Source organism: Streptomyces sp. NPDC029674 (genome assembly GCF_044903205.1).
In the GTDB taxonomy this organism is placed as follows: domain Bacteria; phylum Actinomycetota; class Actinomycetes; order Streptomycetales; family Streptomycetaceae; genus Streptomyces.
Genome location: NZ_JBJDPY010000022.1, coordinates 1 through 114,488, shown reverse-complemented (window position 1 = coordinate 114,488; position 114,488 = coordinate 1). Strand labels below are relative to the sequence as shown.

Annotated in this window: 80 protein-coding genes, 1 rRNA gene, 1 other RNA gene and 2 pseudogenes; 50 read left to right on the top strand and 34 right to left on the bottom strand. The window is 71.9% G+C overall.

Annotated elements, in window-relative coordinates:
• Nucleotides 1-93, top strand: a 5S ribosomal RNA gene (rrf, locus tag ACI2L3_RS35565); the annotation flags it as partial.
• A gap of 94 nt (nucleotides 94-187) precedes the next feature.
• On the opposite strand, the gene ACI2L3_RS35560 is transcribed toward rrf, so the two are convergent.
• The 5 genes from ACI2L3_RS35560 to ACI2L3_RS35540 are packed head-to-tail and all read right to left on the bottom strand — an operon-like array spanning nucleotide 188 to nucleotide 5,837.
• Nucleotides 188-1,498 (bottom strand): DUF58 domain-containing protein, encoded by a 1,311-nt coding sequence (locus tag ACI2L3_RS35560; protein ID WP_404756557.1) that lies wholly within the window; start codon nucleotides 1,496-1,498, stop codon nucleotides 188-190.
• Nucleotides 1,498-2,502 carry an AAA family ATPase gene (locus tag ACI2L3_RS35555; protein ID WP_404756561.1) on the bottom strand — a complete coding sequence of 335 codons (1,005 nt, stop codon included), beginning with the start codon at nucleotides 2,500-2,502 and terminating at the stop codon, nucleotides 1,498-1,500. Before ACI2L3_RS35555 ends, ACI2L3_RS35560 begins: the two co-directional genes overlap by 1 nt.
• A complete protein-coding gene (locus tag ACI2L3_RS35550) occupies nucleotides 2,502-3,767 on the bottom strand; it encodes a DUF4350 domain-containing protein (RefSeq protein WP_404756556.1) in 1,266 nt (421 codons plus the stop codon). The genes ACI2L3_RS35555 and ACI2L3_RS35550 overlap by 1 nt, the downstream gene beginning before the upstream one ends.
• Complete coding sequence (locus ACI2L3_RS35545) at nucleotides 3,764-4,504, bottom strand: DUF4129 domain-containing protein (RefSeq protein WP_404756555.1); 741 nt, start codon at nucleotides 4,502-4,504, stop codon at nucleotides 3,764-3,766. Before ACI2L3_RS35545 ends, ACI2L3_RS35550 begins: the two co-directional genes overlap by 4 nt.
• 4 nt (nucleotides 4,505-4,508) lie before the next feature.
• A complete protein-coding gene (locus ACI2L3_RS35540) occupies nucleotides 4,509-5,837 on the bottom strand; it encodes a hypothetical protein (RefSeq protein WP_404756554.1) in 1,329 nt (442 codons plus the stop codon).
• A 140-nt stretch (nucleotides 5,838-5,977) separates the two neighbouring features.
• Here ACI2L3_RS35540 and mtnA point away from each other — a divergent pair, with 140 nt between their 5' ends.
• From mtnA to ACI2L3_RS35505, 7 genes are all read left to right on the top strand, one after another.
• Nucleotides 5,978-7,135, top strand: a complete 1,158-nt coding sequence (mtnA, locus tag ACI2L3_RS35535) for an S-methyl-5-thioribose-1-phosphate isomerase (RefSeq protein ID WP_404756553.1) — start codon at nucleotides 5,978-5,980, stop codon at nucleotides 7,133-7,135.
• A gap of 4 nt (nucleotides 7,136-7,139) precedes the next feature.
• Nucleotides 7,140-7,829: a two-component system response regulator MtrA gene (mtrA, locus tag ACI2L3_RS35530; protein WP_189176211.1), complete on the top strand. Its 690-nt coding sequence runs from the start codon at nucleotides 7,140-7,142 to the stop codon at nucleotides 7,827-7,829.
• A 1-nt stretch (nucleotide 7,830) separates the two neighbouring features.
• Nucleotides 7,831-9,915: an MtrAB system histidine kinase MtrB gene (gene mtrB, locus ACI2L3_RS35525; RefSeq protein WP_404756552.1), complete on the top strand. Its 2,085-nt coding sequence runs from the start codon at nucleotides 7,831-7,833 to the stop codon at nucleotides 9,913-9,915.
• Nucleotides 9,905-11,767, top strand: a complete 1,863-nt coding sequence (locus tag ACI2L3_RS35520; RefSeq protein ID WP_404756551.1) for an LpqB family beta-propeller domain-containing protein — start codon at nucleotides 9,905-9,907, stop codon at nucleotides 11,765-11,767. Before mtrB ends, ACI2L3_RS35520 begins: the two co-directional genes overlap by 11 nt.
• A gap of 183 nt (nucleotides 11,768-11,950) precedes the next feature.
• On the top strand, nucleotides 11,951-12,796 hold the full coding sequence (locus ACI2L3_RS35515) for a ComF family protein (RefSeq protein ID WP_404756550.1): 846 nt from the start codon (nucleotides 11,951-11,953) through the stop codon (nucleotides 12,794-12,796).
• 337 nt (nucleotides 12,797-13,133) lie between these two features.
• Entirely contained in the window at nucleotides 13,134-13,826 is a 693-nt protein-coding gene (hpf, locus tag ACI2L3_RS35510; RefSeq protein WP_404756549.1) for a ribosome hibernation-promoting factor, HPF/YfiA family, read from the top strand.
• A 194-nt stretch (nucleotides 13,827-14,020) separates the two neighbouring features.
• Entirely contained in the window at nucleotides 14,021-14,764 is a 744-nt protein-coding gene (locus ACI2L3_RS35505) for a response regulator (RefSeq protein ID WP_398795889.1), read from the top strand.
• Here ACI2L3_RS35505 and ACI2L3_RS35500 read toward each other — a convergent pair.
• Both ACI2L3_RS35500 and ACI2L3_RS35495 read right to left on the bottom strand, forming a co-directional pair.
• Complete coding sequence (locus ACI2L3_RS35500; protein WP_404756548.1) at nucleotides 14,757-15,920, bottom strand: winged helix-turn-helix domain-containing protein; 1,164 nt, start codon at nucleotides 15,918-15,920, stop codon at nucleotides 14,757-14,759. The two genes, ACI2L3_RS35505 and ACI2L3_RS35500, sit on opposite strands and share 8 nt — an antisense overlap.
• A 36-nt stretch (nucleotides 15,921-15,956) precedes the next feature.
• Nucleotides 15,957-16,529, bottom strand: coding sequence for a GNAT family N-acetyltransferase (locus tag ACI2L3_RS35495; protein ID WP_404756547.1), 573 nt, complete (start codon nucleotides 16,527-16,529; stop codon nucleotides 15,957-15,959).
• A 212-nt stretch (nucleotides 16,530-16,741) separates the two neighbouring features.
• Between ACI2L3_RS35495 and secA the strand changes: the two genes are divergently transcribed.
• Nucleotides 16,742-19,579, top strand: a complete 2,838-nt coding sequence (secA, locus tag ACI2L3_RS35490; protein ID WP_404756546.1) for a preprotein translocase subunit SecA — start codon at nucleotides 16,742-16,744, stop codon at nucleotides 19,577-19,579.
• An 89-nt stretch (nucleotides 19,580-19,668) separates the two neighbouring features.
• On the opposite strand, the gene ACI2L3_RS35485 is transcribed toward secA, so the two are convergent.
• Nucleotides 19,669-20,091, bottom strand: a complete 423-nt coding sequence (locus ACI2L3_RS35485; protein ID WP_404756545.1) for an Rv3235 family protein — start codon at nucleotides 20,089-20,091, stop codon at nucleotides 19,669-19,671.
• A 353-nt stretch (nucleotides 20,092-20,444) separates the two neighbouring features.
• Here ACI2L3_RS35485 and ACI2L3_RS35480 point away from each other — a divergent pair, with 353 nt between their 5' ends.
• The 3 genes from ACI2L3_RS35480 (at nucleotide 20,445) to ACI2L3_RS35470 (ending at nucleotide 24,090) form a co-directional block, all read left to right on the top strand.
• The gene (locus ACI2L3_RS35480; protein WP_404756544.1) at nucleotides 20,445-20,951 is read left to right on the top strand and encodes a DUF6912 family protein; all 507 of its coding nucleotides are present in this window, start codon (nucleotides 20,445-20,447) and stop codon (nucleotides 20,949-20,951) included.
• Nucleotides 20,952-21,021: 70 nt separating this feature from the next.
• A complete protein-coding gene (locus tag ACI2L3_RS35475; protein ID WP_404756543.1) occupies nucleotides 21,022-21,693 on the top strand; it encodes an HAD family hydrolase in 672 nt (223 codons plus the stop codon).
• A gap of 99 nt (nucleotides 21,694-21,792) precedes the next feature.
• A complete protein-coding gene (locus ACI2L3_RS35470; RefSeq protein ID WP_404756542.1) occupies nucleotides 21,793-24,090 on the top strand; it encodes an ATP-binding protein in 2,298 nt (765 codons plus the stop codon).
• A 317-nt stretch (nucleotides 24,091-24,407) separates the two neighbouring features.
• Here ACI2L3_RS35470 and ACI2L3_RS35465 read toward each other — a convergent pair whose 3' ends face one another.
• The gene (locus tag ACI2L3_RS35465; protein WP_404756541.1) at nucleotides 24,408-24,974 is read right to left on the bottom strand and encodes a DJ-1/PfpI family protein; all 567 of its coding nucleotides are present in this window, start codon (nucleotides 24,972-24,974) and stop codon (nucleotides 24,408-24,410) included.
• A 476-nt stretch (nucleotides 24,975-25,450) separates the two neighbouring features.
• On the opposite strand from ACI2L3_RS35465, the gene ACI2L3_RS35460 reads away from it, so the two are divergent.
• From ACI2L3_RS35460 to ACI2L3_RS35445, 4 genes are all read left to right on the top strand, one after another.
• Nucleotides 25,451-30,397 carry an NAD-glutamate dehydrogenase gene (locus ACI2L3_RS35460; RefSeq protein WP_404756540.1) on the top strand — a complete coding sequence of 1,649 codons (4,947 nt, stop codon included), beginning with the start codon at nucleotides 25,451-25,453 and terminating at the stop codon, nucleotides 30,395-30,397.
• 274 nt (nucleotides 30,398-30,671) lie between these two features.
• On the top strand, nucleotides 30,672-31,517 hold the full coding sequence (locus ACI2L3_RS35455) for a polyprenol monophosphomannose synthase (RefSeq protein WP_404756539.1): 846 nt from the start codon (nucleotides 30,672-30,674) through the stop codon (nucleotides 31,515-31,517).
• Nucleotides 31,514-32,026, top strand: coding sequence for a GtrA family protein (locus ACI2L3_RS35450; protein ID WP_404756538.1), 513 nt, complete (start codon nucleotides 31,514-31,516; stop codon nucleotides 32,024-32,026). The genes ACI2L3_RS35455 and ACI2L3_RS35450 overlap by 4 nt, the downstream gene beginning before the upstream one ends.
• Nucleotides 32,010-33,506: a hypothetical protein gene (locus tag ACI2L3_RS35445; RefSeq protein WP_404756537.1), complete on the top strand. Its 1,497-nt coding sequence runs from the start codon at nucleotides 32,010-32,012 to the stop codon at nucleotides 33,504-33,506. Before ACI2L3_RS35450 ends, ACI2L3_RS35445 begins: the two co-directional genes overlap by 17 nt.
• 44 nt (nucleotides 33,507-33,550) lie before the next feature.
• Here the strand turns inward: ACI2L3_RS35445 and ACI2L3_RS35440 are convergent, their stop codons facing one another.
• Nucleotides 33,551-33,934: a peptidase inhibitor family I36 protein gene (locus ACI2L3_RS35440; RefSeq protein ID WP_404756536.1), complete on the bottom strand. Its 384-nt coding sequence runs from the start codon at nucleotides 33,932-33,934 to the stop codon at nucleotides 33,551-33,553.
• A gap of 160 nt (nucleotides 33,935-34,094) precedes the next feature.
• Between ACI2L3_RS35440 and ACI2L3_RS35435 the strand changes: the two genes are divergently transcribed.
• Together ACI2L3_RS35435 and ACI2L3_RS35430 are read left to right on the top strand one after the other, a co-directional pair.
• Nucleotides 34,095-36,296: a glycoside hydrolase domain-containing protein gene (locus ACI2L3_RS35435; RefSeq protein ID WP_404756535.1), complete on the top strand. Its 2,202-nt coding sequence runs from the start codon at nucleotides 34,095-34,097 to the stop codon at nucleotides 36,294-36,296.
• Between the two features lie 176 nt (nucleotides 36,297-36,472).
• The gene (locus tag ACI2L3_RS35430; protein WP_404756534.1) at nucleotides 36,473-36,955 is read left to right on the top strand and encodes a hypothetical protein; all 483 of its coding nucleotides are present in this window, start codon (nucleotides 36,473-36,475) and stop codon (nucleotides 36,953-36,955) included.
• A 19-nt stretch (nucleotides 36,956-36,974) separates the two neighbouring features.
• On the opposite strand, the gene ACI2L3_RS35425 is transcribed toward ACI2L3_RS35430, so the two are convergent.
• Both ACI2L3_RS35425 and ACI2L3_RS35420 read right to left on the bottom strand, forming a co-directional pair.
• Complete coding sequence (locus ACI2L3_RS35425; RefSeq protein ID WP_404756533.1) at nucleotides 36,975-37,757, bottom strand: GntR family transcriptional regulator; 783 nt, start codon at nucleotides 37,755-37,757, stop codon at nucleotides 36,975-36,977.
• Nucleotides 37,754-38,266, bottom strand: coding sequence for a GntR family transcriptional regulator (locus ACI2L3_RS35420; protein WP_404756560.1), 513 nt, complete (start codon nucleotides 38,264-38,266; stop codon nucleotides 37,754-37,756). The genes ACI2L3_RS35425 and ACI2L3_RS35420 overlap by 4 nt, the downstream gene beginning before the upstream one ends.
• Nucleotides 38,267-38,458: 192 nt before the next feature.
• Here ACI2L3_RS35420 and ACI2L3_RS35415 point away from each other — a divergent pair, with 192 nt between their 5' ends.
• A complete protein-coding gene (locus tag ACI2L3_RS35415) occupies nucleotides 38,459-38,875 on the top strand; it encodes an ATP-binding protein (RefSeq protein ID WP_404756532.1) in 417 nt (138 codons plus the stop codon).
• A 430-nt stretch (nucleotides 38,876-39,305) separates the two neighbouring features.
• On the opposite strand, the gene ACI2L3_RS35410 is transcribed toward ACI2L3_RS35415, so the two are convergent.
• The 5 genes from ACI2L3_RS35410 to ACI2L3_RS35390 form a co-directional block, all read right to left on the bottom strand.
• Nucleotides 39,306-40,985 (bottom strand): glycosyltransferase family 2 protein, encoded by a 1,680-nt coding sequence (locus tag ACI2L3_RS35410; RefSeq protein WP_404756531.1) that lies wholly within the window; start codon nucleotides 40,983-40,985, stop codon nucleotides 39,306-39,308.
• Nucleotides 40,982-43,231, bottom strand: coding sequence for a CDP-glycerol glycerophosphotransferase family protein (locus ACI2L3_RS35405; protein ID WP_404756530.1), 2,250 nt, complete (start codon nucleotides 43,229-43,231; stop codon nucleotides 40,982-40,984). Before ACI2L3_RS35405 ends, ACI2L3_RS35410 begins: the two co-directional genes overlap by 4 nt.
• Before the next feature lie 14 nt (nucleotides 43,232-43,245).
• A complete protein-coding gene (locus ACI2L3_RS35400) occupies nucleotides 43,246-46,830 on the bottom strand; it encodes a CDP-glycerol glycerophosphotransferase family protein (RefSeq protein WP_404756529.1) in 3,585 nt (1,194 codons plus the stop codon).
• 87 nt (nucleotides 46,831-46,917) lie between these two features.
• On the bottom strand, nucleotides 46,918-47,712 hold the full coding sequence (locus ACI2L3_RS35395) for an ABC transporter ATP-binding protein (RefSeq protein WP_404756528.1): 795 nt from the start codon (nucleotides 47,710-47,712) through the stop codon (nucleotides 46,918-46,920).
• Nucleotides 47,705-48,622 (bottom strand): ABC transporter permease, encoded by a 918-nt coding sequence (locus tag ACI2L3_RS35390; protein ID WP_404756527.1) that lies wholly within the window; start codon nucleotides 48,620-48,622, stop codon nucleotides 47,705-47,707. Before ACI2L3_RS35390 ends, ACI2L3_RS35395 begins: the two co-directional genes overlap by 8 nt.
• A 137-nt stretch (nucleotides 48,623-48,759) precedes the next feature.
• On the opposite strand from ACI2L3_RS35390, the gene ACI2L3_RS35385 reads away from it, so the two are divergent.
• A complete protein-coding gene (locus tag ACI2L3_RS35385; RefSeq protein ID WP_404756526.1) occupies nucleotides 48,760-49,380 on the top strand; it encodes a TetR/AcrR family transcriptional regulator in 621 nt (206 codons plus the stop codon).
• A gap of 398 nt (nucleotides 49,381-49,778) precedes the next feature.
• On the opposite strand, the gene galE is transcribed toward ACI2L3_RS35385, so the two are convergent.
• The 4 genes from galE to ACI2L3_RS35365 form a co-directional block, all read right to left on the bottom strand.
• The gene (galE, locus tag ACI2L3_RS35380; protein ID WP_404756525.1) at nucleotides 49,779-50,765 is read right to left on the bottom strand and encodes a UDP-glucose 4-epimerase GalE; all 987 of its coding nucleotides are present in this window, start codon (nucleotides 50,763-50,765) and stop codon (nucleotides 49,779-49,781) included.
• Between the two features lie 96 nt (nucleotides 50,766-50,861).
• Complete coding sequence (locus ACI2L3_RS35375; RefSeq protein WP_404756559.1) at nucleotides 50,862-52,520, bottom strand: glycosyltransferase family 2 protein; 1,659 nt, start codon at nucleotides 52,518-52,520, stop codon at nucleotides 50,862-50,864.
• A gap of 51 nt (nucleotides 52,521-52,571) precedes the next feature.
• A complete protein-coding gene (locus tag ACI2L3_RS35370; protein ID WP_404756524.1) occupies nucleotides 52,572-54,152 on the bottom strand; it encodes a hypothetical protein in 1,581 nt (526 codons plus the stop codon).
• The gene (locus ACI2L3_RS35365; protein ID WP_404756523.1) at nucleotides 54,149-57,625 is read right to left on the bottom strand and encodes a CDP-glycerol glycerophosphotransferase family protein; all 3,477 of its coding nucleotides are present in this window, start codon (nucleotides 57,623-57,625) and stop codon (nucleotides 54,149-54,151) included. Before ACI2L3_RS35365 ends, ACI2L3_RS35370 begins: the two co-directional genes overlap by 4 nt.
• A 149-nt stretch (nucleotides 57,626-57,774) precedes the next feature.
• Here ACI2L3_RS35365 and ACI2L3_RS35360 point away from each other — a divergent pair, with 149 nt between their 5' ends.
• Nucleotides 57,775-59,877, top strand: a complete 2,103-nt coding sequence (locus ACI2L3_RS35360) for a CDP-glycerol glycerophosphotransferase family protein (RefSeq protein ID WP_404756522.1) — start codon at nucleotides 57,775-57,777, stop codon at nucleotides 59,875-59,877.
• A gap of 11 nt (nucleotides 59,878-59,888) precedes the next feature.
• On the opposite strand, the gene ACI2L3_RS35355 is transcribed toward ACI2L3_RS35360, so the two are convergent.
• The 6 genes from ACI2L3_RS35355 to ACI2L3_RS35330 all read right to left on the bottom strand — a co-directional run bounded on the left by ACI2L3_RS35355 (nucleotide 59,889) and on the right by ACI2L3_RS35330 (nucleotide 71,149).
• Nucleotides 59,889-62,705: a stealth conserved region 3 domain-containing protein gene (locus tag ACI2L3_RS35355; RefSeq protein ID WP_404756521.1), complete on the bottom strand. Its 2,817-nt coding sequence runs from the start codon at nucleotides 62,703-62,705 to the stop codon at nucleotides 59,889-59,891.
• Nucleotides 62,702-63,907: a hypothetical protein gene (locus ACI2L3_RS35350; protein ID WP_404756520.1), complete on the bottom strand. Its 1,206-nt coding sequence runs from the start codon at nucleotides 63,905-63,907 to the stop codon at nucleotides 62,702-62,704. The genes ACI2L3_RS35355 and ACI2L3_RS35350 overlap by 4 nt, the downstream gene beginning before the upstream one ends.
• Before the next feature lie 92 nt (nucleotides 63,908-63,999).
• Nucleotides 64,000-64,881, bottom strand: coding sequence for a carbohydrate ABC transporter permease (locus tag ACI2L3_RS35345; protein ID WP_404756519.1), 882 nt, complete (start codon nucleotides 64,879-64,881; stop codon nucleotides 64,000-64,002).
• Nucleotides 64,878-66,158 (bottom strand): carbohydrate ABC transporter permease, encoded by a 1,281-nt coding sequence (locus tag ACI2L3_RS35340; protein WP_404756558.1) that lies wholly within the window; start codon nucleotides 66,156-66,158, stop codon nucleotides 64,878-64,880. The genes ACI2L3_RS35345 and ACI2L3_RS35340 overlap by 4 nt, the downstream gene beginning before the upstream one ends.
• 70 nt (nucleotides 66,159-66,228) lie before the next feature.
• Complete coding sequence (locus ACI2L3_RS35335; RefSeq protein WP_404756518.1) at nucleotides 66,229-67,620, bottom strand: ABC transporter substrate-binding protein; 1,392 nt, start codon at nucleotides 67,618-67,620, stop codon at nucleotides 66,229-66,231.
• A gap of 157 nt (nucleotides 67,621-67,777) precedes the next feature.
• Nucleotides 67,778-71,149, bottom strand: a complete 3,372-nt coding sequence (locus ACI2L3_RS35330; RefSeq protein ID WP_404756517.1) for an FHA domain-containing protein — start codon at nucleotides 71,147-71,149, stop codon at nucleotides 67,778-67,780.
• 448 nt (nucleotides 71,150-71,597) lie between these two features.
• On the opposite strand from ACI2L3_RS35330, the gene ACI2L3_RS35325 reads away from it, so the two are divergent.
• From ACI2L3_RS35325 to ACI2L3_RS35310, 4 genes are all read left to right on the top strand, one after another.
• Nucleotides 71,598-73,304 (top strand): serine/threonine-protein kinase, encoded by a 1,707-nt coding sequence (locus ACI2L3_RS35325; RefSeq protein WP_404756516.1) that lies wholly within the window; start codon nucleotides 71,598-71,600, stop codon nucleotides 73,302-73,304.
• 120 nt (nucleotides 73,305-73,424) lie between these two features.
• The gene (locus ACI2L3_RS35320) at nucleotides 73,425-74,684 is read left to right on the top strand and encodes a serine/threonine-protein kinase (RefSeq protein ID WP_404756515.1); all 1,260 of its coding nucleotides are present in this window, start codon (nucleotides 73,425-73,427) and stop codon (nucleotides 74,682-74,684) included.
• 975 nt (nucleotides 74,685-75,659) lie between these two features.
• A complete protein-coding gene (gene prfB, locus ACI2L3_RS35315) occupies nucleotides 75,660-76,766 on the top strand; it encodes a peptide chain release factor 2 (protein ID WP_362987084.1) in 1,107 nt (368 codons plus the stop codon).
• A gap of 300 nt (nucleotides 76,767-77,066) precedes the next feature.
• Complete coding sequence (locus ACI2L3_RS35310; protein WP_404756514.1) at nucleotides 77,067-77,747, top strand: LPXTG cell wall anchor domain-containing protein; 681 nt, start codon at nucleotides 77,067-77,069, stop codon at nucleotides 77,745-77,747.
• Nucleotides 77,748-77,934: 187 nt separating this feature from the next.
• Here the strand turns inward: ACI2L3_RS35310 and ACI2L3_RS35305 are convergent, their stop codons facing one another.
• Nucleotides 77,935-78,126 (bottom strand): hypothetical protein, encoded by a 192-nt coding sequence (locus tag ACI2L3_RS35305; RefSeq protein ID WP_362987089.1) that lies wholly within the window; start codon nucleotides 78,124-78,126, stop codon nucleotides 77,935-77,937.
• Between the two features lie 230 nt (nucleotides 78,127-78,356).
• Between ACI2L3_RS35305 and ftsE the strand changes: the two genes are divergently transcribed.
• From ftsE to dacB, 6 genes are all read left to right on the top strand, one after another.
• The gene (ftsE, locus tag ACI2L3_RS35300) at nucleotides 78,357-79,046 is read left to right on the top strand and encodes a cell division ATP-binding protein FtsE (protein ID WP_055569411.1); all 690 of its coding nucleotides are present in this window, start codon (nucleotides 78,357-78,359) and stop codon (nucleotides 79,044-79,046) included.
• A gap of 53 nt (nucleotides 79,047-79,099) precedes the next feature.
• Nucleotides 79,100-80,017, top strand: a complete 918-nt coding sequence (gene ftsX / locus ACI2L3_RS35295; protein ID WP_404756513.1) for a permease-like cell division protein FtsX — start codon at nucleotides 79,100-79,102, stop codon at nucleotides 80,015-80,017.
• 78 nt (nucleotides 80,018-80,095) lie between these two features.
• Nucleotides 80,096-81,292, top strand: a complete 1,197-nt coding sequence (locus ACI2L3_RS35290; RefSeq protein WP_404756512.1) for a S41 family peptidase — start codon at nucleotides 80,096-80,098, stop codon at nucleotides 81,290-81,292.
• Between the two features lie 18 nt (nucleotides 81,293-81,310).
• Nucleotides 81,311-81,832, top strand: a complete 522-nt coding sequence (gene smpB, locus ACI2L3_RS35285; RefSeq protein WP_404756511.1) for an SsrA-binding protein SmpB — start codon at nucleotides 81,311-81,313, stop codon at nucleotides 81,830-81,832.
• 144 nt (nucleotides 81,833-81,976) lie between these two features.
• Nucleotides 81,977-82,346, top strand: a transfer-messenger RNA (tmRNA) gene (gene ssrA, locus ACI2L3_RS35280).
• A gap of 81 nt (nucleotides 82,347-82,427) precedes the next feature.
• The gene (gene dacB, locus ACI2L3_RS35275) at nucleotides 82,428-84,023 is read left to right on the top strand and encodes a D-alanyl-D-alanine carboxypeptidase/D-alanyl-D-alanine-endopeptidase (RefSeq protein WP_404756510.1); all 1,596 of its coding nucleotides are present in this window, start codon (nucleotides 82,428-82,430) and stop codon (nucleotides 84,021-84,023) included.
• Here the strand turns inward: dacB and ACI2L3_RS35270 are convergent.
• Nucleotides 83,944-85,197 (bottom strand): annotated as a pseudogene (locus ACI2L3_RS35270) (MFS transporter). The gene dacB and the pseudogene ACI2L3_RS35270 overlap by 80 nt on opposite strands.
• An 83-nt stretch (nucleotides 85,198-85,280) precedes the next feature.
• Between ACI2L3_RS35270 and ACI2L3_RS35265 the strand changes: the two are divergent.
• Entirely contained in the window at nucleotides 85,281-86,297 is a 1,017-nt protein-coding gene (locus ACI2L3_RS35265) for a LysR family transcriptional regulator (RefSeq protein WP_404756509.1), read from the top strand.
• Nucleotides 86,298-86,669: 372 nt separating this feature from the next.
• Complete coding sequence (locus ACI2L3_RS35260; RefSeq protein WP_404756508.1) at nucleotides 86,670-87,272, top strand: hypothetical protein; 603 nt, start codon at nucleotides 86,670-86,672, stop codon at nucleotides 87,270-87,272.
• A 21-nt stretch (nucleotides 87,273-87,293) separates the two neighbouring features.
• On the opposite strand, the gene ACI2L3_RS35255 is transcribed toward ACI2L3_RS35260, so the two are convergent.
• Together ACI2L3_RS35255 and ACI2L3_RS35250 are read right to left on the bottom strand one after the other, a co-directional pair.
• The gene (locus tag ACI2L3_RS35255) at nucleotides 87,294-87,941 is read right to left on the bottom strand and encodes an NAD(P)-dependent oxidoreductase (RefSeq protein WP_404756507.1); all 648 of its coding nucleotides are present in this window, start codon (nucleotides 87,939-87,941) and stop codon (nucleotides 87,294-87,296) included.
• A gap of 76 nt (nucleotides 87,942-88,017) precedes the next feature.
• Nucleotides 88,018-88,977 carry an EamA family transporter gene (locus ACI2L3_RS35250; protein ID WP_404756506.1) on the bottom strand — a complete coding sequence of 320 codons (960 nt, stop codon included), beginning with the start codon at nucleotides 88,975-88,977 and terminating at the stop codon, nucleotides 88,018-88,020.
• 159 nt (nucleotides 88,978-89,136) lie between these two features.
• Here ACI2L3_RS35250 and ACI2L3_RS35245 point away from each other — a divergent pair, with 159 nt between their 5' ends.
• From ACI2L3_RS35245 to ACI2L3_RS35205, 9 genes are all read left to right on the top strand, one after another.
• The gene (locus ACI2L3_RS35245; RefSeq protein ID WP_404756505.1) at nucleotides 89,137-89,712 is read left to right on the top strand and encodes a MarR family winged helix-turn-helix transcriptional regulator; all 576 of its coding nucleotides are present in this window, start codon (nucleotides 89,137-89,139) and stop codon (nucleotides 89,710-89,712) included.
• Between the two features lie 185 nt (nucleotides 89,713-89,897).
• Nucleotides 89,898-91,238 carry an MFS transporter gene (locus tag ACI2L3_RS35240; protein ID WP_404756504.1) on the top strand — a complete coding sequence of 447 codons (1,341 nt, stop codon included), beginning with the start codon at nucleotides 89,898-89,900 and terminating at the stop codon, nucleotides 91,236-91,238.
• A gap of 158 nt (nucleotides 91,239-91,396) precedes the next feature.
• A complete protein-coding gene (locus ACI2L3_RS35235) occupies nucleotides 91,397-92,581 on the top strand; it encodes a uroporphyrinogen-III synthase (RefSeq protein WP_404756503.1) in 1,185 nt (394 codons plus the stop codon).
• 145 nt (nucleotides 92,582-92,726) lie between these two features.
• A complete protein-coding gene (locus ACI2L3_RS35230; RefSeq protein WP_404756502.1) occupies nucleotides 92,727-93,332 on the top strand; it encodes a CGNR zinc finger domain-containing protein in 606 nt (201 codons plus the stop codon).
• Nucleotides 93,333-93,442: 110 nt separating this feature from the next.
• Nucleotides 93,443-94,018, top strand: a complete 576-nt coding sequence (locus tag ACI2L3_RS35225; protein WP_365366543.1) for a sigma-70 family RNA polymerase sigma factor — start codon at nucleotides 93,443-93,445, stop codon at nucleotides 94,016-94,018.
• Nucleotides 94,015-94,815, top strand: coding sequence for a zf-HC2 domain-containing protein (locus tag ACI2L3_RS35220; RefSeq protein ID WP_404756501.1), 801 nt, complete (start codon nucleotides 94,015-94,017; stop codon nucleotides 94,813-94,815). Before ACI2L3_RS35225 ends, ACI2L3_RS35220 begins: the two co-directional genes overlap by 4 nt.
• 115 nt (nucleotides 94,816-94,930) lie before the next feature.
• Nucleotides 94,931-97,264, top strand: a complete 2,334-nt coding sequence (locus ACI2L3_RS35215; RefSeq protein ID WP_404756500.1) for a HelD family protein — start codon at nucleotides 94,931-94,933, stop codon at nucleotides 97,262-97,264.
• 398 nt (nucleotides 97,265-97,662) lie between these two features.
• Nucleotides 97,663-99,093, top strand: a complete 1,431-nt coding sequence (locus ACI2L3_RS35210; protein WP_404756499.1) for an NAD-dependent malic enzyme — start codon at nucleotides 97,663-97,665, stop codon at nucleotides 99,091-99,093.
• Between the two features lie 302 nt (nucleotides 99,094-99,395).
• Nucleotides 99,396-99,677, top strand: a complete 282-nt coding sequence (locus ACI2L3_RS35205) for an HU family DNA-binding protein (RefSeq protein ID WP_016645140.1) — start codon at nucleotides 99,396-99,398, stop codon at nucleotides 99,675-99,677.
• Between the two features lie 94 nt (nucleotides 99,678-99,771).
• On the opposite strand, the gene murA is transcribed toward ACI2L3_RS35205, so the two are convergent.
• Complete coding sequence (gene murA, locus ACI2L3_RS35200; RefSeq protein WP_404756498.1) at nucleotides 99,772-101,112, bottom strand: UDP-N-acetylglucosamine 1-carboxyvinyltransferase; 1,341 nt, start codon at nucleotides 101,110-101,112, stop codon at nucleotides 99,772-99,774.
• A 253-nt stretch (nucleotides 101,113-101,365) separates the two neighbouring features.
• Here murA and ACI2L3_RS35195 point away from each other — a divergent pair, with 253 nt between their 5' ends.
• On the top strand, nucleotides 101,366-101,959 hold the full coding sequence (locus ACI2L3_RS35195; RefSeq protein WP_404756497.1) for a YqgE/AlgH family protein: 594 nt from the start codon (nucleotides 101,366-101,368) through the stop codon (nucleotides 101,957-101,959).
• Here the strand turns inward: ACI2L3_RS35195 and ACI2L3_RS35190 are convergent.
• Entirely contained in the window at nucleotides 101,932-102,846 is a 915-nt protein-coding gene (locus tag ACI2L3_RS35190) for a LysR family transcriptional regulator (protein WP_404756496.1), read from the bottom strand. The genes ACI2L3_RS35195 and ACI2L3_RS35190 overlap by 28 nt on opposite strands.
• 115 nt (nucleotides 102,847-102,961) lie before the next feature.
• Here ACI2L3_RS35190 and ACI2L3_RS35185 point away from each other — a divergent pair, with 115 nt between their 5' ends.
• From ACI2L3_RS35185 to ACI2L3_RS35155, 7 genes are all read left to right on the top strand, one after another.
• Nucleotides 102,962-104,140 carry an MFS transporter gene (locus ACI2L3_RS35185; RefSeq protein ID WP_404756495.1) on the top strand — a complete coding sequence of 393 codons (1,179 nt, stop codon included), beginning with the start codon at nucleotides 102,962-102,964 and terminating at the stop codon, nucleotides 104,138-104,140.
• 287 nt (nucleotides 104,141-104,427) lie between these two features.
• Nucleotides 104,428-104,733 (top strand): DUF3039 domain-containing protein, encoded by a 306-nt coding sequence (locus tag ACI2L3_RS35180; protein ID WP_055550135.1) that lies wholly within the window; start codon nucleotides 104,428-104,430, stop codon nucleotides 104,731-104,733.
• Between the two features lie 112 nt (nucleotides 104,734-104,845).
• Complete coding sequence (locus ACI2L3_RS35175) at nucleotides 104,846-106,495, top strand: beta-N-acetylhexosaminidase (RefSeq protein WP_404756494.1); 1,650 nt, start codon at nucleotides 104,846-104,848, stop codon at nucleotides 106,493-106,495.
• A 309-nt stretch (nucleotides 106,496-106,804) separates the two neighbouring features.
• The gene (locus tag ACI2L3_RS35170; RefSeq protein ID WP_404756493.1) at nucleotides 106,805-107,710 is read left to right on the top strand and encodes an FAD binding domain-containing protein; all 906 of its coding nucleotides are present in this window, start codon (nucleotides 106,805-106,807) and stop codon (nucleotides 107,708-107,710) included.
• Entirely contained in the window at nucleotides 107,707-109,836 is a 2,130-nt protein-coding gene (locus ACI2L3_RS35165) for a 2Fe-2S iron-sulfur cluster-binding protein (RefSeq protein ID WP_404756492.1), read from the top strand. Before ACI2L3_RS35170 ends, ACI2L3_RS35165 begins: the two co-directional genes overlap by 4 nt.
• Nucleotides 109,833-112,136: a xanthine dehydrogenase family protein molybdopterin-binding subunit gene (locus ACI2L3_RS35160; protein ID WP_404756491.1), complete on the top strand. Its 2,304-nt coding sequence runs from the start codon at nucleotides 109,833-109,835 to the stop codon at nucleotides 112,134-112,136. Before ACI2L3_RS35165 ends, ACI2L3_RS35160 begins: the two co-directional genes overlap by 4 nt.
• Nucleotides 112,133-112,672: an AAA family ATPase gene (locus ACI2L3_RS35155; RefSeq protein ID WP_404756490.1), complete on the top strand. Its 540-nt coding sequence runs from the start codon at nucleotides 112,133-112,135 to the stop codon at nucleotides 112,670-112,672. The genes ACI2L3_RS35160 and ACI2L3_RS35155 overlap by 4 nt, the downstream gene beginning before the upstream one ends.
• Nucleotides 112,673-112,706: 34 nt before the next feature.
• On the opposite strand, the pseudogene ACI2L3_RS35150 reads toward ACI2L3_RS35155, so the two are convergent.
• A pseudogene (locus ACI2L3_RS35150) lies at nucleotides 112,707-114,488 on the bottom strand (peptidase S8); the annotation flags it as partial.

The following is a 114,488-nucleotide window of genomic DNA, read 5'->3' as shown; positions in this document are numbered from 1 at the left end:
ACGCCCGGTTACATTCCGAACCCGGAAGCTAAGCCTCATAGCGCCGATGGTACTGCAGGGGGGACCCTGTGGGAGAGTAGGACGCCGCCGAACTTTACTTGATAAAGCCTCGGCCCCAGACAATGTCTGGGGCCGAGGCTTTTTTGCGTTTCTGGACTTATATTCCTTTCCCTCGGCCTTTCGTTGCTTACAGGCGGCCGGCTGCTTTGAGGGAGAGGTAGGCGTCGGCCAATGCAGACGCGAGATTCTTGGGGGTGGCGTCCACGACCGTGACGCCGCGGCGGCGGAGTTGTTCCGCTGTGCGATGGCGTTCCGACTGGGCCTGGGCCGCGGCTGCGGCGTCGTACACCGCCTCTGTTGTTCCGCGAGAGGTGGCCATTTTCTGGATGTGAGGGTCGGCCACCGATGCCACCAGGACCTTGTGGCGCTTGGTGAGGCGGGAAAGTACCGGGAGCAGGCCCTCTTCGATCGGGGTGGCGTCGAGGCCGGTGAGCAGCACGATCAGGGAGCTGCGCGGTGCGGTGCGGAGGGCCGTCGAGGTCAGGCCCCGGGAGTCCGTTTCGACCAGTTCGGGCTCGAGTGTGGCCAGGGCGTTGACCAGGGAAGGCAGGACGTCCCTTGCTGAGCGTCCCTGGACCAGGGCGCGTACCCGGCGGTCGTAGGCGAGGAGGTCCACGCGGTCGCCGGCGCGGGAGGCGAGGGCGGCGAGGAGGAGGGCGGCGTCCATGGAGGCGTCGAGGCGTGGGGCGTCGCCGACCCGGCCGGCCGAGGTGCGGCCGGTGTCGAGGACCAGCAGGATGTGGCGGTCGCGTTCCGGGCGCCAGGTGCGGACGGCGACGCTTGACTGGCGGGCGGTGGCGCGCCAGTCGATGGAGCGGGTGTCATCCCCCGGAACGTAATCGCGGAGGCTGTCGAATTCGGTGCCCTGGCCGCGGGTGAGCACGCTGGTGCGGCCGTCGAGTTCGCGTAGGCGGGCCAGCTTGGAGGGGAGGTGCTTCCGGCTGGTGAAAGGGGGCAGGACGCGCACGGTCCAGGGGACTTTGTGGCTGCCTTGGCGGGTGAAGAGGCCGAGGGGGCCGTACGAGCGGATGGTCACGCGGTCGGCTTGGTGGTCGCCTCGGCGGGCGGGGCGCAGGTGTGTCGTGAGGCGGCGGCGTTCGCCGGCCGGGACGGTGAGGGGGTGCCGGGACGCGGTGACGTCCGTGCCGGGCTGTCGGCTGCTCGGGGGCCAGGCGTCGCGGACCTCGGCGCGCAGGGGGCGGCCGGAGGGGTTCGTGACGGTCAGCTCGATGTCGGCGGATTCGCCCAGGCGTACGGAGGTGTCGCCGGAGCGGGTCAGGCCGAGCCGGCGTACGGGGGCGGCCAGGGCGAAGTCGCAGGCGCAGGCCAGGGCCAGTGGGGTGTTGACGGCGAGGATGCCGGTCCAGCTGGGGTCCCAGAGTCCTACGGGGAGGGTTCCCAGGGCTGCCAGGAGGGCGGTGCGTCCGGTGAGGGCCATCAGCGGGGGACCGGGACGTGGGCGAGGATCGCGTTGATGACGGAGTCGGCGGTGACGCCCTCCATCTCGGCTTCCGGGCGGAGTTGGATCCGGTGGCGGAGGGTGGGCAGGGCGAGGGCCTTCACGTCGTCGGGGATGACGTAGTCGCGGCCGGTGAGCCAGGCCCAGGCGCGGGCCGTGGAGAGCAGCGCCGTCGCGCCCCGGGGAGAGACGCCGAGGGTGAGGGACGGGGATTCGCGGGTGGCGCGGCAGATGTCGACGACGTACGCGGTGATCTCGGGGGAGATGGACGTCTTGGCGACGGCTGCCCGGGCGGCTTCCAGGTCGGCGGCGCCTGCCACGGGGCGTACGCCGGCGGCGTGCAGGTCGCGGGGATTGAAGCCTTCCGCGTGCCGGGTGAGGACGGCGATCTCGTCCTGGCGGGAGGGGAGAGGGATCGTCAGTTTGAGGAGGAAGCGGTCCAGTTGGGCTTCGGGGAGGGGGTACGTGCCTTCGTACTCGACCGGGTTCTGGGTGGCCGCGACGAGGAAGGGCTCGGGGAGGGCGCGGGGGGTGCCGTCGACCGTGACCTGACGTTCTTCCATCGCTTCGAGGAGCGAGGACTGGGTCTTGGGCGGGGTGCGGTTGATTTCGTCGGCCAGGAGGAGGTTGGTGAAGACGGGGCCCGGCTGGAAGGAGAACTCGGTGGTGCGGGCGTCGTAGACGAGGGAGCCGGTGATGTCGCTCGGCATCAGGTCGGGGGTGAACTGGACGCGTTTGGTGTCCAGTTCGAGGCTGGATGCGAGGGCGCGGACGAGCAGTGTCTTGGCTACCCCGGGGACTCCTTCGAGCAGGACGTGGCCGCGGCAGAGGAGGGCGACGACGAGGCCGGTGACGGCGGAGTCCTGGCCGACCACGGCCTTGGAGATCTCGGTGCGCAGGGCTTCGAGGGAAGCGCGTGCGTCGCCGGGGTCTCCGGCGGGCCCGGTGTCCGCTGAGGGCCCGTTGTCAGTGGTCGGGTCCATCATGAGTGGCGTACCTCACTTTCGAGGGCGTCGAGTTGGTCGGCGAGGGCGATGAGTGCTGCGTCGTTGCCGGGGGGTGGGCCGAAGAGGAGGGAGTGCGGGTCTTGGCCGGGGGTGCGCAGGCGGGTGGCGAGTGCGGGGATCAGGGTCTCGGGTGCGTGCGCCTGGGCGGGGGATACGCCGACGAGGGGGGCGACGCGGTCGCGGGCGGCGGTGCGTAGGGCCGCGGCCGCGCGGTCGCGGGCGTTGGCCTTGCGGTAGAGGCGTGCGCGGCCTTCGACGGCTTCGGAGGCGCGGATGGCGACGGGGAGGCGTTCGGCGACGAGGGGGCCGAAGCGGCGGGCACGCCACAGGGCGGCGAGTGCGGCGGCGATGAAGAGCTGCAGGGTGCCCCAGAGCCAGCCGGAGGGGATCAGGTCGAAGAAGCCGCGGCGTTCGGAGTCGGTGGCCGCCGCGTCGTCGGAGAGGGAGGGGAGGTACCAGACCAAGTGGGGGCGTGAACCGAGGAGTTGCAGGGCGAGCGACGCGTTGCCGTGCTCGTCGAGACGGTCGTTGTAGAGGATGTCGGGGGCGCCGAGGACGACGGTGTCGCCCTTTCCGCGGGGGGCGGGGAGATGCAGAAGGCTGGGCAGGCCGTCGCTGAGGTAGCAGGCCTCGGCGTCGGGAGCGAGGGTGTCGTAGCGGATGCCGCCCATGTCGGCGGTGCCGGCGCGGCGGGCCTCGGGGAGCGGGCAGCCGGCGGGGAGCGTGGAGTCGGTGCTGGTCGTGGCGTCCGCGGTGACCCCGGGGGCGAGGGTGCCGATCGACGGGGTGCCGGGGGCGACGAGCACGGTGCGGCCGCCGGAGTCCTCGGTGGAGGCGTGCAGGCCGGAGCGCTGGCGGTCGGTGAGTACGTCGGGGTTGGCCACGAGGAGGGTCGTGTCCGGGCCGGCCGCCGACCGGGCCTCTTCGGTGCTGGTGACCACGCGGGTGGACACGCCTCGGTCGGCGAGGAGTTCGGCGACGGCCCGGCTGCCGTGGGAGTCGGCGGAGCGCGGGTCGAGACGGCCGTGCTGGGCGCCGGAGCGGACCGCGGCGATGACGACGGCCGCCGCCAGGAGGACGACCAGGGCGAGGACGATGCCTCGGGAGCGGGTCCAGAGCCGGCGGGGCGTGAGGGAGAGCGAGGTCGGGGCCGCGCTAGACGGCGGGTCGGGCTGCGGCTGTTCCGTGGCGGTGGGCGGGGCGGGCCGGGGCGGCTCGGCGGCGGGGGTGGGGCCGGTCATTCGGCGGCCCCCTGGGAGTTGCTGCTCGGTGTGGTGTGGGCGGTGCTGGTCAGGGCCGGTCTGGTGTTCTCCAGGTCCCGGTCGAGCTCGGCCAGGCGGAGGTACGCGGCTTCGTCGGCGGTGCGGCCGCCGTATGTGACGTCGTCGAAGTCGCGGGCGGCGGAGCGGAGTCGGCCGGTGTGGGCGGGGAGGGTGCGGCCCGCCTCCGCTGCGGCTTCGTCGGCGGTGCGGCCGGGGCGGGGGTCGAGGAGCGCGCGTTCCTCCAGGGCGCGGACGACGGCGCGCATGCGTTCCTGTACGGCCTGGTTCCAGTGGGCCTGGGCGGCGTGTGCCTCGGAGGCCGCGCGGTGTTCGGCGGCGCTGCGGGGGCGGTCGTCGAAGAGAGCCGGGGCGGAGGTGGGAGCGCGGTGCGGGGTGCCCAGGCGCCACCACAGGGCGCCGATCACGAGTACGACCGCGAGCACGATGACCAGGAGCCCGAGTCCGCCGCCCGGGGTGACTCCCGAGGCGGCGGAGAACAGGTCGTCGACCCAGCCCCAGAAGCGGTTCAGGGCGCGCTGGAAGAGGCTGGGGTCGTTCTCGTGGTACATCGGCTTGGACAGTTCGCGTTCGGCCGCCTCCCGCGCGGGATCGCGCGGGATCGTCACCGGTGGCTCGTCGCCGGTGCGCGGCAGGAGCGGTGCCCCTCCGAGCGCTCTGAGTACTGCCTCGCTGAGTACTGCCCCCGCCGCGGTCACCGCATCAGCTCCCCGCTGTGCCGGACGGGGTGGGGCCGTGGCCGGGGAGGCCGGCGGCGCGGGCGAGTTCGAGGTCGAGGGCCTCGCGGCGGATCCGCTGGTCGATGTAGAGGAGGACGGTGACCCCGGCCGTGATCGGGAACGTCAGCATGGAGCCGATGACCGAGCCGACGCCGCTGACGATCAGGAACGTCCAGCCCAGTTCGCCGGTGCTGTCGAGGAAGCCGGTGACGCCTTCGCCGCTGACCGCGCCGGCGATGAACGTGAACGGGATGACGATGATCGACGCCACGACGTTCGCGATGATCGCGGCGAGCAGCTGGATGCCGAAGACCCGCCACCAGGAGCCGCGGACCAGCTTGGTGGAGCGGATCAGGGACTTCTTGATGCCCTGCTTCTCCAGCATGAGCGCGGGGGAGGCGAGGGAGAGGCGGACGACGACCCAGATGGCGACGACGCCCGCGCCGAGGCCGCCGAGTACGGCCAGGCCGGCTCCGGCGTCGGACCCGCCGGCCAGCGCGATCAGCAGGCCGGGCAGGATGCCGGCGAAGACGATCGCGGCGCCGATGAGCGGGATGAGCAGGGTCAGGCCGACCAGCTTGGCCAGCTGGGGGCGGGCGTCCCGCCAGGCCTCCGTGGCGGTGACCGACTTACCGAGCACCGCGCGGCTGGTGACCATGGTGAGCAGGGCGGTCGCGACGATCGTGCCGAGCAGGGTGATCGCGAGGACCACTCCGGAGCTGAGCATTGTGTCGCCCATGGCGCGGGTCAGTTCGCCGACGGTCGCGCTCGGGTCGTCGAGGGCCTCGGTGTCGACGGACTCGTTCAGGACGAGTCCCTGGAGGAGGACGACGACGATCTCCGTGAGCACGGCCACGGTCAGGGAGATGCCGAGGACCGTGCGCCAGTGGGCCCGCATGGTCGACACGGCGCCGTCGAGGATCTCGCCGACGCCGAGCGGGCGGAGCGGGATGACGCCGGGCTTGGCGGCGGGCGGCGGGCCCTGCCAGGCTCCCCAGCCCCGGTAGCCGCCGGGGCCGCCCGGAGCGCCCGGCCCGCCGGGGCCGGCGGGACCGGCGGGACCGCCGGGGGGCTGGTTGCCCCAGCCCCAGCCGCCGCCCTGGCCGGGCGGCGCGGGCGGTGGCGGCGGTGTCCCGCCCGGGGCGGGGGTGCTGGGCGGGGACCACTGGGCGGGCGGCGGCTGCTCCTTGGACCACTTGGACGGGGCGCTGCGGCCGCTGTCGTCGGCGGGCTCGGCGGCGTCCGGCTTGCCGGAGTCCTGTCCGTCGGAGGGGGCAGATCCGGGCGAGGCCCAGCCCGGAGTGTCGTTCATCGTCGCTCCTTCAAGGTGCCCGTCCGCGGGTGCGGCGGCAGGTTGCCAGCCATCGTGCCACGGTGCGGGCACGGGGTGACCGGGCGCCGTAGCGGCTGTACACCTTCAATTGTCCGTCGGGTACGGGGCAGACTGGGCGGATGGCTGATCAGTACGCGCAATCCAGCGAGGACATACGGCCGACCGAGATCTCGCGGGTTCCCGCGATCCGTTGGGACGACCCACCCGAAGGCCCCGTGCTGGTCGTCCTCGACCAGACCAGGCTGCCGGGCGAGGAGAGCGAGCTGGTGTGCACGGACGCACCGGCTCTGGTGGAGGCGATCCGGACGCTCGCGGTACGCGGGGCGCCCCTGCTGGGCATCGCGGGGGCGTACGGCGTCGCGCTCGCCGCGGCACGGGGCTTCGACGTGGACGAGGCGGCGGGGTCGCTGGCGGGGGCGCGGCCCACCGCGGTGAACCTCGCGTACGGAGTGCGCCGGGCCCATGCCGCGTACCGTGCCGCGGTCGCGGGCGGGGCCGATGCCCGGCAGGCCGCGGATGCCGCGCTCGGGGCGGCGCGGGCGTTGCACGCCGAGGACGCCGAGGCCAGCACCAGGATGGCGGCGCACGGTCTGGCGCTGCTCGACGAGATGCTGCCCGGTGGCGGGCACCGCATCCTGACGCACTGCAACACGGGGGCGCTGGTCTCCGGAGGGGAGGGCACGGCGTTCGCGGTGGCGCTCAAGGCGCACCGGGAAGGCAGTCTGCGCAGGCTGTGGGTGGACGAGACGCGGCCGCTGCTGCAGGGGGCCAGGCTCACCGCGTATGAGGCGGCGCGGAACGGAATGGCGTACACCTTGCTCACGGACAGTGCGGCGGGTTCGCTGTTCGCGGCGGGGGAGGTGGATGCCGTGCTGGTCGGTGCGGACCGCATCGCGGCCGACGGTTCGGTGGCGAACAAGGTGGGGAGCTATCCGCTGGCCGTGCTGGCTCGATATCACCATGTGCCGTTCATCGTGGTGGCGCCGGTGACGACGGTCGACCCGGAGACCCCGGACGGGGCGTCCATCGAGGTGGAGCAGCGGGCCGGGCATGAGGTGACGGAGGTCACGGCGCCGCATGTGCCGGTGGCCGGGATGGAAGCGGGAGGCGGGATTCCGGTGGCACCCCTGGGGACCCAGGCGTACAACCCCGCGTTCGACGTGACGCCGCCGGAGTTGGTGACGGCGATCGTCACGGAAGAGGGCGTTCTGTCACCTGTGACAGCAGAGGGCCTTGCCGAGCTGTGTGCCAGGTCACGCCAGGTAACGATTAGCTAATGGGATGATGTCAGGCATGAAGGGACGAGTCCTTGTCGTCGACGACGACACCGCACTGGCCGAGATGCTCGGGATTGTGCTGCGTGGTGAAGGTTTTGAGCCGTCGTTCGTAGCTGATGGCGACAAGGCGCTGGCCGCTTTCAGGGAGGCGAAGCCTGATCTTGTACTGCTCGATTTGATGTTGCCGGGGCGTGATGGCATCGAGGTGTGCCGCCTGATCAGGGCGGAGTCCGGGGTGCCGATCGTCATGCTCACGGCCAAGAGCGACACGGTGGATGTGGTGGTGGGCCTGGAGTCCGGGGCCGATGACTACATCGTCAAGCCGTTCAAGCCGAAGGAGCTCGTGGCCCGGATCCGGGCGCGGCTGCGGAGGTCGGAGGAGCCGGCGCCGGAGCAGCTGGCCATCGGTGACCTGGTCATCGATGTGGCCGGGCACTCCGTGAAGCGGGACGGGCAGTCGATCGCGCTGACCCCGCTGGAGTTCGACCTGCTGGTCGCGCTGGCGCGCAAGCCGTGGCAGGTGTTCACACGTGAGGTGCTCCTCGAGCAGGTCTGGGGCTACCGGCACGCGGCGGACACCCGTCTGGTGAACGTGCACGTCCAGCGGCTGCGGTCCAAGGTCGAGCGGGATCCCGAGCGGCCGGAGATCGTGGTGACCGTCCGTGGTGTCGGTTACAAGGCCGGACCGAGCTGACGTGTCCCGGGACAGTTCCACCTCGGCGCCCGGCGGTCCGGGGGCTCGCCCGGGGCGGACTGGACCGGCGCGTCGCGCGTCCCGGTTCGGGCGGCTCGTCGACGGCGGGATGCTGTTGCAGGGCGGGGTGCAGGGCAGCCCTGTGCTCCGCCTTTTCGTCCGCTGGGTGCGCCGCCCGCTGCTGCCCGCCGTGCGGCTGTGGCGGCGCAACATCCAGCTGAAGGTCGTCGTCACGACCCTGCTGATGTCGCTCGGCGTGGTCCTCATGCTCGGCTTCGCCGTCATGAGCTCGGTGAACAACGGCCTGCTCAAGGCCAAGGTGAAGGCGTCGCAGAGCCAGGCCGACGGTGGCTTCAGGGCCGCGCAGGACAGCGTCAACGCGGCGCGGCAGAGCACCGGACAGGGTCAGGGGCAGGACGGCAGCACCGTGGACGGGCGTAACGCCGCCGTGTGGATGTCCGACCTCGTCGAGCAGCTCTCCAGCGGCGGGCAGAACGCCTTCGCCGTGGTGACGCTGAGCCCCACCTCCGCGGGCGACTCCGGAAGTGTGCGCGGGTCGAGGGCCTCGGGCGGCGTCGAGCCGATACTGAGCGTGCCCGAGGAGCTCCGCCGTCAGGTCGACGACGGCACCGGTGTCTACCAGGCCAATACGCGGGTCGTGTACGACGACGGCCGTGAGCCGCAGTCCGCGTTGGTGATCGGCAAGCGGCTGAACGACCTCAACGGCGATCCGTACCAGCTGTACTACCTCTTCCCGCTGACGCAGGAGGAGGAGTCGCTGAACCTGGTCAGGACGACCCTCGCGACCGCCGGGCTCTTCGTCGTGGTGCTGCTCGGCGCCATCGCCTGGCTGGTGGTGCGTCAGGTCGTCACGCCGGTCCGGATGGCCGCGGGCATCGCCGAGCGGCTGTCCGCCGGGCGCCTTCAGGAACGTATGAAGGTCACCGGAGAGGACGACATCGCACGGCTCGGCGAGGCCTTCAACAAGATGGCGCAGAACCTCCAGCTGAAGATCCAGCAGCTGGAGGAGCTGTCGCGGATGCAGCGGCGGTTCGTGTCCGACGTCTCGCACGAGCTGCGTACGCCGTTGACGACGGTGCGGATGGCCGCCGATGTGATTCACGAGGCGCGGGTGGACTTCGATCCGGTGACCGCGCGGTCTGCGGAGCTGCTCGCCGACCAGCTGGACCGTTTCGAGTCGCTGCTCGCCGATCTGCTGGAGATCAGCAGGTTCGACGCGGGGGCGGCCGCGCTGGAGGCCGAGGCGATAGACCTCCGTGAGGTCGTACGCCGGGTCGTCGGCGGCGCGGAGCCGCTCGCCGAGCGCAAGGGCACGCACATACGGGTCATCGGCGACCAGCAGCCGGTGGTCGCCGAGGCAGACGCCCGACGGGTGGAGCGGGTGCTGCGCAATCTCGTCGTCAACGCCGTGGAGCACGGTGAGGGCAAGGACGTCGTGGTGCGGCTCGCCGCCGCCGGCGGCGCGGTCGCCGTCGCGGTGCGGGACTACGGAGTGGGCCTCAAGCCGGGCGAGGCGACCCGGGTGTTCAGCCGCTTCTGGCGGGCGGACCCGGCACGCGCGCGGACGACCGGTGGTACGGGCCTCGGCCTCTCCATCGCCCTGGAGGACGCGCGGCTGCACGGCGGCTGGCTGCAGGCGTGGGGCGAACCGGGCGGGGGTTCGCAGTTCCGGCTCACGCTGCCGAGGACGGCGGACGAGCCGCTGCGGGGTTCGCCGATACCGCTGGAGCCCGACGATTCGCGGCGCCACCGCGGTCTGAACGACGCCGGGCTGCCCCTCGCGGGTGGGAACAAGCTGGCCACGGTCCCCGCGCAGGCGTCCGCCGCGACGTCCGAGAGGGTCCCGCCGCCCGTGCCCGCGAAGGGGCCCATACCCCCGCGGCTGCTGCACACCGGGCCCGTGGACCCGACAGCGCTGCCGGGCAACGGATCGCGGGTCGTGCCGCGCCGACAGCCCGACGACGAGACGCCGAGCGAGTCCGGTGGTGCGAGTGGCCCGGGTGGCGTCAGTGGTGACGGTGCCGGGGAGTCGGAGAGGGAAGAGGAGAACACGCGTGGGCGCTGAACCCGCCGGGCGCGGCCGCCGTGCGGGCCGCAGGCGTCCGCTGCGCACCGGACTGCTGCTGGGCAGTTGCGGCGCGCTCCTCGCCGGGTGCGCCTCGATGCCGGACAGCGGGAACCTGAAGTCCGTCGACACCTCGCAGCGTCCGGACTCGCAGTCCCAGGTCCGTGTCTACGCGATGCCGCCGCGCGAGGGCGCCCGGGCCATCGAGATCGTGCAGGGCTTCCTGGAGGCGCTGACCAGCGACGACCCGCAGTTCGCGATGGCGCGCAAGTATCTGACCAAGAAGGCGTCGCGGGAGTGGAACCCGGAGCAGTCCACGACGGTGCTCGCCGACGGTCCGAACACGGACGCGGGCAACGCGGCGAACGAGGGTGAGGGCAGCCGCCGCTACACCCTGACCGGTCATCAGGTCGCGCGGGTGGACGACCAGCACGCGTACCGCCCCGAGGACGGCGCGTACAGCCAGTCCGTGCACCTCAGCCAGGACGGCGGCCCGGGCGGTAACGAGTGGCGCATCGACCAGCCGCCGCCGGGCGTGGTGCTCGGGGAGTCGGACTTCCAGCGGATCTACCGGCCCGTCAACAAGTACTACTTCGCCGGTCCCGCGGGAGCGGGCGTGAGCGGCCGGACGGGACTCGTCGCGGACCCCGTCTACATCCGGCAGCGGATAGACCCGCTGACGCAGACGGTGAAGACGCTGCTGAAGGGGCCGACCAACTGGCTCCGGCAGGTGGTGCTCTCGAGCTTCCCGAGCGGTACGGAGCTCAAGGACCCCGACAAATCGCTGACGCTCGACGACCAGAACCGGCTGACCGTACAGCTGAACAGCAAGTCGGACGGCGCCGGGCAGACGAGGTGCAAGGAGATGGCGGCGCAAATGCTGTTCACCTTGCAGGACTTGACGCCTTCGGGGGTCGAGCAGGTGACGTTGCAGCGTTCCAACGGCTCGATGCTCTGTGTGCTGAGCCAGGAGCGTGCCGAGACCGTCGCGGCCCACCGCAGCGCCGACCGCCCCGACTACCAGTACTTCGTCGACGAGAAGCGCCGGCTGGTCCGGATGTCCGCCAACTCCGGGAGCGCGGCGGACCCGGAGCCGGTGACGGGCCTCCTCGGCACCGGTGAGCAGCCGTTGCGCTCGGCGGCGGTCTCGCGCGACGAGCAGCGCGCGGCCGGGGTTTCCCTCGACGGCAAGTCGCTGTACACGGGGTCGCTGCTGTCGGACGACGCGATCGGCAAGGCGCAGCTGCGCAGCAAGGCCAAGGCGGAGGAGGACCGCCTCTCCACGCCGAGTTGGGACGGCAGGGGCAACCTGTGGGTGGCCGACCGCGACCCGAAGCGGCCGCGGCTGCTCTGGCTCGACCAGGGGGCGGGCGAGCCGGTCGAGGTCGAGGTGCCCGCGCTGGACGGACGCGTCCAGGAGGTGCGGGTGTCGGCCGACGGCGTGCGCATCGCCTTCCTCGTGGAGAAGGACGGCAAGACGTCCCTGTGGATCGGCCGCGCCGAGCGGAGTGAGGGGGACGGGGAGCGGCCTGAGATCTCGGTCCTCGACCCCACGCCCGCGGCGCCGCGGATGGAAGAGGTCACGGCCATGTCCTGGGCGGGCGGCAGCCGCCTCGTGGTGGTCGGCAGGGAGACCGGCGGGGTGCAGCAGATCCGGTACGTCCAGTGCGACGGCTCGGTGCTTCCGGGCACCGCGCTGCCCGGCCTGACCGGCGTCAAGGAGATCGCCGCCTCGGAGGACGAGCGGCAGCCGCTGGTGGCGCACTCGGACGACGGGATCGTGCGGCTGCCGACGGGCTCGCAGTGGCAGACGGTGGTGAAGGAAGGCAGGGCGCCGGTCTATCCGGGGTGAGTCGGCGCCGGCCCGCCGGGTCGGGTTGAGCCGGCGCGGGCCGCTCGCTGTCACTGGCGCGGGCCTGCCGGGGTGAGCCGGCGCGGGCCGTGTGCTGTCACTGGTGGGCAGTTGCCCACAGGGGATTGACCAGGTTATCCACAGGGGTGGCCGGGCGGTCCCCGCCTTGGCACAGTGGGGGGCATGCGGGGGTGGTGGCGGGACCTCACCGATCTGGTGCTGCCGGCCGAGTGCGAGGGCTGCGGGGAGCCACGGACGGTGCTCTGCGACGAGTGCCGCGGGGCCCTGTGCGGGTCGGTGCCGTGCCGGGTGCGGCCTGATCCGGAGCCGGGCGGGCTGCCTGCCGTGTACGCCGCGGCGCCGTACGAGGACGCCGTGCGGGCCATGCTGCTCGCCCACAAGGAGCGCGGCGCACTGGGGCTCGCGGCGCCGCTGGGATCGGCGCTCGCCGGAGCCGTGTGTGCCGTTCTGCGGGCCGAAACCCGGGTGTCCGGTGATATGGGGGCGCGAACGTGGGTAGGCGGCACACAGGATGGACCACAGGGGCGGGTGATGCCGTTGTCGCTCGTGCCTGTGCCGTCGGCGTGGGCGGCGGTGCGGGCCCGCGGGCACGACCCGGTGCGGCGGATCGCTCTGGCCGCGGCGGGTGAGCTGCGGCGGGCGGGAATCCCGGCGCGGGTGCTCGCGGTGCTGCGGCAGCGCCGTGCGGTGGCCGACCAGTCGGGGCTCGACTCCCGGCACCGGCAGGCCAATCTGTCGGGCGCCCTGGAGGTGACCGCCGGGGGCGGCCGGCTGCTGGCGCAAGGCGGCCGGGTCGTGGTCGTGGACGACCTGATGACGACCGGCGCCTCATTGGCGGAGGCCGCCCGGGCATTACGTGCCGTGCGCACGGAAGGGAACGCGGGAGCGAAGGCCCTACGAGAGCCGGGAACGGGGGTTGTACGAAGGCCGGAATTGGGCTGCGAGAACACGGTCCGCGCGGCCGTTGTCGCCGCGTCGCCACATTCTTTCGAAATAAACCGGAACTGACCGAGAATCTGCATCGTTGCAGGTGATGAGAGGGTCGTTACACCTGAATGGAGGTACGTCGCAGTAGAGGGTGACGACATCCGTCCGGGCGAGATATGTTCGGTTGTGAGGAATGGCGGACGCCGTCCCTCGCATATCGGAATGAATGCCGGTCTGTGTGGTCCGCGCGCTGGTCTGCGGGTTTCGCAATCACCCTGGCCGGTGGGGTGGAGATCTTGCCCACGGGGGAGGAGGAGGTGGAAGTCACCGAGTCCGAGGCTCCGGGAGTCACCGGGGTCTGGTGCAAAAGGGAGATGCTCCGCCACTGAAGCGGAGCGATCCGGGAACGGAGTTCTGCGTGGACATCGTCGTCAAGGGCCGCAAGACCGAGGTGCCCGAGCGGTTCCGCAAGCACGTGGCCGAGAAGCTGAAGCTGGACAAGATCCAGAAGCTCGACGGCAAGGTGATCAGCCTCGACGTCGAGGTGTCCAAGGAAACCAACCCGCGTCAGGCCGACCGTTCCGACCGTGTGGAGATCACCGTCCGCGGACGCGGACCCGTGATCCGCGCCGAGGCCTCGGCAGCCGACCCCTACGCGGCGCTCGACCTGGCCACCGCCAAGCTCGACGCGCGCCTGCGCAAGCAGCACGAGAAGCGCCACAACCGCCGCGGCACCGGCAGGCTCTCCGCCGCCGAGGTCGCCGAGCGGGTCCCGGACGCGGCGCACTTCAACGGGGACGGCTCCATCGCACGCGACGAAGAGCCGGACGGCGTGCCGGTCAAGAAGATCGGCTCCCTGGAGATCCAGGGCGAAGGCCCCCTCGTGGTCCGCGAGAAGACGCACGTCGCGGCACCCATGTCGCTCGACCAGGCGCTCTACGAGATGGAACTGGTCGGCCACGACTTCTATCTGTTCGTCGACTCCGAGACCAAGGAACCCAGCGTCGTCTACCGACGGCACGCCTACGACTACGGCGTCATCCGGCTCAACACCGACCCCATGGTCGCCAAGGCCGAGACGGGCGGCGGAGGCGGAGCCCTCGGCGGCTGACCACCGCCCCCCGACAGCCGAGGTGGTGCCCCTGGAGCGCCTGTGCGCCCCCAGGGGCACCACCGTGCGCCCAGTGCGCGCGCCGCACCGGCGCCGGGCATGAAATCATGGGCGAGCCGGTCAACCGGTGTGCTGCCGCCTGGCGTTGGCGCAGCAGAAGCACAACAGGCCGCGGCCTTCATGGGGGAGGAACGATGGCGGACAGCTTCGGACCGATGCGTCACCAGGGTGCCGGCGACGGCATCGGCATCGGCACGGACGCGGGCGCCCCACGCAAGGAGCCCATCAGGGTCCTTGTGGTGGATGACCACGCCCTCTTCCGCCGCGGCCTAGAGATCGTCCTCGCCGCCGAGGAGGACATCCAGGTCGTCGGCGAGGCGGGCGACGGCGCGGAGGCGGTGGACAAGGCCGCCGATCTGCTGCCCGACATCGTGCTCATGGACGTCCGCATGCCGAAGCGCGGCGGCATCGAGGCGTGCACCTCCATCAAGGAGGTGGCGCCCAGCGCCAAAATCATCATGCTGACGATCAGCGACGAGGAAGCCGACCTCTACGACGCCATCAAGGCGGGCGCCACCGGCTATCTCCTCAAGGAGATCTCCACGGACGAGGTGGCGACGGCGATCCGCGCGGTCGCCGACGGACAGTCGCAGATCAGCCCCTCGATGGCGTCCAAGCTGCTCACCGAGTTCAAGTCGATGATCCAGCGCACCGACGAGCGGCGGCTCGTCCCCGCGCCCCGGCTGACCGACCGGGAGCTCGAAGTGCTCAAGCTGGTCGCCACCGGGATGAACAACCGTGACATCGCCAAGGAGTTGTTCATCTCCGAGAACACCGTGAAGAACCACGTGCGCAACATCCTGGAGAAGCTGCAGCTGCACTCCAGGATGGAGGCCGTCGTCTACGCGATGCGGGAGAAGATCCTCGAGATCAGGTGAGCGCCGCCACCAGCTCGGCGGTCAGTTCCGGGCGGTTCACCCGCTCCACCCGCACCGCGTCGCAGCCCACCCAGGACGCAGCCTCCAGCAGCGCCTGAGCCATCGGGGCCACCGCCTTCGGGGTGTCGAGCGTGACCTGCTTGGCGACCAGGGTGCTGCCCTCGCGCGCGGGGTCGACCCGGCCGAGGAGCCTGCCGCCCGCGAGCAGCGGCATCGCGAAATAGCCGTGGATCCGCTTCGGCTTCGGCACGTACGCCTCCAGGCGGTGGGTGAAGCCGAAGATCCGCTCGGTGCGCGCCCGCTCCCAGACGAGGGAGTCGAAGGGGGACAGGAGCGTCGTCCGGTGCCGGCCGCGCGGCGTCGTCTCCAGGGCCTTCGGGTCCGCCCAGGCGGGCTTGGACCAGCCCTGGACCGTCACCGGCACCAGACCCGAATCCGCGACCACCGCGTCGAACTGCTCGCCCTTGAGCCGGTGGTAGTCGGCGATGTCCGCACGCGTGCCGACGCCCAGCGCCTCACCGGCAAGGCGGACCAGCCGGCGCAGACACGCCGCGTCGGACAGGTCGTCGTGGAGCAGCGCGTCCGGGACGGCGCGCTCCGCCAGGTCGTACACCCGCTTCCAGGAGCGGCGCTCCGTGCACACCACCTCGCCGTGCATCAGCGCCCGCTCGACGGCGATCTTCGACTCGGACCAGTCCCACCACTCGCCCTTGTTCTTCGCGCCGCCCAACTCCGTCGCGGTGAGCGGGCCTTCGGCGCGGAGCTGCTTGATGACCTGGTCGTACGCACCGGCGGGCAGGTCGTGGTGCCACTGGGGGCGGGTGCGGTAGGCGCGGCGGCGGAAGGCGAAGTGCGGCCACTCCTCGATGGGGAGGATGCACGCGGCGTGCGACCAGTATTCGAAGGCGTGCGTATCCGTCCAGTACGCCGCTTCGACGGTGTCGCGGCCGACGGCGCCGAGCCGTGCGTACGGAATCAGTTCGTGCGAGCGGGCCAGGACCGAGATCGTGTCGAGCTGGACCGCGCCGAGGTGGCGCAGCACGCCCCGCACCCCGGATCTGCGGTCGGGGGCTCCCAGGAAGCCCTGGGCGCGCAGGGCGATGCGGCGGGCCTCGTCGGCGGAGAGTTCGATGGCGGGGCTCGGCAGGCTCGTCATGGTTCGAAGATAGGGGGCGCCACTGACAGTGGACCCTCACGCCCTCGCGGGCAGGTACGGGTGCGGTGACGGCATGCCGAGGTCCGAGGGGAGCAGCGCGCCGACCCAGCAGTCACGGAGCGTCTCCTTGTTGAGCAGCCCCGCGCGGTGCACGCCCTCCACGGTGAAGCCGGCCTTCTCCACGACGGCCCGCGAGCCGGTGTTGCCGACCTCCGCGCGCCACTCCAGGCGGGTGCAGCGCAGGTCCGTGAAGGCCCAGCGGGCGAGACCGAGCACGGCCTCCCGCATGTAGCCGCGGCCCCGGTGCTCCTTGGCCGTCCAGTAGCCGACCTCCCAGGTGCCCGAGCGCGGGTGGTGCAGGCTGGCGGCGGCGAGCAGGGGGCCGCCCGCCAGAGGACGTACGGCGAAGGTGTACTCGGAGTCGTTGCGCCAGCCCTCGGGAACCATGGTGCGCACGAAACTCTCGGCGTCCACGCGCGCGTACGGCGACGGGATGGTGGTCCAGCGCTGGATGTCCGGGTCCTGACAGGCCGCGTAGGTCTCGTCGACGTCCTCGGGGATGAAGACGCGCAGGTACAGACGTTCGGTGGTGAGGGTGACGGGCTCCATCAAACGATTCTGCTGGGACGGACCGCGGGGATCCAGCGATTTGCCGCCTTTCGCGATCACCGTTCCGGTGACCGGCCCGGCACCTTCGGCGCCCCTCGTCCGTTGACGTCATGGCACACCTCCCGGCGCGGCCCGGTCCTCGCATACGATGGCCGTTGCCCGACGAGTAAAACCGACCATGCCAGGCCCGACCGGCAAGGAGACCAACCCCCGTGTCCGTCCTCTCGAAGATCATGCGTGCAGGCGAAGGCAAGATCCTGCGCAAGCTGCACCGCATCGCGGACCAGGTCAACTCCATCGAAGAGGACTTCGTCAGCCTCTCCGACGCCGAGCTGCGCGCGCTTACCGAGGAGTACAAGGAGCGATACGCCGACGGCGAGACGCTCGACGACCTCCTGCCCGAGGCCTTCGCGACGGTCCGCGAGGCCGCCAAGCGCGTCCTGGGCCAGCGCCACTACGACGTCCAGATGATGGGCGGCGCCGCGCTGCACATGGGCTATGTCGCGGAGATGAAGACCGGTGAGGGCAAGACCCTCGTCGGCACCCTGCCCGCTTATCTGAACGCCCTCTCCGGCAAGGGCGTCCACCTGATCACGGTCAACGACTACCTGGCCGAGCGCGACTCCGAGATGATGGGTCGTGTCCACAAGTTCCTGGGCCTGAGCGTCGGCTGCATCCTGGCCAACATGACGCCGGCCCAGCGCCGCGAGCAGTACAACTGCGACATCACGTACGGCACGAACAACGAATTCGGCTTCGACTACCTGCGCGACAACATGGCGTGGTCGAAGGACGAGTTGGTGCAGCGCGGCCACAACTTCGCGATCGTCGACGAGGTCGACTCGATCCTCGTCGACGAGGCCCGTACGCCGCTGATCATCTCCGGCCCCGCCGACCAGGCCACCAAGTGGTACGGCGACTTCGCCAAGCTGGTCACCCGCCTCACCAAGGGCGAGCCCGGGAACCCCCTCAAGGGCATCGAGGAGACCGGGGACTACGAGGTCGACGAGAAGAAGCGCACCGTCGCCATCCACGAGTCCGGCGTGAGCAAGGTCGAGGACTGGCTGGGCATCGACAACCTCTACGAGTCGGTGAACACCCCCCTGGTCGGCTACCTCAACAACGCCATCAAGGCCAAGGAACTCTTCAAGAAGGACAAGGACTACGTCGTCATCGACGGCGAAGTCATGATCGTCGACGAGCACACCGGCCGTATCCTCGCCGGCCGCCGCTACAACGAGGGCATGCACCAGGCGATCGAGGCGAAGGAAGGGGTGGACATCAAGGACGAGAACCAGACCCTCGCCACCATCACCCTCCAGAACTTCTTCCGCCTCTACAAGCGCGAGGGCTACGACAGCGGCCTCTCCGGCATGACCGGTACGGCCATGACCGAGGCCGCCGAGTTCCACCAGATCTACAAGCTGGGCGTCGTGCCGATCCCGACGAACCGGCCGATGGTCCGCGCCGACCAGTCCGACCTGATCTACCGCACCGAGGTCGCGAAGTTCGCCGCCGTCGTCGACGACATCGCGGAGAAGCACGAGAAGGGGCAGCCGATCCTGGTCGGCACCACCTCCGTGGAGAAGTCGGAGTACCTCTCGCAGCAGCTGTCGAAGCGCGGCGTCCAGCACGAGGTGCTCAACGCCAAGCAGCACGACCGTGAGGCGACGATCGTCGCTCAGGCCGGCCGCAAGGGCGCCGTCACCGTTGCCACGAACATGGCCGGCCGAGGCACCGACATCAAGCTCGGCGGCAACCCCGACGACCTCGCCGAGGCGGAGCTGCGCCAGCGCGGCCTCGACCCCGTCGAGCACCCCGAGGAGTGGGCCGCGGCGCTGCCCGCCGCCATGGAGAAGGCCGAGCGGGCCGTCAAGGCCGAGTTCGAAGAGGTCAAGGAGCTCGGCGGGCTCTACGTCCTCGGTACCGAGCGGCACGAGTCGCGCCGTATCGACAACCAGCTGCGCGGTCGCTCCGGCCGTCAGGGCGACCCGGGCGAGTCCCGGTTCTACCTGTCGCTCGGCGACGACCTGATGCGTCTCTTCAAGGCCCAGATGGTCGAGCGCGTGATGTCCATGGCGAACGTGCCGGACGACGTGCCGATCGAGAACAAGATGGTGACCCGCGCGATCGCCTCCGCGCAGTCGCAGGTCGAGCAGCAGAACTTCGAGACGCGTAAGAACGTCCTCAAGTACGACGAGGTCCTCAACCGGCAGCGCGAGGTCATCTACGGAGAGCGCCGCCGCGTCCTGGAGGGCGAGGATCTGCAGGACCAGATCACGCACTTCATGGACGACACGATCGACGCGTACATCGCCGCGGAGACCGCCGAGGGCTTCGCCGAGGAGTGGGACCTGGACCGGCTGTGGGGCGCCTTCAAGCAGCTCTACCCCGTCAAGGTCACCGTCGAGGAGCTCGAGGAGGACGCGGGCGACCGCGCGGGCCTCACCGCCGAGTTCATCTCCGAGGCCATCAAGGAAGACATCCACGAGCAGTACGCGGCCCGTGAGGCGCAGCTCGGCTCCGACATCATGCGTGAGCTGGAGCGCCGCGTCGTCCTCTCGGTCCTCGACCGCAAGTGGCGCGAGCACCTCTACGAGATGGACTACCTCCAGGAGGGCATCGGCCTCCGTGCCATGGCGCAGAAGGACCCGCTGGTCGAGTACCAGCGCGAGGGCTTCGACATGTTCAACGCCATGATGGACGGCATCAAGGAAGAGTCCGTCGGCTACCTGTTCAACCTGGAGGTCCAGGTCGAGCAGCAGGTCGAGGAGGTCCCCGTCGAGGACGCGGCGCCTTCCCTGACGAAGGACGGCGCGCAGGACGCGGTGCCCGCGGGGGCCCCGGCCACCCGGCCGGAGATCCACGCCAAGGGTCTGGAGGCACCGCAGCGGCCCGACCGCCTGCACTTCCAGGCGCCGAACGCCGAGGGCGGCGTCGACGAGGGCGACTTCACCACGGACGGCTCCGAGGTCCGGTCCGAGGCGGACGGGATGACCCGGGCGGAGCGGCGCAAGGCCCAGAAGGGCGGGCGTCGCCGCAAGAAGTAGCGGTGTCGCTGTCCTGTGACGTGAGCAGAGGGGTCGGATGGCCCTGAGCGGAGGGGCCGGGCTTTTGCCCGGCCCCTCCGGTTTTGGTCTCAGTGTTCTGTTTCCACCGCCGTGCAGCGCCACCTGCGGTCCGCTCCCAGCGTCAGGCGGAACGCCAGCGCCCGCAGCCGTGGGCCCGTCGCGATGCGGGCGAACACCTCGTACGTCTCGGGCTGCGGCTGGTAGTGGCCGATCCGGCGGATCGTGGGGCGGTGGCCGTCCGTGCGGAGCGGCCCGCGCTCGGCCAGCCGGGCCAGGTCGTCGAAGGCCGTGTTGGCGATGTGCCGGGCCACCCAGTGGACCGGGCGCTGGCCGCTGAGGACCAGGAGCAGGCGTTCCGCGAAGAGCTCGGTGGGGTGCGGGGGCGGCTGGGCGGGGATCGTGCCGGGGCGGCGTTCGCGGGCCGAGGGGCGGCGGGAGTCCCTCCGGGTCGGCGGGCGGGTGGCTGCCGGGCGGGGGCGGGGCCTGGTCATCACCTTGTGCATGGGGGTGCCTCTCGTTTCGCCGCGGAGTCCGGCCGGCCACTTGGTACCGGGGAGTAACTTTTCGTTGGGGGATCTTGTACGGGGGCCGAGGCGGTCGGGGCAAGGGGGCGGGGCTGTGCGGGGGCCGGCCCTGGGATTCACCTATCCGGGGGGAGCGCGGGCTCGGGGGCCGTGGGGCGGCGGGGCTGCGGTGGGTGAGGTTCCGTAGGCATGTTGACCGCATCGGGGGTCGTCGGGAGAGCTCGATGGGGGACTCCCGGGGGAGTCCCGGACGTATCCTGAAGGTCTTCCACGACCACGAAGTCCGCGTGCCGCGGACATGGATGAAAGCGGTCAGCCCTATGCGTGTCTACGTTCCTGTGACCTTGCCCCGGCTCGCCGAGGCGTACAAGGCGGGGGAGCTGGGGCCCGGACCGCTCGTCGCCTACGCCGTCACGCCCGCCCTGCGGGAGTGGTACGTCTCGGACGACATCGAGGAGCTCGAGTACGCGGCGCTGAACCGGGCGGCGGCGGCGTCGCTGCGGATGATCGCGGTGGAGGCCGGCGCCGCGCGGCGCCGGGTCGTTCTCGCCGCGGATGTGCCGGACGGAGCGGCCGTCGCCGACCCGGACCGCGCGCTCGACCAGGCGGCGCTCGGCGAGGTGCGGATCGGCGGGGCGCTGCCGCTGGGGAAGGTGGCGGCCGTGCACGTGGACGCGGACGACGCGGAGGCGGACGTGCGGGCCGCGGTCGAGGCGTTGGGCGCGGCGGACCAGGGGGACGACGACGCGCGGTTCGTGGTGGACGGGGCCGAGGACCATGAGCTGCTCTGGTTCGCGACGCAGGAGATTCCCGGGTTGATCGCCTAGGACCTGTCCTGCGGGGCTGCCGCCCGGACGCTCGCGGTCGGACGCCCGTGCGGAAGGGTAGGTTTTCCGCATGGGGAAGCTGCTGCGCGGGGCGCATATCGTGTGGGACTGGAACGGGACGCTGCTGCATGACATCCATGCGGTGATCGAGGCCACGAACGCCTCCTTCGCGGAGCTCGGGCTCGAGTCGATCACGTTGGAGCGGTATCGCGATCTGTACTGCGTGCCGATTCCCCGGTTCTACGAGCGGCTGATGGGGCGGATGCCCACCGAGGCCGAGTGGCGGGTCATGGACACCGTCTTCCACAAGCACTACTGGGCGCGGGCCGAGGCCTGCGGCCTTGCCGAGGGCGCCTCCGAGCTGCTGGCCGCGCGGCGGGCCGACGGACGTACGCAGTCCCTGCTGTCGCTCGCCCCGCACGAGCGGCTGCTCCCGATCGTGCGCCGGCACGGGATCCACGAGTACTTCGTACGGATCGACGGGCGTACCGACGAATCGCACGCCGGCAAGGCCGAGCGGATGGTGCGGCACCTCGACGCTCTCGAAGAGCGTCTCGACGTCACGCGTGTGGTGGTCATCGGGGACGCCGTCGATGACGCCGTCGCCGCCGCGCACGTGGGGGCGCGGGCCGTCCTCTACACCGGTGGCTCGCACAGCCGGGCCAGCCTGGAGCTCGCCGGAGTGCCCGTCGTCGACAGTCTCGCGGAGGCTGTCGAGGAGGCCGAACGGCTCGTCGCCTGAGGGCGGTTGCGGAGATTCCGTTCACGCTCCGCGTCGGACTGCGTACGCTGAGGTGGGATCCTCGGCCTGGCGGGACGACGTGACGGGGGCGGTAACGCGATGGGTTTCGGCTTCGGGCAGCGGCGGGGCGGGCAACTGCCCGCCGAGTTGACCTCGTTCGTCGGGCGGGTGGACGAACTGGCGCGCGTGCAGGCGGCTTTCGCGTACGCGCGCCTCGTCACGCTGGTCGGGCCGGGCGGTGTCGGAAAGAGCCGTACCGCGCTGCGGGCCGCCGCCGGGCTGGGGGAGCGGTTTCCGGATGGGGTGTGGCTGGCCGAGCTGTCGGCCCTGAAGGATCCGGAGCTGATCCCCGCCACGCTCGCCGCGGTCCTCGAACTGCCGGAGCAGCCGGGGATGGCGCCGCTCGACGCGGTCGTCGCGCATCTGCAGGGGCGGCGGCTGCTCATCGTGCTCGACACCTGTGAGCACCTCGTCGACGCCTGCGCGATGCTCTCCGACATCCTGCTGCGCGAGGCCGCCGACGTCTGTGTGCTCGCGACCAGCAGACAGCCGCTGGACGTGCCGGGGGAGCACTGCTGTCCCGTCCCGCCGCTCGCGCCGGACGACGCGGTGGAGCTGTTCGCGCAGCGGGCCGCCGCCGTCGTGCCCGGGTTCCGGGCGGACGACGTGCACCGGGAGCGGCTGCTGGCCCTGGTGCACCGGCTCGACTGCATTCCGCTCGCTCTCGAGCTCGCGGCGGTGCGGTTGCGGGCCGTCTCCATCGAGGAGCTCGTGGCGCGGCTCGACGACCGGTTCCAGGTGCTGACCGGGGGACGGCGCACCGCTCTCTCGCGGCATCAGACGTTGCGTACCGCCATCGACTGGTCGCATGAACTCTGCACGCCCGCCGAGCAGTTGCTGTGGGCCAGGCTGTCGGTCTTCGCCGGGTCCTTCGAGCTGGTGGCGGCCGAGCAGGTGTGTGGCGACGAGTCGCTGCCCGTGGGCGAGGTCCTCGCCCAGCTGATCGGGCTCGTCGACAAGTCCGTGGTGCAGCGGCTCGGGGAGTCCGGGAACCGCTACCGGCTGCTCGACACCTTGCGGGAGTACGGGGCCGAGCGGCTCGCCGCCGTGGAGGGTGACGCGGGCGCGGCGCTGCGGGCGCGGCACTTCGCGTACTACCGGGATTTGGGGCGGCGCTTCGAGGACGGGTTCCTGACCGCCGCGCAGCCCGAACTGCACCGGGCCGTGCGCGCGGAGATGGCCGGGCTGCGGGCCGCGCTGGAGTACGCGTACGGGACCCCGGGGCGGGAGCGGGAGGGGCTGCGCCTCGCGGCCCGGCTGTGGCCGCACTGGCGGGCCTCCGGGACGCTCTCCGAAGGCGCGTACTGGATCGAGAAGGGTCTGGAGCGCGTGGCCGAGGACTGCTCGGCGCGGGCGTGGGGGCTGCTGGCGACCGGTGCCTTCGGCGTCTGGACCGCGGATCTCGCGACGGCCGTCGAGCGGATGGCGCTCGCGCGGGAGTGCGCGGAGCGGGCGGGCGACGACGAGGTCGCGCAGTTCGCCGAGGCGTACGCGCACGGGCTCGCGGCGCTGTGCGGGGACGAGGCGGGACTGGCGGCGCTCGCGGACGTGCGGCGGCGGATGGTCGAGAGCGACAACCGGCTGGGCCTCGTGGTGATGAGTTACGAGGCCGGTCTCCTGCAAGCCGTCCTGGGGGACACGGACGGCGCCCTCGAGCTGTGCGCGCAGGGCCTCGACCTGCTGGAAGGGGTCGGGGAGCGGCAGGTCTACGGGTCGACGCTGATGGTGCAGGGGCTGGTGCGGTGGCTCGCGGGGGAGCGGGCCGCGGGGGTCGCGTCGATGTGCCGGGGGCTGGAGGCGGCGAGCGAGGTCGACGAGATCCTCGTCGCCGCGATGTGCTGCCACGGGCTCGCGTGGGCGTCCGCGCGGGAGGGGCGGCAGGTGCGGGCCGCCTGGCTGTTCGGGTACGCGGAGAACGCGCGGCGGCTCGGCGGCGATCCGATCGGCATGCTGCCGTCGCTGCTGGAGCAGCAGGAGGCGGCGCGCAAGTCGGTGCGGGAGGCGTTGGGCGGCAAGCAGTTCGACCGGTGGCACGCGGTGGGGGCGCGGCTGACCGGGCGGCAGGTGCTGGAGGCGGTGCGGGCCGACGCGGACGTGCCGGGGCGGGCGCCGGGGCAGCGGGCCCCGGCCGGGGCGGTGCGGCGCGGCGGGGGCGACGTGCTGACGCGGCGGGAGCGGGAGGTCGCCGAGCTGGTCGCCCAGGGGCTTTCGAACCGGGAGATCGCCGAGCGGCTGGTCATCTCCAAGCGGACCGCGGACGCGCACGTGGAGCACATCCTGGCGAAGCTCGGGGTGGGGTCCCGTACGGAGATCGCGGGGGCCGCCGAAGTCGGGTAGCTCCGGACGCCGTGGACCCCTGGGTGGGACGCCTGCCCTCGCCGACGAGGGCAGGCGTCCGCCGGCCGCTCACGGGGTGTGGTGGAGCGGGAGGGTGCCGAGCCACGACAGCCGTGGGGAGTTGACCAGGCACTGCCGGCACCCCGCCCGCCTCGCGCGCCCCCGTGAGCGGCGCACCACCGAGTCTGTTGGGTGCGTACTCCTCCCGGCATCGGTATGCCGAAGGATCCGCATACCGATGTGGCCGCCACGCATACCTATGAGCGTGGGTCATGGCACGGGACCACACGGACCCTGGCGGAGGACCGCCCTCCGTATCAGGTGACCGGCGCCTTAGCCCGCAGCACCGTGAGGAACTCCCGCATCCACCGCGAGTGGTCCGGCCACGCGCGGGCCGAGACCAGCGTGCCGTCCACCACCGCCTCCGCGTCCTGGAAGGTGGCCCCCGCCGCCTGCATGTCCAGCTCCAGCGCCGGGTACGCCGTGACCCTGCGGCCGCTCAGGCCGCCGATCGCGGCGGTCAGGAGCGGGCCGTGGCAGATCTGCGCCACCGGCTTGTCCGCGTCGAAGAAGGACTTGAGGATCTTGCGGAGCTCCGGGTCGTTGCGCAGGTACTCCGGGGCCCGGCCGCCCGGGATCACCAGCGCGACGTACTGGCCGGGATCCACCTCGGCGAAGGCGAGGTCCGCGGGCCAGGTGTACCCCGGCTTTTCCGTGTACGTGTCGAAGCCCGGCTCGAAGTCGTGGACCACGAACTGCAGCTTCTTGCGGGCGGGGGCGGCGATGTGGACGTCGTAGCCCTCCTCGCGCAGCCGCTGGTAGGGGTAGAGGACTTCGAGTGACTCGGCCGCGTCGCCGGTCACCAGCAGGATCTTGGCTGCCATCTTGGTGCGCTCCCCTCGGACGAGGGCTGCCGCCGTTGTCGGCCGGCCCCTCCCGCCAACGTGCCCGCGCGGTGGCCGTTTGCCAAGAGGGGTGGCGGCCGGGGTCACTGTGCAGAGTGTCAAAGTTCGACCCCTGCTTTTGTACACATACGGCTCATGACGGGTTCCGGGCGGAGAGCGATAGCCTTGACCCGTGATCAGCGCGATATCCCGCGGGGGCATGGACGCCCCCGCTCTGCGCCCGGGGAACACGGTGGACAACCGTGCCCGGGACCTCGCTGACGCTTCTTCGCGGTGCGGCCGACCCGGCCGGGCATGCCATCCGTCAGTGGAACCGCTGAAAATGGCGGAAAGCCGACCGCTCTTCCCGCACCGCGGCATAACGTCGAATCCGGCCGGAGACCCCGTGCCGCGGCGTTACGGCACATCACTTCCTTCTACGTCACGCAACGGCGCGCGACAGGAGTCAGAGGACAATGCAGACCAAGCTGGACGAAGCCAAGGCCGAGCTGCTCGCGCGGGCCGCCCGGGTAGCTGAGAACAGCCCGGCCGGAGGGCGCCTACCGAGCGGCGCACCGACTGGGACGACGAGCGAGGCCACGCCCGATCAGGACGCGGCTCTCGCGTTCCTCCAGCGCTACTACCTGCACACGGCCCCCGAGGACCTGGCCGACCGCGACCCGGTCGACGTCTTCGGCGCCGCCTTCTCGCACTACCGGCTCGCCGAGAACCGTCCCCAGGGGACGGCCAACGTGCGGGTCCACACCCCGACGGTCGAGGAGAACGGCTGGACCTGCAGCCACTCCGTCGTCGAGGTGGTCACCGACGACATGCCCTTCCTCGTCGACTCCGTCACCAACGAGCTCTCCCGGCAGGGGCGCGGCATCCATGTCGTGATCCACCCGCAGGTCATCGTGCGCCGTGACGTGACCGGCAAGCTCCTCGAGGTGCTGCCCCAGGGCGCCGCGGGCGAGCGGCCGCACGACGCGCTCGTCGAGTCGTGGATCCACGTCGAGATGGACCGCGAGACGGACCGTGCCGACCTGAAGCAGATCACCGCCGACCTGCTGCGGATCCTCAGCGATGTGCGGGAGACCGTCGAGGACTGGGAGAAGATGCGCGACGCCGCGCTGCGCATCGCGGACGAGCTGCCCGCCGAGCCGACCGCCGGCGACCTGCCCGACCAGGAGGTCGAGGAGGCCCGCGAGCTGCTGCGCTGGCTCGCCGACAACCACTTCACGTTCCTGGGCTTCCGTGAGTACGACCTCACGGACGACGACTCCCTCGCCGCCGTCCCCGGCACCGGCCTCGGCATCCTGCGCGCCGACCCGAAGCACGACAGCGACGACCACCACCCGGTGAGCCCGTCCTTCAACCGGCTGCCCGCCGACGCGCGCGCCAAGGCCCGCGAGCACCGCCTCCTGGTCCTGACGAAGGCCAACAGCCGCGCCACCGTCCACCGCCCGTCCTACCTCGACTACGTCGGCGTGAAGAAGTTCGACGCCGAGGGCAACGTCGTGGGGGAGCGGCGCTTCCTCGGGCTCTTCTCGTCCGCCGCGTACACGGAGTCCGTGCGCCGGGTGCCCGTCATCCGCCGCAAGGTCGCGGAGGTCCTGAAGGGCGCCGGGTTCTCCGCCAACAGCCACGACGGCCGTGACCTGCTCCAGATCCTGGAGACGTACCCGCGCGACGAGCTCTTCCAGACCCCGGCGGACGAGCTGCGCTCCATCGTCACCAGCGTCCTGTACCTCCAGGAGCGGCGGCGGCTGCGGCTCTACCTGCGCAAGGACGAGTACGGGCGCTACTACTCCGCGCTCGTCTACCTGCCGCGCGACCGCTACACCACCGGCGTCCGGCTGCGGATCATCGACATCCTCAAGGAGGAGCTGAACGGCGCCAGCGTCGACTTCACCGCCTGGAACACGGAGTCGATCCTCTCCCGCATCCACTTCGTGGTGCGCGTGCCCAAGGGCGGCGAGGTCCCCGACCTCTCCGACGCCGACGTCGAGCGCATCGAGGGACGGCTCGTCGACGCCGCCCGCTCCTGGGCCGACGGCTTCGCCGAGGCGCTGACCGCCGAGTGCGGCGAGGAGCGCGCCGCCGAACTCCTGCGCCGGTACGGCAGCGCCTTCCCCGAGGGCTACAAGGCCGACCACACGCCGCGCGCCGCCGTCGCCGACCTCCAGCACCTGGAGCAGCTCGGCCACGACGACAAGGACTTCGCGCTCTCCCTGTACGAGCCCGTCGGCGCCGCTCCCGGTGAGCGCCGCTTCAAGATCTACCGCTCCGGCGAGCAGGTCTCCCTCTCCGCCGTGCTGCCCGTGCTGCAGCGCCTCGGCGTCGAGGTCACCGACGAGCGTCCGTACGAGCTGCGCTGCGCGGACCGTACGCACGCGTGGATCTACGACTTCGGGCTGCGCATGCCCAAGTCCCCGAACGGCAACGGCGACTACCTGGGCGACGACGGCCGCGAGCGCTTCCAGGAGGCCTTCGCCGCCGCCTGGACCGGCGCCGCCGAGGTCGACGGGTTCAACTCGCTGGTCCTGCGCGCCGGGCTCAACTGGCGCCAGGCGATGGTCCTGCGGGCCTACGCGAAGTACCTGCGCCAGGCCGGTTCGACGTTCAGCCAGGACTACATGGAGGACACCCTCCGCAACAACGTCCACACCACGCGGCTGCTCGTCTCGCTCTTCGAGGCGCGGATGTCGCCGGACCGCCAGCGCGCCGGGACCGAGCTGACCGACGGGCTCCTGGAGGAGCTGGACGGCGCGCTCGACCAGGTGGCCTCCCTGGACGAGGACCGGATCCTGCGGTCCTTCCTCACCGTCATCAAGGCGACCCTGCGGACCAACTTCTTCCAGGAGAGCGAGGGCGGGAAGCCGCACAACTACGTCTCCATGAAGTTCGACCCGCAGGCCATCCCCGACCTGCCGGCGCCCCGCCCCGCGTACGAGATCTGGGTGTACTCGCCGCGTGTCGAGGGCGTCCACCTGCGCTTCGGCAAGGTCGCGCGCGGCGGTCTGCGCTGGTCCGACCGGCGCGAGGACTTCCGTACGGAGATCCTCGGCCTGGTGAAGGCGCAGATGGTGAAGAACACCGTCATCGTGCCCGTCGGCGCCAAGGGCGGCTTCGTCGCCAAGCAGCTGCCCGACCCCTCGGTGGACCGGGACGCGTGGCTGGCGGAGGGCGTCGCCTGCTACAAGACGTTCATCTCGGCGCTGCTCGACATCACCGACAACCTGGTGGCGGGCGAGGTCGTGCCGCCGGCCGACGTGGTGCGCCACGACGAGGACGACACGTACCTCGTCGTCGCGGCCGACAAGGGCACGGCGACGTTCTCCGACATCGCCAACCAGGTCGCCGAGTCGTACAACTTCTGGCTGGGCGACGCCTTCGCCTCCGGCGGTTCGGCGGGCTACGACCACAAGGGCATGGGCATCACCGCCCGCGGCGCCTGGGAGTCCGTCAAGCGGCACTTCCGGGAGCTGGGCTGCGACACCCAGTCCGAGGACTTCACGGTCGTGGGCGTCGGAGACATGTCCGGTGACGTGTTCGGCAACGGCATGCTGCTCTCCGAGCACATTCGGCTCGTCGCCGCATTCGACCACCGGCACATCTTCATCGACCCGAAGCCGGACGCCGCGACCTCGTACGCCGAGCGCCGCCGCCTCTTCGAGCTGCCCCGCTCCTCCTGGGCGGACTACAGCAAGGAGCTGCTCTCCACGGGCGGCGGGATCTTCCCGCGCAGCGCCAAGGCGATCCAGCTCAACGCCCACATCCGCGAGGCCCTCGGCATCGAGGGCAAGATCGCCAAGATGACCCCGGCCGACCTGATGAAGGCCATCCTCCAGGCGCCGGTCGACCTGCTGTGGAACGGCGGCATCGGTACGTACGTGAAGTCGTCGGCCGAGTCCAACGCCGACGTCGGCGACAAGGCCAACGACGCGATCCGCGTGGACGGCCAGGAGCTGCGCGTCAAGGTCGTCGGCGAGGGCGGCAACCTCGGCCTCACCCAGCTGGGCCGCATCGAGTTCGCGCGCGCCGGCGGCCGCATCAACACCGACGCCATCGACAACAGCGCGGGCGTGGACACCTCCGACCACGAGGTGAACATCAAGATCCTGCTCAACGCGGTGGTGGCCAACGGCGACATGACGGTCAAGCAGCGCAACAAGCTGCTCGCCGAAATGACCGACGAGGTCGGCCAGCTGGTGCTCCGCAACAACTACGCGCAGAACACCGCGCTCGCCAACGCCGTCGCCCAGTCGTCGTCCCTGCTCCACGCCCACCAGCGGTTCATGCGCAGGCTCGGCAAGCAGGGCCACCTCGACCGGGGCCTGGAGTTCCTGCCCAACGACCGGCAGATCCGCGAGCTCCTCAACTCCGGCCGCGGCCTCTCCCAGCCCGAGCTCGCCGTGCTCCTCGCCTACACGAAGATCACGGCCGCGGACGAGCTGATCCAGACGACGCTGCCCGACGACGCGTACCTGCGCCGGCTGCTGCACGCGTACTTCCCGAAGGCCCTGCACGAGAAGTTCCCCGAGCAGGTCGACGGGCACGCGCTGCGCCGCGAGATCATCACGACCGTGCTCGTCAACGACACGGTGAACACCGGTGGTTCGACCTTCCTGCACCGGCTCCGCGAGGAGACGGGCGCCTCGCTCGAGGAGATCGTGCGGGCGCAGCTCGCCGCCCGCGAGATCTTCGGCCTGAGCGAGGTCTGGGACGCGGTCGAGGCACTCGACAACGTCGTGGCCGCCGACGTCCAGACCCGGGTCCGGCTGCACTCGCGGCGCCTCGTCGAGCGCGGCTCGCGCTGGCTGCTCAACAACCGGCCGCAGCCGCTCCAGCTCGCCGAGACGATCGACTTCTTCAGCAAGGGCGTCGCCGAGGTCTGGGCCGACCTGCCGCAGCTCCTGCGCGGCTCCGACCTGGAGTGGTACGAGGGCATCCGCGACGAGCTGACCGGGGCGGGCGTGCCCGAGGAGCTGGCGCGCCGTGTCGCCGGGTTCTCGTCCGCCTTCCCGGCGCTCGACATCGTCGCCGTCGCCGAGCGGACGGGCAAGGAGCCGATGGCCGTCGCCGAGGTCTACTACGACCTCGCCGACCGGCTCCGCATCACCCAGCTCATGGACCGCATCATCGAGCTGCCGCGGGCCGACCGCTGGCAGTCCATGGCGCGCGCCTCGATCCGCGAGGACCTGTACGCCGCGCACGCCGCGCTGACGTCGGACGTCCTCGCCGTCGGCAACGGCACGTCGACGCCGGAGGAGCGCTTCAAGGCGTGGGAGGAGAAGAACGCCCCCATCCTGAGCCGGGCGCGGACGACGCTGGAGGAGATCCAGAGCTCGGACGCGTTCGACCTGGCGAACCTCTCGGTGGCCATGCGGACGATGAGGACGTTGCTGCGCACGCACTCGTGATCTCTGGTAGGGGAGGCAAGGGCGCCCGGGGCCGTTTCGGCTCCGGGCGCCCTTTTCTCGTACCTCTATGCGTATCCCTTCGCGCACCGCGGAGCGCATCGTGGGGTGATTGGTTGCCTCTGGGGCGCGGAATGGGTGATGAGATTCGCCATAAGCCATTAATTCAGACATTTGGTCTAAGGTGGGTGAGATTGTCTGATGGCTGCCGACGGCTGTCCGACGGCTGACCGACGGCATCACCGACGGCGTCTCCGACCATGGAAGGGCTTGAGCCATGACTGTGAACCTCCCTCAGGACATGTCGGAGAACCTCTCCGAAAGCCTCGCCGCCCGGCTGCCCGAGGAGTGGGCCGCGACCCCGCTGACCGTCGTCATGCCGACGTACAACGAAGCGGGCAACCTGCCCGGCATGGCCGAGGCCCTGATGGCGCTCCCCCTGCCCGGCCTGCGCCTCCTCGTCGTCGACGACTCCAGCCCTGACGGCACCGGCGAGGTCGCCGAACGCTTCGCCGAGCGGTACGGCAGCGCCCGCATGACCGTCCTGCACCGCACCGAGAAGGACGGCCTCGGCCGCGCCTACGCGGCGGGCATGGCGAAGGCCGTCGCCGAGGGCGCGCACTACGTCCTCCAGATGGACGCCGACGGCAGCCACCCCGTGGAGAAGGCCGCCGAACTGCTCGGCGTCGCCCTCGCCACGGACGCCGGCGTCGTCGTCGGCAGCCGGTACGTCCAGGGCGGCACGCTCTCCGACGCGTGGGGCGCCCACCGCAAGCTGCTCTCCCGCTGGGCCAACGCGTACGCCGGCACCATCCTCGGGACCCGCGTCCGCGACATCACCGGCGGCTTCAACCTGTGGCGCGCCGACGCCCTGCGCGCCATCGACCTCGCCTCCGTGGACAGCGCGGGCTACAGCTTCCAGGTCGAGATGAAGTACCGGGCGCTGCGCCGAGGCTTCGGCGTCATGGAGGTCCCGATCCACTTCGAGGACCGCACGGTCGGCGAGTCGAAGATGAACCTGATGGTGCAGCTCGAGTCGGTCGTCATGCCGTGGAAGCTGCGGCTGGACGGGAGAGCGGGGGCGCGGGGCGCGGGGGTACGGAACTCGGAGGTACGGGGATGAGTGTGCCCACCCTGCACGAGGCGCCGGCACCCGCGGTGCCCGCGCAGAGTCCCGCGCCGCCTGCCCCGGCCCCCGCCCCTCGGCTCTCCCTCACCCGGCTGCGCGGGCTGTTCCTGGAGGTCGTGAAGTTCGGCCTGGTCGGCGGCAGCGGCGTCGCCGTGAACCTCGTCGTCTTCAACCTGCTGCTGCACGGGCTCGCCTCCGGCCCGATGACGGCGACGGTGCTGGCCAGCTGCGTCGCCATGGGCACGAACTACCTGGGCTTCCGCTTCTTCGCCTACCGCGACCGCGCCTCGCGCACCAAGCGGCAGATCGCGCTCTTCTTCGCGTTCAGCGGGGTCGGCGTGGCGATGGAAAGTGTCCTGTTCTACGCGGCGTACCACGGGGCGGACATGAGCGGCCCGCTCGGCTCGAACATCGCCAAGGCGCTGTCGATCGTCCTGGCGTCGGCGTTCCGCTTCCTGGTGTACCGGACGTGGGTCTTCCAGCACGATGCGCGTCGCCACTAACGCGGTCGTACGACGGGTCGTCTGGATCACGGCGGCCCTCCTCCTCGCCCTGCTCCTCCTCGTGATCGTGCGCCTGCCCTGGGCGGGCGACCTCGGCATCCACGCGGCGACGATCGAGCGCCTGCGCCACGACCTGGCCCACCCCGGCAACCCGCTGGTCGACGCCGACACCCCGAGCCCGTACTACTCGCCCTGGATGCTGCTGCTCGGCTGCCTGGCCAAGGCGACCGGCCTCGGCACGTTCGTGGTGCTGCGGGTGGCCGCGCTGGCGGGCCTTGGACTGCTGGCCACGGGGGTCTGGCACTTCGTACGCACACTGAGCCCCCGGCGGGGCGCACCGCCGCTGGCCCTGCTCTGCCTGCTCCTGCTCTGGGGCCCCGGACTCTTCAACTGGAGCGGCTTCCTCGGCCTCAACTCCCTTGCCCTGACGGTGTCCTACCCGAGTACGTTCGCGCTCGGGCTGTCCTTCCACCTGTGGGCGCTGCTGCGGAAGGCGCTGCGCGGGGACGGGGCGGGGTGGCCGGCCTTTCTGGGCCTGGGGGCGCTGTGGGCGGTGACGCTGCTGAGCCACCAGTTCACGGGTGTGGTCGCGTCGTTCGGGGCGCTGGCGATGGTGCTGGGCGCGCGGCCGTGGCTGACGCGGGCGGTGCTGACGCGGCTGGCGGGTGGCCTGGGCCTGGGGCTTGTGGCGCTGGCGGCCTGGCCGTACTACTCCTTCTTCGACCTCTTCGAGGCGGGCGGCGGCCTGGAGGACATCCACCGCTCCCTCTACCGGGACCTGCTTCCGCACTTCGGCCTGGCCCTGCTGGGCGTGGCGGCGCTCGCGTCGCGCCTGCGGCGGGACCACCGGGACCCGCTGGTCATCTTCTTCGCCCTCGGCGCGACGATGTTCGCGGCGGGCGGCCTGACCGGCCACTACTCGTGGGGCCGGGTGCTGCCCGCGGCCCTGATACCGGCCCAACTGGCGGCCGCGCTGGAGGCCTTCGAGCCGACGGCACGGGTGGCGGCGCGGCGCGCCTTCGCGGTCGTGCTGGGTGCGGCCCTGCTGGCCGGCGCGTGGACGCAGGCGGGCACGCTGGGCTACGTCCTGCCGAAGGCTTCCCTCCCCGGGCCGGTGGCCGCCAAGTACAAGGCACCGTGGCCCGGTTACCACTGGCTCACACCGAAGGTGCGGTACGGCGACGTGGTCCTGGCCAAGACCTTCCCGGCCCGCCAGATCCCGGCGTACGGGCCCTACACGGTGGCTCCCGGTTACCCCGACTTCTTCCTGCCGGACCAGGAGGAGCGGTTGGCGGCGGTGCGGGACTATTTCGCGCCGGGGACTACACGGGCGGAGCGGCTGGACGTGCTGCGGAGGTACGGGGTGCGGTGGGTCGTGCAGTACCCGGGGGACGGGGGGCTGCGTCCGGACGACCCCGCCCTGCGCAGGACGGGATCGTCCGGGCCGAAGGGGCAGGTGCTCTACGAGGTGCGGGGCTGAGCTCTGTGCGATGCGGGCTGAGTTCGCCCTCGTTCCACCGTCGTTCAGCGGCAGCCGGTCTGCATGTTGCCCGCCCGGGTGGAGCTGGCGAGGTCGCTGATCTCGCCGTAATTGTCGCGCTGCCCGTTGAGCGCCCCGTGTGAGATGTGCGCCTGCCCGTACCGGTAGTCGTCGAAGACGCACCACATCCCGCCGCTGTTGTTGGCGTACGAGGATGCCTTGTTGTCCATGTCCTGCTGCCGCAGGTCCATGGAGCCGGCGCGGAAGGCGACCATGCGGCCGTTGCCGTCCGGGTCTTCGAAGAGGCAGTAGCTGCCGCTCGGACAGCGTCCGTAACCGGCGGCGGCGGACTGTGCGGGCGATGCCATGGGCAGGACGGCTGATCCCACGGCGAGGGCGAGGGCGAGCGAGAGGTTGCGGAGGCGCATGCCGCAGCCTTTCCCTCCGGCCCGAGCCCCGAAGCGGAAAGCCCTCCTACGGGGGCCATTTGAGTGTCTTCACGTCGATCCAGCAGCCCGGAGAGAGCACGCCGGAGGACGATTCGCGACAGGCGCGGGCGCGGGCACAGGAAAGGGCGTGTATGCGTATATGGCCGACGAGATGGTTCTGAAGGCGCAGAGGTTCATCAACAGCTACGCCGTCGACGGCATCCCCGACGTCGAGGAGAACGGCAGGACGAGCTGGACGGTGATGTACGCGCTGACCCGCGTGCTCCAGCACGAGCTGGGGCTCAGCACGCTCACCGACAGTTTCGGTCCGGCGACCCTCGCCGCCCTCCGCTCACGGTTCCCGGTCATCGACGTGCACACCCGGCACGAGGCCGTCTACCGCGTCGTGCAGTCCGCCCTGTACTGCAAGGGTTACGACGGCGGTGAGCTCGAGGGCACCTACAACCCGCGGGTGGCGGCGTCCGTGACCCGGGTGAAGCAGAACATGGGCGTGAGCGCCGTGTACCCCGGGGACGGGGTCACGCCGAAGGTGTTCAAGGCGCTGCTCACGATGGACGCGTACACCGTCGTATCCGGTGGCACCGACCAGATCCGCACCATCCAGCAGTGGCTCAACGGCCGGTATGTGGGCCGCCAGAACTTCTTCATCATTCCCTGCGACGGCAATTTCTCCAGGGACGTGCAGAAAGCGCTGATCTACGCCATCCAATTCGAAATGGGGATGGGTGACGAGACCGCGACCGGGGCGTTCGGCCCCGCCACCCGTGACGGGCTGCGGAACAACTCGGTGGGACCGGGTTCGGCGGGCACCTGGGTGAGTCTGTTCACCGCGGCCATGATTTTCAACCGGCGGGCAGGGGTGCCCTTCACCGACCGGTTCGACGCCCGGATCGGGGACAGCGTCAGACAGTTCCAGAACTTCGTGAAGCTTCCGGCCAATGGGCGGGGCGACTTTCCGACCTGGGCCTCCCTGCTTGTCTCCACCGGGGATTACGAGCGCAAGGGGACCGCCTGCGACTGCGTCACCGAGGTCACGGCCGCACGGGCGCAGGCGCTGCGGAACGCGGGTTACCGGATCGTGGGGCGCTATCTGGCGAACTACGCGGGATCGACGCTCAACAAGCAGATCCGGCCGGACGAGCTGCAGGTCACGGCCGCGAACGGGCTGCGGACATTCCCGATCTACCAGACCAACGGCGGGGAGGCGAGCTACTTCAGCAGGAGCGCCGGAATCGCCGACGCCCTGCACGCCGTCGAACGGGCCCGCCATTACGGATACAAGGCGGGCACCCGCATCTACTTCGCCGTGGACTTCGACGCGCTCGACCATCAGGTGACGGAACGGATCCTGCCGCACTTCCGCGCGATCAGGGACACGATGAGCGAGCACGGCCCCGAATACGAGGTCGGCATCTACGGGCCTCGCAACGTGTGCAGCCGCGTACGCGCGGCCGGATTCACCTCGGCGAGCTTCGTCAGCGGAATGTCGACCGGCTTCTCGGGAAACCTCGGCTATCCACTGCCGGACGACTGGGCCTTCGACCAGATCTCCACCATCAAGGTCGGCTCCGGCAGCGGCCACATCGAAATCGACAACAACATCGTCTCCGGCCGCGACAACGGCCAGGACAGCTACGGCATGGGCCAGTTCTCGGACGGCCTCGACGTCAGCTTCGACAAGGCCCAGCGGAACGCGATGCTGGCGGACGTCCAGTCGTACTTCGTGAACGTGATGAAGGTTCCCGAAGAGGGCGGCAGCGGCGGTCTGGCGTTCAGCGTGCGGACGACGACGGAGTGTTTCGACATCCTCATGGACTACGACTGGCTCCTCACCCGGCTCGCCCGGAACCTGCGGGTGCGCAAAGCGCTGATCCAGTGCCCGCTGATGTGGGAACTGCGGGCGATGAACACCGCCGACGGTCTGGCCGACGAACTCGTCATCGATCACTACAAGGGCGGGGCGAGCACCAAGAACGACAGCAGCACCGGACCCGGCCAGATCTTCGCGAAGACCGCGATCCGGGCCCGCAACCACGCCATCCGCGAAGGCGTGATCGCCGGAACCATCATGGACGCGACCAAGGAGAGCGACCTGTGGGCCGTCTGGCAACGGCTCCGCGAAGACACGGTCTACAACATGACCACCGTTCCGCTGGTCCTCATCGAGGGCGCCCACGAGATCGGCGCCGCACGCCCCGGCCTCGACACGGACGAGGAGGACAGCAGACGCACGCTCGCCCGCTACAACGGCACCGACCAGAGCGCGCAGGGGTACGGGACCGCGCTGCTGGGCCTGTACCGGGTGTTCGAGAAGTACCATGCGCCGCTGCGGGACCGGTGAGGCTGAACATGTCTGCTTCTTCTGCTGTGCCGCGGCGTTCGGTTCTGCGTACGGGGGCCGGTCTCGCGGCGCCGGCGCTCCCGGTGCTCCCGGCAGGGTCGGCGGCCGCTACGACGGAGCCGGCCGTCGCCCCTCCCACCCTCCCCGGGGGCCGCCTCAGCGAGAACGGCTGGCCCATGGAGGAAGCCGCCGACCGCGCCGGCGCCATCTGGACGCGACAGGTACCCGGCAGCCCGCTCGCCGTAGCCCTGCGCCTCGGCGACGTGTCGACCGTCCTGATCCACGTCGTACGCCGCTACCACTACGAGATCGACACGCTGAGGCCGAACGAGGTCACGGGCTTCATCCCACCGTCCCGCGCCCTGCGGGGCCCCTCGACCAACCACGCCTCGGGCACGGCACTCGCGATCCGCCCCGGCTGGTACCCGCCGGGAGCGAGCGGCGGCCTCTTCGCGCCCCAGCTCGCCGTGGTCCGCGACATCCTCGCGGAGTGCGGAGGGGTGCTGGCCTGGGGCGGAACGTTCCGCACCCCGAACGAATCCCACTTCCACATCGCGGTGCCCCCGTCGGACCCCCGGCTGCGGGACCTCGCGCGGCGCATCGACCGGTGGGCCGACGCGCCGGGAGTGGGGGCGGGAACGCGGGTGGTGGGTTCTTGAGGGCGGGGCGCGAGGCGTGTCACTCAGGACTGAACTCGTACTGCAACTCGTAGAGGTGGCCCGCCTTCACCATGACCGTGGCCTCGATGGGGCGGTCCGCGTCGCTGTAGACGACGCGCAGGGTGCGGAGGACGGGCAGGTCGCCGGGGAGGTTCAGGGCGTGGAACTGTTCCTGGGTGGGGACCCTGGCGGACACGCGGTCCACGCTCAGGCGCGGAGGGAAACCGAGTTCGGCGAGGAGGGCCGGGGTGCCGCCCTTGATTTTCCTCCTGCTCGTGATGGCGGTGCCTTCGGCGATCTCCAACGGGTAGTACGACTTGACCAGTTCGACCGGCTCGTCATCGATGGAGAGAATTTGGTGACGGAGCATGGCTGTTCCGCCCTCGGTGAGGTCCAGGGCGGCCGAGACGTCGGCGGGTGGCCGGACCTCTGCCACGTCCAGCAGGGTGCTGTGGGCCGTCGTGCCGTGCTTCGTCGCCTCGGTGAGCCAGCGGTAGGGCGCTCCCGGTGGGGCCGGGGCCATGTAGGAGGCGGGTCGCATGGTCCGCTGGCGATGCTCGCGGACCGTGACGGAGGCTCCCGCCCGCCCGACGACGAGGCGTTCGTCCTTGAGTACCTGGAGCGCCTTCTGGATGGTCGCGTTGGAGGCGTCGAAACGGGTCTTGAGCTGAGCGGTCGACGGCAGGGCGGCGCCTGGAGCGAGGTCGCCGCTCGTGATCTCGTCGCGGAGGTCAGCGGCGATCCGCTCGTGCAGAGAGCGTCGGTCGGCGGCGGCGCCGTCGTCGGTGTAGGGCACTGTCATCCGATCCTGATCTCGTAGCGCAACTGCTGTCGGTGTGCGGGCATGAGCATCATGTCGGCCTGGATCGGCCTGCCTTCGCCGTCCAGCGTCACCCTGTTCAGCCGGAGGACCGGTTCGTCCGGGCCCAGGCGCAGGGCTTCCCGTTCGCCGGCATCGGGCATCCGGGCTGTCACGTCTTCACGGACGCGTACGCCGGTGTGGCCGAGTCCGGCGAGGAGCGTCACGGCCCCGCCGCGGATCTTGCCCGTCTCGGCGAGGGGCGTGCCGCGGGCGATGGTGACGGGGTAGTAGGTGTCCGTCAGTTCGCAGGGTTCGCCGTCGAGTTCGATGACGCGGCGGCGTACGACGACGGGATCTCCGGCGGTCAGCCCGAGCAGGTCCGCCACGGTGTCCGGCGCGGGCACCTCACCGGCGTGGACGATGCGCTGGGTGCCTTTGCCTCCGCGGGCGGCGGCCTCCGCTCCCCAGGCGTCGGGTTGCCCCTCTCCGCGGGGCTTCAGGTACGGCATCGAGGTGCTGACCCACGTGCTGTCGCCGTCGCTCACGGTGTCCTCCTGCGTGGCCGGTGAGAGGTGACCTTGCCGCCTTACACGTTAAGCGAATCACACGCCGTGGCAGCCATGGTCTCACCTTGCCGCTTTTTGTGAATAGCGGTACGTTTCGCGCGATCGTACAGCCTAGGACCAAGGCGGTGGTTCACCGTGCACCTGTCACGGCAACGACGATTTCCCCGCGCCCGCGAATCGGTGCGTGCCGCGCGGGCCTTCGCCGTCGAGACCCTCACGGAGTGGGGAGTCGCTGATCGGCTGGACGACATACGGGTCTGCGTTTCGGAACTCGCCACGAATGCGGTGCTGTACGGCGTTCCGCCGGGGCGGGAATTCAGCGTGCGGATGGTCCGCGATGGCGCTCTCGTCCGGATCGAGGTCCGTGACAGTGGCAGCGGGTGCCCGGAGGTGCCGTGTCCCGATGCCGATGCCGATGCCGATGCGGAGGGTGGTCGGGGGCTGTTCCTCGCGAGGGCTCTGGGGGACGACTTCGGTGTCGTCCCACACGTTCCCGGCAAGACGGTGTGGCTGGTCTTCAAGACGAGCTGCGGGGTCGAAGGGGTGGGGTAGGCGGGCGACGGGATGGGGTTGATGGGGTGGGGTGCCTGGCGCGGCGCGGCGCGGGGGCCGCCCCGACTACAGGGTGGTGGGGGCGGGTGGGTGGGGAGAGGGCGGTGCCTGCGCGGGGGCGATGAGGTGGGGAAGGGGCGTTGGGGGATGGGAGGCGGCCGGCTGGGGGAGGGCGGTGCCTTCTTCGATGCCGGGCCGGCTGCTTTCGTGCCGGCGCCTCGGGCGCGCTACGGGTAGGCGGGGGCGGGTGGGTGGGGAGGGGGCGGTCCCCGGCGTGGGTGGCGGTGAGGTGGGGAGGGGGGCGGTCCCCGCGTGGGTGGCGGTGAGGTGGGGAGGGGGCGGTGTCTGTGGGGGAGCGGTGAGGTGAGGGCCGGGGCGCCCCCCCCGGGAGGGACGCCCCCGTGTGGCGTGGGGCCGGGGCCCCCGGGACTCAGCGGGTCAAGGTGCCGGCCAGGTGGGCCGCCCTGCGGAGGCGGGTGCCGGTTTTTGTGGCTGCCTTGCGGGCCAGGGGGCGTATGACCCGTGAGGTGACGCCCACCGGGGTCCAGCGGAGTTGGAGGCGGCCCGAGGCGCGGCCCTCCGGTTCCACGGTGACCTCATGGGGGAGCGTCCCGCCGCGGTAGTCGACGCGGGCCCTGAGCGTGGGGAAGGTGAGGGGGGCCAGGAGCAGGGACGTGTTGCGGAGTTGGCCGGACGTGAGTTGCAGGACCGGGTGGCGTGCGCCCTCGAAGCCGTTGAGGGGGAGCGGGGCCGCCGCCAGGTCAAGACGCACCGTGCCTTCGAAGACGCCGGGGCGGACGGGGTCCAGGCGGAAGGGCGTCTTCATGCGGCGGCGGCCGGGCGCCAGGAGGAGCGTCGCCACCTGGGGGCCGACCGGGAGGCGCAGGCCCGGGTCGTAGGTGCGGACGGAGAGGGTGACGGTGGCGGCCGGACCGCGCTCCACGCGCGTTATCTCGTGGCGGAACTGCGCGCTCGGGAAGGGCCGGGAGTCCAGGCCCTGGTCGGTCAGGTCGAGCTCGGTGCGGGACTGCTCCGACTCGGGGACGTACGGGCCCCAGTAGACGCGGCCGGAGGAGTCGACGGACGTCTCGCGGGGCGCGACGCCGTGGCCGAGGCCGCGTGCCGCCAGCTGGGCCTCCGTGAGCCGGCCGTCGCGGACCAGTTGGAGTACGACCCGTTCGGCGCGGGGCAGGCGGGCGTACGCGCCGGGGGACAGCTCCGCCAGGTACGGGTTGACGATGTCCGCGAAGCCCGTCAGCCACTCCTCGTCGCGGAACGGCAGGTCACCCGCGTACATCCGGAAGTCGTGCTTGAGGAACTTGTAGTCCTTGGCCTCCCGGAGCGCGGCCGTGTGTCCGCTCGTCTCCATGAAGTCGTCTATGAGGCGCTGGACGTGGACGCGGTCGCGGACGTTCGTCAGCTTGTGCCGCTGGTTGGAGATCGACGCCGATTCCGCCGCCTCGTAGGGGGCGATGTACCAGCGGTAGACGGGGTCGGGGATCACCGTGAAGGACTTCGCGAGGCAGTACGCCTGCGCGGAGAACAGCTGGTCCTCGTAGTGGATGCCCTCTGGGAAGCGCAGCCCGTTCCGGTCCAGGAACTCGCGGCGGTACATCTTGCTGGTCGACAAGTGCTCGAAGAAGAGGGCCGGTTCCGCCTCGATGCCCTCCACCGTGCGGCGCTCCGCCACCAGGTGCGCCATCCATGTGGACGTGCGGCCCGTGTCGACACGGACCCGCTCCACCGCGCCCATCACGAAGTCCACCTCCCGTTCGCGGTGCGCGGCGAGCAGCAACTCGACCGCTCGCTCAGGGAGTTCGTCGTCGCTGTCCAGGAACATCAGGTACGGGGAGCGCGCGATGTCCAGGGCGCGGTTGCGCGGCGCGCTGCATCCGCCGCTGTTCTCGGGCAGCCGGAGGTACGTGACGCGGTCGTCCTCCGCCGCCAGCCGGCGGGCGACCTCCGGCGTGTCGTCCGTCGAGTGGTCGTCGCTGATGACGATCTCGATGTTCTCGTGCGTCTGGCGGCGCAGGGACGCCACCGCGCGCGGCAGGCGTTCCGCGTCGTTGTAGACGATCACGGTGACCGTCACGTCAGGAGTCGGAGTCATCGCTGCGTCGCCTCCTCGGGCGTCGGGGCGGGGGTGCGCTCGTCGACCGGGGTCACGGGCGGCAGGGAGTCCTCGCTCTCGCCGAGGAAGACACGGCGTACGACACGTTCGGCCGCGCGCCCGTCGTCGTACTCGCAGAAGCGGAGGCGGAAGGCGCGCCGCGCCTTGGCGGCCGTCTCGTCGCGCCAGGCGTCGGAGGTGAGGAGCTCCGTCAGTTCGTCCTGCGTGCGCGCCACCTTGCCGGGGGCCTCCGCCATGAGGTCGAAGTAGACGCCGCGCGTCGTCGCGTACGTCTCCCAGTCGTCGGCGTAGATGACGATGGGACGGTCGAGGTTGGCGTAGTCGAACATGATCGACGAGTAGTCGGTGATCAGCGCGTCCGCCGCGAGCGCCAGCTCCTCCACCGGGTCGTACGACGACACGTCGATGACCCGGCCGCTCTTGCGCAGCCCGGCCAGCGGGGAGGCCGCGCCGCCGTAGAAGTAGTGGCCGCGGACCAGGAGCACCGTGTCCTCGCCGAGCCGGTCGGCGAGGGTCGCGAGGTCGAGGCGCGGGGTCCAGGCCGCCTCGTAGTCGCGGTGGGTGGGCGCGTAGAGGATCGCGCGCTTGCCGGGCGCGATGCCGAGCTTCTCGCGGATCGCGCGGATGTCGGCGGCCGTGGCGCTGTAGAAGACGTCGTTGCGCGGGTAACCGTAGTCCAGCGACGTGTAGTTGGAGGGGTAGGCGCGCTCCCACATCTCGGTGGAGTGGCCGTTGGCGGAGACGCTGTAGTCCCACTTGTCGACGCGGGCCAGGAGGCTGTGGAAGTTGAGGCCCTTGGACGCGGCCGGGTAGTCGAGCTGGTCCAGGCCCATGCGCTTGAGGGGCGTGCCGTGGTGGGTCTGGAGGTGGATCGCGTCGGGCCGCTTCACGATCGCGTTGGGGAAGTTGACGTTGTTCACCAGGTACTTGGCGCGCGCCATCACCTCCCAGTAGCGGGGCGTGCCGGGCACGATGTGGTCGGTGCCGGGCGGCAGCAGCGGCACGTTGGCGGCCGAGACGACCCACACCGGGTGGATGTGCGGGGCGAGTTCGGCGAGCTTCGCGGCGATCGCGGCCGGGTTGCAGGCCACGCCGCGGTCCCAGTACGCCGTGAAGACGGCGAGGTCGGGGTCGACGGGGCGGTCGAGGGCCCGGCGGTAGCGCAGGTCGCGGACCTTGAGCCCCACCTTGTGCTTGCGCGAGACGACCGCCGACCTGAGCTTGCGCCGCTGCTGGTTCGCCGTCTGGAACGTGCGGTATTTGGTGTACGCGTCCTCTTCGAGGAGGCGGCGCCGCACGCCTTCGAGGCCGCCCGGGTGCTGATGGCCCTTGGGCCGCCACGCCGCCGCGGCCTTCGACGCGCGGTGGAAGAACTCCCTGCGCACCGGGTCGGGCAGCTGCTCGCGGGCGACGATGCGCAGGCAGTCGCCGACCATCACGTCGTAGAGCGCGGCGCGGGGTGCCGTCGGCAGGGCGAGGCCGGTGGCGAGCCGCAGCAGCGACTCGTACCGGTCGATGACGCCGTACCGCTCCTCGGGGCGTCCCGTGGGCAGGCTCTCCGTGCGCAACTCCCGTACGTTGAGCGCCACTTGGTCGAGCGCCGCGACCCGCCCTGCGAGGAGCAACGCGGCGTACGCGGCGAACGTCTCGTCGTCGACGGCCAGTTCGTCGCGGTGCGCCCGCCAGAAGTCGGCCCGCAGGACGCGGGTGCCGAGCAGCGGGGTGACCTTCAGGAGGTTCGGGCAGTCGCGCAGCGGCAGGTCGCGGCGGCCCTGCTTGGCGAGGTGCTTGCCGTCGGGGCTCGGCATGCCCTGGTGCCGCCACGTCGAGCGGACGTGGTCGACGACGAGAACGTCCACGCCGTCCACGCCTTCCGGCAGGTCGGCCGTGCGGTCGGCGACCGCACGCGGGGCGCCCGTCGGCACGCTGTCCTTGCTGTGCACGAAGTGCAGCCACCGGCCCGCCGCCCGCTCGGCGCCCGCGGCGCGGGCCGCGCCGTCACCCGTGCCCTCGGGCAGCGGTACGACGGTCACGCCGGTCCTGCCCGCCGCGGCGGCCTGCGCGGAGGCGCCCACCGCGGCGACGATCACCTCGACGCCGGGCGACACCTGCGCGGTCAGACCGTCCAGGCAGGCACCCAGATGCCCTTGTACGTTGCGGCCGTGCACGATGACGCTCAGCTGCGGCGCGTTCGGCATCGCGGTGTCCCCCTCGTGTGTGCTCATGCGGTGGCCCGTGCTCATGAGGTGGCCGTCCCTCGGTGGGCGAGCATCCGGTCGACGACGCGGCGCGAGGCCCCGCCGTCGTCCAGGTCGCAGAATTCGGCGCGGAACTCGTCGTACGCCGCCGCGTACGGCTCACTCACCGCGTCGAGGTCGCGCAGCGCGGCGATCAGCTCGTCGGAGGTGGGCAGCAGCGGCCCCGGCGCGCGCTTCTCGAAGTCGAAGTAGAAGCCGCGCAGGCGGTCCCGGTAATGCCCGAGGTCGTACGTGAAGAACAGCATCGGGCGGCCCGTCACGGCGAAGTCGAACATCACCGAGGAGTAGTCGGTGACGAGGACGTCGGCGATCAGGAGCAGGTCCATGATGTCCGGGTAGCTCGCCACGTCCCACACGAAGCCGTCGCCCGCGCCCGGTACCGGCTCCACGATGTGGGCGTGCGGGCGGACCAGCAGGACGTGGTCGTCGCCCAGCTCGTGCCGCGCCTTCTCCAGGTCGATGCGCAGGTCGAGGAGGAAGCCGCCGCGGTGGCGCTGCTTGTCCTCGCGCCACGTCGGCGCGTACAGGACGACCTTCTTGCCCTCGGGCAGGCCGAGGACGCGGCGCACCTTCTCGGCGCGCTCGGCGCGGTCGGGGGCGAGCAGCACGTCGTTGCGCGGGTAGCCCGCTTCCAGGAGCTCGCCGTCCACGTCGCCGCCGAACCGGAACGCGCTGCGCATGATCGGTGTGCTGAACCGGTTGGGGGAGAGCAGCATCGTCCACTGGTGGCGCTCGCGGTCCAGGTCCATGAGGTACTGGGTGCTCGCGAAGTGGTCGTTGTCGAAGTCGAAGCCGATCCGCTTCAGCGGGGTGCCGTGCCAGGTCTGGATGATCTGCTGGCCCTCGCGGCGCTCCAGCCAGCGCGGGAAGTGCGTGTTGCCGATGATGTAGCGGGAGCGGGCCATCGCCTCGTAGTACTCGGGGCTGTGCACGCGGACCGCCTTCGCGGTGGCCGGGACCTCGCACTGGCCGTCCTTGACGACCCACAGGTGCTCCACCGGCAGGCCGCGGCGGACCATCTCCTCGTGGATGGCGCGCGGCGAGTCGCCGTACATGCGGCCGCCGAAGACGTCGTAGAGGACGGCCTCGCGCAGCGGCTCGTGGCGGGCGGCCGGGTAGGCCTCGGTGCGCAGCCGGGTCTGGCGGTGCCGGCTGCGCTCGTCGGGGCGCAGCTCGGAGTGGGCCATCAGCGCGAGCTGGTCGTACTGGCGGGCCTGGAGCTCGACCCGCTTGCCGTGGGCCTTGGCCTCCAGGGGGAGGCCGGCGTGGGCGGGCGGGGCGAGCTGGACGGCGGTGCGGGAGCCGTCGGGCTTCTGGATGGAGGGCCACCAGAAGCCGGCGCGGAGGGGGGTCGCGCCCGCGTAGGCGTGGGTGGGGGCGGGCAGGAACCTCGCCTCGAACCGGCCGTCGGCCGCCTTCGCCGGGAACGTGTACTCGTGGCCCGACCAGGTCTGGCGGAGGACCAGCTCCAGGTCGTGGGTGCCCTGTGCGGGGTAGCTGCCGGTGAGGGTGACGGTGCCGTCGGGGCCCACGGAGACGTGGTCGACCAGGGGCTGGACGGGCTGGTCGCAGAGCTGGAGGTAGCCTCCCGGGCTGCGCCTTGCGTAGACCGTTCTACCGGTGTCCCCCTGCGCGAACTGGGCGCCCGAGAAGCCCTCGCGGTCGTCCAGGATGAGGGCGAGGCGGGTGGACTCGCCCGTAGCGGATACGACCTCCACCGACATGTCCCAGCGGGCGATCGAGCGTTCCGCCTGGGTGGGGCGGAGGCGTTCGTGGTCCTCGCGGACGTCCGTGAGGGAGGTCGTGTTCACGCGGGCCGTGAACGGGACGCGGCCGTCCTTCGGGACGTCGAGGGCCAGCGGCGCCGTCAGGATCGTGCCGGATTCGCGGTGGCGCATGCGGAGGCGGGGTTCGCCGTCGGGGGCGGTGCGCAGGATGCCGCGTACGAGGAGGTCGGGGCCCTCGGCGCGGACCTCGAGAGCGCGGGCGTGTGCCGTCTCCACGCGGATGGCGAGCTCGCCGTCCTGGATCTGCGGGGCGACGCGGACGTCCTCCGTGACCCAGTGCGCGGGCGGCGTCTGGCCGGACCCCGTGCCCGCGCCGTACAGCGGGCCGCGCCGCGGCGTCGAGCCGGTGCCGGCGACGGCGATCCGCACGTACCACAGGCCGTCGACCCACTTGCCGCGGTGGCGCAGGCGCGAGGGGTTCACAAGGGCGCCGAAGCCCGCCCAGTCCGCGTGCCGGAACTCCGCGCCGGACGCCACCGTCGCCTCCGGGTCGAGGTGGCTGCGGGCGGGCACGAGGACCGTGCGGCGGCTGCCCTTCTCCTTCAGGATGAGGGACTTGAGCGCCTTGCTCCGCGACTCGGCGCCGAGCTGGCGCGGGAACGCCCAGCCGGACAGCCACAGCTTGCCGTCGTGCCAGGCGGCCTCGTCGAGGCGGCTGCGCAGCCGCAGCTCCGGGTCGAGACGCAGGACGGCGTCGGGGACGGGGGAGGCCGGGTCGAGGAAGGGGTAGTCGGCCTTCGGGTGCAGCGTCCCGGTGACGGGGATCGAGCCGGGGTGCTCCTTCTCGAACTCCAGCAGGGCGATCAGCTCGTCCATGCGCCGGTGCACGGTCAGGTACAGCTTCAGCTTGTGCGGGACGTGCAGCGCGCGCACCGCGTCCTGGCCGATCTCGCGGACGAGGCGGCCCACGTGCTCCAGGAACGCCTCCTGGTAGGCGGCGTCGGAGCCGGGGAGCACCTTCCAGAAGAGGGGGATCTCCTCGGCGAGCGCGTTGTTGTCGTAGACCTTCAGGTGCTCGGCGTACATCGGATCGCCGTCGACGCGGGCGAGCATGAACTCGCGGACCATGCGGATCGACTTCACCCGGTCGATGAGGCCCTGCGGGTTGGTGCGGTTCTGCGTGATGGAGCGCTCGCCGATCTCCCGCTCGCGCCAGTTGTAGATCGGCTCGCTCAGCACGTCCACGGACTCGGCGAGGTAGTGCGCGGGAACGCTGACGGGCGCGTCCTCGTAGAGCATGGCCTCGGGGTACGCCAGCTGGTGCCGCTCCCAGAAGGAGCGGCGGTAGACCTTGTTCCACGCGGTGCGGTCGGTCAGCAGCGGGCGGAACTTCGAGACGTGCGTACGCAGCCTGGTCGTCGCGAAGGGCACGCGGTGCACGGGCGACTGGACGTGCCCGGCGGAGCGGAAGCGCGTCACGTTGCCCGCCGCGAAGTCCGAGCCGGTCTCGTCGAGCGTCTCGATCAGCAGCGCGTACGCCGTCGCCGGCAGGGTGTCGTCACTGTCCACGAACGCGAGGTACTCGCTGTCGGGGGACATCTCCCGCACACCCGTGTTGCGCGCCGCGCCCAGGCCCTTGTTCTCCTGGGATATCAGCCGGAACCGCGGGTCGGCCGCCGCGAAGGCCTCGGCGATGGCCGCGCTGCCGTCCGTCGACCCGTCGTCGACCATGATCACTTCGAAGTCCGTGAACGTCTGTGCCGCCAGGGACTCCAGGCACTCGTCGAGGTAGAGCTCGACGTTGTAGACGGGGACGACAACACTCAGCCGTGGCTGCACGCGCACTCCTTCTGTTGCTAAACGCTCCCTAAGTGTAAGGATGGGCGTATTGGTCAGACAAAAGGGATACGACCTTGAGGGCTCAGGTCACCCCTTGCCTCCCGTGAACCGCTCGTACTCCTTCAGTACGTCCTCCGTGGGACCGTCCATGCGCAGCTCGCCGCGCTCCAGCCACAGCACGCGGTCGCAGGTGTCGCGGATCGACTTGTTGTTGTGGCTGACCAGGAAGACCGTGCCCGCGCGCTTGCGCAGCTCGCGGATGCGGGCTTCGGACCGCTTCTGGAAGGAGCGGTCCCCGGTGGCGAGGGCCTCGTCGATCAGCAGAACGTCATGGTCCTTGGCGGAGCCGATGGAGAACCGGAGCCGTGCCGCCATGCCCGATGAATACGTCCGCATGGGCAGCGTGATGAAGTCGCCCTTCTCGTTGATCCCGGAGAAGTCGACGATCTCCTGGTAGCGCTCCTTGACCTGCTCGCGGGACATGCCCATCGCGAGGCCGCCGAGGTGGACGTTGCGCTCGCCGGTCAGGTCGTTCATCAGGGCCGCGTTCACGCCGAGCAGGGACGGCTGGCCGTCGGTGAAGATGCGGCCGCGCTCGACGGGGAGGAGCCCGGCGACCGCCTTGAGCAGCGTGGACTTGCCCGAGCCGTTGGTGCCGATGAGGCCGATGGCCTCGCCCTTGTACGCGGTGAAGGACACGTTCCTGACGGCGTGCACCTTGCGTACGCCCGAGTCACCCGACCGCTTCAGGATCCGGCCGAGCGCGGCGGTCGCGGCGCCGCGGCCCGCCGTGGCGCCCGCGCCGTGCACGCGGTAGACGATGTCGACGGCGTCGACGATCACAGTGGGGGCGCTGTCGTCCCCGGTTCCGGTCTCAGCCACGGCCGTACGTCTCCTCTGCCTTCCAGAAGTAGATGAACCCGCCGACCCCGGCGAGCAGTGCCCAGCCGACGGCCCAGGCCCACACGAGGTGCGGAAGCTGGTCGTGGTGGAAGGTGTCGATCAGCGCGAACCGCATCAGGTCGATGTAGACGGCCGCCGGGTTGCACTCCAGGAGCACGGTCACCGCGTGCGGCAGGTGGCGGTCGGCCAGGACCGCGTCGATGCTCCACATCACCCCGGACGCGTACATCCAGGTCCGCAGCACGAACGGCATCAGCTGCGCGATGTCCGGCGTCTTGCTGCCGAGCCGCGCCATGACGAGCGCCAGGCCGGTGTTGAACGTGAACTGCAGCGCGAGGACCGGGACCACCAGGAGCCAGGCGGGGGTGGGCGGCACGCCGAAGCAGAGCAGGATCACCAGCAGCGGGCACATGGAGAACAGCAGCTGCTGGAGCTGTTGCAGGCAGTACGAGATGGGCAGCGAGGCCCGCGGGAAGTGCAGGGCGCGGACCAGGCCGAGGCTGCCGGAGATCGCGCGGGTGCCCGCCATCACCGACGCCTGCGTGAAGGTGAAGACGAAGACCCCGGTGACGAGGAACGGTACGTAGTCCTCGACGTCGCGCTTGGTGTTCATCAGCACGCCGAAGATGAAGTAGTAGACCGCCGCGTTCAGGAGCGGCGTCATCACCTGCCAGAGCTGGCCCAGCTTGGCCTGGCTGTACTGGGCGGTCAGCTTGGCGGTCGCGAAGGCGGTGATGAAGTGCCGGCGCTGCCACAGCTGCCGCACGTAGGCGGGCAGGGAGGGCCGGGCGCCGCTGACGCTGAGGCCGTACCGCTCGGCCAGCTCGGCGGGGGAGGGGGAGGTCGCCGTGGCGGGGGGCGGCGGGGCTGCATCGAGAACCTGACTCACGACCGTCGCTTTCGCTCGGGGGAGGCGGAGGAGAGTGCGGCGTACGTCGGGACGGGCCCGTATCGTCGCAACGCTGACACTAGAACGACGCAACGTCGGAACGCAACCGTATCGTCGTAACGCTCTATGCTTGCTCCATGACCACGAGCAGGCCACAGGGTGAACAGCCGCGCCGCAGGGCGCCCGCCGGAGCGGCCGTGCTCCGCGAGGACGTGACCGAGGCGATCCGGGCGGCAGTATTCGAGGAGCTGGCCTCGGTCGGCTACGCCCGCATGTCGATCGAGGGCATCGCCCGCCGGGCGGGCGTCGGCAAAACCGCGGTCTACCGCCGCTGGCGCTCCAAGCTGCACCTGGTCCTGGACCTGGTCTCGGCCATAGCGGTCCAGGGCCTGCCCGCCCCCGACACGGGCTCCCTGGAAGGCGACCTACGACTCCTCTACGAGGTGACCTCGCGCGCCCTGCGCCACCCCGTCGCCTCGCAGGTCATCCCCGACCTCCAGGCCGAGGCGGCCCGCAACCCCGAGATCGCCGAGGCCCTGCAGAAGGCGCTGCGAGAGGGCCAGCACGGCGTGGCGAGCGGCATCGTGCGGGCGGCCGTGGCCCGTGGCGAAATCCGCGAGGACGCCGACGAGGCCCTGGCACTGGACCTGATCTCCGGCCCGCTCTACTGGCGTTCGGTGGTGGTCCGGGCGGATGTCCCCAAGGGCTACCTGCCCGGCCTGACGTCAGCCACGGCGGCGGCCCTGCGAGCGCTGTGAGGGAGCGCCGGGTCGCACGGGGGTGACAGGGGGGCGCGCGCCTACCCAATTCGCAACTTTACGAAAGTAGGTCCCCGGGGCCCACACCCACGTCGAGCCGGCCCGCACCCGGCCGCGAGAGCCGATGACCTGAGCGGCGAAGCCGGGAGCGGCGCCTCGACCGTGACCCGCGCCCACGTTGGGCCGGTCCGCACCCGGCAGCGAAAGGGAATGCCCCATCCCCAGGTCCCCGTAGACCCCACCCCTGGCCGTCCGGGTCAAAGTCAACGTGCGGTGGAGGGACGGCAGTCAAGGGTGGAGCGAAGCGGAATCGGCGCAGCCGACGCGACGCAGGAGCGCCCTTTACTGCCGGCCCGGAACCGCCACACTCCGCAAAATCCGGGCGGCCCCGGCAACCATCAACGTCCCCGACCCGCCCCGGGATGCAGCCGTACCCACCCCGCCCACGCCGACGCGACCATGTCGCGGACATCGCGCTTGGCGGACCAGCCGAGTTCGGCGGCGATGCGGTCGGCAGAGGCGACCACGCGGGCCGGGTCGCCGGGGCGGCGGGAGGTGACCTCGGCAGGGGTGTCGTATCCCGTAACCGCGTTGATGAGATCCGTCATCTCACGGACCGAAACCCCCTCCCCACGCCCGACATTGAAAACAAAATCCGTGCCGGGCGCGGACGACGCGAGCCGGCGGGCCGTCGCCACGTGGGCCTCGGCGATGTCGACGACGTGGATGTAGTCGCGTACGCAGGTGCCGTCGGGGGTGGGGTAGTCCGCCCCGAAGACGCGGGGCGCCTCGCCGTCGGTGAGCTTCTCGAAGACCATCGGGACGAGGTTGAAGACGCCGGTGTCGGCGAGCTCGGGAGCCGCCGCGCCCGCCACGTTGAAGTAGCGCAGGGACGCCGTCGTCAGGCCGTGCGCCCGGCCCACCGCGCGGACCAGCCACTCGCCGGCCAGCTTCGTCTCGCCGTACGGGCTCATCGGCAGGCACGGCGTCTCCTCGGTGACGAGGTCGACGTCGGGCATGCCGTACACCGACGCGGAGGACGAGAAGACGAAGTGGGCGACGCCCGACGAGACCGCCGCGTCGAGGAGGACCCGCAGGCCCTCCACGTTCTCGCGGTAGTAGTGCAGCGGCCGCTCGACGGACTCGCCGACCTGCTTCTTCCCCGCCAGGTGCACGATGCCGGTGACCCCGTGCTCCGCGAAGGCGCTGGTCAGCCGCTCGCCGTCGAGGACCGAGCCGACCACCAGCGGCACGCCGGCGGGGACGCGCTCGGCGACGCCGGTGGACAGGTCGTCGTAGACCACGGCCCGCTCGCCCGCCTCCGTCATGGCGCGGACGACGTGCGCCCCGATGTATCCGGCGCCGCCGGTGATCAGCCAGGTCATGGTCGTCTTGTCCCGTCTTGTCGCGAGTGTGATGCGTGGAGGTGCAGTGTCGCAGAGGCGGTGTCGGGGACGCGTCAGCGCCCCGGCGGCGAGCTGTCAGTGCCGCACGGCGCTCCGGACCGAGCCCAGCAGCCGCCCCAGGCGCCGCTTCGCGACCCCCGCCACGCCCCGCACACCGGGCGCGAGCCGCACCGAGAGGTTCCCCGCCTGCGTGGCGTACGGCTGGACGAGCAGCACCCCGCGCCGCCGGCTCGGCACCACCGTGCGGCGCAGCAGACCGGGGCCCGCGACGGCGTGCGCGGTCGTCTCGCGGGCCGTCCCGTCGTCGAAGAGCAGCCGCAGCCGTACGTCCCACACGCCGTCGGCCAGCGAGCCGAGGTCGAGCAGGACCGTGGCGTCCCACGTGCCGCCGGGCCGCTCCGGACCGAACGCCGCCGTCCGGCGCAGCCCGGGCCGCCCGCCCTGCCGGTCGACGAGTTCGACGTCGACCGTGGCCGGGCCCGCGGCGGCCACCCGCCCGTACAGCTCGTGCACCCGCAGCGTCAGCCGCGAACCGCCCGCGCCGGGGCGCAGCTCGCCGTCGACCGCGATGGGCAGCAGCCGCAGGGGACGTACGAGCAGGTGCTCCAGAGTGACCTGGGGCAGGTCCTCGGCCCAGACCGGCGTCGCGTCGGCGGCCCTCGCGTACGGCGGCGCGAGCCGGGCCGGGCGCGCCGCCACCTGCTTCAGGCGCGTCAGGTCGCGCGGCTCCTCGGAGGCGAGGATGACGCGGGCGATGACCCGGCCCGGCGCGGGCGCCGCGTCGAGGTCGGCGGCGTCGAACGTCGCCAGGTAGGCGCGCGTGAGGGCCCACCACTCGCGCCGGTACTCCTTGCCGCGCGCCGGCAGTTCACGCGTGTACATGCGCAGGCCGTGGTCGACGAACTTGGCGCGGGCCGCCCGCGCGAGCCGCTTGCCGCCGGTGCCGCGCGCGTCCCGCAGGATCTCCACGGACTGGCGGTGCGCCTCCATGCGGGCCTGCCAGTTGGCGATTCCCGAGCGGTCCAGGGAGATCGACAGCTTGGCGGCGGCGCGCCGCACGTGCCAGACGTAGACCGTGTCGGGGACGAGCGCGATGCGGGGCGCGGCGGCGAGGACGCGCGCGGTGAAGACGAAGTCCTCGTAGATGAACCGGCCTTCGGGAAAGCGGATGCCGTGCTCGCGCAGGAAGTCCGTGCGGTAGAGCTTGTTGACGCAGAGCGTGTCGTGGACCAGACGGGTGCGCAGCTCGGGGCGGGCGACGAGCCGGGCCCGGGTGTAGAGCTCGGGCTGCCACGGCACCTCGCGCCCCGAGGGCAGTTCGCGGCGCACGCACAGCCCGGACGCGACCTCCGTGCCGTGCTTCCGGGAGGCGGCGAGCAGTGCGGTGGCCGCGCCGGGCGGCAGCACGTCGTCGCTGTCGAGGAACATCACATAGGGCGCGGCGGCGGCGTCGATCCCGTCGTTGCGGGGGGTGCCGCAGCCGCCGCTGTTGGTGTCCCGGCGGATGACCCGGACGCGCCGGTCGGCGGCGGCGAGCGCGGCCAGGATCTCGCCGCTGCCGTCCGTGGAGCAGTCGTCGACCGCGATCACCTCGCGGACGACGGGACCCTGCGCCAGCGCGGAGCGCACCGCGTCCGCGACGTGGGCCGCGTCGTTGTAGCCGATCACGACGACAGAGACGAGGGAGTCGAGGGAGTCGGACGGGTGGTTAGTGGCAGGGGTGTTCTGGGCAATCGGATGAGGCAGGTTGCGGTCCACAGGGGAAATGTTAGGCGTTTCTCGTAATTATCCGATTAGGGGGGCATTCGCGGGAGCGCCCCCGCCCCCGCCCCCGTACGAGGACCTCGCACCGCCGACCCGCGCGAGCACCTCACCGGTCCGTGGGCTCCAGCCGACCACCACCGCCTCGCGCGGGACCCGTTGGCCGGGCGACAGCAGCAGCCACCGCACCTGGTAGCGGCGGACGATCGCCGCGCGCTCGGCGCGCGTGGAGTCGGGGGACAGATAGGCGCGCACGGCCGCAAGGCGGTGCTGGCGCACGTCCTCGTCGAGTGAGGCGTCCGGCCAGGCGGGGGCGACGAGGTTGACTCCGTATCCGGGAATGGAGCGGGTGGGGCGGTAGCCGTCCGACAGGAGGACGTCGCCCTTGCGCATGTGGCTGACCGCCCATCCGTAGCCGGGCCAGCGCGGCGGCTGTTCGAAGCCGACCGGGTCCAGGGCGCGGGGCACGACGGCGCCCGCCTGGATCTGGAAGAACCCGACGCAGGCGCCGAGGGCCGCGGCCCCGGCGAGCGCGCCGCGCCGCCACCCCCAGGAGCGGGGCGCCACCAGCTCGACGGCCAGGGCGAACTGGAGCGGGACGAGGGTCAGACCGAGGATGCGGCCGTAGGTGTAGTGGCCGCTGACCCAGCCGTACGCGACGACCGCGCAGTCCAGGGCGAACATGAGGACCAGGGGATCCCTGCGATCCCTGCGGAAGCGGAGCCACAGGGCGGGCAGGCCGAGCAGGGCCAGCCAGAAGCGCTGGGGCATCTCCGTGTAGAGCTGGCGGTGGATCCAGTCGACGGATTCGTCCCCGACCAGGGAGAAGACGCTGAAGTACGGCCAGACCGAGGCGACGGCCACCGCGGTGAGGGCGGTCGCCGCCCACTGCCACGCCCGGCGCCACACCGTGCGGCCGGACGCCGCGAACGCGACGACGCCGATCACCGCCGCCACCGACGAGATGGGGTGGATGAGCAGGATCAGCCCGCACAGGACACCGAGGCCGGCGTACGGCCACCAGGAGCGCCCCACGCGGTGGACGAGCGTGCCCGCCCAGGCCCACGCCCAGAAGGTCAGGCCGATCGCGAACGTCGACGGATAGCCGAGGTTCCCCGTCATCGACATCAGGCCCAGGTAGCCGCTCCACCACGCCGACCGCGTGCCCCACAGCAGGACCATCGCGAACAGGGCGAGGACCGGCGCCCACGGGCGGGGCGTCAGGACGCGGACGAATCGGCCGATGCCGGTGAGCAGGACGACGAGGTTCAGCGGCCCCGCCAGCTTGACGACCTCCCAGCCCGCGAGCCCCGTGACCTTGGCGAACACGCCCTGCGCGACGGCGTACGGCGAGTAGTACGCGCTGCCGTCGCCCGGCAGGTCCGCCATCGGGTGGGCGGGGTGCAGGAGGTTCTCCTTCAGGCGCTCGACGACCGCCGCGTGCTGGCCGAAGTCGCAGCACATCGGGACCCGCCAGTACGCCAGCGACATCACCAGCCAGAACAGCCCGCCCACGACGACGTAAGGGCTGGGGCGCCGGCGCCGGCCGCCGCCGAGTGCCGTCGCGCCGTGGAAGGTCCTGCGGGTCAGCAGCGCCCCGCTCACCGCATCAGCCTCTCCGCCACGCGGGCCGCGGCGCGCCCGTCGTCCAGGTCGCAGTAGGCCTCGCGGAACGCCGTGTACGCGTCCGTGTGCCGCGCCGAGATCGCGTCCAGGTCGCGCAGCGCCTCGACGACCTCGCCGGTGGAGGCGAGCAGCGGGCCCGGGGCGCTGGTCTCGAAGTCGAGGTAGAAGCCGCGCACCGTGTCGCGGTAGTGCTCCAGGTCGTACGCGTGGAACAGCATCGGGCGCCCGGTGTGCGCGAAGTCGAACATCAGCGAGGAGTAGTCCGTCACCAGGACGTCGGCGAGCAGCAGGAGTTCGGCGGCGCGCGGGTGCGCGGACACGTCGCGCACGAAGGGTGCGCGGGCGCCCGGCAGCCGGCCCGCCGTCAGCGGGTGCTTGCGGACGAGCAGGACGTGGTCGTCGCCGAGCACGGACTCGGCCGCGCGGAAGTCCAGCGCGGGCTCGTAGCGGAACCGGCCGGGGGAGTACGCGAGATGGTCCCGGTACGTCGGCGCGTACAGCACGACGCGTTTGCCCGGGTCGATGCCGAGCTCGCGGCGGACCCGCTCGGCGACCTTCTGCCGGTCGTCGCCGAACAGCACGTCGTTGCGGGGCGAGCCCGCCTCCAGGACCTCGCCGTCGTAGGCGAGGGCGCGGCCCAGGTGGGGGGTGGAGAAGCGGTTCGGCGAGACGAGGACGTCCCACTGGCGGGACAGCTTCGGCAGGGCGTCGAGGTGGCCGTGGTCGGCGTAGAGGGTGTCGGTCAGGTCGGTGCCGATGCGTTTGAGCGGGGCGCCGTTCCAGGTCTGGACGACGGTCTGGCCCTCGCGGCGCTCGAAGAAGTCCGGCAGGTGACCGGCGGTGACGATGCGGCGGCAGCGGGCCAGCGCCTCGTACCAGTCGGCGCTGTGCTCCTCGACGCCCTTCGCGCCGGCCGGGACGTGGGTCTGCTGGTCGTGCGTGACCCACAGGTGCTCGACGTCGGCGCCGCGCCGCACCAGCTCCTCGTGGACGGCGCGCGGCGAGTCCCCGTCGAAGTACAGGACGGCGTCGGTCAGCGGCAGCCGGCGGCGGCTCGGGTAGTGGCCGGTGCGCAGCCGGTGCCGCCGGTACGCGCCGCGTTCGGAGCGCGAGAGCACCGAGCCCGCCTCGACGAGCAGCCGGTCGCCGAATCGCCGGTCGACGGTGAACTCCCGTCCTTCGACGGTGTGGTGGAGGGGCAGCGTGGCGGACGCGGACGCGAGCAGCCGTACCGGTACCCCGTCCTCGGGGCCTGTGCCGTCGCGCAGGAACGCGTACCAGCGGCCCTCGCGGAGCGCTCCGCCGCCCGGTGCGAGCACCGCGCGGAAGCGGTCGCCGGTGTGTTCGGCGGTGGCCGTCAGCTCCTCGTCGCGGCCGCTGTGGCGCAGCACCAGCTCGGGGGCGGTCCAGCCGGTCGCGGACGCCGAGCCCTCCACCGTCAGCGTGCCGTCCCGGTGCCACGTGACGCGGTCGGCGATCGGCTGCCGGGTCAGCTCGACGACGAGGCCGCCCCGGTCGTTGGCGGTGGCGCACAGTTCGCGGCCCGCGCCGGAGGCGTACCGGCCCGGGGGCAGGCCGAGGGCGGCGGCCAGGGACTTCAGGGTGCCGTCGGGCAGGACGAGGTTGGCCTGCCAGCGCTCGCCGTGCGGCGGCTCGACGCCCTTGGGCGCGCGGTGCGGGGTGGGCGGCACGCCTTCCAGGTCGGCGAGGCGGACGCGTACTTCGAAGCGGTCGCCGGTGAGCCGTACCGGATAGTCGAAGTCCGTCTGCGTGGGGGCGTGGGTGAGGCGGAGCGCGGCGGGGCGGGCGCGGCCCGGCAGGATGCCCGTCAGCACCACGTCGTCCCCGTCGCGCCGGTGGGCGTCCACGCGCGCGGCGTACTCCTGGATGCGCAGCACGAGCCGCCCCTTGCTGAAGCCGAGGACGAGCCTGAGCCCGTCGCCGAGCTCCCGCACCACGGACTGGGTGGACGCTCCCTCGGCAGACCGCACGGCCGCCCGCCGCACCGTGCCGTGGCCCGCGACGACCACGCCGAACAGCCAGTTCCCGGGCCGCCAGCGGCCGCCGGTCTTGAGCTGCTCGGGGTCGACGGTCATCTCGAAGCCCGACAGGTCGTAGCAGTGCAGCCGCTGCCGGGACTTCTCGGTGGCCTGCGGAGCGGTGACGGTCCGCGTCGGCACGCGGCGGATCTGCCGTCTGCTGTGCGCGGCCTTGAGCAGGCCCGCCTTCACGGAGTGCCCGGGGCGGGTCGCCTCCAGGTTGCGGACGTACGCGTATCCGCTGATCCGCAGCTTCCCTTCGGCGTCCCACCGCGACTCGCTCACCCGTGCCACCACCGGGAGTTCGCCCCGGCCGAGGCGCGTCACCTTCTCGGGCAGCGGGCCGACGCCGGGGAAGGCGGCGCGGCGCCGCACCTTCCCGCGCACGTGGAACGCCGTGCCGTTGGCCCGCTCGAAGGCGAGCAGTTCGATGAGTTCGGCGGTGCGCGCCTCGCGGACGAGCTGCCACTTGACGCGCAGGTCGACGGGGAGCGCGGCGAGCACGTCAGGGTCGGCGCGGCGCAGGAACGCGGCCGTGTCCGTGAGGAACGCCGAACGGTACTCGGGCCCGCCCATCGGCAGCCCCTCCAGGAAGTACACGAAGTCGTCGCGCAGGCAGGACGCGTCGTACGTCTTCTTCATCTCCGGCGCGTGCCGGGCGAGGAACCCGCTGACGTGCGCGCAGGCCGCGATCCGGTCGCGGACGCCCTTGACGTCGGTGCGGCGCCGGGTGATGGAGCCCTCGCGGACCCGCCAGTAGTAGACGTGGTCGCTGAGCACGTCCACGGACCCGGCGAGGAAGTGCGCCGGGATCATCACGGGGGTGTCCTCGTAGAGCTTGCCCTCGGGAAAGGTGAAGCGGTGCCGGTCCCAGAAGGCGCGGCGGAACACCTTGTTCCAGGCCACGCGGTCGGAGAGCAGGTCGAGGTCCTCGGAGATGTGGGTGCTCGTGCGCGCCTCGGTCAGCCACTTGTACTGCCAGGCCTGGGAGCGCCCGCGCTCGGTGAGCCGCCAGACGTTGCCGCTCGCGAAGTCGGAGCCGGTGGCGTCGAGGCTCGCGATCATCCGTCCGTACGCGTCGTGCGGCACGACGTCGTCACTGTCGACGAAGGTGAGGAACTCGGCGGTGGGCGAAGCCTTGCGCACCCCGGTGTTGCGGGCGGCGCTCAGGCCGGCGTTGCGCTGGCGTACGTAGATGAAGCGGGGGTCCCTGGCGGCGAACTCGCGGGCGATGCGGGGGCTGCCGTCCGTCGAACCGTCGTCGACGAGGATGCACTCCAGACCGCCGCGCGCCTCGGGGCCGCCCAGCAGGCCAGGGCCGTCCATGGTCTGCCCGGCGATCGACTCCAGGCACTCCTCCAGAAACTCCTCGACGTTGTAGATGGGTACGACGACGCTGAGACGGGGCTGCACGCGAACCGGCCTTTCGGTGGGGATAACGGCATATTCGTCCCCTTTGCCCGCTCGCGTCTCACGACGGTCAAGGTCTCTGCACTCGATCACCCCAACGAGTGACCCTCGGTCTTCGACAGGCGGTGTCCCGCTGGCTACGGTCGGTGCCCATGACGCGCTTCTCCGTAGTCGTCCCCGTCCACCGCGTCCAGGGATACCTGCGCGCATGCCTGGACTCGGTACTCACCCAGTCCTTCGGCGACCTGGAGCTGATCGTCGTCGACGACGCGTCCCCCGACGCCTCCGCCGCGATCGCCGCGGAGTACGCCGAGCGCGACCCGCGCACGCAACTCGTCCGCCTCCCCGACCGGGTGGGCCCCGGCCCCGCCCGCAACACCGGCGCCGACCGCGCCACCGGCGACCACCTCCTCTTCCTCGACGGCGACGACCTGCTGCTCCCCGGCGCCCTCACGGCCGTCGACGCGGCACTCACCGCCGCCGGCGACCCCGACGTCCTGCTCTGCGGCCACGACCGCGTCGACTGGTGGGAGAACGTCCGCCCCGGCGGCGACGACCTCACCGGCGACCCCCTCGCCGTCACCCCCGCCGCCTGGAACCGCGTCTTCCGGCGCGACTTCTGGCGCGAACAGGAGCTCGCCTTCTCCTCCGGCGCGTACGAGGACGTGGTGCCGGTCCACACCGCGGCCCTGCGCGCGGGCGACCGCGTCGCCGTCCTCGAGCGGCCCTGCGTGCGCTGGCGCGAGCGGCGGGCCGGCAGCTTCGCCAAGACGCCGGGCCGCGCGCACTTCGCCCTCGCCGGACGGTACGAGCAGCTGCTCGCCGACGCCGGACCCGAGCAGCGCGCCCGGCTCCTGCCGCACGCCGCCGCCCACCTCCTCGCCGTCCTCGACGACCCAGGACGCATCCGGCAGGGCGACCGGCGCGACTTCTTCCGCGAGGCCTCCCGCATCCACCGGGCGTACGCGCCCGCGGGCACCGCGCCGCTGACCCCCGAGGGCAAGGCCCTCGCCACCGCCTCGTTCGCCGCCTACGAAGGCCTGCGCAAGGCCGAGACGCGGCGGCTGCGTGTCACCCGGCAGCTGCGGCGGCAGAAGAAGAAGCTGCGCGCCCGCGCCATGCGCGCCGCCTACCGCGCCGACCTGCGCCGCCCCCTCGACCCGCACCTCGCGGTCTACGGCGCCTACTGGAACCGCGGCGTCTCCTGCAACCCGGCCGCCATCCACGCCAAGGCCCGCGAACTCGCCCCGCACGTCCGGGGCGTATGGGTCGTCTCCAGCCGCAACAAGCACCGGGTGCCGCCCGGCGTCGAGTACGTCATCGAGGGCTCCCGGCGCTACTGGCAGACGATGGCCACCGCGACGTACCTCGTCAACAACTCCAGCTTCCCCGGCGGCTTCACCAAACGCCCCGGCCAGGTCTACCTCCAGACCCACCACGGCACCCCGCTCAAGACGATGGGCCTCGACCAGCGCCGCTACCCCGCCGGCACGCACGGCATCAGCTTCCAGAAGGTCCTCGACCACACCGACCAGTGGGACTTCAGCCTCTCCTCGAACCCGCACTCCACGGAGGTCTGGGAGCGCGTCTACCCGTCCGTCGCCTACCAGCCCCTGGAGGCGGGCTACCCGCGCAACGACGTCTACTTCACGGCGGGCGACGAGGAAGTGGCGCGGATCCGCGCGCAGTTGGGCGTCGACGACGGGCGGACCGTGCTGCTGTACGCGCCCACCCACCGCGACTACCAGAAGGGCTTCCTGCCCCGCCTCGACCTGCGCCGCTTCGCCGAGACGCTCGGCCCGTCGTACGTCGTGCTCGTGCGCGCCCACTACTTCTACGGCGCCGACACCGGCCTGGCCGCGGAGAGCCACCCGCAGCTCGTTGACGTCACCGGGCACCCGCACGTCGAGGAGCTGTGCCTGGCCGCCGACGCCCTCGTCACCGACTACTCGTCGCTGATGTTCGACTACGCCTGCCTGGACCGCCCCATCGTCACCTACGCCCCCGACTGGCAGGCCTACCGCCTGGCCCGCGGCACCTACTTCGACCTGCTCTCCGGGCGCCCCGGCGAGACACCGGGCGCCGTCGCCACGACGGAGGACGAGCTGGCCGGACTGTTCCGGTACGGCGGCTGGGACACGGCGGAGACGACGGCGCTGCGGAGCGCGTTCCGGGAGCGCTTCTGCCCCTACGACGACGGGCAGGCCGCCGAACGCGTGGTCCGGCGGCTCTTCCTCTCCGGGGCCAGCTCGTAGGGCGGCGCGGCTCAGAGCTCGTAGGGGGAGCGCACCGGGAAGTACGCCGTCAGGAACGACCGGATGGCGAGCGCCATCTCCTCGTCCGTCACCCCGCCGTCGGGGGACTCCCCGATGCAGAACGCGGTCCTGTCGCGGTTCTGCAGCAGCCGCCCGAGCCGCGCGTGGTCCGCCCGGTCGCCGATGTCGACGAAGTCGTACGAGATGCCGCCGGGCACCGCGCGCCCGGTGAGGTACGCGTAGTGGTGGTGCAGCGACGAGACGAGCGAGAAGTCGTCGCGGGAGCGGAAGCGGCTGCGGGCGGTGGCCGCCAGCTGCTCGGGGAAGCGTTCGGTGATCTCCTGGAGGATGCTGCGGCGCAGCGCGTACGGCACGTGGAAGAAGGTGTGCGTCGTCGTCCTGCCGAACTCGCGGCGCAGCAGCTCGCGGTTGTTCTTCGCCGCCGCGAGATAGCCCTCGTCGGCCTCCGTGACCGGGAGCGCGGGCACGGACGCGGACGACCAGAAGAAGCGGGCGAGGCCGTTGCTGAGGAAGAAGGTGTCCGGGTTGGTGGGGCGGCCCAGGAACATGTCGTCGTTGAAGTAGAGGAAGTGCTCCGACAGGCCCTCGATGCGGTGCAGCTGGGACTCGATGGAGTGCGAGTTGAAGGTCGGCAGGCAGGCGTCGGGGTCGGCGAACAGGTCGCGGTGGTCGACGACGGTCAGGCCCGGGTGGTCCCGGTCGAGCCAGGGCGGGACCTGACCGGCCGTGACGAGGTACACGTGCCGGATCCACGGCGCGTACATCGCGAGGGAGCGCAGGCTGAAGCGGAGCTCGTCGCGGTTGCGGAAGCGCACCGCCCCGTTGTCGGCCGACGTGCCGCCGCCGCCGAGCGTCGCGTCGCGGCGGGCGCGCCACTCGGGGTCCGAGTCGTCGACCCAGGTGTAGACCGCGTCGACGGGGAAGTCGACGTCCTTGACGAGGAGTTCGGTGAACACGTCCAGCGACGGATACGCGCGGCCGGCCACGCGCAGCGTCGCCGTCGGGGTGAGCGAGGGCAGCTCGGCGCCCGCCAGCGTCGCGCCGAACGGGGCCCGGAAGGAACCGTCGGGTGTCCGCGTCCAGAAGCCCACCGTGCAGGCGAGCCCCGCGCCGTGCCGCAGCGACAGCGTGGTCGTGGTCACCGGCTTGAACAGCCTGACACCCGCCAACTCGCCGATGGAGTCGAGCCGTTCGGCGAGGACGGCGCCGGGCGCCGCGTCACGCGGGTTGACCAGCTCGGCGTAGACCGGCTGCCCGCGCAGCGCCCCCGCGAGCGCCTTCAGCGCGCGGCCCCGGTCGTCCTCCGCCACGGCCAGCGTGTGGGCGGTGCCGTTGGTGGTGCGCACGACGACGTACGGGACGTCCTGCGCCGCCAGGGCGTCCGCGGCGAGCTCCAGGTTCCAGTCGGCCATGCGCGGCGCGAGGACGTCGTCGCGCCGCTCGGCGAGTCGGCCCACCGAGCGGATGACGCGGCCCGTGCCGTCCGCCGCGAGGATCTCGTCCTCGCGGGCGTGCTCGTCGGCGGCGGCCGCGGCGTCGTAGGTGTGCGGGGCGGTCGGCCGGAAGGCGCCGCCGCCGGACGCGACACCGAGCGCCACCCGGTCCGCGCGCCCGCGCAGCCGTCCGGTCCTGTCGCGTCCCGCGACGAGCCGCGTGTACAGCTCCTCCCAGCGCGCGGTGACGTCCGCGGAGGAGAAGCGGGCGTAGACGCCTTCGCGCGCGGCCTCAGCGTACGCACGCCGCGTCTGGTCGTCCGCCATCAACTCACCCATGGCGATGGCGAGTTCATCGACCTGGCCGGGGGGTACGAGGAGCCCGTCGACGCGGTGCCGCACGATCTCGGCGGGCCCCGTCAGCACGTCGTACGCGACGACCGGCACCCCGGCGGCGAGCGCTTCGAGCAGCACCAGCGGGAACGCCTCGTTGTGGCCCGCCGTCATCAGGCTCAGCCCCGCCTTGGCCCACTCGGCGGCCATGTCCCGGCAGGGCCCGAGGAGCTCCACCCGGTCGTGCAGGCCGAACCCGTCGACCAGCCGGCGCAGCTGCCGCTCGCGGTGGCCGCCGCCGAAGATCCGCAGCTTCCACTCCGGGTGCGCGTCGGCGACCTGCGCGAACGCCCGGACGGCGTGGTCGACGCGCTTCTCGCCGGTCAGCCGCGCCGCCATCACGATGACCTTGCTCTCGCCGTCCGCGCGCGGCCGGAAGCCGTCGGGCACGGCGTTCGGGATGACGGCTAGCTCGGGAGCGGTGGCGCCAAGCGACTCCGCGATCCAGTCCCGGGAGCGTTCGGTCAGCGTGACCAGCGCGTCCAGGCGCGGCGCGTGCAGCAGCAGGGGCTCGCCGGAGGGGCCGCGGCGCTGGGTGGGGCGGTGCTCCTGGTGGACGGTGACGACCCGCGCGGGCACGAGCGCCACGGCGGCGGCGAGCAGCGCGGGCGTCGTCGTGACCAGCACGTCGGTGTCGAGCGAGCCGAGCGCGGCGGTCATCTCGACGTCGGACAGCCGGTCGAAGGCGCCCTCCCAGGCGGGCCTGATCAGCTCACTGGGCAACGCGGCGAGCGTCCGGCACGCGGCATCGTCCAACTCACTGTCCCGCACGGGGTGTTCGGGCGTCACGGTGCGGTCCACGAGGTGCCGCACGGGCAGCCCGCGCGCCTCCGCGAAGAAGGGTTCGGCACGGGTACGGAAGACGGAGATCACCTCGACCTCGACGCCGGGACGCTCGGCGAGGTGCCGCGCCTGGGTGTACGTGGCGAGCTCGGTGCCGCCCATCTCGTCGCCCCACCCGAGCAGGTACGTGATCTTCATGATGTCTCCTCCGCGAACTCGCGCGTGACCTCGGGCCCCGGAACGGCGGACTCCGTCACGGTGGCGGGCTCCGGTGTCGCGCCGGGCTTCCGGGTGGCCTCGGCGGTGATGTCCCAGCACGTCACCGCGAAGGCGCCGGTCCTGGTGAAGTGGGCGTGGGCGCGGACGAGCGTGCCGTCCGGCAGCGCGAAGACGCGGAACGGGGTGGGGTAGGCGGCGGACGGGTCGCGCACGTCGCTCAGCCACCGGCCGAGGGGCAGCCGCCCCACCCGGAAGTCCCACACCCACTGCCCGGCGTCCACCCCGGCCATCGCACCGAGCGGCACGCGCAGCGTGAACGCGTCCCCCCGCCATGACACATCGGCCGGCACGACGACCCCGTCCCGCCGCCGCACGGCCACGGCGTCCGTCTCTTCGGGGCGTCCGGGGCGCTCGGGTCGTCCGGAGCGCTCGGAGCGCTCGGGGCGCTCGGGGCGCTCGGGGCGCTGGGGGCGTTCGGATCGTCCGGCTCGGCTCCCCGCGACGAGCCTCCCGTGCACCGTGATCCCGTCCCCGGACGGCACGAACCGCACCAGCTCCGCCCGCGCCCGCGACCGCGTCGCCTGCAGCACCGCCCGCCCACTCCGGGCCCTGACGATCCGGACGAGCGTGCCGGTCAGGGGGTCGGGGGCGTGGGGGACGGTGGGGGTCGCGGGCGGTGGGTTCAGCGGTGTGGTGGGGGTGCCCGTCGCGGGTGGTGGGTCCCGCCGTGTCGTGGGGGTGCCCGTCGCGGCGGGTGCAAGACCGTGCCGGCGTACGCGGCCGTCGGCCCCCCGCGCCTCGACGGCGACCCGCCACACGCCGTCCCCCATCCCGCGCAGCGTCACCGTGGCCGTCAGCAGGGGAACGTCACCGAGCCGCGTCTCCCGGACGAGCGGCACGACGATCCTGCGCGGCCCCCGCGACATCACGAGGCGAGCGCCACCCGCCCCGCCGAGGGCGCCTTCCGCACGCAGCGCGAGGTTGAGGGTCCGGCTGTCCCGCAGCGAGAAATGCACGGGCACCAGCAGCGGCGCCCCCGCACCCGCGGCGGGACCGCGCTGCCGCCCCGCCGCGGCCCGCTCCAGGCGGAAGCGGACCGTACGTGCGGTGGCGAGCAGGCGCCGTACGGCAGGAGGAGGCGGTCCGGGGCGGCGGCGGGGCGTAAGGCTCAAGCGGTGCATCTGTCCACTCTGACCGCTTATGTCCGGGACCTCTCGCGCAGCTACGCCATTCTCGCGGAGGCCGGACGGGTCACCTCACGCCCCTCGTACCCCTACTTCACCGCCCCCGCCATCACCCCGGAGACGAACTGCCGCTGGAAGGCGAAGAAGACCGCCAGCGGAATCACCATCGAGATGAACGCGCCCGGCGCCAGGATCTGCACGTTGTCGCCGAAGAACCGCACCTGCTGCTGGAGCGCGACCGTGATCGGCGGATTCTGCGAGTCCGCGAAGATCAGCGCGATCAGCATGTCGTTCCAGACCCAGAGGAACTGGAAGATGCCGAGCGAGGCGATCGCGGGCGCGCCCAGCGGCATCACGACCCGCAGGAACAGCCGCATCTCACCCGCGCCGTCGAGCCGCGCCGCCTCCAGGAGCTCGCGCGGGATCTCCGCGAAGAAGTTCCGCAGCAGGAAGATGGCGAACGGCAGGCCGAACGCCACGTGGAAGAGGATCACGCCGATCGTCGTCTCGAAGATGCCGATCTCACCGAAGAGCTTGGAGACCGGCAGGAGCGCCACCTGCACGGGGACGACGAGCAGCCCCACCACACCGATGAACCACCAGTCGCGGCCGGGGAACTCCATCCACGCGAACGCGTACCCGGCGAGCGCCCCGATCACCACGACGAGCAGCGTCGCCGGCACCGTGATCATGACGCTGGCCAGGATCGAGTCGGTGATCGTATCGTCCTCGAGGAGGTTGGAGTAGTTCTCCAGCGTCATCTGCGAGGGCGCGCTGAAGACCTTCCACCAGCCGCTCTCGCTCATGTCGGCGGGCGTCCGCAGCGAGCCGATCAGCAGTCCGACCGCCGGCACCAGCCAGAACAGGCCGACCAGCACGAGGAAGACGCGCAGCGCGGTGCCGCCCAGCGCGGAGGCGATGCGCGCACCCAGGGACTGCTTGGCCTTGACGGTCTCAGTCTGCGTCGTCACCGCTGTGCCTCCCGCCTCATCCGCCGGATGTTGATGAGCATCACCGGAATCACCAGCAGGAAGAGCAGGACGGCGATCGCGCTCGCCACGCCCGCGTCCCGGTCCCCGAACGCCGAGTTGTACAGCTGGACCGCCAGTACGTTCGCCTCGTCCTTCGACGAGCCCGGCGGGATCACGAAGACCAGGTCGAAGATCTTCAGTACGTTGATCATGAGCGTGACCAGCACTACCGCGAGGACGGGCGCGAGCAGCGGCACCGTCACCCGGCGGAACACCTGCCACTCGTTGGCGCCGTCCACGCGCGCCGCCTCCAGGAGCTCACGCGGCACGCTCGCCAGGCCCGCCGCGATCAGGACCATCGCGAACCCGGCCCACATCCACAGATAGGAGCCGATGATCGCGGGCGTGATGAGGCTCGGGCCGAGCCAGTCGACGCCGTTGTACGCCTCGCGGAAGTTGGACGCCGGGTAGCGGAGCTGTGCCCCGTCGGCCTCCTTGGGCAGCGCGAACGTACCGTCCGCCGCCGCCTCCGTGGACGCCACCACCTCGCCGTCCTTGACGGCCTCGATCTTGATGCCCGCGTACCCGAACTCCGAGGAGTCCGGGGCGTTCGGCTCGCCCCGGCCCTTGCCGCGCGTGAAGTCCTGCCAGGCCGTGCCGGTGACCCGGTCCGGGTCGGCCTGCGCCGGCTTCGCGGCCTTCGCGTCGTCCGGCATCTCGTTCGGCGGCACACCCGTCAGCGGCAGGACCACCGGCTTGCCCGCCTCGACCGGCTCCTTCGTGACGAAGGCGCCGCCACCGCCCGATTTGAGGGGCGAGTTCATGCTGGGATGCGCCTGTGGGAACGCCGACGCCTCGGCGAACGTGTCGTGCACGCTCACCGCGACCGCGTTGGCCACGCCCCGGTCGGGATCGGACTCGTACACGAGCCGGAAGATGATGCCCGCGGCGAGCATGGAGATCGCCATCGGCATGAAGATGACGAGCTTGAACGCCGTGCCCCAGCGCACCCGTTCGGTGAGCACGGCGAAGATCAGGCCGAGCGCGGTCGCCACGGTGGGCGCCACCACCAGCCAGATCGCGTTGTTCTTGATGGCGGTCACGATGCTGTCGTCGGTGAACAGCGTCTCGTAGTTGCCGAACGCCGTGAAGCCGCCCGACTTGTCGAAGAAGCTGCGGAACAACGAGTACCCGATGGGGTAGAGGACGAGCGCGCCGAGCAGCACCAGGGCGGGCAGCAGGAACAGCACCGCCACGGTCTTGCGGGTGCCGGTCACGCTCTTGCGCGAGGTCGGTGCCGGGGGCGCCACCTTCGGGGTGCCCCCGGCGTTCGCGGACGCCACCGCGTCAGTCCTTGTAGGCCTTGGCGGCGGCCGTCTCCAGGACCTGCTGCGTGCCGGTGACGTCCTTCGGGTTCTTCAGGAAGTCCTGCAGCGCCTTCCACTCGCCCTTGCCCGGGGTGCCGCCGAAGGACTGCGGGGCCTGGTCGGACATGTCGAAGCGGATGTCGTCGCCGGCCGCGACCAGGGCCTTGGCGATGTCGCGCTGCACGTCGTTCGGGTACGCCGACATGTCCAGGTTCTTGTTCGGCGAGATGAAGCCGCCCGCCTCCGCCCAGATCTTCGCCGCGTCCGGCGAGCCGAGGAAGGTCAGCAGCGCCTGCGCGCCCTTGCTGTCCTTCAGCGCGACGGCGGCGTCACCGCCGACCACGGCGGGGGACTCGTCACCGACCGACGGGAAGGGGAACACCTTCGCGTCCGTCCCCACCTTCGCCTTGGTCTCCGAGATGGCGAGGGACACCATGTCGCCCTCGAAGACCATGCCCGCCTTGGGCTGGTCGCCGCCCCGGAAGGTCTGCTTCACGGACGCCGGGAACTCGGTCTGCAGCGCGCCGTCCGCGCCGCCCGCCACGAACCCCTTCTTCCCGAACAGCTCACCGAGCGTGGTCAGCGCGTCCTTGACGGACGGGTCCGTCCACTTGATCTCGTGCTGCGCGAGCTGGTCGTACTTCTCCGGGCCCGCCTGCGAGAGGTAGATGTTCTCGAACCAGTCGGTGAGCGTCCACGCCTCCGCGCCCGCCACCGATACCGGCGGCACACCGGAGTCGTAGATGGTCTGGGAGGTCTCCATGAACTCGTCCCAGGTCTTGGGGACCTCGACGCCCGCGTTCTCGAAGACCCGCGTGTTGTACCAGACGAGGGACTTGTTGGCCGCCTTGAAGTACACGCCGTACTGCTTGCCGTCGACGGCTCCCAGCTCCTGCCAGCCCTTGGCGTAGTTCTTGTCGAGCTGCTTCTGGGCCTCGGCCCCGACCGGCTTGGCCCACTTGTTCTCCACGGCCTGCTCGATCGCGCCGACCTGCGGCAGCATCGCGACGTCCGGCGGCGCCCCGCCCGCCACCTTCGACTCCAGGAAGCTGATGATCGGGTCCTGCGCGGGCACGAAGGAGACCTTCGCGCCGGTCCTCTTCTCGAACTCGTCCAGAACCTTCAGGAACACCTTGCGCTCCGCGCCGCCCCACACGGCGGCCACGGAGACGTCCTCCCCGTCCAGCTTCGGCAATTGGAGCGTGCTCCCGGTGTCCTTGCCGCCCTCCGAGTCCTTGTCACCGTCACCGCTGTCGTCACCGCCGCACGCGGTGACGGTGAGGGCGAGCGCGCTCGCGACGACGGCTGAGGCGATCTTGGCGGTGGTACGCCGATGTAGCGGTGCCCTGCGTGTACGAAGAGTGCTGCGCATCACTGCCCCGTTCTCTTCCCTGGCGAGTCCCTGCGGTCTGGTCTACGCCCGCGCGGGGAGGGGCGGCAAGATGGCCTGCGCTGTCAACTCGCTGATCGTAATGGCCTTGTGACGTGGCGTCATGAGGTTTAGAAGCGTCCACCCCGTCGCAGCCCCGTCACAGCAAGGACGGCACCTGGTCCGCCGAGACGGACCGCGCCGCCCGCTCCAGCGCACTGGCCAGCAGGGCCAGGTCCGTCGGCCCGTTCCCCAGCTCGCGCACGGGCCTGCGGGCAGGCGGGTCCCCCATCCGCTCCCACTCCAGCGGAACCACCGTGGGCCGCAACGTCGCCGTACGGGGAATCCGCCCCGTCACCCGGCCCGCCTGGAAGGCCGTGGCCCGCCCGTCCGGGGAGCGGAGCTCACCCCGGCCGGGCGCAGGCTCCTCCGGCCCCGAAGCGACCGCGTCGAGGACCACCCGCAACGACGCCCGCTGCCCGAGCTCCGTCTCCGGCATCCGCTCGCTGCGCCCCGTCGTCGCCACCAGATGCACCCCGAGCCGCTCCCCGTCCCGCGCCACGGCCTCCAGTGCGCGGACGACCGAACCGGCCGCGGGCCGGCCGGGCGAGCCGAGGGCGGGGGAGAGCAGCGCGTCGAAGTCGTCGACGAGGACCACGAGCCGGGGCAGCGGCGGCCCCGGCTCCACGCGCTGCCGCGCCGCGGCGGGCCGCAGCCGCATCGTGGCGCTGGGCGGCGGGTCGAGGTCGCCGTCGAGCCCCTGCGCCACCCCGGAAGCGGCCGCGGAGGGCGGCGAGGAGGCGGCCACGGAGGACGCGGCGGCGGACGGCTGCGAGCGCTGCGTCACCATCCGCCCCGCCACCTCCCGCTGCGTGTGCCACTCGGTGAACTCGAGCCTGCCGAGCAGCTCGGACCTGCGCTTCAGCTCGGCGGCCAGGGACTGGGCGAACTCCCGCATGCGGACCGGGTCATTGGCCACGAGGTGCGTGGTGACGTGCGGCAGATCCGTACAGACACCGAGCCCCGTGCCCTGCCGGCCCGCGGTACCGCCCGCTCCGGCCGCTCCGACACCGTTCCGCCCGTCGACGAGCACGATGCCGAGCCGGTCGGGGCGCTCGGCGGCCGCCAGCGAGGCGGCGACGGAACGCAGCAGCTCCGTACGGCCGCTGCCCGCCGGGCCCTCCACGAGCAGATGCGGCCCGTCGGCGGCGAGATCCGCGACGACCGGCCCGCGCGGACCCGCGCCGAGCACCGCCACGGCGCGCCCGCCGAGCGCCTCGGGGTCGTCGGCGGCCGCCGCCCACCGCGCCATCAGCGAGGCGGGCGTGGCCCTGGCGAGCCCCAACTCGTCGAGCAGCCGCGCCGACTGGGGCAGCGGCGCGGACACGCGCGCGTGCCCCTCACCGGCCGTGCCGTCCGTCCGCAGCGGCGCCAGCGCCCGAGCGAACCGCTCGGCCCAGGCCGCCGACACGGCGTCCACGGCGGCGACGGTGCCGTGCCCCGCGGGGCGCCCGCCCGCCGTCCGCATCAGCCGCAGCGCGGTCGCCACGTCACCGCTGAGGAGCGCGGCGGCACCGCACGCGCGGAAGGCCGGCGTCACCGCACAGGCGGCTTCGTACGTGTCCAGGACAGGGGAGGCGGGTGAGGCCGCGACGGTCTCGGCGAGGCACACGACGTGGATCCCGGCGCGCGCTCCGTCGCCGGCGAGCCGGACGGTGGCCTCGCGCAGCCCGGCGGCACCGGGGTCGCCGTCGACCACGACGACCGTACGGGCACCGGCCTCCGGTCCTTCCGCGCCGTACGCACCGCCGTCGGCGATGCGGTCGTCGAGGCGGCGGATCAGCTCGTCCGTGCGGGCCACCGCCTGGTCGCGGTCGTAGGCGAGGAGGAGCCGGCAGTCCTGGCCGTGCGTGGGCCGCAGATGGGGCAGCCAGCCGAGCCAGGCCCACTCGGCGGTGCGCTCGGCCACCGGACGCGCCCGGTCCGTGCTGATCAGCACGATCTCCAGGGAGTCCGGCGAGTGCAGCGCGGCGAGCTGGGCGACGACCGCCCTGGCCAGGCCGGTCAGCCGGTCACGGGGGCCGGCGAGCCCCAGCGAGCCCGCCTCCCGCAGGCCGACCGTGACGGGCACGGCGGGCAGCAGCTCGTCCCGCCCGTCGGCGCCGGGCAGCGTCCGGTCGACCGTGCCGAGCCGCACCGCGAGCGCCTCGGGGTGGCCGGTGCCGCGCTCCCAGAGGCGGGGACCTGGGCCGAGCGCGGTGAGCAGCAGGGTGGCGGGATCCGGCCACGACTCGGGCGTTCGGGCAGCGGCGGTTATGGCGAGGTCCTCGGGGGAGAGCTCCAGGGGCCCGCCGCCGGTGGCGCCGAGGCCGGCGTCCGCGAACGCCCCGTACCGGTCCTCCTGGTCCTCGTACTCCTCGGGTGCTTCGGGTCCGTCGTACACGTCGTACGCATCGGGCGTCCGGCCGCCGTCCCGGCCCCCGGCCAGCCGCCGGGCCCAGGCGGAGAGGCCGCCGCGCCTGCGCAGGCCGCGCGGCACGGTCGTCCCGCGCGCGGGGGTCCCGGTGCGGGACTGCTCGGCGTCGGGGGCGCCGCCCTGGTGCGGCACGAGGGGCGCGTCGGAGCCGGCGGGCGCCCCGTGCGTCCCGTGCGCGCCGGGTCCGGGCGCTGGCCGGTTCTCGTACGTTCCCTGCGCGCCGTACGCCCCCGACGTGCCGTACGCCCCCGGTGCCCCGTACGCCCCTTCGCTGCCGGTGCCGCCCGCGGCGCCCCAGCCCGCCGAGCCGTACGCGTGGTGGGTGGCGGTGGCCGCCGGGGCCGCCTCTCCGAGGGTGGGCGGCGGCGCTCCGGCGGGCCGCACGCGCACGTGGCCCTCGCCGTCCGGGGCCGTCGCGAGCGCGCCGCCCGCGCCGGGCACCGGGCCGCCCCTGCCGTCCGTCAGGCGGAGCGCGGACTCGCCGATGCGCAGGAGGGAGCCGGGGGAGAGCCGGACCGGGCGGTCGGTGATCTCCCTGCCGTCCACCGATGTGCCGTTCGTCGAGCGCAGGTCCGCGACCGTGACGCGGCCGTCCGCGTCGAGCGTGACCGCGCAGTGCAGCCGGGAGACGTCCGGGTCGTCCAGCGGCACGTCCGCCTCCGCGGAGCGGCCCACCCGGATCTGGCCGCCGTGCAGCAGATGGACACCGCCCGCGTCGGGCCCCGCCACCACGTGCAACTGGGCGGCCGCCGCGGACAGTTCGGGACCCGGCTCGGCGGGGGCGCCCAGCGAGAGCACCGCGCCGTCGATCAAGGGGGGCTCGCCGAGCGTGCAGCGCTGGGCGTCAAGGCGGTCCGGGCCCGCGTACAGCACGAGGGGGGCCTCGCTGCCCGCCACGGTCGTGGCGAGACCGGAGACCACCGCGGCGAGCGCGGTCCCCGCGGGGGCGGTGACCAGGACGTCACACGCGCCGTGCGCCCCGGTCCCCGCCGGGGGGCGGCCTTGCTGCTCGGGCTGGCCGCTGCGCGGCCCGAGGACGGTCAGCCGGATCTGCATCGCCGTCAGCGGTCCCTTCTGCGCTGGGCGCCCGGCACGGGGACACGCGCTGTGATTCCCCCCACCGCACACGGGCACGTCGGCCAGTACTGGAGGCATCCTCGCACCTGCCGCTGACAACACGCCCGGCGGCCACCTGTAAGTGATCTTGATTGGTCGGCTCTGCTCGGAAAAGTGCCTGCTTGGACCGTTGCGTATAAGTGCGGGGGTTCTTCGAAGAAGGTCAATTCGGGACCACTCGGCAACCAATGGCCACGGGCGAGCGTCTTTCCACCGAACAGCGATCCGGAACGCCCCGGAAAGAAAAGGCCGAGAGGAATCCGACCGGCCGGTGCCCAGTTCGACGGCACTACAGTGGGACGGAACATCTTCGTGTCACCTTCGGACAGACCCCCGGACAGGACCAGCGTCCGGACGGGACCAGCCAGACCAGCAGGGAGCGCATGACGTGCGGCCGGTAGGCAGCAAGTACCTGCTCGAGGAGCCGCTCGGGCGCGGCGCCACGGGCACCGTCTGGCGAGCCCGCCAGCGGGAGACCGCGGGCGCCGAGGCGGCCGTTCCCGGCCAGCCCGGCGAGACGGTCGCGATCAAGGTCCTCAAGGAAGAGCTCGCCAACGACGCGGACGTCGTGATGCGCTTCCTCAGAGAGCGGTCCGTCCTGCTCAGGCTCACGCACGAGAACATCGTCCGCACGCGTGACCTGGTCGTCGAGGGCGACCTCCTCGCCCTGGTCATGGACCTCGTCGACGGCCCCGACCTGCACCGCTACCTGCGCGAGAACGGCCCGTTCACGCCGGTCGCCGCGGCCCTGCTGACCGCCCAGATCGCCGACGCGCTCGCCGCGAGCCACGCCGACGGCGTCGTGCACCGCGACCTGAAGCCCGCCAACGTCCTCCTCAAGCAGGACGCCCACGGCATGCACCCGATGCTCACCGACTTCGGCATCGCACGCCTCGCGGACTCCCCGGGCCTGACCCGCACCCACGAATTCGTCGGCACGCCCGCGTACGTCGCGCCGGAGTCCGCCGAGGGCCGCCCGCAGACCAGCGCCGTGGACATCTACGGCGCGGGCATCCTGCTGTACGAGCTCGTCACCGGCCGCCCGCCGTTCGCCGGCGGCTCCGCCCTCGAAGTCCTGCACCAGCACCTCAGCGCCGAGCCGCGCCGCCCCTCGACCGTCCCCGACCCGCTGTGGACGGTCATCGAGCGCTGCCTCGACAAGAACCCGGACCGCCGCCCCAGCGCCGAGAACCTCGCCCGCGGCCTGCGCGCCGTCGCCGAGGGCGTCGGCGTGCACTCCACCCCGGCGCAGATCGCCGCCGCGGAGGGCGTGGGCGCGCTCCTCATGCCGGACCCCTCGCCGGCCCACGTCCCTCAGACCCCTGGCGCGGCCGACCCCACCCAGGTGCTGCCGAGCAACGCGGGATCGTACGACCCGAACGCCGCGACCAGCGTCATGCAGAGCACCGGCGGCCACACCCCCGGCTCCCCGGACGCCGACCCGACGTCCGTGCTGCCGAACCGCGGCGGCAACGCCGACCCGACGGCCGTCATGCCGCCGGTCCCGCCGAACGGCCCCGGGGCGGACCCGAACGACCCGCACCCCTGGCAGAGCCAGATGGCCGCGGCCCGCGACCGCAACGAACAGACCCAGTACCAGGCGTACCTGGACCCCGAGCAGGACCCGCTGCGCCGCCGTCCCCAGCGCCAGGTGGCCCGGCCCCAGCAGCAGCCGCCGCAGCAGCAGCACCCCCAGCAGTACGCGCCGCAGCAGCAGCGCGGCCAGCGCAACCAGCGCGGCCAGGGCCAGCAGTACGCGCCCGCGCCCCAGCAGCACCAGCCCCAGCACCAGCCGCAGCAGTACGCGGCGCCCCCGCAGGCGCCGCCGCCCCAGCAGCCCGCCCCGCGTCCCGCGCGGGAGCCGCGCGAGCCGCGTCAGCCCAGGCAGCGCAGCGCCAACCCGATGAAGATCCCGGGTCTCGGCTGCCTCAAGGGCTGCCTCTTCACGATCGTCATCCTCTTCGTGGCGAGCTGGCTGATCTGGGAGTTCAGCCCGCTCCAGGACTGGATCGGTACGACGAAGGGGTACTGGGAGCAGCTGACGGACTGGTACAACACGGTCAGCGACTGGATGGGCAAGATCGGCGGCAAGTAGCGCGCGCTCAGGCGGTTCTGTGGATTTGTCGACATCTGCAGAGTGAAATCCGCTCCCGGAGTGAAGGTTGGCGGCAAGGCCGCGTAGTTTTGTCGCCAACACGCATCCGTAGGAGCAGTCTTGACGCGCAAGATCGGCAGCCGGTACACCGCCCACCAGATCCTGGGCCGTGGCAGCGCCGGCACGGTGTGGCTCGGTGAGGGGCCCGAGGGTCCCGTCGCCATCAAGCTGCTGCGCGAGGACCTGGCGTCCGACCAGGAGCTCGTCGGCCGCTTCGTCCAGGAGCGCACGGCTCTCCTCAGCCTCGACCACGCGCGCGTGGTGGGCGTCCACGACCTGGTCGTCGACGGCAACGACCTCGCCCTCGTCATGGACCTCGTCCGCGGCACGGACCTGCGCACCCGCCTGGAGCGTGAGCGGCGCATGGCCCCCGAAGCCGCCGTCGCCATCGTCGCGGACGTCGCGGACGGCCTCGCCGCCGCGCACGCCGCGGGCATCGTGCACCGCGACGTCAAGCCCGAGAACGTCCTCCTGGACATGCAGGGCCCCCTCGGCCCCGGCGGCGCCCACCCCGCCCTCCTCACGGACTTCGGCGTCGCCAAGCTGATCGACTCCCCGCGCAGGACCCGCGCGACGAAGATCATCGGTACGCCGGACTACCTCGCCCCCGAGATCATCGAAGGCCTGCCCCCGCGCGCGGCCGTCGACATCTACGCCCTCGCCACGGTCCTCTACGAACTCCTCGCCGGCTTCACCCCCTTCGGCGGCGGCCACCCCGGCGCGGTCCTGCGCCGCCACGTCACCGAGACGGTGGTCCCCCTCCCCGGCATCCCCGAGGAGCTCTGGCAGCTCCTCGTCCAGTGCCTGGCCAAGGCGCCCGCGTCCCGGCTGCGCGCCTCCGAGCTCGCCGCGCGCCTGCGGGAGCTGCTTCCGCTGGTCGCGGGGATGCCGCCGCTGGACGTCGACGAACCGGACACGGAGTCCTCCGGGACGGAGGAGCCCCACGAGACTTCCGCCTCCGCCCTGCCTCCCTCCTCCGAACCCCGGGAGGCGGCTCCCCGGCGGGGCGCGGTCCCCCTCGTCCCCGGCTCTGCGTCCGCCGACTCCAACCGCGACACCCACACGTCCATGCGGGTCCCCGGCCCCGACGAGCTGGCCGGTGGCGCCCGCGGCACGGCCCGCGCCCCCCGCGCCGCAGGCGCGGCCCGCCCCGGCTCCGCCAAACACCGCTCCTCGACCCGCCGGCGCAGGATCACGCTGGGCGTGGTGGGCGCGCTCCTGGCCGCTGCGGCAGGCCTCGGCACATGGGCGGCCACGTCCGGCGACGACGATGCCCCCACCGCCCCCGACAGCAACAACTCGGCCCCCCCGACGCCCTGACGCACCCGCCCACCCGCCACCGAAGACCGCCGCGCCCGCCGGTGGGGGCTGCCCCTGTCCCGCCGCTGCGCGGCGGATGCCTCCCACCCGCCCGCCCGTTTGCCCCGCACCGAGTCGTGCGGGTAGCCCGCCCGGGCCGGCGTGTGCGTCGGCGTCCCGCCGGTGGGGGCTGCCCCTGTCCCGCCGCTGCGCGGCGGATGCCTCCCACCCACCCACCCGTTCGCCCCGCACCGAGCCGTGCGGGTAGCCCGCCCGGGCCGGCGTGTGCGTCAGCGTTCCGCCGGTGGGGGCCGTTCCTGTCCCGCCGCTGCGCGGCGGTTGCCTCCCTCCCACCCACCCGTGCACCCCGCACCGAGTCGTGCGGGTAGCCCGCCCGGGCTGGCGTGTGCGTCGGCGTCCCGCCGGCGGGGGCTGTCCCTGTCCCGCCGCTGCGCGGCGGATGCTTCCCACCCGCCCGCCCGTTTGCCCCGCACCGAGTCGTGCGGGTAGCCCGCCTGGGCCGGCGTGTGCGTCGGCGTTGCGCCGGTGGGGGCTGTCCCTGTCCCGCCGCTGCGCGGCGGCTGCCTCCCACCCACCCACCCGTGCACCCCGCACCGCGTCGTGCAGGAAGCCCGCCCGGGCCGACGCGCCCGCCCCTGTCCCGCCAGCGGCCCCCGCCCCTGCGGCCCGTTGTGGTGTGGGGGGAACGGGCAGGTGGGCGAGGGCGCCCTACCGGTCTGCGGAAGGGAGGGGCTGGCCGTTCCTACGGCCCGTTGCGGTGCGGGGTGCACGGGTGGGTGGGTGGGAGGTGTCCGCCGCGAAGCGGCGGGACAGGGACAGCGCCCCACGGGCGACCGGGACAGGACAGCGCCCCACGGGCGACCGGGACAGGACAGCGCCCCCGGCGACAAGCCGGGCACGAGGGGCAGGGCGGCGGAAGAGACCCCGGCGCCCCGCCGGGACCGGGGCACTTGCCGCAGCCGTTACGCTGGAGTCGTGGCAGTCGTCGATGTTTCCGAAGAGCTCAAGTCCCTCTCCTCGACCATGGAGTCGATCGAGGCCGTCCTGGACCTCGACAGCATGAGGGCCGATATCGCCGTGCTCGAGGAGCAGGCGGCCGCGCCGTCCCTGTGGGACGACCCGGATGCGGCGCAGAAGATCACCAGCAAGCTGAGCCACCTCCAGGCGGAGGTGAGGAAGGCCGAGGCGCTCCGCGGGCGCATCGACGACCTCAGCGTGCTGTTCGAGATGGCCGAGGAGGAGGACGACTCGGACACCCGTGCCGAGGCCGAGTCCGAGCTCACCGCCGTCAAGAAGGCGCTGGACGAGATGGAGGTCAGGACCCTCCTCTCCGGGGAGTACGACGCCCGTGAGGCCGTCGTCACCATCCGCGCGGAGGCCGGCGGCGTCGACGCCTCCGACTTCGCGGAGAAGCTCCAGCGGATGTACCTGCGCTGGGCGGAGCGCCACGGCTACAAGACGGAGCTGTACGAGACGTCGTACGCGGAAGAGGCCGGCATCAAGTCGACCACCTTCGCGGTGAACGTCCCGTACGCGTACGGCACGCTCTCCGTGGAGCAGGGCACCCACCGCCTCGTCCGCATCTCGCCCTTCGACAACCAGGGCCGCCGCCAGACCTCCTTCGCCGGCGTCGAGATCCTCCCGGTGGTCGAGCAGACCGACCACATCGAGATCGACGAGAGCGAGTTGCGCGTCGACGTGTACCGCTCCTCCGGCCCGGGCGGCCAGGGCGTCAACACGACCGACTCCGCGGTCCGCCTGACCCACCTGCCGACCGGCATCGTCGTCTCCTGTCAGAACGAGCGCTCGCAGATCCAGAACAAGGCGACCGCGATGAACGTCCTCCAGGCGAAGCTCCTCGAGCGCCGCCGCCAGGAGGAGCAGGCGAAGATGAACGCCCTCAAGGGTGACGGCGGCAACTCCTGGGGCAACCAGATGCGTTCGTACGTCCTGCACCCGTACCAGATGGTGAAGGACCTGCGGACGGAGTTCGAGGTCGGCAACCCGGAGTCCGTTTTCAATGGCGAGATCGACGGTTTCCTGGAAGCCGGAATTCGCTGGCGCAAGCAGCAGGAGAAGTAAATAGCGCCGGAAACGGCTTTATCGACAAGGCAACTGCTGCCCCAAGGGCGGCAGTTGCCTTTTGCGTCACAGTCAGATGTCCGTACGACGGTCAACTCCCCCAATTTCGGACATCGCGCCCGCAACGACCTTGACGCTGCTGTGAAAAGTGGAAAGGCTAGCGCGCGGCGTGCGTATTTCTGGGGCGCGTGGGATCCGTGGGGGCCGAAGGCTGATGGTGATGCCTGATCGAACGCCCCCGGCGAACGCAGCCCCGGACGCTGCCTCACTGACGATTCAGCTACTGGGGGTAGCAACCAGATGACGAAGAAGACGCGGATCCGTGTCGCGCGAATAGCTGCCGGCGCGGTGATCGCCGCCGGTGCCTCGCTGACCGCCGCGGGTGCCGCTTCGGCCCTCGACGTCGGTGTCGAGCTCGGCGGTGTGGGCGCCGGCGCTCACGCCGACGAGAGCGGCGTGGGCGTGGACGTGGACCTGGATCCCGCAGACGGCCCGGACGGCCCCGGTGACCCGAACCCCGGGGACCCGGACCCCGAGGACCCGACCGACCCGCCGGAGCCCACCGAGGAGCCCACGGAGCCCACCGAGGAGCCGACGGACCCCGAGATTCCGACCGAGGAGCCCACGGACCCGGAGATCCCGACCGAGGACCCCACCACCGACCCCACCACCCCGGATGACGAGAACGGCAACGGCGGTGGCAACGGCGGCGGTGACAACGGCGGCAACGACACCGACCCCGCCGGCGGCTCCGTCCCCGTCGAGCAGGGCAAGGGCAAGGACAGCCTGACCGACACCGGCTCCCGGCCGGTCGAGCAGGGCGGCAACAACGCCCAGCCGGCGGCCGACAAGGGCGAGCTGGCCGAGACCGGCGCCGCCGAGACCACGTTCCTGCTGATCGGCGCCGCGACGATGATCGCCGGCGGCATCGGCTTCCGCGTCCTGCCGCGCCTCGTCGGCAACCGCGGCGTCGCCGCCTGACCGAGGCAGTGCCGTACGCCACGTGGGCATGAAGTACGCCACATAGGCACGAAGCACGCCACGTACGCGTGAAAAAGGGCCCGGAGCTTCACGAAGCTCCGGGCCCTTCCGCGTCGTCTCCGCGCCGTCCGTGCCGGCTTCGTGACGCTTCGCGACTCTCTGTGTGCCGCCCCGCGGGGCCGCGCTTCTAGGCGGTCTGCTGCGCCAGCAGCACGACCGCCGCGATCAATACGACGAGCAGCGCTATCAGTGCCGCGGGATTGAGCCCCGCGAAGGGCCCCTCCTGCTGCAGACGCTCGCGATTGGCCCGGCACACGGGGCAGCGGCCTTCATTCACGGGCGCTGCGCAGTTCGCGCATACCAACCGATCCAGGGTCATGCGCTTCTCCTCCCGCACAGTCTCAGCCTGCCCAACGCTGGGGGGAACCCAATCGTTCCCCTTACCACTGTGCCAGCTTCCGCGGATTTCGGCGCGGCCCACCGCTTCACCACGGTTTCCGCCCCCAGTGCTACCGTGACAATCCGCGCAACTCAGGACGCCGACTGCGCTCGCACACCGCCTTCGCGTATGGTCACGCTCACCTACCCCCGGCAACCCGTGGTGCATCCGTGATCCGATTCGACAACGTCTCCAAGGCCTACCCGAAGCAGACCCGCCCAGCGCTCAGGGACGTCTCCCTCGAGATCGAGAAGGGCGAGTTCGTCTTCCTGGTGGGATCCTCCGGCTCCGGAAAGTCCACTTTCCTGCGGCTCGTCCTGCGCGAGGAGCGCACCAGCCACGGCCAGGTGCACGTCCTCGGCAAGGACCTCGCGCGCCTGTCCAACTGGAAGGTGCCGCACATGCGGCGCCAGCTGGGCACCGTCTTCCAGGACTTCCGCCTGCTGCCCAACAAGACCGTCGGCGAGAACGTCGCCTTCGCGCAGGAAGTCATCGGCAAGTCCCGCGGCGAGATCCGCAAGTCCGTGCCCCAGGTCCTCGATCTCGTGGGCCTCGGCGGCAAGGAGGACCGGATGCCGGGCGAGCTCTCCGGCGGTGAGCAGCAACGCGTGGCGATCGCGCGCGCGTTCGTCAACCGCCCCAAGCTCCTCATCGCCGACGAGCCGACCGGCAACCTCGACCCGCAGACGTCCGTCGGCATCATGAAGCTGCTCGACCGGATCAACCGGACCGGCACCACCGTCGTGATGGCCACCCACGACCAGCAGATCGTGGACCAGATGCGCAAGCGGGTCATCGAGCTGGAGAAGGGCCGTCTCGTGCGCGACCAGTCGCGCGGCGTCTACGGCTACCAGCACTGACACCCGTCTCGCCCGACCGCTGTCTGTTCCACCTGATCCACTGAAAGGCCGCCATGCGCGCCCAGTTCGTCCTGTCGGAGATCGGCGTCGGTCTCCGCCGGAATCTCACGATGACCTTCGCGGTCATCGTCTCCGTAGCGCTTTCGCTCGCCCTCTTCGGCGGTTCGCTGCTCATGCGCGACCAGGTGAGCACGATGAAGGGCTACTGGTACGACAAGGTCAACGTCTCGATCTTCCTGTGCAACAAGGCCGACGCCGAGCAGGACCCCAAGTGCGCCAAGGGCGCCGTCACGAACGAGCAGAAGGACCAGATCCTCGGCGATCTGAAGAAGATGCCCGTCGTGGACAAGGTCACGCACGAGACGGCGGACGAGGCGTACAAGCACTACAAGGAGCAGTTCGGCGACTCCCCGCTGTCCAGCTCCCTGACGCCGGACCAGATGCAGGAGTCGTACCGCATCAAGCTGAAGGACCCGGAGAAGTACCAGGTGGTCGCGACCGCCTTCTCGGGGCGTGACGGCGTGCAGTCCGTGCAGGACCAGAAGGGCTATCTGGACAACCTCTTCGGGCTGTTGAACGGCATGAACTGGGCGGCCGTGGCGGTGATGGCGCTGATGCTCGTCGTCGCGCTGATGCTGATCGTGAACACCGTGCGCGTCTCGGCGTTCAGCCGCAGACGGGAGACCGGCATCATGCGGCTGGTCGGCGCGTCCAGCTTCTACATCCAGATGCCGTTCATCATGGAGGCCGCCGTCGCCGGCCTCATCGGCGGGGCGCTCGCCTGCGGAATGCTGCTGGTCGGGCGGTACTTCATGATCGACCACGGTCTCGAGCTCTCCGAGAAGATCAATCTGATCAACTTCATCGGCTGGGACGCGGTCCTCACCAAGCTGCCGCTGGTGCTCGCGATCGGCCTTCTGATGCCCGCGCTTGCCGCGTTCTTCGCGTTGCGCAAGTACCTGAAGGTGTGACAAGAGCCGCCAGTGTGTGGGGGCGTCGTACGGTTCAACCAACCGTACGGCGCCCTTCGTTGTCCTAGACTCACCGTCATGTCAGGCCTCGACCGGTTCGCCGATCGGATCTCCGCGCCCCGCCGCATCCGCCGCGGGGCGACCCTGACATTGGTCTTCGCGAGCGTGCTCGTCACCGGGGCCGCCACCGGCTCCTGGAGCGACGCCGCGGACGACGGCCGAAATGCCCCTCCTCCTTCGGTGCGTTCGGACGCCTTGCCTCCGCCGGAGCGTGACGACGACACCGCCGAGGAGGCCGCCGACGCCGCTGCGGAGGCCATGGCCGACGGCAAGTCCGCGAAGAAGGCCGCCGAGGAAGCCGTCAGCCGCAGCGGGGACCGCTGGGGGTCGGTGTACTCGCCGGGGGAGTTCCAGGAGTTCGAGAAGGCCCTCGGCGGTGGTTACACGGGCGTCGGGCTGTGGGCCCGGCGCGCGGCCGACGGGCGCATCGAGGTCTCCCGGGTCCAGAAGGACGGGCCCGCGGCCCGGGCCGGGCTCCGCGAGGGCGACCGGCTGCGCTCCGTGGACGGCAGGCGCGTCACCGGCCGTCCCGTCACGGAGGTCCTCTCCCTGCTGCGTGGCGACCGCGCCGGCACTCCGGTCACCCTCGGTGTGCAGCGCGGCACGCGCGCGTGGCACGAGACGGTGCGCAGGGCGCACCTCTCCACGGACCCCGTCACGGTCAGCCGGCTGCCCAGCGGCGCCGTCCTGATCAAGGTCGCGGCGTTCACCAAGGACTCCGGAGAGGCCGTGCGGGCCGCGGTGCGCGAGGCGCCCGAGGGTGCCGGGATCATGCTCGACCTGCGCGGGAACTCCGGAGGTCTCGTCTCGGAGGCGGTCACCGCCGCGTCCGCGCTGGTCGACGGCGGCCTGGTCGCGACGTACGACGTACGGGGCGAGGAGAAGGCGCTGCACGCCGAGCGGGGCGGCGACACGGGCAGACCGGTGGTCGCGCTCGTCGACGGCGGCACGATGAGCGCGGCCGAGCTCCTCACGGGCGCTCTCCAGGACCGCGGCCGCGCGGTCGTGGTGGGCTCCAGGACCTTCGGCAAGGGCTCGGTCCAGATGCCGAGCCGGCTTCCCGACGGCTCCGTCGCCGAGCTGACCGTCGGCCACTACCGCACCCCTTCGGGGCGGACGGTGGACGGCCGGGGGATCACGCCGGACCTGGAGGCCGAGGACGGGGCCGAGAAGCGGGCCGAGACAGTATTGACTGGCCTCGGACCCCCCTCGTAGTGCGAAAATGGCCGCACTATGGCGAAGGAAAAGGTAAAGCGCAAGGCCGCGAAGGCCAATGAGAAGGCCCCCGCCCGGAAGATGGTCGCGCAGAACAAGAAGGCGCGGCACGACTACCACATCCTGGACACCTACGAGTGCGGCCTGGTGCTGATGGGCACCGAGGTCAAGTCGCTGCGTCTTGGCCGGGCCTCCCTGGTGGACGGCTTCGTGCACATCGACCACGGCGAGGCGTGGCTGCACAACATCCACGTGCCGGAGTACGTGCAGGGCACCTGGACCAACCACTCCGCCACGCGGAAGCGCAAGCTCCTGCTGCACCGGGCGGAGATCGACAAGCTGGAGTCGAAGTCCAAGGAGACGGGCCACACGATCGTGCCCCTCGCCCTGTACTTCAAGGACAGCCGGGTCAAGGTCGAGATCGCCCTCGCCAAGGGCAAGAAGGAGTACGACAAGCGGCAGACGCTCCGCGAGAAGCAGGACACGCGCGAGACGAACCGCGCGATCTCGGCGGTGCGGCGGCGCCAGGGCATCGCCTAGCGGCCGGTCGCAGGGCCGCAGGAATAGGCTGGCATCGTCGTGCGTTGGTCACGTACGATGGGTCGTGCTCCGCTGGTGACGGGGCAGGACGGACCGAAGAGCCACTGCGAAGTGGTTCGGAAGGTCCAGTTGAAAAATCAACATGGGGATGATCGGTTTCGACAGCGGATGTCGAAGCAGGGGAAGCGTGTCGAGGAAGCGGCAATGATCTCGTAAACCATATGTCGCAAAAAATAATCGCCAACACCAAGCGCGATTCCTTCGCCCTCGCTGCCTAAGTAGCGACTTGCGAAGTGTCAGCCCGGGGCTGTTCCCGACCCGGATCCTGGCATCAGCTAGGGAACTAAACTTCTAGGCCCGGTCACGGGACCTAGGAGGAAATCAAACAGTGACTGGGCCCGTCGGCGACTTGTTCGCGTGATCGCCGGGGCCGAGAAAATCGCAGCGAACTGCACACGGAGAAGCCCTGATTCTGCACCGTTGGACGCGGGTTCGATTCCCGCCATCTCCACAATTCCCATGTGAGGCTGAAGCCCTCTGGCCCTCCGGCCAGGGGGCTTCTGTCATGCCCCGGGGGCTGTCATGCTCCGGGGTCATGAGTAGACCCGTGAGACGCGTCACCATCCGTATGCGCCACTGGATCTGGCCCGCCGTGCTCGCCGTCGCGGCGACCGGGCTCGCCGTCGGCTCACCGGCCGGGGCGGACGCCGACCGGTCGGGGCTCCCCGAGGCCATCGACACCATCCTGGGCGACCCGCGCATGGAGGGCGGCGTGGCCGGCGTCGTCGTCGCCGACTCCGCGTCCGGCGACATCCTCTACCAGCACCGCTCCAGCGGCCGCCTCATGCCCGCCTCCAACACCAAGCTGCTCACCTCGGCCGCGGCCATGGAACTCCTCGGCCCCGACCACCGGTTCACCACCGACGTCCTCTCCAAGGCACCGCGGCGCGGTCCCGTCCTCCAAGGAGACCTGTACCTGCGCGGCACAGGAGACCCGACGACGCTCGCCAAGGACTACGACCGGCTCGCCTCGAAGATCGCCGACTCCGGGATCCGGCAGGTCTCCGGGCGTCTGATCGCCGACGACACCCGCTTCGACAGCAAACGCATCGGCGACGGGTGGAGCGGCGACGACGAGTCCGCGTACTACGCGGCGCAGATCAGCGCCCTGAGCGTCGCCCCCGACACGGACTACGACACCGGGACGGTCATCGTCGAGGTCGCACCCGGCGCGCGGGCCGGCGACAAGCCGCGCGTCAGCGTGACGCCGAAGACCGACTACGTAGACATCGATCTGCGCGCCACCACCGTCGCGGAGGGCGGCGCCGACACCGTCGCGGTGGAGCGGCAGCACGGCAAGAACACCATCACCGTCAGCGGCACCGTCCCGGTCGGCGGGGGCACCACCAAGGAATGGGTCACCGTCTGGGAGCCCACCGGGTACGCGGCCGCCGTCTTCAGGGACGCGCTCGCCGCGCACGGCGTGCGGGTGAGCGGCCCGACCAGGGCGGGGATCGCCGCGCCCGCGGGCGCCCGGCGGCTCGCCTCGCACGACTCCATGAAGGTCAAGGACCTCATGATCCCGTTCATGAAGCTCTCCAACAACATGCACGCGGAGAGCCTCACCAAGGCCATGGGTCACAAGGCGACCGGGCGGCCCGGGAGTTGGGGCGACGGCATCGCGGCGATCAGCGGCTATCTGAAGACCGCAGGCGTCGACCCGGGCAAGCTGCGCCAGGTGGACGGTTCCGGGCTCTCGCGCAAGGACAACGCCGCGGCGGAGCAGTACGTCAAGCTGCTGCGTTCGGTGAAGGACGAGCCGTGGTTCGCCGACTGGCACGCGTCCCTTCCGGTGGCGTGCGGCCCCGGCAAGTCCGTCGGCGGCACCCTGCGCTCGCGGATGTGCGGCACTCCGGCGGCCCTCAACGTCCGCGCCAAGACCGGGACACTGACGGGCGCGTCCGCCCTCTCCGGCTACGTCAAGGACAAGGACGGGCGCGAGCTGGTCTTCAGCGTCATCCTCAACAACCACCTGGCCTCCTCGGTGAAGCCCGTCGAGGACGCGATCATGGTGACCCTCGCCTCCTCGACCGCGGACAAGGCCGTCCTGGTCAAGCCGCGTTCGACGCGCGCTGCCGGGCGGGACGGCGGCGAGCTGGAGTGTTCGTGGCGCAAGCCTGTGCGCTGCTGAGCAGCAGGGCGCAGCAGGCGGCGGCGACCGGCACTCCGTAGCCCGCGGCGGTGCCCAGGTGCTCCACCGCCCAGCCGCCGCCCGCCGCGCCGCAGGCGATGCCCCCGAGGAGGCCGGTCACGGCGAGGGTCATGCCCTCGTTCAGCCGCCCCTCGGGGGTGCGGTGCTGGACGAGCGTCATGGCGGTGACCATGGCGGGCGCCGTCGCCATCCCGGCGACGAGCAGCGCTCCGGAGAGGGCGATCAGCGAGCCGGTGGCCACTACGGAGAGCAGCGGCAGCGCCATCAGCGCCGCCATCGCCGCGGCGCACATCAGGTGGCGGCGGCCGAGGGAGCCGCCCGCTTTCACGGCTCCGTAGGCTCCGTAGACGAGCCCCGCCACGCAGGAACCCGCTGCCTAGAGCGCGAGGACCGCTCCCGCGGCGGCCTTGTGCCCCTGCATGTCCGCGTAGGCGATGGTGACGACTTCGAGGGAGCCGAAGACGGCGCCCGTGGCGAGGAACCCGATCAGCAGGGCGGGCATCCCGCGCGCGCGGAGCAGCGATGTCGTCCTTGCGGATGAGTCGGTACGCCCCTGGGGCGGCGGTTCCGTGGCCCGCTGGGCGGCGAAGACGAGCACGCCCGTCACCAGCAGGACCACACCGATGAGGGTGCCCGCCTGGGGGAAGAGCGAGCCGCACAGGAACGCGGCGAGGACCGGGCCGAGCATGAAACAGAGCTCGTCGGCGGCCTGTTCGAAGGAGTTGGCGGTATGCACGGCCTGCTGGTCACCTTTGAGGAGGTGTGCCCAGCGGGCCCGGGACATGCCGCCCGTGTTGGGGGTCGTGGCCGTGGCGGCGTACGACGCGAACAGCGTCCAGTCGGGCGCTCCGTAGCGCACGCACAGCAGCAGCGAGAGGGAGCCGAGCGCGGCGACGACGGTGGCGGGCACGGCGACGCGCGCCTGGCCGTGCCGGTCGACAAGGCGTGCCGTCCAGGGCGCCACGACGGCGGTCGCCGCGAGGCCGGTCGCGGTGACGGCGCCGGCCAGGGCGTACGAACCGCGGGCGCCGGAGATCATGATGACGGCGCTCACGCTGAACATGCCCATGGGGAGGCGGGCGATGAGGTTGCCGACGGTGAAGGCGGTGGCGCCGGGTATCGCGAAGAGACGGGCGTAGGGGTTGAGGGGCATGTGGTTACCCTCGCCGGGGGTGGCGGACGGGGTCCAACACCTGTTGGGTGCCGATTCACGCGTCTCCGTTGTAGGTTCCTGCGGTGACTGAGGAACCAGTACCAGGGGTACGCCGTGAGGTACCCGCCGTCGCGCGCCGTGACGTGGAGCCCAGGCTGCTGCGCGCCTTCGTCGCCGTCGCGGAGGAGCTGCACTTCACCCGGGCGGCCAACCGCCTCTACGTCGCGCAACAGGCGCTGAGCCGTGACGTACGCCGACTGGAGCGGGAGTTGGGGGCCGAGCTCTTCGCGCGCACGACGCGGCAGGTCACGCTGACCGCCGACGGTGAGCGGCTGCTGCCGTACGCGCGACGCGTCCTGGCGGCCCAGGACGATCTGCTCGCCGCCGTCACGGGCGCGGCGCGTCCGCTGCTGGTCGACCTGAACAGCCCCGGCCTGGTCTTCGGCCGCATCCTGGAGCGGGCCCGCGAACTGGCCCCGGAGTGCGAGCTGATGGCCCGCTTCGAGAGCGGCCTCACCGGCTCGGCCGCCGACATCGCCGCCGGGCGGCTCGACGTCTCCTTCGGCCGGTTCGCCGGACTCGACCCGGCGCTGCGGGCCGGCCTCGACCAGCAGCCGGTGCGGTACGAGCCGATGGCGGTGCTGCTGCCGGCCGGGCACCCGCTGGCGGAGCTCGACGCGGTGCCACTGGTCGCACTCGCGGGGGAGACGGTCTACGCCGGGGCGGGCAACCCGAAGACTCTGGAGTGGACCGGCCTGGCCCGGCTGCTCTTCGAGGGGCGCGGCATCGAGATCGCGCCACCCGCGCCGCTCGCCGTCGGCGCCGAGGAGTTCGAGCGGATCATGGCGAAGAATCGGCATCCGGTCCTGGCCGTCGTCGACTTCCCGGCCATGCCGGGAGCCGAGCTGCGGCCGCTCGTCGACCCCGTCCCGCTGTCCCCCGTCTCGATGGTGTGGCGAAAAGGCCTGTCTCACCCGGGCGTTACCGCTCTGCGAACAGCGGCTGCGGAGCTCGCGGCCGAAGAGGGGTGGCTGGAGAAGCCGTCGGACGGGTGGGTCCCCGCCGCGGACGCACGCATCATGCAGTTGCACTCATCCTGATGAGCCGGAGCTGACGGGGAACCGTTGACCGGGCCAATGCGTTGCGCGACTGTTACGTGCAACGGGGTGCCCGCAATGGCTTGAAATGCCGCCGTAAATACGGGCGTTCGGCGGTGGTGGCTCGCCGTGCGCGGGGGTGTCGGAGGCGGCGCGATTCGCTCCAGCGAACAACTGCCCACCCCAGGGGCGCCGCGCGCACGGGAATCTGAGACATGCGTACGACAGGCGTTGCAACTGCCAATAGTTGGACGCTGAATGACCGTAACGATCTCGACGCACCCTGTAGCCGACTCCTAAGCTGACGGCTCTTCCCGCCGCTCGCGCCGGACGATCGCCGCGCGGCGGGCCCCCCACCTGAGCCAGGAGATTGCTTTGCTCTACAGGAAGACGGCGCTGCGCGTCGCCGCCCCCGTCGCCGTGCTCGCCCTCGCGCTGACCGCCTGCGGCGGCGGTGACGACGACAAGAAGTCGGCCGACAAGCCGAAGCGTGACGCCTCCACGTCCCAGAACAAGCCCAAGGAGGAGTCGGCGCTGGCTGCCGGCGAGACCACCACGGGCAAGGTGAAGGAGGACAAGGCCACCGTCACGTACGAGGTCGGCGCCCAGAAGGTCGACGTGGGCACGGAGGCCGAGACCAAGAAGCTGGTCTCGGACCCGAAGCAGGCCAAGGGCCTGGTCACGGCGACCGCCCACATGAAGATCACGCACAAGGGTGGCGCCCCGCTCACGGACACCCCCGACGTCCAGGACACCACGGAGATCTACGCGGACGGCACCCGCGGCGGCCTGCTCATCGGCGCCGCCGAGGACGCGCCGGGCTGCGAGGACGAGCTGGACCTCGAGGGCTGGAAGAAGGGCGAGACCCACGTCCTCTGCGAGACCTACCTGATCCCGAAGGGCTCGAAGTCCATCGAGGTCCGCTGGTCCGAGAAGGAGGACGGCTCCCAGGTGAGCTGGAAGTTCGCCGGTAAGTGACGTTCGTTCGACAGCCGGATCTCAGTATCCGACGGTGAAGCGGGCGCGGTGGTGGGCCGGATGTTCCGCCTCGTCCAGGAGGGCGATCGCGAAGTCCTCCATGGAGATGGACGAGGTGCCGTCCGCGTCCACCAGTAGTTCGTCCTTGCCGGTGCGGAACTCGCCCGTGCGGGTGCCGGGTTCGAAGAGGGCCGAGGGGCTGAGGTAGGTCCAGGGGACGTCCGTGTCGGCGGTGCGGAGTGCGTCGTACTGGGCGTTGGATGCCTCGGCGATGTGGCGCCAGGCCGTGGGGACGTACCTCGGGTCGTCGATGGCGAGGACCCCCTGTGTACCGGGGACCGTCAGGCTGCCCGCGCCGCCGATGACGATGAGGCGTACGCCGTCGGCGCGGGCGAGGCCTGCCAGGAGGGCCTTGGTGATGGCCGGGTGCTCGTGTTCGTGGCCGGGGGCGGGTCTGGTCGCGTTGATTATGAGGTCCTGGCCGGCGCTCAACTCGGCGACATGGTCCGGGTTTCCCGCGTCGCCGGTGCGGTGGGCGGCGTCCGGGTGGAGCTCGCTGAAGCGGGCCGGGTCGCGGACGACGGCGGTGACCTCGTGGCCGCGGGAGAGGGCCTCGGTGACGACGCGGCTGCCCGCGTTACCGGCTGCTCCGAAGACGGTGATGCGCATAGGGACGGCTCCTTGAGGACGTGCGTGCGGGCGGGCGGGCGTGGGTGTGGCGTGAGTGTGAGCGTGAGCGGCTGGGTCACGCGCGGCGTGGCCGGCGGTGGCTCTGGCCGAGCAGTACGCTCGCCAGGACGAGTACCAGGCCGCCCAGCTGCCAGACGGTCAGGGTCTGCCCCAGGAGCAGCAGCCCGGCGAGCGTGGCGACGACCGGGTTGGTCAGGCCGAGGAACGAGACCGACGAGGCGGGCAGGCGTTCGATGCCGCGGAACCACAGGGCGTACGCGAGTGCCGTGCCGATGATGCCGAGGTAGGCGTACCCGGCGAGGTTGGCGCCGGTGAAGTGGTCCGGCAGGCCCTCGGCGGTGAGGGCGATCGGCGCCAGGACAAGCCCACCCGCGGTCAACTGCCAGCCGGTGAGGGCGAGCAGGGAGACGCCCTCGGGACGCCCCCACCGCTTGCTGAGCACCACGGCGAGAGCCATCAGCGTGGTCGCCGTCAGCATGGCGACGATGCCCGCGAGGTCGATAGCGGCGGTGCCGCGCAGGACGAGGAGTGCGACGCCCGCGACACCGACGAGCCCGGCGGCCAGCGTACGACCGGTCGGCCGCACCTTCAGCACACCGATCCCGAACCCGGCGACCAGCAGCGGCATGACGGCGCTGATCGTCGAGGCGACACCGCCGGGCAGCCGGTACGCGCCGAAGAAGAGGAGCGGGAAGAACGCTCCGAAGTTGAGGATGCCGAGCACGGCCGCCTTCCACCACCAGTCGCCGCTCGGCAGGCGCCGGGTGAGCGCGAGCAGGATGAGCCCGGCGGGCAGCGCGCGCAGGGCGGCGGCGAGCAAGGGGCGGTCCGGGGGCAGGAGTTCGGTGGTCGTTACGTAGGTGGTGCCCCAGGTGGCCGGGCCGATGGCGGCGAGTGCGGCGATGCCGGCGGCGGCCTTGGCGGAGGGAGGGGGGGCGTCGGCAGGCCCGGGCGCCGGGCTGCTGGTCGAACTCCGGACCGTGCGCTGCGTGGTGCTGCTGCGGTTGGTGGCCATGATGTCGCTTCCCCTCGTCGTTCCCCTCAACGCTGTTATTCTCAACGTTGAGATAAATATGGCGCCCAGCTCTGCGAACGTCAAGTATCTGAACGTTGAGAGACTTTCGGGGCGCCGGGCGGCCGACCGGGCGGGCGCATACGCAGGAGGAGCGGAGACATGACCGAAGGCAGGACGGACGACGTGGCTGAAGTCGCGACCGGAGCCGGAGCCGAGGACGCGACCGACCACGACGCCATAGACGAACTGCGTGCCCAATGGCGTCGCGAGCGCCCCGACCTGGACCTCGCGCACCTGGACGCGATGGCGCTGGTGGGCCGCATCAAGCGGGCCGACCACCTGCTGAGCAAGGGGATGAAGCGCGTCTTCACCGAGTACGGCCTGGAGTTCGCGGAGTTCGACGTCCTGGCCACCCTGCGCCGCGTCGGTGCCCCGCACGAACTGACCGCGGGCGGCCTCCTCAAGACCGCCATGGTGACCTCCGGCGCCATCACCAACCGCCTCGACAAACTCGAACGCAAGGGCCTGATCGAACGCCACCCGGACCCCAACGACCGCCGCGCCATCCGCGTCCGCCTCACCGAGACCGGCCGCGACCTGGTCGACCGCGCGGTGGTCGACCACGTCGCGAACGAGGAACGCATGCTCGCCGCCCTGCCCCCGGAGGACCGCACCGCCCTCGACGGAGCGCTGCGCCGGCTGCTGGTGTCGCTGGGGGATACGCATCTGGGCTGAGGGCGCTGCGCGTTGTCGTCGCGAGTGTGACCGCCGGTCGGAGCGCCACACCCCTCACCGCCCCACCCCACCCCCCGTGAGAGCAACGTTCCCCGGTGGTCACCGTGCGGCACAAGGCTGAAATGCGGTCTCCCTACCTTCGGGAGCGTCGGCCGGTGTGCGTGGACTACTTCTGGAGGCGTGTGATGTGGATCGAGCGGTGGGACCCGGAGGACGAGACGTTCTGGAAGGAGGAGGGAGGGGAGAGGGTCGCCCGGCGGAACCTGGCGTTCTCCGTGTTGTCGGAGCACATCGGGTTCTCCGTGTGGAGCCTGTGGTCCGTGATGGTGCTGTTCATGGGGCCGGAGTACGGGATCGACGCGGCCGGGAAGTTCTTTCTCGTGTCGATGGCGACCCTCGTGGGGGCCGTGGTCCGCGTGCCGTACACCTTTGCCGTCGCGCGCTTCGGTGGGCGTAACTGGACCGTCATCGCGGCCTCCCTGCTGCTCCTGCCGACCGTCGCCGCGTTCGTGGTCATGGAGCCGGGGACGTCGTACTCCACGTTCATGCTGTGTGCCCTGCTCACCGGCGTAGGCGGCGGCAACTTCGCGTCGAGCATGACCAACATCAACTCGTTCTTCCCGCTGCGGGAGAAGGGGTGGGCGCTCGGGCTCAACGCCGGGGGCGGCAACATCGGCGTGCCCGTCGTGCAGCTCGTGGGGCTCGCCGTCATCGGGGCGAGTGGCGGGCCGCGGGTGGTGCTCGGGATCTACATCCCGCTCATCGTCGTGTCCGCCGTCTGCGCCTTTCTGTTCATGGACAGCATTTCGTCCGTCCGTAATGACACGGGCGCGGTGAAGGCGGCCACGCGGGACGCGCACACGTGGATCATGTCGTTCCTGTACGTGGGGACGTTCGGGTCGTTCATCGGGTACGGGTTCGCCTTCGGGCTCGTCCTGCAGACGCAGTTCGGGCGTACGCCGCTCGAAGCCGCGCAGCTCACCTTCATCGGGCCGCTGCTCGGCTCGCTGATCCGGCCCGTCGGCGGGCGGCTCGCCGACCGGTTCGGCGGGGCGCGCATCACCCTGGGGAACTTCCTCGGGATGGGGGCGGCGACCGGTGTCGTCGTGGTCGCGTCCGTGCGGGAGTCGCTGCCGCTGTTCGTCGGCGCGTTCGTCGCGCTGTTCGTCCTCACCGGGCTCGGGAACGGGTCGACGTACAAGATGATCCCCGGGATCTTCCAGGCGAAGGCGGAGGCGAGCGGGCTCGTGGGGGAAGCCGCCGCAGCACAGGGGCGGCGGCTCTCCGGGGCCGCCATGGGGCTCATCGGGGCCGTCGGCGGGCTCGGCGGGCTCGGCATCAACCTCGCGCTGCGGCAGTCCTTCCAGACGGTGGGTTCCGGCACGGGCGCGTACGTCGCCTTCCTCCTCTTCTACGCGGTGTGCGCGGGCGTCACCTGGGCCGTATACCTTCGCCGGCCGGCCGCCCGTACGGCCCCCGCGGCCGACACCGAGGAGAAGTCCCGCCTCAGCTACGCCGAGGTGTGACGTAACACGGCGGACATCGGAGCGAACCGGGCCCGTCACGCGCCGTTGACAGGCTCGGTCCTCCGCCGTTCACGAGCCGCGAGCGAAACGAGGGCCACGAGCGGGACGAAAGTTACGAGCGGGACGAGAGTCACTAGCGGGACGAGACGAGACGATTTATGCACCACACCCCAACGAATCCCCCCGGCCCGAACCGGCCCGGCCCGAACGCGTCGGCCGCGCACGGGCCCCTCGCCGGGTTCACCGTCGGTGTCACCGCCGCCCGGCGCGCCGACGAGCTCGGCGCGCTGCTCAAGCGGCGCGGCGCCACCGTGCTGCACGCGCCCGCCCTGCGCATCGTGCCGCTCGCCGACGACAGCGAACTCCTCTCCGCCACCAAGAAGTTGATCGACCACGCGCCCGACGTCGTGGTCGCCACCACCGCCATCGGGTTCCGCGGCTGGATCGAGGCCGCGGACGGCTGGGGGTACGGGGAGGCGCTGATCCACTGTCTGCGCGGGGTCGAACTGCTCGCCCGCGGGCCGAAGGTGAAGGGGGCGGTGCGCGCCGCGGGGCTCACCGAGGAGTGGTCGCCGTCGTCCGAGTCCATGGCGGAGGTCCTCGACCGGCTGCTCGGCGAGGGTGTCGCCGGGCGGCGCGTCGCCCTCCAGATGCACGGGGAGCCGCTGCCCGGCTTCGTCGAGGCGTTGCGGGCCGGCGGCGCGGAGGTCGTCATGGTGCCCGTCTACCGGTGGCTGCCGCCGGAGGACCTCACCCCCGTGGACCGGCTGCTCGACGCGACCGTCGGGCGGGGCGTCGACGCGCTCACGTTCACCAGCGCGCCCGCCGCGGCGTCGCTGCTCGCCCGCGCCGAGGAGCGGGGCATGACCGCCGAGCTGCTCGGCGCCCTGCACCACGACGTGCTGTCCGCCTGCGTGGGGCCCGTCACCGCGCTGCCGCTGCAGTCCCTCGGCGTCGACACGGTGCAGCCGGAACGCTTCCGGCTCGGCCCTCTCGTCCAGCTCCTCTGCCAGGAACTCCCCGCCCGCGCACGGTCGTTGCACATCGCGGGTCACCGCGTGGAGATCCGCGGCCACGCCGTCCTGGTCGACGACGAGCTGCGCGCCGTACCGCCCGCCGGCATGGCCCTGCTGACCGCGCTCGCCCGCCGCCCCGGCTGGGTCGTGGCCCGCGCCGAGCTGCTGCGCGTGCTGCCGGGCGCGGGGCGCGACGAGCACGCGGTGGAGTCCGCGATGGCCCGCCTGCGCACGGCCCTCGGCGCGCCGAAGCTGATCCAGACGGTGGTCAAGCGGGGCTACCGGCTGGCGATCGACCCGGCGTCGGGGTCCAAGTACGTGGGATAGCCGCGCGCGGCCCCCGCCGCCGCTGGTGGGGGTTGTCGGGGACAACCTGGTACGCCGGGTTCCGGAGCCGCCCGGGGGAGTGCACTGTAGGGGTACGCAACGGCATTCACTCACCGGTGACCCCCACCAAGGCGGTGACAGGCGCATGGCGTTGGGCACGGCCCCGGCTCCGTACGAGCTGCGATTCGACTCCGGGCGCAGCTGCCTGGACCTCGTGGCGACGAACCACCCCGTGGAACGGCTCGACTCGGTGGAGCGGCTGCGCGCCTGGCTCGCGGGCACGGGCCTCGTACCGGCGGGGGTGCCCCTGCCCGGCGCGGGCCCGCAGTGGCTCGCCGCCTTCCATGAACTACGCCACCACATAGGGCAGTTGGTGCGCGGCGAGATCGACGGTCCCCCTTTCGCAGGCGCTGCCGCCGCCGTCGCCCTCGACCGCGTGAACGCGCTGGCCGCCGCCCCGCCCCCGGCACCGTGCGCGATCCGCGCCGCCGACGGCACGCTGGTCCGCGTCCTGCGCGGCGACCCCGGCTGCGCGGCGCTCGTCGCCGCGGTCGCCCGGGACACCGTCGACCTGCTCACCGACCCCGTCGCCCGCGCCCTCCTCCGTCAGTGCGAGGGCGACAACTGCTCGATCGTGTACCTCGACACGTCCCGCGGCCGCCGTCGCCGCTGGTGCTCCAGCGAGGTGTGCGGCAACCGCGAACGGGTGGCCCGGCACCGCCGGAGGGTGGCCGCGGTCGGCCGCGAGTGAAGGTCACTCAAACCTCCGGCCCGCCCCCGTTGAACACCCGCCACCCCGCATACGTACCTCCGTCGTGAGACCCGCCCGACCCGCCGAAAGGGCGGACACCGGAGGTACGCGTGCGCAAGGATTCCGCCGTGGCCGATGAGCGCCCGCAGCCGCACCGCCATCGACTCGGCCGGCCCCCGGGCCCGGACGAGGAGCTGATGCGCGCCCTCTACAGCGAGCACGCGGGGGCACTTCTCGCCTACGTGCTCAGGCTGGTGGCGGGGGACCGGCAGCGTGCCGAGGACGTCGTGCAGGAGACGCTCATCCGTGCCTGGAAGAACGCCGGTCAGCTCAACAGAGCGACCGGTTCGGTACGCCCCTGGCTGGTGACGGTCGCTCGGCGCATCGTCATCGACGGCCACCGCAGCCGGCAGGCCCGGCCGCAGGAGGTCGACCCGTCGCCGCTGGAGGTCATCCCCGCGGAGGACGAGATCGACAGGGCACTGTGGCTGATGACTCTCTCGGACGCGCTGGAGGATCTGACTCCCGCACACCGGGAGGTACTTGTCGAGACCTACTTCAAAGGGCGTACGGTCAACGAGGCGGCCGAGACGCTGGGCATACCGAGCGGGACGGTCCGTTCACGGGTGTTCTACGCGCTTCGCTCGATGAAGCTGGCGCTCGAGGAGCGGGGGGTGACGGCATGACCGAGTTCTACAGCCACCACGGCGCGCGGCGGGACGACGACGAGCTCCATGAGACCGTCGGCGCCTACGCCCTCGGGGTCCTGGACGACGCGGACGCCAGGCGGTTCGAGGAACACCTGGCCGGGTGCGGGTTCTGCCGGCGCCAGCTGGACGAGCTCTCCGGCATGGAGCCGATGCTGGCGGCGCTCGCGGACTTCCCCGGTCCGCGCGGGGCGCCCGCGATCGGCGAGCAGCTCGCCGCCCGGCCGAGCCCCCGCCTCGCCGAGCGGCTCCTCGCGGAGGTGACCGCCAAGCGGGAGCACGGGCGCAGGCGCGGCCTGTACCTGGTCGCGGCGGCCGTCGCGCTGATCGTCGGCGGGCCGCTCGTCGTCCTCGCGGTGGCCGGTGACGACGCCGGCTCGAAGGGCGTGGTGGCCGACCCGCACCCCTCCAGCCCCGCCGAGGACGCCTTCTTCCACCACATGGACGAGAAGGCGCGCGCCACCGACCCGGCGACCAAGGTCAGCGCCACGGTCGGCACGGAGAAGAAGCCCTGGGGCACGCACACCGTCCTGGAGCTGAAGAACGTCAAGGGACCGCTCAAGTGCTCCCTGGTCGCGGTCGGCAAGGACGGCGAGAAGGAGACCGTCAGCAGCTGGTCGGTGCCCGAGTGGGGATACGGCATCAAGGACAGCCCGAACAAATGGGCGCGCAACCCGCTGTACGTGCACGGCGGCGCGGCCATGGACCGCAACGACATCGATCACTTCGAGGTGACCACGTTCGACGGGAAGCGGCTGGTCAAGGTCGACGTGTAGCGCACGCCGGGCGCGAGACGAGTGCCGCGCGAGACGAGTGCACAGGGCGGGCCCCTTTCGCATAGGGTGGACGGCTGCTCAATACGGGCAGCAGCACGGTGTGAAAGGGGCCTCGGTGGCCGACGTACGCGACCGCGAGATCAGCGTCGAACAAGAACATCTCGACCAGGTCTACCGACGTCTCGAGGAGAAGATCCACGAGGCCGAGTTCCTGATGAACGACGCTGCCCAGCGCTCCCAGGTCGGTACGCCGGGCGCGCTCGCCGAGCGCGACGCGCAGGTCTTCCGGGCCGGCGTGCACCTCAACCGGCTCAACAACGAGTTCGAGGACTTCCTCTTCGGCCGTATCGACCTGCTCCAGGGCAAGGACGGCAAGAAGGGGCCCGACGGCGCGTACACGGCGGTCGAACCGGCTGAGGGTGCGGTGCGCGAGGACGCGGACGGCAAGTACGCCGACATCGCGGAGACCCTGCACATCGGCCGTATCGGCGTCCTGGACGCCGACTACTCCCCGCTGGTCATCGACTGGCGCGCGCCCGCCGCCGCGCCCTTCTACCGCTCGACGCCGGTCGATCCGGGCCGGGTGGTGCGCCGCCGCGTCATCCGCTCCAAGGGCCGCAAGGTCCTCGGCGTCGAGGACGACCTGATGCGCCCGGAGCTCACCGCCCGCCTCGACGGCGAGGACCTCCCGGTGATCGGCGACGGCGCCCTGATGGCCGCGCTCGGCCAGGCCCGCAGCCACTCGATGCGGGACATCGTGGCGTCGATCCAGGCCGAGCAGGACATGGTGATCCGCGCGCCCGCCGCGTCGGTGACGTACGTGGAGGGCGGCCCCGGCACCGGCAAGACCGCGGTGGCCCTGCACCGGGCCGCGTACCTCCTGTACCAGGACCGCCGCCGGTACGCGGGCGGCATCCTCATCGTCTCCCCGACCCCGCTCCTGGTCGCCTACACGGAAGGCGTGCTGCCGTCCCTCGGCGAGGAGGGGCAGGTCGCGATCCGCGCGGTCGGCTCCCTGGTGGACGGCGTGGAGGCGACCGAGTACGACAGCCCGGCGGTGGCCAGGGTCAAGGGCTCCTCGCGCATGCTGAAGGTGCTGCGGAAGGCGGCGCGCGGGGCGCTGGAGACTCCCGCCGCCCCGGCCCCACAGGACGAGCAGCTGTCCTTCGGCGACGACGACCCGGAACCGCAGACCACCGGCGCCCCCACCCGCCTCCGCGTCGTCGCCTTCGGCCGCCGCCTCGAACTGGACGCCGGCCAGCTGAACCGCATCCGCCGCAACGCGCTCGGCGGCACCGCCCCCGTCAACCTGCTGCGCCCGCGCGCCCGCAAGCTCCTCCTCGACGCCCTGTGGTCCCAGTCGGGAGCCGCGGGACGGCACACGGACCCGGAGCTCGCCGCCGAGCTGCGCTCCTCCTTCGACGACGACATCACGTCCGAGGACGACTTCATCCACTTCCTCGACGCCTGGTGGCCGGAGCTCACCCCGCGCGGCGTGCTCGCCGCGATGGGCGACGAGAGGCGCCTGGGCCGCTGGGCGCGCCGGATCCTGAACCCCGGCGAGGTCCGCAAGGTCGCCCGCTCGCTGCGGCGCGACGCCCTGTCCGTGCACGACGTGGCGATGCTCGACGAGCTCCAGGCGATCCTCGGCACCCCGCACCGCCCCAAGAAGAAGCGTGAACTCGACCCCCTCGACCTGCTGACCGGCCTCGAGGAGCTGATGCCGCAGCGCGAGGAGTCCCAGCGCGAGCGCGCCGAGCGCCTCGCGGCGGAGCGCACCGAGTACGCGCACGTCATCGTCGACGAGGCGCAGGACCTGACGCCCATGCAGTGGCGCATGGTCGGCCGCCGCGGCCGGCACGCCACCTGGACCGTCGTCGGCGACCCGGCCCAGTCCTCCTGGTCCGACCCGGACGAGGCGGGCGAGGCGCGCGACGAGGCGCTCGGCACCCGCCCGCGCCGCCGCTTCACCCTCACCGTCAACTACCGCAACCCCGCCGAGATCGCCGACCTGGCCGCCCGGGTCCTCGCGCTCGCGATGCCGGGGGCCGAGTCCCCCTCGGCGGTCCGCTCGACCGGTGTGGAGCCCCGCTTCGCCGTCGTACGGGGGAAGGACCTGGCCTCGTCCGTGCGTGAGGAGGCGGCGCGGCTCCTGGAGCGGGTGGACGGCACGGTCGGTGTCGTCGTGGCGATGAACCGGCGCGAGCAGGCGGCGCGCTGGCTCGCGGGGCTCGGCGACCGGGTGGTGGCGCTGGGCAGCCTGGAGGCCAAGGGCCTCGAGTACGACGCGACGCTGGTCGTCTCGCCCGCGGAGATCGCGGACGAGTCCCCGGCGGGCCTGCGCGTCCTGTACGTGGCGCTGACGCGCGCGACGCAGCAGCTCACGGTCCTGTCGGGGGAGCGCGACGAGCCGGACGGGGCCGGCGTCCCGGACCTGCTCAGAGATTGACCCTGCTCGGAGTCGGAGATTGACCCCAGCGGCTTCTCGGGGCGGGAATTGCCTTCCGGGATTCGTTTGTTACCTTGGATGTGGCACCGGCTCGATCCAAGCCCCCGGGCCCAACCATCGTCGCTACGAGCGACCACTTGCCGCGAGGCGAGCATGGCGGGTCGGTGTCATGAACGTAGGAGAGAGGCCCACGTCACCCAGTGACGTGGGCCTCTTTCCGTTCCGGTCCCTCTTTCCGTTCCGGGCAACTTCTCGTATGGTGGAAACAAGTTTCCGAAACTGCAGCGCACTGGCCGATGAACAAAACGTTCTCAATCCGGGGCGGCTACCACGTACTCGGCGGTAGGTGCGACCATCGGACGGCAAGAGCTACAAGGTGAAAGCAGAGGAAGTCCGCCATGGCAACGGCGCCCAGCGTCTCCTACTCGATGACGGTCCGACTGGAGGTGCCCGCCAGCGGAACAGCGGTCTCCCAGCTCACCACGGCCGTGGAGTCCTCCGGGGGTTCGGTCACCGGCCTCGACGTCACGGCCTCCGGCCACGAGATGCTGCGGATCGACGTGACGATCGCGGCGTCCTCCACCACGCACGCCGACGAGATCGTCGAGCAGCTGCGCACCATCGAGGGCGTCACCCTCGGCAAGGTCTCCGACCGTACGTTCCTGATGCACCTCGGCGGCAAGATCGAGATGGCGTCCAAGCACCCCATCCGCAACCGTGACGACCTCTCCATGATCTACACCCCGGGCGTGGCCCGCGTGTGCATGGCGATCGCCGAGAACCCCGAGGACGCCCGCCGCCTCACCATCAAGCGCAACTCCGTTGCGGTCGTAACGGACGGCTCGGCAGTCCTGGGTCTCGGCAACATCGGCCCGAAGGCCGCGCTGCCCGTCATGGAGGGCAAGGCGGCCCTCTTCAAGCGCTTCGCCGGCATCGACGCCTGGCCGCTCTGCCTGGACACCCAGGACACCGACGCCATCGTCGAGATCGTCAAGGCCATCGCCCCCGGCTTCGCGGGCATCAACCTGGAGGACATCTCCGCGCCGCGCTGCTTCGAGATCGAGGCCCGGCTGCGCGAGGCCCTCGACATCCCGGTCTTCCACGACGACCAGCACGGCACCGCCATCGTCGTCCTCGCCGCCCTCACCAACGCCCTGCGCGTGGTGGGCAAGGGCATCGGCGACGTGCGCGTGGTCATGTCGGGCGCCGGCGCGGCCGGCACGGCCATCCTCAAGCTGCTGCTCGCCGCCGGTGTGAAGAACGCCGTCGTGGCCGACATCCACGGCGTCGTGCACGCCGACCGCGAGGACCTGGTCTCCCACGACGCCGACTCGCCGCTGCGCTGGATCGCCGACAACACCAACCCCGAGGGCCTCACCGGCACCCTCAAGGAGGCCGTCGTCGGCGCCGACGTTTTCATCGGCGTCTCGGCTCCGAACGTGCTGAACGGCGACGACGTGGCCGCTATGGCCGACGGCGCCATCGTGTTCGCGCTCGCGAACCCGGACCCCGAGGTCGACCCGGCAATCGCCCGGCAGACGGCGGAAGTTGTGGCCACGGGACGCTCGGACTTCCCGAACCAGATCAACAACGTGCTGGTCTTTCCCGGCGTCTTCCGCGGCCTGCTCGACGCCCAGTCGCGCACGGTCAACACGGAGATGATGCTGGCCGCCGCGGGCGCCCTCGCGGACGTCGTCGCCGAGGACGAGCTGAACCGGAACTACATCATCCCCAGCGTCTTCAACGACAAGGTCGCAGGTGCGGTGGCCGGTGCCGTGCGCACCGCCGCGAAGGCCGCGGGGGCCGCTGTGACAGGCGCCACGGCCTAGGCACCCGGCGCGTCGCGGAACCCGGGCCCCGCGGGCCCCCTCTAGGGTGGCTTGGCAGCCAGCCCTCTCCTGCCCCCGTATTTCCGGGGGTGGCGGACGCTTTTCGTGTGACCCCCAAGGGCGCCGGATTGGCTTTCCCGCCGCAGGTGGGGGCAGGATGCGTAATCGGGCGCGAGGGTCTGGACGTCAGACCCGGGTCCGGGGACTGTCCGAGGACCCTGGCAGCATCGTCTTCGCTGTGCCCATCATGCGGCCCTGCCGCGTGGCACGCCTCAACGGCAAAAGAACACGGGAGTACAAACATGAACCGCAGTGAGCTGGTGGCCGCGCTGGCCGACCGCGCAGAGGTGACCCGCAAGGACGCCGACGCCGTGCTGGCCGCGTTCGCCGAGACCGTCGGCGAGATCGTTGCCAAGGGCGACGAGAAGGTCACCATCCCCGGCTTCCTGACCTTCGAGCGCACCCACCGTGCCGCTCGCACCGCCCGCAACCCGCAGACCGGTGAGCCGATCAACATCCCGGCCGGTTACAGCGTCAAGGTTTCGGCTGGTTCCAAGCTGAAGGAAGCGGCGAAGGGCAAGTAGCCCGGAGCAGCTGAAGGGGGCGGCCACCCGGTTCGGGTGGCCGCCCCCTTCGCGTGCCGTCAAAAGATGGCCTCAAACGCCGGCCGGGCTGCTACTACAGCGCCGCCTTGTTCGGCAGTTCGACCTTCGCGCCCAGCTCCTGGAGCTTCTCCATGAAGTTCTCGTAGCCGCGGTTGATCAGGTCGATGCCGTGGACGCGGGACGTGCCCTGCGCCGCGAGGGCCGCGATCAGGTACGAGAAGCCGCCGCGCAGGTCAGGGATGACCAGATCGGCGCCCTGCAGCTTCGTGGGGCCGCTGACGACCGCCGAGTGCAGGAAGTTCCGCTGGCCGAAGCGGCAGTCGGAGCCGCCCAGGCACTCGCGGTAGAGCTGGATGTGCGCGCCCATCTGGTTGAGCGCCGAGGTGAAGCCGAGCCGGGACTCGTAGACCGTCTCGTGGACGATGGAGAGGCCCGAGGCCTGCGTCAGCGCCACGACGAGCGGCTGCTGCCAGTCGGTCTGGAAACCGGGGTGGACGTCCGTCTCCAGGGCGATCGCGTCGAGCGAGCCGCCCGGGTGCCAGAAGCGGATGCCCTCGTCGTCGATCTCGAAGGCACCGCCCACCTTCCGGTAGGTGTTCAGGAACGTCATCATCGAGCGCTGCTGGGCGCCGCGGACGTAGATGTTGCCTTCGGTCGCCAGCGCGGCGGACGCCCAGGAGGCGGCCTCCAGGCGGTCCGAGAGGGCGTGGTGGTTGTAGCCGCCGAGGCTGTCGACACCGGTGACCCGTATGGTCCTGTCGGTGTCCATGGCGATGATCGCGCCCATTTTCTGCAGGACGCAGATCAGGTCCTCGATCTCCGGCTCCACCGCGGCGTTCGAGAGCTCGGTCACGCCCTCCGCGAGCACGGCGGTGAGCAGGACCTGCTCGGTGGCGCCCACGGACGGGTAGGGCAGGCGGATCTTGGTGCCGCGCAGGCGCTGCGGGGCCTCCAGGTACTGGCCGCCCTCGCGCTTCTCGATGGTGGCGCCGAACTGGCGGAGCACCTCGAAGTGGAAGTCGATGGGCCGGCCGCCGATGTCGCAGCCGCCGAGGCCGGGGATGAAGGCGTGCCCGAGGCGGTGCAGGAGCGGGCCGCAGAACAGGATCGGAATGCGCGACGAGCCCGCGTGGGCGTCGATGTCCGCGACATTCGCGCTCTCCACGTGCGACGGGTCCATGATGAGCTCGCCCGGCTCCTCGCCGGGGCGGACCGTCACGCCGTGCAGCTGCAGCAGGCCGCGCACGACGCGTACGTCGCGGATGTCGGGGACATTGCGCAGCCGGCTCGGAGCGCTGCCGAGCAGCGCGGCGACCATGGCCTTGGGCACGAGGTTCTTCGCGCCGCGGACACGGATCTCGCCCTCCAGCGGGGTTCCGCCGTGGACAAGCAGTACATCGTCGGTGACGGTCATGAATCTCGCGTTCCGATTGGATGGACGGGGGGACCAAAGGGCAAGGGTAATGGCCGCGTACCCCCCTTCCGTAAGGCCAAGGGCGTGCAAAACAGGTCATGAGTTCGTGACAACACGAACCGTACGTAACCGGACACTCCTGGTCACCGTCCCGCGCGGGTGCCCCACCGGCCGCTTCTGGCTCTGAGCTGGGTGCACTCCGGTATGCGCATTGGCTCCCCGCGCCGGGCGAATATGCGGGATCATGTGGACCATGACCGAGGTGTCCTCGCTCACAGGGCGGCTGCTCGTGGCCACACCGGCCCTGGCGGACCCGAACTTCGACCGCGCGGTGGTGCTCCTCCTCGACCACGACGAGGAGGGCTCGCTCGGCGTGGTCCTGAACCGCCCCACCCCGGTGGACGTCGCCGACATCCTCGAAGGCTGGGGAGAGCTCGCCGGCGCGCCCGGCGTCGTGTTCCAGGGCGGACCCGTCTCGCTGGACTCGGCGCTCGGCGTCGCGGTGATCCCCGGCGACGAGACGGCGTCCCCGGGCTCCCGGGCCGGCAGACGGGACCCGGTCGGCTTCCGGCGCGTGCACGGCGCGATCGGGCTCGTCGACCTGGAGGCCCCGCCGGAGCTCCTCGCCGCGGCCCTCGGCTCGCTGCGGATCTTCGCCGGTTACTCGGGCTGGGGCCCGGGCCAGCTGGAGACGGAACTGGCCGAGGGCGCCTGGTACGTGGTCGAGTCCGAGCCCGGCGACGTGTCGTCGCCGGACCCGGAGCGGCTGTGGCGCGCGGTGCTGCGGCGCCAGCGCAGCGAGCTCGCGATGGTGGCGACCTATCCGGACGACGCGTCGCTGAACTGACCGGTGCGCCGACCGGTCTGCTGGTCGGCGCGTTCTCCGGCGTGGCGCAGGTACCGCTCGGCCAACGGGTGCGCGTCCCTCGCCGGGACCGCCAGGCGCACGGCGACGGGCGGGGCGTTCTTCAGGCGTACGTGGCGCAGGGCCGGGTGGGAGTACCTGCGGGCCACCGGCTCGGGCGCCACGCCCACCCCGTGGCCCGCCGCGACCGCCTCCAGCCACTCGTCGAAGTTGTCGGCGGTGCACGCGAGGCGCGGGCGGCGGGACGAGGGCCACAGGTCGGGGCTGGTCGTGCCGGTGACGGTGTTCACGACCAGCGGCAGCTCCGCGAGCTCCGCCCAGTCCACGACGCGGCGGCCCGCGAGCTCCGCGGCGCCGCGCGCGACGACGGCGACGCGGGGCTCGTGCAGCAGCAGGCGGGTGCGGACCGGCGCGCCGGGCGGTACGTCGCCCCGTACGACCGCGACGTCGCACGCGCCCGACATGAGCCCGGCCAGCGCCTCGTCGCGCCGCACAAGCCGCACCCCCGCGCCCGTCGCCGCCCTGAAGGCGTGCACGAGCTCGGCGCAGGCCTCGGGCAGCAGCGAGGTGAAGCCGAGCCGCAGCACCGGGGGCTCGCTGCCCGCGGCGCCCAGCGCGGTGTCGATCCGGGACAGCAGCGGCGCCAGCTCGTCGCGCAGCCGGCGGCCGGCCTCGGTGAGTTCGACGCGCCGTGTGGTCCGCTCCAGGAGGCGCGTGCCGAGGGCGTCCTCCAGCGCCCGCACGGTCCGCGTCAGCGCGGGCTGGCCGACGCGCAGGACGGCGGCGGCGTGCGTGAAGCTCAGCTCGTCGGCGACGGCGAGGAACCCCCGCAGGTGGCGCAGCTCGACCCCGTCCGTTACTCGGTTCATGCCGCCCGAGCATAAATGGGCGCCGCGGGCATTTCTCTCCGGATGCGGAGGCTCCCTACGTTTCCCTCCCTGAACCGCTGAACCGCTGAACCGCGAAGAAGAGGGAGTGGGAGCCGTGCGCAAGGTGTGGCTGTTGATGTTGGGGGCCTTCACGCTGGGGCTCGACGCCTATGTGATGGCGGGGCTGCTGCCGGTGGTCGCCGACGACCTCGGGACGACCGTCTCGCTCGCCGGGCAGATGGTCACCGTCTTCACCCTCGCGTACGCGGTGAGCGCGCCGCTCGTCGCCGGGCTGCTGTCCGGGGTGCGGCCGCGCCTGCTGATCGTCGCCGCGCTGGCCGTCTTCACGCTCGGCAACGCGCTCACCGCGCTCGCCCCCGGCCTCGCCGTGCTGCTCGCCGCTCGCGCGGTGGCCGGTGCCGGCGCCGGGGTCTACTCGGCGCTGTCCACCGCGGCCGCCGCCTCGCTGGCGGGGCCGGAGCGGCGCGGGCGGGCGCTGGCGCTGGTGATGGGCGGGATGAGTTCGGGCACGGTGCTCGGGGTGCCGCTGGGGGTGCTGCTCGCCGGCCACACGTCGTGGCGGGCCACGATGTGGCTGGTGACGGGCCTCGGCGCGGTCGCCCTGCTGGGCCTCGCGGTGGGGCTGCCGGAGGTGCCCGCCGAACCGCCGGTGCCGGTGCGGGCGCGGCTCGGGGCGCTCGCCGACCGCAAGGTGCTGCCGATCGTGGGCGTCTCCTTCCTGGGCGCGGTGGCGAGCCTCGGCCTCTACACGTATCTCGCGCCGGTGCTTGCCTCGTCGGGCGGCGTGGGGGAGGGGGAGGTGGCGCCGTATCTGTGGGCGTGGGGGATCGGTGGGGTGCTCGGCAGCGTGGTCGCGGGGCCGCTGGTGGATCGGGCGGGGCGAGTGGTCGCCCTGGTGACGGGGATCGTCTCGACCCTGACCGTCGCGATCGCCGTCCTGCCGCTGCTGGGGGCCGCCGCGTATCCGGCGCTCGTCGTGTGGGGTGCGGCGGGCTGGGCCTTCCAGGTCCCGCAGCAGCACCGGCTCCTCGCGTTGCGCGCGGAGCGGGGGACGGTTGCTCTTGCCCTCAACAACTCCGCCCTGTACCTGGGCAGCGCGGTCGGCTCCGGCGTCGCCGGGCTCGCCCTCGCGGCGGGGCTCGCGCCGCGTGCGCTGCCGTGGGCGGCGGCGGGGGTGGCCCTGGCGGGGCTCGTCCTCCATGTGTCCGCTGCCCGGGGCTCCGTCTACCTGCGGGCCGGTGGGGGCTGGTCGCGCAGTTCCCCGCGCCCCTGAAGTGGTCCGGGGTGCGGCCTCGCGTCCGGCCTGGTCAGCCGTGGCTGGCCTGGCGGGTGGGGGCAGCGGTCTTACTTAGGGGCGCGGGGAACTGCGCGACCAGCCACAGCCGGCCCGCACGATACGACGCGACCAGCCACAGCCGGCCCGCACGATACGACGCGACCAGTCACAGCCGGCCCGCAGGGCACAACGGGGCCGGCCCAGCGCGCCCGCACAATACGAACGGTCACCCGGAAGGCACGGCCGCTGCCGGGACGGCGCGCGCGTGAGTACCCTTGGCCCTTATGAGCACTCTTGAGCCCGAGCCCGAGCGCGGGGCAGGTACGGGGACCCTCGTAGAGCCGACGCCGCAGGTGTCGCACGGTGACGGCGACCACGAGCGCTATGCGCACTACGTCCAGAAGGACAAGATCATGGCGAGCGCGCTCGACGGCACCCCCGTCGTCGCGCTCTGCGGCAAGGTGTGGGTCCCCGGCCGCGATCCGAAGAAGTACCCCGTCTGTCCCATGTGCAAGGAGATCTACGAGTCCATGGGCGCCGGCGGCGACAAGGACAAGGGCGGCAAGGACGGTAAGGGCGGCAAGAAGTAGCGCCGAAGCGGCGCCCCTTTCGTTCCGTTGTGAGACCTCTTCGCCCGAGGGGCGTTGCGCCTGCCGCAACGCCCCTTTTGCGTTGTGCAATCGCGTGACAGCCTTGTGCGCCATGACCTTTGGGCAACTCATCCCGGCGCCCGCACGCGCCGAGGCCACGCAGAGCTCTTCCTTCGTCATCGACGCGTCCACCACCGTCTGGGCCGGCCCCGGCACCGGGTCCACCGAGCGGTGGCTGCGCGCCGCGCTCGGCCCCGCGCTCGGCCTGCCGCTCCGCGACGGCGCCGAGGGCGCGGCCAACTCCCTCTCCCTGTACGTCGACGACTCCCTGGAGCCGGAGGCGTACAGGCTCACCGTCGACAGCGACCGCGTCGAGATCCGCGGCGGCGCGGGAGCCGGCGTCTTCTGGGGCGCCCAGACGCTGCGCCAGCTCCTCGGCCCGGACGCCTTCCGCCGCGCGAGCGTGCGGCCGCCCGGCACCGAGTACCCCGTCCCGGCGGGCGTCGTAGAGGACGCCCCCCGCTTCGGCTGGCGCGGCATGATGCTCGACGTGTCACGGCACTTCATGCCGAAGGACGGCGTCCTGCGCTACCTCGACCTGCTCGCCGCCCACAAGCTCAACGTCTTCCACTTCCACCTCACCGACGACCAGGGCTGGCGGGTGGAGATCAAGCGCCACCCGAAGCTGACGGAGGCCGGTTCGTGGCGGGCCCGCTCCAAGTGGGGCCACCGCGCCTCGCCGCTCTGGGAGGAGCGCCCGCACGGCGGCCACTACACGCAGGACGACATCCGCGAGATCGTCGCGTACGCGGACTCCCTGCACATCGCCGTCGTCCCGGAGATCGACATCCCGGGCCACTCGCAGGCCGCCATCAGCGCGTACCCGCACCTGGGCAACACGGACGTCGTCGACACCGAGGCGCTCGCCGTCTGGGACACCTGGGGCGTCAGCAAGAACGTCCTCGCCCCGACCGAGGACGTACTCCGTTTTTACGAAGGGGTTTTCGAGGAGATCCTCGACCTCTTCCCGTCGACCTTCATCCACGTGGGCGGCGACGAGTGCCCCAGGGACCAGTGGAAGGCCTCGGCCACCGCGCAGGCCCGTATCAAGGAGCTGGGGGTGGACGGCGAGGACGGGCTCCAGAGCTGGTTCATCCGGCACTTCGACGCCTGGCTCACGGCCCGCGGGCGGCGCCTCATCGGCTGGGACGAGATCCTGGAGGGCGGCCTCGCCGAGGGCGCCACCGTCTCCTCCTGGCGCGGCTACCGGGGCGGCATCGCCGCGGCCAAATCCGGCCACGACGTCATCATGTGCCCCGAGCAGCACGTGTACTTGGACCACCGGCAGGACGGCGGCCCCGACGAGCCGATGCCCATCGGCTTCATCCGCACCCTCGAGGACGTCTACCGCTTCGAGCCCGTCCCCGCCGAACTCACCGAGGAGGAGGCAGCCCGCGTCCTCGGCACCCAGGCCAACGTCTGGACCGAGGTGATGGAGAACCAGGCGCGCGTCGACTACCAGGTGTTCCCGCGCCTCGCGGCCTTCAGCGAGGTGGCGTGGCGCGAGCTGCCCGCACCCGCCGACCGGGACTTCGCCGACTTCGAGCGGCGAATGACCGAGCACTACGCCCGACTTGACGCCCTCGGCGTCGACTACCGCCCGCCGGGCGGCCCGTTGCCGCACCAGCAGCGACCCGCCCCCGAAGGGCTGAAGAACAGCGATCTCGGACGTCCGATCGATGGGCCGCCCCCGAACGTGTGAGACCGCTTCAGGGCGCCCGCTCCCGGCGGTCCGTGCGCGCGGCACGGCCCGCCGGGAACGCTGGGAACACGACGGCCGGAAGCCGTGCGAAAACGGCATATCCCCCTGGTCTGGGGACGAATGCCTCCTAGCGGACCCCCGCGTCGGGGCCCGGGGAAGATGTGCCAGAGTTGCCACGTCCGGGTTGTGAGCACGTACCGTACGGCGGAACAGGCGTAACGGTGACACGTCGCGAAACGGCGAGCACTTCACATGCGCGATGGATGTACGTGGAGCAGGCGGCCGGACATCGGGAAGGGGCAGCCGGTTTTGAGCACGCACGCACCGCAGGCGGCACGGACACCGCAATCGGTGAAGCTGCCCGCCACGCTGGACGAGGCCGTGGCGGCGCTCGCCGCCATGCCCGCCGCCGTGCCCGTCGCCGGCGGCACGGACCTCATGGCCTCGGTCAACTCGGGACAATTGCGGCCCGCCGCCCTCGTCGGCCTCGGCCGCATCAGCGAGATCCGCGGCTGGCAGTACCAGGACGGCCACGCCCTGCTCGGCGCCGGTCTCACGCACGCGCGCATGGGCCGCCCCGACTTCGCCGCGCTGATCCCCGCCCTGGCCGCCGCCGCGCGCGCCGCGGGACCGCCCCAGATCCGCAACGCGGGCACCCTCGGCGGCAACATCGCCTCGGCCGCGCCGACCGGCGACGCGCTGCCCGTCCTCGCCGCCCTCGAAGCCGTCCTGATCATCGCGGGACCCGGCGGTGTCCGCCGCGAGATCCCCGTCTCGCACCTCCTCGCCGGCATGGAGATGCTCCGCCCCGGCGAGCTCATCGGCTTCGTGCGCGTGCCGCTCCTGCACGCCCCCCAGGTCTTCCTCAAGGCGACCGGACGCACCGGCCCCGGCCGGGCCACGGCGTCCGTCGCGCTGGTCCTCGACCCGGCGCGGCGCGGCGTGCGGTGCGCGGTCGGCGCCATCGCGCCGATGCCGCTGCGGCCGCTGGAGGCCGAGGAGTGGGTGGCCGCGCTGATCGACTGGGACGGCGAGCGCGGCAGCCTCGTACCCGAGGCGGTCACCGCCTTCGGGGAGTACGTCGCCTCCGCCTGCATTCCGGACCACCCCCCGGCGGCCGACGGCACCGAACAGCCGCTGGCGCCCGCCGTACTGCACCTGCGGCGCACCGTCGCCGCGCTGGCCCGACGAGCACTGGGGAGGGCGCTGTCGTGAGCGACGACCAGAACACCCACAACGGCGGCGGCTGGCAGCCGCACCCGCAGGGCGAGTACGACTCCGACGCCACGGCGTTCGTGCAACTCCCCGAGGGCATGCTGGACGCCCCGCTCGCCGCCCCGGGCCACGGTTACGTACCGCCGCAGATAACGGTCACCCCCACCACCGCCGACGCCACCGACCCCGCCGCCACGGGCGCCTGGGTCATGCCGCCCGAGGTGACGGGCGCGGCCGGCGGCGGGGGCGCGGTGCGGTGGCCCGAGGCCGGGACGGTCCAGGAGCACCCGGGGGCACACCCGGAGGTGCACCCTGAGGCGCACCCGTACGACCCGCGCGCGACCGGCCAGTGGAGCTTCGGCGAGGCGCCGGAGGCCGCGGGGCAGCAGCAGACCTACGGGCAGCAGCAGGCCTACGGCCAGGGGTACGAGCAGGGGCACGACCAGGGGCACGATCGGGGGTACGGCCACCAGTACGGGCAGGCGGCCGCCGCGCCCCCCGCTTCCTCCGATGTCACCGGGCAGTGGTCCATCCCCGTCGCCGACGGTGATCTGCCGGACGAGTCCGGCGAGTACACGGCCTCGTCCCTGACGGCACAGTGGGGCGGCACGCCGCCCGCGACCCTGCCCGGCGGCGCGCCCGCGCCGTGGGCGACGGGGGCGGGGGCCGGCGCGCCCTGGGGCACGCAGCCGCAGGAGGCCGTGCATGCCCCTGCCGAGCACGTTCCTGCAGAGCACCGTGAAGAGACGCCGCAGGAGCCCCAGGAGAGCCGTTTCGAGCAGACGACTCTGCTGCGGGCGATCAGCGTGCCGCCCGCCGGGCAGTCCGGCGCGGAGGCGGCCGAAGCGGCCGAAGCGGCCGAGGCAGCGGCGGAAGCCGTCGAAGCCGCCAGGGAAGCGGTCGAGGCGGCGGAGATCGCGGACATCCTGGAGTCGTCGGAGCCGACGGACGAGTTCGAGGCGGCCGCCGAGCACGTCGGCGTGCACGAGGGGACCCCCGAGGCAGCTCGGGGTTTCATCCCTGAAGCCGCGCCCGAGTTCACCCCCGAGGCGGCCCTGGAGTTCACCTCCGAAGTCGCCCCGGAGACCCACCTCGAAGCGGTGCCGGAGACCGCCCCCGAGACTGTCACCGAGGCCGCCCCCGAAGCCGCGCTCCAGGAGCACGCCGAAGCCGCCGCCGCGGAGCCCGCGGCCGATGACGTAACCGGTGAGGCGATCACGACCGGCGAGACCGACGCGACCGCTGAGGCGGACGAGCCCGGTGGCAGTGACACGGACGAAGCGGCACAGGCGGCCCCGGACACCCCGGACACCCCGGACACCCCGGACACCTCGGACTCCCCGGACACCCCCGACGCCCCGGTCGATCCCGACGCACCGGAGTCGGAGGCAGCCGACGCGCCCGACGCGCCCGACGCCCCCGTCATCGCCCCCAACCCCCTCCACGACGACCACCCCCTCGTCTCCTACGTCCTCAGCGTGAACGGCACCGACCGGCCCGTCACCGACGCCTGGATCGGCGAGTCGCTGCTCTACGTCCTGCGGGAGCGGCTCGGCCTCGCCGGGGCCAAGGACGGCTGCTCGCAGGGCGAGTGCGGTGCCTGCAACGTGCAGGTGGACGGGCGTCTCGTCGCGTCCTGCCTGGTGCCGGCCGCGACCACCGCGGGCAGCGAGGTCCGTACCGTCGAGGGCCTGGCCGCCGGCGGGCAGCCCTCCGACGTGCAGCGGGCGCTCGCCGCGTGCGGAGCCGTGCAGTGCGGCTTCTGCGTGCCGGGCATGGCCATGACCGTGCACGACCTCCTCGAGGGCAACCCCGCCCCCAGCGACCTGGAGGCCCGCCGCGCGCTCTGCGGCAACCTCTGCCGGTGCTCGGGCTACCGCGGGGTGCTCGACGCCGTACGCGAGGTGGTGGCCGAACGCGAGGCGACGTCCGCGGCCGCGGCGGAGTCCTCGACGCAGGACGAGCACCAGCACCAGAACGAGCACCAGCACCAGCACCAGCACGAGCAGTTGGACACGGCCCGCATCCCGCACCAGGCGGGCCCGGGTGCCGGCGGCGTCCACCCGACCGCGTACGACGAACCGCACCAGGGCGGCCCCCACGGCCAGGACGGAGGCCACGCGTGAGCACCGAAGTCGGCATCGCGACCACGCCTGCCGCCGACGCGTCGGGGGCCGGGCAGCCGACGCACGGCATCGGCGCGTCGCTGCCGTCCGCGGAGTCCCGGGTGAAGACGGAGGGGACCTTCCCCTACGCCGCCGACCTGTGGGCCGAGGGCCTGCTGTGGGCGGCGGTCCTGCGCTCCCCGCACGCGCACGCCCGTATCGTCTCCATCGACACCAGCCACGCCCTCGAGATGCCGGGCGTCCGCGCGGTCGTCACGCACGAGGACGTGCCGGGCGAGCCGTTGCACGGCCGCCGGACCGCGGACCGCCCGGTCTTCGCCTCCGATGTCGTACGCCACCACGGCGAGCCCATCGCCGCCGTGGCCGCCGACCACCCCGACACCGCGCGAATGGCCGCCGCCGCCGTCATCGTCGAGTACGAGGTGCTCGAACCGGTCACCGACCCGGAGAAGGCCTTCGAGGCCGAGCCGCTGCACCCCGACGGCAACCTGATCCGGCACATCCCGCTGCGGCACGGCGACCCGGAGGCGGCGGGCGAGCTCGTCGTCGAGGGGTTGTACCGCATCGGCCGCCAGGACCCGGCGCCGATCGGCGCGGAGGCGGGTCTCGCGGTGCCGCGCCCCGACGGGGGAGTGGAGCTGTACGTCGCGTCCACCGACCCGCACGCCGACCGCGACCGCGCCGCCGCCTGCTACGGCCTCACCCCGGAGCACGTGAAGGTGGTCGTCACCGGTGTGCCGGGCGCGACCGCCGACCGCGAGGACGCCGGTTTCCAACTCCCCCTCGGGCTGCTCGCGTTGCGGACCGGCTGTCCGGTCAAGCTCACCGTGACGCGCGAGGAGTCCTTCCTCAGCCACGCCCACCGCCACCCCACGCTCCTGCGCTACCGCCACCACGCGGACGCCGAGGGCCGCCTGGTCAAGGTGGAGGCGCAGATCCTGCTCGACGCGGGCGCGTACGCGGACACGTCGTCGGAGGCGCTGGCCGCCGCGGTCTCCTTCGCCTGCGGCCCCTACGTCGTACCGAACGCTTTCATCGAGGGCTGGGCGGTCCGCACGAACAACCCGCCCTCCGGCCACGTCCGCGGCGAGGGCGCGCTCCAGGTGTGCGCCGCGTACGAGGCGCAGATGGACAAGATCGCCAAGAAGCTGGGCATCGACCCGGCCGAGCTGCGGCTGCGCAACGCCATGGCGACCGGCGACATCCTGCCCACCGGCCAGACCGTGACGTGCCCCGCCCCGGTGGCCGAACTCCTCGCCGCCGTAAGGGACTTCCCACTCCCCGAGCTGCCCAAGGACACCCCCGAGGACGAGTGGCTGCTGCCCGGCGGCCCCGAGGGCGCGGGCGAACCGTCCGCCATCCGCCGGGGCGTCGGCTACGGCCTCGGCATGGTCCAGCTCCTCGGCGCCGAGGGCACGGACGAGGTCTCCACGGCCACCGTGAAGGTCCACGACGGCATGGCGACGGTGATCTGCGCGGCCGTCGAGACCGGCCAGGGCTTCACCATGCTGGCCCGCCAGATCGTCCAGGAGACGCTCGGCATCGAGGACGTGCGGGTCGCCCCCGTCGACACGGACCAGCCGCCGGCGGGCCCGAGCTGCCGCGGCCGCCACACGTGGGTGTCGGGCGGCGCGGTGGAACGCGCGGCGAAGATGGTCCGCACCCAGCTCCTCCAGCCGCTCGCCCACAAGTTCGGCATGTCCACCGAGCTGCTCCAGATCACCGACGGCAAGATCACCTCGTACGACGGCGTGCTCTCCACGACCGTCACCGAGGCCCTGGAGGGCAAGGAGCTCTGGGCCACCGCCCAGTGCCGCCCGCACCCGACCGAGCCGCTGGACGAGGCCGGGCAGGGCGACGCCTTCGTGGGCATGGCATTCTGCGCGATCCGCGCGGTGGTGGACGTCGACATCGAGATCGGTTCGGTCCGCGTCGTCGAGCTGGCCGTCGCCCAGGACGTGGGCCGCATCCTCAACCCCGCCCAGCTGAAGGCCCGTATCGAGGCGGGCGTCACCCAGGGCGTGGGCGCGGCGCTCACGGAGAACCTCCGCACCCCGCGCGGCATCGTCCGCCACCCCGACCTCACGGGTTACGCCCTGCCGACCGCCCTCGACGCACCCGACATCCGCATCGTGAAGCTGGTCGAGGAGCGGGACGTCGTGGCCCCCTTCGGCGCGAAGGCGGCCAGCGCGGTCCCGGTCGTGACGTCCCCCGCGGCCATCGCCTCCGCGGTCCGCGCGGCGACGGGCCGCCCGGTCAACCGCCTCCCGATCCGCCCGCAGGCCGCGGTGGCGACATGACGCTGCCCGAGGGCGCCGTCGTCGTCCTCACCGGCATCATGGCGTCCGGCAAGTCGACGGTCGCGCAGGCGCTGGCCGAGCGCCTGCCGAAGGCCGCGCACGTCCGGGGTGACGTCTTCCGCCGCATGATCGTCTCGGGCGGGGTGCCGTACGAGGGCGAGGCCGGGAGCGAAAGTGAGGCCCAACTCCACCTGCGCTACCGCCTGTCGGCATCGACGGCCGACACATACGCCGCCGCGGGCTTCACCGCCGTCGTCCAGGACGTCATCCTGGGCGAGGAGCTGAAGGCGTACGTGGAACTCCTGCGCACCCGCCCCGTGTACGTCGTCGTCCTCGCCCCGCGCCCCGACGCGGTCGCCGCCCGCGAGGCCGCCCGCGGCAAGACGGGCTACGGCGCGTGGACGGTCGAGGGCCTCGACGCGATCCTGCGCGAGCGGACGCCGCGCGTCGGACTCTGGCTGGACAGCACGGAGTCGACGGTCGAGGAGACCGTCGACGGGATTCTGGCGGGGCTGGACGAAGCCCGGGTGAAGTGAATCCATCCCGGGCTTCGTGGTGTGCGTTCGTGCGCTACTTGCCGAGGTAGGCGTCGTAGAGGGACACCGACGACTTGTTGCCGTCCTTGTCCGTGATCCTGGCGCGGAGCGAGATGCCCTTGTCCTTCGCCGGGTTCCGCACGGAGACCTCGCCGTCCCGGACGGTGACCTTCTTCCAGGTCCCGCCGCCGTCGTACGAGACGTACACCGCAAGGGACTTGAGGTTGCCGGCGCCCGCCGCCGCGCCCTGCACGGTGACCGGAACGGACTGGGTGGCGCCCGCCGGTGCGCGGCTCGCCAGGTCGAGCTCCGGCGCGAACCGTGCCGTGGAGGCGGGGAGTTCGGTGCGGCCCGCCGTGTTCTTCGAGCGGAACGTCCAGGACGCCTCGACGCGTGACGAGGCCGTGGCCACCTTCGGGTCACGCCGCACCGACGCCGTCAGCCGGTATTCGGCGTCGCCCGCCGGAACCTCGAACGTCTCACCGCCGGACACCGGGTCGTCGTTCTCGGCGATCTTCGTGCCGTCGCGGTAGAGCGCCGACTTCGCGGCGGAGTACGCGCTCCAGCCCGGGTGGCCCTCGCCGTCGGCGACGACGGGGATGCGGCCGCCCAGCCGGTTGCCCTTGCGGAAGATGCCGATGTCGGCGGCGTTCAGGGCGGGTCCGAAGACGCCGACATTGAAGGTCTTCGTGTACGTGCGGCCCGCCTTGAAGGTCCGCGGGTCCATCTCGTAGTAGCCCTCCAGGACCGGCTCGCCCTCCTCGTCCCTGTCGCCGTACTGATCGAAGTCGATGCCCCACTTCGTGGCGCCGAGCGCCGTCACGTGAGCCGTCATGGTGCGCGGCAGTTTCCGGGGAGTGAAGATGTGCGAGATGCCGCCCGCCTCGGGACGGTAACCGGCGACGGAGAGGGAGCCCGACCGCCCCGGGGCCGAGGCGCCCGTGCGGAGCTTGACGGTGGCGAAGTCCGCGCGCTTCAGGTGCTTGGTGCAGCCCGTGGACAGCTTCTTGACCGTGCCGCCGACGAGCATGTCGTAGCGGGCGCCCGCACCCTTCGTCCAGGTGCCGAGCCACTGCTCACCGAAGCCTTCGGGCACCTGCGGGCCGAGGTGGGCGGTGCGCAGGCCCTTGAACGAGGTGTTGGTGGGAGTGGATTCGTAACCCTTGTACATGTACCGAGGTCCGCCCGTCACCAGCTTGGCGTCACGGTCCGGGACCGTGATATCGACGGGCTTCGCCTTGCGCGCGTCGAGGGTCACGGTCATGTTCCTGTCGACGGTCAGCCGGGGCTGGACGAGCCAGTCGGTGCCCTTGTCGGCGTCGCCCGGGTCGACGTGGACCGACCAGTCCAGCAGGTAAGTTCCCTTGGCCACCCGGACCTTGGTGGTAGTGCCCTGCGGGAAGAGGTTGAGGCCCTTGTCCTTGCCGGTGAGGGCCGACATCGTCGAGTCGTGGTGCGGGGTGGGCCTGCCGTCGCGGCCGATCGTCTTCAGCGTGACGTCGTACCGCTCGATCTCACGGTCGACCGCGGCGGCGGTGCGGACGGACTGGCCGCCGCCCTTGGCCTCGATGTACGCGGAGTACGCGCCGTCGACCGTGCCGCCCAGCTTGGTGTCGGCGGTCATGTCGACGGAGGCGGTGCCGCCCGCGGGGACGGTGACCTTCTTCGCGCCGAGGGTGAAGAACCCGGCCGGGGCGGGGCGGCCCTTGGGGTCGGTGGCGGTCACCGTGAGGTCCAGGGTGACGTCGTCCTTGCCGAGGTTCTTGTACGTCACCTTCTTGGTGACCGGCTTGTCGTCGGTGTGCGGCCACTGCTG

Excerpts from the sequence above, each read along its gene's own strand:
- ACI2L3_RS35560 (WP_404756557.1), bottom strand. The coding sequence starts at position 1,498 with ATGGCCCTCACCGGACGCACCGCCCTCCTGGCAGCCCTGGGAACCCTC.
- ACI2L3_RS35555 (WP_404756561.1), bottom strand. The coding sequence starts at position 2,502 with ATGGACCCGACCACTGACAACGGGCCCTCAGCGGACACCGGGCCCGCC.
- ACI2L3_RS35550 (WP_404756556.1), bottom strand. The coding sequence starts at position 3,767 with ATGACCGGCCCCACCCCCGCCGCCGAGCCGCCCCGGCCCGCCCCGCCC.
- ACI2L3_RS35540 (WP_404756554.1), bottom strand. The coding sequence starts at position 5,837 with ATGAACGACACTCCGGGCTGGGCCTCGCCCGGATCTGCCCCCTCCGAC.
- mtnA (WP_404756553.1), top strand. The coding sequence starts at position 5,978 with ATGGCTGATCAGTACGCGCAATCCAGCGAGGACATACGGCCGACCGAG.
- mtrA (WP_189176211.1), top strand. The coding sequence starts at position 7,140 with ATGATGTCAGGCATGAAGGGACGAGTCCTTGTCGTCGACGACGACACC.
- ACI2L3_RS35515 (WP_404756550.1), top strand. The coding sequence starts at position 11,951 with ATGCGGGGGTGGTGGCGGGACCTCACCGATCTGGTGCTGCCGGCCGAG.
- ACI2L3_RS35505 (WP_398795889.1), top strand. The coding sequence starts at position 14,021 with ATGGCGGACAGCTTCGGACCGATGCGTCACCAGGGTGCCGGCGACGGC.
- ACI2L3_RS35500 (WP_404756548.1), bottom strand. The coding sequence starts at position 15,920 with ATGACGAGCCTGCCGAGCCCCGCCATCGAACTCTCCGCCGACGAGGCC.
- ACI2L3_RS35495 (WP_404756547.1), bottom strand. The coding sequence starts at position 16,529 with ATGGAGCCCGTCACCCTCACCACCGAACGTCTGTACCTGCGCGTCTTC.
- ACI2L3_RS35485 (WP_404756545.1), bottom strand. The coding sequence starts at position 20,091 with ATGACCAGGCCCCGCCCCCGCCCGGCAGCCACCCGCCCGCCGACCCGG.
- ACI2L3_RS35480 (WP_404756544.1), top strand. The coding sequence starts at position 20,445 with ATGCGTGTCTACGTTCCTGTGACCTTGCCCCGGCTCGCCGAGGCGTAC.
- ACI2L3_RS35475 (WP_404756543.1), top strand. The coding sequence starts at position 21,022 with ATGGGGAAGCTGCTGCGCGGGGCGCATATCGTGTGGGACTGGAACGGG.
- ACI2L3_RS35470 (WP_404756542.1), top strand. The coding sequence starts at position 21,793 with ATGGGTTTCGGCTTCGGGCAGCGGCGGGGCGGGCAACTGCCCGCCGAG.
- ACI2L3_RS35465 (WP_404756541.1), bottom strand. The coding sequence starts at position 24,974 with ATGGCAGCCAAGATCCTGCTGGTGACCGGCGACGCGGCCGAGTCACTC.
- ACI2L3_RS35460 (WP_404756540.1), top strand. The coding sequence starts at position 25,451 with ATGCAGACCAAGCTGGACGAAGCCAAGGCCGAGCTGCTCGCGCGGGCC.
- ACI2L3_RS35455 (WP_404756539.1), top strand. The coding sequence starts at position 30,672 with ATGACTGTGAACCTCCCTCAGGACATGTCGGAGAACCTCTCCGAAAGC.
- ACI2L3_RS35450 (WP_404756538.1), top strand. The coding sequence starts at position 31,514 with ATGAGTGTGCCCACCCTGCACGAGGCGCCGGCACCCGCGGTGCCCGCG.
- ACI2L3_RS35445 (WP_404756537.1), top strand. The coding sequence starts at position 32,010 with ATGCGCGTCGCCACTAACGCGGTCGTACGACGGGTCGTCTGGATCACG.
- ACI2L3_RS35440 (WP_404756536.1), bottom strand. The coding sequence starts at position 33,934 with ATGCGCCTCCGCAACCTCTCGCTCGCCCTCGCCCTCGCCGTGGGATCA.
- ACI2L3_RS35435 (WP_404756535.1), top strand. The coding sequence starts at position 34,095 with ATGGCCGACGAGATGGTTCTGAAGGCGCAGAGGTTCATCAACAGCTAC.
- ACI2L3_RS35430 (WP_404756534.1), top strand. The coding sequence starts at position 36,473 with ATGGAGGAAGCCGCCGACCGCGCCGGCGCCATCTGGACGCGACAGGTA.
- ACI2L3_RS35425 (WP_404756533.1), bottom strand. The coding sequence starts at position 37,757 with ATGACAGTGCCCTACACCGACGACGGCGCCGCCGCCGACCGACGCTCT.
- ACI2L3_RS35420 (WP_404756560.1), bottom strand. The coding sequence starts at position 38,266 with ATGCCGTACCTGAAGCCCCGCGGAGAGGGGCAACCCGACGCCTGGGGA.
- ACI2L3_RS35410 (WP_404756531.1), bottom strand. The coding sequence starts at position 40,985 with ATGACTCCGACTCCTGACGTGACGGTCACCGTGATCGTCTACAACGAC.
- ACI2L3_RS35405 (WP_404756530.1), bottom strand. The coding sequence starts at position 43,231 with ATGAGCACACACGAGGGGGACACCGCGATGCCGAACGCGCCGCAGCTG.
- ACI2L3_RS35385 (WP_404756526.1), top strand. The coding sequence starts at position 48,760 with ATGACCACGAGCAGGCCACAGGGTGAACAGCCGCGCCGCAGGGCGCCC.
- galE (WP_404756525.1), bottom strand. The coding sequence starts at position 50,765 with ATGACCTGGCTGATCACCGGCGGCGCCGGATACATCGGGGCGCACGTC.
- ACI2L3_RS35360 (WP_404756522.1), top strand. The coding sequence starts at position 57,775 with ATGACGCGCTTCTCCGTAGTCGTCCCCGTCCACCGCGTCCAGGGATAC.
- ACI2L3_RS35355 (WP_404756521.1), bottom strand. The coding sequence starts at position 62,705 with ATGAAGATCACGTACCTGCTCGGGTGGGGCGACGAGATGGGCGGCACC.
- ACI2L3_RS35350 (WP_404756520.1), bottom strand. The coding sequence starts at position 63,907 with ATGCACCGCTTGAGCCTTACGCCCCGCCGCCGCCCCGGACCGCCTCCT.
- ACI2L3_RS35335 (WP_404756518.1), bottom strand. The coding sequence starts at position 67,620 with ATGCGCAGCACTCTTCGTACACGCAGGGCACCGCTACATCGGCGTACC.
- ACI2L3_RS35330 (WP_404756517.1), bottom strand. The coding sequence starts at position 71,149 with ATGCAGATCCGGCTGACCGTCCTCGGGCCGCGCAGCGGCCAGCCCGAG.
- ACI2L3_RS35310 (WP_404756514.1), top strand. The coding sequence starts at position 77,067 with ATGACGAAGAAGACGCGGATCCGTGTCGCGCGAATAGCTGCCGGCGCG.
- ACI2L3_RS35305 (WP_362987089.1), bottom strand. The coding sequence starts at position 78,126 with ATGACCCTGGATCGGTTGGTATGCGCGAACTGCGCAGCGCCCGTGAAT.
- ftsX (WP_404756513.1), top strand. The coding sequence starts at position 79,100 with ATGCGCGCCCAGTTCGTCCTGTCGGAGATCGGCGTCGGTCTCCGCCGG.
- ACI2L3_RS35290 (WP_404756512.1), top strand. The coding sequence starts at position 80,096 with ATGTCAGGCCTCGACCGGTTCGCCGATCGGATCTCCGCGCCCCGCCGC.
- smpB (WP_404756511.1), top strand. The coding sequence starts at position 81,311 with ATGGCGAAGGAAAAGGTAAAGCGCAAGGCCGCGAAGGCCAATGAGAAG.
- dacB (WP_404756510.1), top strand. The coding sequence starts at position 82,428 with ATGAGTAGACCCGTGAGACGCGTCACCATCCGTATGCGCCACTGGATC.
- ACI2L3_RS35255 (WP_404756507.1), bottom strand. The coding sequence starts at position 87,941 with ATGCGCATCACCGTCTTCGGAGCAGCCGGTAACGCGGGCAGCCGCGTC.
- ACI2L3_RS35250 (WP_404756506.1), bottom strand. The coding sequence starts at position 88,977 with ATGGCCACCAACCGCAGCAGCACCACGCAGCGCACGGTCCGGAGTTCG.
- ACI2L3_RS35245 (WP_404756505.1), top strand. The coding sequence starts at position 89,137 with ATGACCGAAGGCAGGACGGACGACGTGGCTGAAGTCGCGACCGGAGCC.
- ACI2L3_RS35240 (WP_404756504.1), top strand. The coding sequence starts at position 89,898 with ATGTGGATCGAGCGGTGGGACCCGGAGGACGAGACGTTCTGGAAGGAG.
- ACI2L3_RS35235 (WP_404756503.1), top strand. The coding sequence starts at position 91,397 with ATGCACCACACCCCAACGAATCCCCCCGGCCCGAACCGGCCCGGCCCG.
- ACI2L3_RS35230 (WP_404756502.1), top strand. The coding sequence starts at position 92,727 with ATGGCGTTGGGCACGGCCCCGGCTCCGTACGAGCTGCGATTCGACTCC.
- ACI2L3_RS35220 (WP_404756501.1), top strand. The coding sequence starts at position 94,015 with ATGACCGAGTTCTACAGCCACCACGGCGCGCGGCGGGACGACGACGAG.
- ACI2L3_RS35210 (WP_404756499.1), top strand. The coding sequence starts at position 97,663 with ATGGCAACGGCGCCCAGCGTCTCCTACTCGATGACGGTCCGACTGGAG.
- ACI2L3_RS35205 (WP_016645140.1), top strand. The coding sequence starts at position 99,396 with ATGAACCGCAGTGAGCTGGTGGCCGCGCTGGCCGACCGCGCAGAGGTG.
- murA (WP_404756498.1), bottom strand. The coding sequence starts at position 101,112 with ATGACCGTCACCGACGATGTACTGCTTGTCCACGGCGGAACCCCGCTG.
- ACI2L3_RS35195 (WP_404756497.1), top strand. The coding sequence starts at position 101,366 with ATGACCGAGGTGTCCTCGCTCACAGGGCGGCTGCTCGTGGCCACACCG.
- ACI2L3_RS35190 (WP_404756496.1), bottom strand. The coding sequence starts at position 102,846 with ATGAACCGAGTAACGGACGGGGTCGAGCTGCGCCACCTGCGGGGGTTC.
- ACI2L3_RS35180 (WP_055550135.1), top strand. The coding sequence starts at position 104,428 with ATGAGCACTCTTGAGCCCGAGCCCGAGCGCGGGGCAGGTACGGGGACC.
- ACI2L3_RS35175 (WP_404756494.1), top strand. The coding sequence starts at position 104,846 with ATGACCTTTGGGCAACTCATCCCGGCGCCCGCACGCGCCGAGGCCACG.
- ACI2L3_RS35155 (WP_404756490.1), top strand. The coding sequence starts at position 112,133 with ATGACGCTGCCCGAGGGCGCCGTCGTCGTCCTCACCGGCATCATGGCG.